This window comes from Haemophilus sp. THUN1691, from assembly GCF_059704425.1.
Window position 1 is genome coordinate 1,326,446 of sequence record NZ_AP046578.1, and the last position, 115,343, is coordinate 1,441,788.

General features: G+C 38.8%; 115 protein-coding genes, 1 tRNA gene and 4 pseudogenes (1 of these 120 cut by a window edge). 50 read left to right on the forward strand and 70 right to left on the reverse strand.

Annotated features, from left to right (window positions below; genetic code table 11):
- The 11 genes from AC6H0J_RS06320 to AC6H0J_RS06370 all read left to right on the forward strand — a co-directional run.
- Positions 1-27: the end of an ankyrin repeat domain-containing protein gene (locus AC6H0J_RS06320; RefSeq protein ID WP_497513177.1), read on the forward strand. 504 nt of this gene lie to the left of the window's left edge; only the last 27 of its 531 coding nucleotides appear in the window; its start codon lies off the left edge, out of view; it ends in the stop codon at positions 25-27.
- 253 nt (positions 28-280) lie between these two features.
- Positions 281-1,837 (forward strand): VENN motif pre-toxin domain-containing protein, encoded by a 1,557-nt coding sequence (locus AC6H0J_RS06325; RefSeq protein WP_497513179.1) that lies wholly within the window; start codon positions 281-283, stop codon positions 1,835-1,837.
- Positions 1,838-1,905: 68 nt separating this feature from the next.
- Entirely contained in the window at positions 1,906-10,395 is an 8,490-nt protein-coding gene (locus tag AC6H0J_RS06330; protein ID WP_497513181.1) for a two-partner secretion domain-containing protein, read from the forward strand.
- Position 10,396: 1 nt separating this feature from the next.
- On the forward strand, positions 10,397-10,714 hold the full coding sequence (locus AC6H0J_RS06335; protein WP_049372001.1) for a hypothetical protein: 318 nt from the start codon (positions 10,397-10,399) through the stop codon (positions 10,712-10,714).
- Between the two features lie 251 nt (positions 10,715-10,965).
- Positions 10,966-11,652 (forward strand): hypothetical protein, encoded by a 687-nt coding sequence (locus AC6H0J_RS06340; RefSeq protein ID WP_497513183.1) that lies wholly within the window; start codon positions 10,966-10,968, stop codon positions 11,650-11,652.
- An 86-nt stretch (positions 11,653-11,738) separates the two neighbouring features.
- Positions 11,739-13,337 (forward strand): scabin-related ADP-ribosyltransferase, encoded by a 1,599-nt coding sequence (locus tag AC6H0J_RS06345; protein WP_497513185.1) that lies wholly within the window; start codon positions 11,739-11,741, stop codon positions 13,335-13,337.
- 15 nt (positions 13,338-13,352) lie between these two features.
- Positions 13,353-13,772, forward strand: a complete 420-nt coding sequence (locus tag AC6H0J_RS06350) for a hypothetical protein (RefSeq protein WP_497513187.1) — start codon at positions 13,353-13,355, stop codon at positions 13,770-13,772.
- Between the two features lie 487 nt (positions 13,773-14,259).
- Positions 14,260-14,601 carry a stage III sporulation protein AF gene (locus AC6H0J_RS06355; protein ID WP_497513188.1) on the forward strand — a complete coding sequence of 114 codons (342 nt, stop codon included), beginning with the start codon at positions 14,260-14,262 and terminating at the stop codon, positions 14,599-14,601.
- 128 nt (positions 14,602-14,729) lie between these two features.
- Positions 14,730-15,101 carry an SMI1/KNR4 family protein gene (locus AC6H0J_RS06360; RefSeq protein ID WP_497513190.1) on the forward strand — a complete coding sequence of 124 codons (372 nt, stop codon included), beginning with the start codon at positions 14,730-14,732 and terminating at the stop codon, positions 15,099-15,101.
- A gap of 1 nt (position 15,102) precedes the next feature.
- A complete protein-coding gene (locus AC6H0J_RS06365) occupies positions 15,103-15,648 on the forward strand; it encodes an RNA 2'-phosphotransferase (protein ID WP_497513192.1) in 546 nt (181 codons plus the stop codon).
- Between the two features lie 158 nt (positions 15,649-15,806).
- The gene (locus tag AC6H0J_RS06370; RefSeq protein WP_497513194.1) at positions 15,807-16,229 is read left to right on the forward strand and encodes a hypothetical protein; all 423 of its coding nucleotides are present in this window, start codon (positions 15,807-15,809) and stop codon (positions 16,227-16,229) included.
- A gap of 196 nt (positions 16,230-16,425) precedes the next feature.
- Here AC6H0J_RS06370 and AC6H0J_RS06375 read toward each other — a convergent pair.
- Positions 16,426-18,380 (reverse strand): annotated as a pseudogene (locus AC6H0J_RS06375) (site-specific recombinase).
- A 293-nt stretch (positions 18,381-18,673) separates the two neighbouring features.
- Between AC6H0J_RS06375 and pntA the strand changes: the two are divergent.
- Together pntA and pntB are read left to right on the forward strand one after the other, a co-directional pair.
- Positions 18,674-20,212: a Re/Si-specific NAD(P)(+) transhydrogenase subunit alpha gene (gene pntA, locus AC6H0J_RS06380; RefSeq protein ID WP_497513196.1), complete on the forward strand. Its 1,539-nt coding sequence runs from the start codon at positions 18,674-18,676 to the stop codon at positions 20,210-20,212.
- Between the two features lie 10 nt (positions 20,213-20,222).
- Positions 20,223-21,647 (forward strand): Re/Si-specific NAD(P)(+) transhydrogenase subunit beta, encoded by a 1,425-nt coding sequence (gene pntB, locus AC6H0J_RS06385; protein ID WP_005637794.1) that lies wholly within the window; start codon positions 20,223-20,225, stop codon positions 21,645-21,647.
- 60 nt (positions 21,648-21,707) lie between these two features.
- On the opposite strand, the gene AC6H0J_RS06390 is transcribed toward pntB, so the two are convergent.
- Positions 21,708-22,625, reverse strand: coding sequence for a LysR family transcriptional regulator (locus AC6H0J_RS06390; RefSeq protein ID WP_497513198.1), 918 nt, complete (start codon positions 22,623-22,625; stop codon positions 21,708-21,710).
- 95 nt (positions 22,626-22,720) lie between these two features.
- Between AC6H0J_RS06390 and topA the strand changes: the two genes are divergently transcribed.
- Entirely contained in the window at positions 22,721-25,327 is a 2,607-nt protein-coding gene (gene topA, locus AC6H0J_RS06395) for a type I DNA topoisomerase (RefSeq protein ID WP_497513200.1), read from the forward strand.
- A 71-nt stretch (positions 25,328-25,398) separates the two neighbouring features.
- On the opposite strand, the gene AC6H0J_RS06400 is transcribed toward topA, so the two are convergent.
- Positions 25,399-25,983, reverse strand: a complete 585-nt coding sequence (locus tag AC6H0J_RS06400) for an FMN-dependent NADH-azoreductase (protein WP_497513201.1) — start codon at positions 25,981-25,983, stop codon at positions 25,399-25,401.
- Positions 25,984-26,267: 284 nt separating this feature from the next.
- On the opposite strand from AC6H0J_RS06400, the gene thrS reads away from it, so the two are divergent.
- Positions 26,268-28,199: a threonine--tRNA ligase gene (gene thrS / locus AC6H0J_RS06405; RefSeq protein ID WP_497513203.1), complete on the forward strand. Its 1,932-nt coding sequence runs from the start codon at positions 26,268-26,270 to the stop codon at positions 28,197-28,199.
- 190 nt (positions 28,200-28,389) lie between these two features.
- Here the strand turns inward: thrS and AC6H0J_RS06410 are convergent, their stop codons facing one another.
- Entirely contained in the window at positions 28,390-28,599 is a 210-nt protein-coding gene (locus AC6H0J_RS06410) for a TOBE domain-containing protein (RefSeq protein WP_046953151.1), read from the reverse strand.
- Between the two features lie 152 nt (positions 28,600-28,751).
- Here AC6H0J_RS06410 and AC6H0J_RS06415 point away from each other — a divergent pair, with 152 nt between their 5' ends.
- A complete protein-coding gene (locus AC6H0J_RS06415; protein ID WP_497513205.1) occupies positions 28,752-30,680 on the forward strand; it encodes a YadA-like family protein in 1,929 nt (642 codons plus the stop codon).
- Between the two features lie 239 nt (positions 30,681-30,919).
- On the opposite strand, the gene AC6H0J_RS06420 is transcribed toward AC6H0J_RS06415, so the two are convergent.
- The 3 genes from AC6H0J_RS06420 to AC6H0J_RS06430 form a co-directional block, all read right to left on the reverse strand.
- A complete protein-coding gene (locus AC6H0J_RS06420) occupies positions 30,920-31,249 on the reverse strand; it encodes a TusE/DsrC/DsvC family sulfur relay protein (RefSeq protein WP_497513206.1) in 330 nt (109 codons plus the stop codon).
- Between the two features lies 1 nt (position 31,250).
- Positions 31,251-32,192, reverse strand: a complete 942-nt coding sequence (gene ttcA / locus AC6H0J_RS06425; protein WP_497513208.1) for a tRNA 2-thiocytidine(32) synthetase TtcA — start codon at positions 32,190-32,192, stop codon at positions 31,251-31,253.
- Between the two features lie 541 nt (positions 32,193-32,733).
- Positions 32,734-34,458, reverse strand: coding sequence for a YadA-like family protein (locus AC6H0J_RS06430; RefSeq protein WP_497513210.1), 1,725 nt, complete (start codon positions 34,456-34,458; stop codon positions 32,734-32,736).
- Positions 34,459-34,826: 368 nt separating this feature from the next.
- On the opposite strand from AC6H0J_RS06430, the gene mukF reads away from it, so the two are divergent.
- The 7 genes from mukF (at position 34,827) to ftnA (AC6H0J_RS06465) (ending at position 45,548) form a co-directional block, all read left to right on the forward strand.
- Positions 34,827-36,161: a chromosome partition protein MukF gene (mukF, locus tag AC6H0J_RS06435; RefSeq protein ID WP_497513212.1), complete on the forward strand. Its 1,335-nt coding sequence runs from the start codon at positions 34,827-34,829 to the stop codon at positions 36,159-36,161.
- A 46-nt stretch (positions 36,162-36,207) separates the two neighbouring features.
- Complete coding sequence (gene mukE / locus AC6H0J_RS06440; RefSeq protein ID WP_065244706.1) at positions 36,208-36,960, forward strand: chromosome partition protein MukE; 753 nt, start codon at positions 36,208-36,210, stop codon at positions 36,958-36,960.
- Complete coding sequence (mukB, locus tag AC6H0J_RS06445) at positions 36,960-41,477, forward strand: chromosome partition protein MukB (protein ID WP_497513214.1); 4,518 nt, start codon at positions 36,960-36,962, stop codon at positions 41,475-41,477. Before mukE ends, mukB begins: the two co-directional genes overlap by 1 nt.
- A 69-nt stretch (positions 41,478-41,546) precedes the next feature.
- On the forward strand, positions 41,547-42,422 hold the full coding sequence (locus tag AC6H0J_RS06450) for a DMT family transporter (RefSeq protein ID WP_497513216.1): 876 nt from the start codon (positions 41,547-41,549) through the stop codon (positions 42,420-42,422).
- A gap of 12 nt (positions 42,423-42,434) precedes the next feature.
- Positions 42,435-43,856 (forward strand): exodeoxyribonuclease I, encoded by a 1,422-nt coding sequence (sbcB, locus tag AC6H0J_RS06455; protein WP_046953158.1) that lies wholly within the window; start codon positions 42,435-42,437, stop codon positions 43,854-43,856.
- 691 nt (positions 43,857-44,547) lie between these two features.
- Entirely contained in the window at positions 44,548-45,033 is a 486-nt protein-coding gene (gene ftnA / locus AC6H0J_RS06460; RefSeq protein ID WP_005634630.1) for a non-heme ferritin, read from the forward strand.
- A gap of 17 nt (positions 45,034-45,050) precedes the next feature.
- Positions 45,051-45,548, forward strand: coding sequence for a non-heme ferritin (gene ftnA, locus AC6H0J_RS06465; protein ID WP_005637808.1), 498 nt, complete (start codon positions 45,051-45,053; stop codon positions 45,546-45,548).
- Between the two features lie 330 nt (positions 45,549-45,878).
- Here the strand turns inward: ftnA (AC6H0J_RS06465) and AC6H0J_RS06470 are convergent, their stop codons facing one another.
- From AC6H0J_RS06470 to AC6H0J_RS06520, 11 genes are all read right to left on the reverse strand, one after another.
- Positions 45,879-46,337 carry an enoyl-CoA hydratase gene (locus tag AC6H0J_RS06470; protein WP_497513218.1) on the reverse strand — a complete coding sequence of 153 codons (459 nt, stop codon included), beginning with the start codon at positions 46,335-46,337 and terminating at the stop codon, positions 45,879-45,881.
- Entirely contained in the window at positions 46,330-46,959 is a 630-nt protein-coding gene (locus tag AC6H0J_RS06475; protein ID WP_497513220.1) for a hypothetical protein, read from the reverse strand. The genes AC6H0J_RS06470 and AC6H0J_RS06475 overlap by 8 nt, the downstream gene beginning before the upstream one ends.
- 2 nt (positions 46,960-46,961) lie before the next feature.
- Positions 46,962-48,239, reverse strand: coding sequence for a tail fiber protein (locus tag AC6H0J_RS06480; protein ID WP_497513222.1), 1,278 nt, complete (start codon positions 48,237-48,239; stop codon positions 46,962-46,964).
- Between the two features lie 9 nt (positions 48,240-48,248).
- Entirely contained in the window at positions 48,249-48,824 is a 576-nt protein-coding gene (locus AC6H0J_RS06485; RefSeq protein ID WP_497513224.1) for a DUF2612 domain-containing protein, read from the reverse strand.
- Positions 48,824-49,966 (reverse strand): baseplate J/gp47 family protein, encoded by a 1,143-nt coding sequence (locus AC6H0J_RS06490; protein ID WP_065250964.1) that lies wholly within the window; start codon positions 49,964-49,966, stop codon positions 48,824-48,826. Before AC6H0J_RS06490 ends, AC6H0J_RS06485 begins: the two co-directional genes overlap by 1 nt.
- 111 nt (positions 49,967-50,077) lie before the next feature.
- Positions 50,078-50,968, reverse strand: a complete 891-nt coding sequence (locus tag AC6H0J_RS06495; RefSeq protein ID WP_497513226.1) for a phage antirepressor N-terminal domain-containing protein — start codon at positions 50,966-50,968, stop codon at positions 50,078-50,080.
- Between the two features lie 316 nt (positions 50,969-51,284).
- Positions 51,285-51,740 carry a DUF2335 domain-containing protein gene (locus AC6H0J_RS06500; protein WP_497513228.1) on the reverse strand — a complete coding sequence of 152 codons (456 nt, stop codon included), beginning with the start codon at positions 51,738-51,740 and terminating at the stop codon, positions 51,285-51,287.
- A complete protein-coding gene (locus AC6H0J_RS06505; RefSeq protein ID WP_116938969.1) occupies positions 51,740-51,934 on the reverse strand; it encodes a hypothetical protein in 195 nt (64 codons plus the stop codon). Before AC6H0J_RS06505 ends, AC6H0J_RS06500 begins: the two co-directional genes overlap by 1 nt.
- Positions 51,935-52,197: 263 nt before the next feature.
- Complete coding sequence (locus tag AC6H0J_RS06510) at positions 52,198-53,004, reverse strand: OB-fold protein (protein WP_497513230.1); 807 nt, start codon at positions 53,002-53,004, stop codon at positions 52,198-52,200.
- A gap of 119 nt (positions 53,005-53,123) precedes the next feature.
- A complete protein-coding gene (locus tag AC6H0J_RS06515; protein WP_497513232.1) occupies positions 53,124-53,477 on the reverse strand; it encodes a contractile injection system sheath initiator in 354 nt (117 codons plus the stop codon).
- Positions 53,474-54,118, reverse strand: coding sequence for a Gp138 family membrane-puncturing spike protein (locus AC6H0J_RS06520; RefSeq protein WP_497513234.1), 645 nt, complete (start codon positions 54,116-54,118; stop codon positions 53,474-53,476). The genes AC6H0J_RS06515 and AC6H0J_RS06520 overlap by 4 nt, the downstream gene beginning before the upstream one ends.
- A gap of 69 nt (positions 54,119-54,187) precedes the next feature.
- Here AC6H0J_RS06520 and AC6H0J_RS06525 point away from each other — a divergent pair, with 69 nt between their 5' ends.
- Together AC6H0J_RS06525 and AC6H0J_RS06530 are read left to right on the forward strand one after the other, a co-directional pair.
- Positions 54,188-54,508, forward strand: coding sequence for a type II toxin-antitoxin system RelE/ParE family toxin (locus AC6H0J_RS06525; RefSeq protein ID WP_053465043.1), 321 nt, complete (start codon positions 54,188-54,190; stop codon positions 54,506-54,508).
- Positions 54,498-54,782: a helix-turn-helix domain-containing protein gene (locus tag AC6H0J_RS06530; protein WP_053465044.1), complete on the forward strand. Its 285-nt coding sequence runs from the start codon at positions 54,498-54,500 to the stop codon at positions 54,780-54,782. Before AC6H0J_RS06525 ends, AC6H0J_RS06530 begins: the two co-directional genes overlap by 11 nt.
- A 30-nt stretch (positions 54,783-54,812) precedes the next feature.
- On the opposite strand, the gene AC6H0J_RS06535 is transcribed toward AC6H0J_RS06530, so the two are convergent.
- The 20 genes from AC6H0J_RS06535 to AC6H0J_RS06630 form a co-directional block, all read right to left on the reverse strand.
- A complete protein-coding gene (locus AC6H0J_RS06535) occupies positions 54,813-55,670 on the reverse strand; it encodes a phage protein (RefSeq protein ID WP_497513237.1) in 858 nt (285 codons plus the stop codon).
- A 252-nt stretch (positions 55,671-55,922) separates the two neighbouring features.
- On the reverse strand, positions 55,923-56,231 hold the full coding sequence (locus AC6H0J_RS06540; RefSeq protein ID WP_497513239.1) for a phage baseplate plug family protein: 309 nt from the start codon (positions 56,229-56,231) through the stop codon (positions 55,923-55,925).
- 5 nt (positions 56,232-56,236) lie between these two features.
- Entirely contained in the window at positions 56,237-57,016 is a 780-nt protein-coding gene (locus AC6H0J_RS06545; protein ID WP_497513241.1) for a phage baseplate protein, read from the reverse strand.
- Positions 57,017-57,021: 5 nt separating this feature from the next.
- Positions 57,022-59,112, reverse strand: a complete 2,091-nt coding sequence (locus AC6H0J_RS06550; RefSeq protein WP_497513243.1) for a phage tail tape measure protein — start codon at positions 59,110-59,112, stop codon at positions 57,022-57,024.
- A gap of 150 nt (positions 59,113-59,262) precedes the next feature.
- Positions 59,263-59,673, reverse strand: a complete 411-nt coding sequence (locus AC6H0J_RS06555; RefSeq protein ID WP_042600671.1) for a phage tail assembly chaperone — start codon at positions 59,671-59,673, stop codon at positions 59,263-59,265.
- Entirely contained in the window at positions 59,673-60,104 is a 432-nt protein-coding gene (locus tag AC6H0J_RS06560; protein ID WP_118785706.1) for a phage structural protein, read from the reverse strand. Before AC6H0J_RS06560 ends, AC6H0J_RS06555 begins: the two co-directional genes overlap by 1 nt.
- Before the next feature lie 47 nt (positions 60,105-60,151).
- Positions 60,152-61,660, reverse strand: coding sequence for a DUF3383 domain-containing protein (locus AC6H0J_RS06565; RefSeq protein WP_497513245.1), 1,509 nt, complete (start codon positions 61,658-61,660; stop codon positions 60,152-60,154).
- 4 nt (positions 61,661-61,664) lie between these two features.
- Positions 61,665-62,168, reverse strand: a complete 504-nt coding sequence (locus AC6H0J_RS06570) for a phage neck terminator protein (RefSeq protein ID WP_497513247.1) — start codon at positions 62,166-62,168, stop codon at positions 61,665-61,667.
- On the reverse strand, positions 62,092-62,463 hold the full coding sequence (locus tag AC6H0J_RS06575) for a hypothetical protein (RefSeq protein WP_497513249.1): 372 nt from the start codon (positions 62,461-62,463) through the stop codon (positions 62,092-62,094). Before AC6H0J_RS06575 ends, AC6H0J_RS06570 begins: the two co-directional genes overlap by 77 nt.
- Positions 62,460-62,972, reverse strand: coding sequence for a hypothetical protein (locus AC6H0J_RS06580; RefSeq protein ID WP_497513251.1), 513 nt, complete (start codon positions 62,970-62,972; stop codon positions 62,460-62,462). Before AC6H0J_RS06580 ends, AC6H0J_RS06575 begins: the two co-directional genes overlap by 4 nt.
- Positions 62,973-63,335, reverse strand: coding sequence for a DUF4054 domain-containing protein (locus AC6H0J_RS06585; RefSeq protein WP_006996376.1), 363 nt, complete (start codon positions 63,333-63,335; stop codon positions 62,973-62,975). It lies immediately after the preceding gene.
- 9 nt (positions 63,336-63,344) lie between these two features.
- A complete protein-coding gene (locus tag AC6H0J_RS06590; RefSeq protein WP_497513252.1) occupies positions 63,345-64,259 on the reverse strand; it encodes a DUF2184 domain-containing protein in 915 nt (304 codons plus the stop codon).
- Positions 64,260-64,269: 10 nt separating this feature from the next.
- Positions 64,270-64,710: a structural cement protein Gp24 gene (locus AC6H0J_RS06595; protein ID WP_497513253.1), complete on the reverse strand. Its 441-nt coding sequence runs from the start codon at positions 64,708-64,710 to the stop codon at positions 64,270-64,272.
- Positions 64,711-64,720: 10 nt separating this feature from the next.
- Positions 64,721-65,821, reverse strand: coding sequence for a DUF2213 domain-containing protein (locus AC6H0J_RS06600; RefSeq protein ID WP_497513255.1), 1,101 nt, complete (start codon positions 65,819-65,821; stop codon positions 64,721-64,723).
- A gap of 61 nt (positions 65,822-65,882) precedes the next feature.
- Positions 65,883-66,239, reverse strand: a complete 357-nt coding sequence (locus tag AC6H0J_RS06605; RefSeq protein WP_497513257.1) for a DUF2513 domain-containing protein — start codon at positions 66,237-66,239, stop codon at positions 65,883-65,885.
- Positions 66,236-66,544: a hypothetical protein gene (locus tag AC6H0J_RS06610; protein ID WP_497513259.1), complete on the reverse strand. Its 309-nt coding sequence runs from the start codon at positions 66,542-66,544 to the stop codon at positions 66,236-66,238. Before AC6H0J_RS06610 ends, AC6H0J_RS06605 begins: the two co-directional genes overlap by 4 nt.
- Positions 66,545-67,918, reverse strand: coding sequence for a phage minor head protein (locus tag AC6H0J_RS06615; protein ID WP_497513261.1), 1,374 nt, complete (start codon positions 67,916-67,918; stop codon positions 66,545-66,547).
- Positions 67,821-69,152: a DUF1073 domain-containing protein gene (locus AC6H0J_RS06620; RefSeq protein WP_497513263.1), complete on the reverse strand. Its 1,332-nt coding sequence runs from the start codon at positions 69,150-69,152 to the stop codon at positions 67,821-67,823. Before AC6H0J_RS06620 ends, AC6H0J_RS06615 begins: the two co-directional genes overlap by 98 nt.
- A gap of 1 nt (position 69,153) precedes the next feature.
- Positions 69,154-70,557, reverse strand: a complete 1,404-nt coding sequence (terL, locus tag AC6H0J_RS06625) for a phage terminase large subunit (protein WP_497513265.1) — start codon at positions 70,555-70,557, stop codon at positions 69,154-69,156.
- Positions 70,532-71,053, reverse strand: coding sequence for a terminase small subunit-like protein (locus AC6H0J_RS06630; protein ID WP_497513267.1), 522 nt, complete (start codon positions 71,051-71,053; stop codon positions 70,532-70,534). Before AC6H0J_RS06630 ends, terL begins: the two co-directional genes overlap by 26 nt.
- Positions 71,054-71,140: 87 nt before the next feature.
- Here AC6H0J_RS06630 and AC6H0J_RS06635 point away from each other — a divergent pair.
- Positions 71,141-71,377, forward strand: a pseudogene (locus AC6H0J_RS06635) (helix-turn-helix domain-containing protein); the annotation flags it as partial.
- Between the two features lies 1 nt (position 71,378).
- On the opposite strand, the gene lysC reads toward AC6H0J_RS06635, so the two are convergent.
- The 16 genes from lysC to AC6H0J_RS06715 form a co-directional block, all read right to left on the reverse strand.
- Positions 71,379-71,660 carry an Rz1-like lysis system protein LysC gene (lysC, locus tag AC6H0J_RS06640; RefSeq protein ID WP_497513269.1) on the reverse strand — a complete coding sequence of 94 codons (282 nt, stop codon included), beginning with the start codon at positions 71,658-71,660 and terminating at the stop codon, positions 71,379-71,381.
- Positions 71,572-71,913: a DUF2570 family protein gene (locus AC6H0J_RS06645; RefSeq protein ID WP_497513271.1), complete on the reverse strand. Its 342-nt coding sequence runs from the start codon at positions 71,911-71,913 to the stop codon at positions 71,572-71,574. Before AC6H0J_RS06645 ends, lysC begins: the two co-directional genes overlap by 89 nt.
- Entirely contained in the window at positions 71,865-72,407 is a 543-nt protein-coding gene (locus AC6H0J_RS06650) for a lysozyme (RefSeq protein WP_497513272.1), read from the reverse strand. The genes AC6H0J_RS06645 and AC6H0J_RS06650 overlap by 49 nt, the downstream gene beginning before the upstream one ends.
- Complete coding sequence (locus AC6H0J_RS06655) at positions 72,404-72,619, reverse strand: HP1 family phage holin (protein WP_497513274.1); 216 nt, start codon at positions 72,617-72,619, stop codon at positions 72,404-72,406. Before AC6H0J_RS06655 ends, AC6H0J_RS06650 begins: the two co-directional genes overlap by 4 nt.
- Before the next feature lie 324 nt (positions 72,620-72,943).
- Positions 72,944-73,585, reverse strand: a complete 642-nt coding sequence (locus tag AC6H0J_RS06660; RefSeq protein WP_497513276.1) for a BRO family protein — start codon at positions 73,583-73,585, stop codon at positions 72,944-72,946.
- A 293-nt stretch (positions 73,586-73,878) separates the two neighbouring features.
- On the reverse strand, positions 73,879-74,322 hold the full coding sequence (locus AC6H0J_RS06665; RefSeq protein WP_497513278.1) for a type II toxin-antitoxin system HicB family antitoxin: 444 nt from the start codon (positions 74,320-74,322) through the stop codon (positions 73,879-73,881).
- Positions 74,323-74,353: 31 nt separating this feature from the next.
- On the reverse strand, positions 74,354-74,536 hold the full coding sequence (locus tag AC6H0J_RS06670) for a type II toxin-antitoxin system HicA family toxin (protein ID WP_005653907.1): 183 nt from the start codon (positions 74,534-74,536) through the stop codon (positions 74,354-74,356).
- 100 nt (positions 74,537-74,636) lie between these two features.
- Positions 74,637-75,005: an antiterminator Q family protein gene (locus AC6H0J_RS06675; protein ID WP_053465065.1), complete on the reverse strand. Its 369-nt coding sequence runs from the start codon at positions 75,003-75,005 to the stop codon at positions 74,637-74,639.
- Position 75,006: 1 nt separating this feature from the next.
- A complete protein-coding gene (locus tag AC6H0J_RS06680) occupies positions 75,007-75,555 on the reverse strand; it encodes a recombination protein NinG (RefSeq protein WP_497513280.1) in 549 nt (182 codons plus the stop codon).
- An 88-nt stretch (positions 75,556-75,643) separates the two neighbouring features.
- On the reverse strand, positions 75,644-76,063 hold the full coding sequence (locus AC6H0J_RS06685; protein WP_112102407.1) for a recombination protein NinB: 420 nt from the start codon (positions 76,061-76,063) through the stop codon (positions 75,644-75,646).
- Positions 76,053-76,580, reverse strand: coding sequence for a phage N-6-adenine-methyltransferase (locus tag AC6H0J_RS06690; protein ID WP_497513282.1), 528 nt, complete (start codon positions 76,578-76,580; stop codon positions 76,053-76,055). Before AC6H0J_RS06690 ends, AC6H0J_RS06685 begins: the two co-directional genes overlap by 11 nt.
- A 2-nt stretch (positions 76,581-76,582) precedes the next feature.
- A complete protein-coding gene (locus AC6H0J_RS06695; RefSeq protein WP_497513284.1) occupies positions 76,583-77,197 on the reverse strand; it encodes a replication protein P in 615 nt (204 codons plus the stop codon).
- Entirely contained in the window at positions 77,194-77,916 is a 723-nt protein-coding gene (locus AC6H0J_RS06700; RefSeq protein ID WP_497513589.1) for a helix-turn-helix domain-containing protein, read from the reverse strand. The genes AC6H0J_RS06695 and AC6H0J_RS06700 overlap by 4 nt, the downstream gene beginning before the upstream one ends.
- Positions 77,913-78,617, reverse strand: a complete 705-nt coding sequence (locus AC6H0J_RS06705; protein WP_497513286.1) for a phage antirepressor KilAC domain-containing protein — start codon at positions 78,615-78,617, stop codon at positions 77,913-77,915. The genes AC6H0J_RS06700 and AC6H0J_RS06705 overlap by 4 nt, the downstream gene beginning before the upstream one ends.
- Positions 78,618-78,657: 40 nt before the next feature.
- Positions 78,658-79,101, reverse strand: a complete 444-nt coding sequence (locus AC6H0J_RS06710) for a YmfL family putative regulatory protein (RefSeq protein WP_497513287.1) — start codon at positions 79,099-79,101, stop codon at positions 78,658-78,660.
- A gap of 48 nt (positions 79,102-79,149) precedes the next feature.
- Complete coding sequence (locus tag AC6H0J_RS06715) at positions 79,150-79,362, reverse strand: YdaS family helix-turn-helix protein (RefSeq protein ID WP_497513289.1); 213 nt, start codon at positions 79,360-79,362, stop codon at positions 79,150-79,152.
- 118 nt (positions 79,363-79,480) lie between these two features.
- Here AC6H0J_RS06715 and AC6H0J_RS06720 point away from each other — a divergent pair, with 118 nt between their 5' ends.
- The 4 genes from AC6H0J_RS06720 to AC6H0J_RS06735 all read left to right on the forward strand — a co-directional run bounded on the left by AC6H0J_RS06720 (position 79,481) and on the right by AC6H0J_RS06735 (position 82,648).
- On the forward strand, positions 79,481-80,176 hold the full coding sequence (locus AC6H0J_RS06720) for an XRE family transcriptional regulator (protein WP_046950516.1): 696 nt from the start codon (positions 79,481-79,483) through the stop codon (positions 80,174-80,176).
- 51 nt (positions 80,177-80,227) lie between these two features.
- Positions 80,228-81,025, forward strand: a complete 798-nt coding sequence (locus AC6H0J_RS06725) for a HipA family kinase (RefSeq protein WP_497513292.1) — start codon at positions 80,228-80,230, stop codon at positions 81,023-81,025.
- Entirely contained in the window at positions 81,025-81,885 is an 861-nt protein-coding gene (locus AC6H0J_RS06730) for a hypothetical protein (protein ID WP_497513294.1), read from the forward strand. Before AC6H0J_RS06725 ends, AC6H0J_RS06730 begins: the two co-directional genes overlap by 1 nt.
- A 604-nt stretch (positions 81,886-82,489) precedes the next feature.
- The gene (locus AC6H0J_RS06735) at positions 82,490-82,648 is read left to right on the forward strand and encodes a hypothetical protein (protein ID WP_497513295.1); all 159 of its coding nucleotides are present in this window, start codon (positions 82,490-82,492) and stop codon (positions 82,646-82,648) included.
- Here the strand turns inward: AC6H0J_RS06735 and AC6H0J_RS06740 are convergent.
- Entirely contained in the window at positions 82,626-82,832 is a 207-nt protein-coding gene (locus AC6H0J_RS06740) for a hypothetical protein (RefSeq protein WP_497513297.1), read from the reverse strand. The genes AC6H0J_RS06735 and AC6H0J_RS06740 overlap by 23 nt on opposite strands.
- A gap of 288 nt (positions 82,833-83,120) precedes the next feature.
- Here AC6H0J_RS06740 and AC6H0J_RS06745 point away from each other — a divergent pair, with 288 nt between their 5' ends.
- From AC6H0J_RS06745 to AC6H0J_RS06805, 13 genes are all read left to right on the forward strand, one after another.
- Positions 83,121-84,392, forward strand: a complete 1,272-nt coding sequence (locus AC6H0J_RS06745; protein ID WP_497513298.1) for a hypothetical protein — start codon at positions 83,121-83,123, stop codon at positions 84,390-84,392.
- Positions 84,393-84,768: 376 nt separating this feature from the next.
- Entirely contained in the window at positions 84,769-85,620 is an 852-nt protein-coding gene (locus tag AC6H0J_RS06750; protein WP_497513300.1) for a P22AR C-terminal domain-containing protein, read from the forward strand.
- Between the two features lie 95 nt (positions 85,621-85,715).
- On the forward strand, positions 85,716-86,021 hold the full coding sequence (locus AC6H0J_RS06755) for a hypothetical protein (RefSeq protein WP_497513302.1): 306 nt from the start codon (positions 85,716-85,718) through the stop codon (positions 86,019-86,021).
- Entirely contained in the window at positions 86,018-86,182 is a 165-nt protein-coding gene (locus AC6H0J_RS06760; protein ID WP_497513304.1) for a hypothetical protein, read from the forward strand. The genes AC6H0J_RS06755 and AC6H0J_RS06760 overlap by 4 nt, the downstream gene beginning before the upstream one ends.
- 2 nt (positions 86,183-86,184) lie before the next feature.
- Complete coding sequence (locus AC6H0J_RS06765; protein WP_154685869.1) at positions 86,185-86,328, forward strand: hypothetical protein; 144 nt, start codon at positions 86,185-86,187, stop codon at positions 86,326-86,328.
- A 9-nt stretch (positions 86,329-86,337) separates the two neighbouring features.
- The gene (locus AC6H0J_RS06770) at positions 86,338-86,838 is read left to right on the forward strand and encodes a siphovirus Gp157 family protein (protein ID WP_497513306.1); all 501 of its coding nucleotides are present in this window, start codon (positions 86,338-86,340) and stop codon (positions 86,836-86,838) included.
- Positions 86,839-86,848: 10 nt separating this feature from the next.
- Entirely contained in the window at positions 86,849-87,502 is a 654-nt protein-coding gene (locus tag AC6H0J_RS06775; protein WP_497513308.1) for an ERF family protein, read from the forward strand.
- 9 nt (positions 87,503-87,511) lie between these two features.
- Positions 87,512-87,946, forward strand: a complete 435-nt coding sequence (locus AC6H0J_RS06780) for a single-stranded DNA-binding protein (RefSeq protein WP_497513310.1) — start codon at positions 87,512-87,514, stop codon at positions 87,944-87,946.
- Positions 87,947-87,957: 11 nt separating this feature from the next.
- Entirely contained in the window at positions 87,958-88,818 is an 861-nt protein-coding gene (locus AC6H0J_RS06785; RefSeq protein ID WP_497513312.1) for an AP2/ERF family transcription factor, read from the forward strand.
- Positions 88,819-89,065: 247 nt separating this feature from the next.
- Complete coding sequence (locus AC6H0J_RS06790; RefSeq protein WP_497513314.1) at positions 89,066-89,434, forward strand: hypothetical protein; 369 nt, start codon at positions 89,066-89,068, stop codon at positions 89,432-89,434.
- Between the two features lie 231 nt (positions 89,435-89,665).
- Positions 89,666-90,292, forward strand: a complete 627-nt coding sequence (locus AC6H0J_RS06795) for a DUF4760 domain-containing protein (protein WP_497513316.1) — start codon at positions 89,666-89,668, stop codon at positions 90,290-90,292.
- A 294-nt stretch (positions 90,293-90,586) separates the two neighbouring features.
- On the forward strand, positions 90,587-91,258 hold the full coding sequence (locus AC6H0J_RS06800) for a phage antirepressor N-terminal domain-containing protein (protein ID WP_497513318.1): 672 nt from the start codon (positions 90,587-90,589) through the stop codon (positions 91,256-91,258).
- 239 nt (positions 91,259-91,497) lie between these two features.
- Positions 91,498-91,776 (forward strand): hypothetical protein, encoded by a 279-nt coding sequence (locus tag AC6H0J_RS06805; RefSeq protein ID WP_050847640.1) that lies wholly within the window; start codon positions 91,498-91,500, stop codon positions 91,774-91,776.
- Here AC6H0J_RS06805 and AC6H0J_RS06810 read toward each other — a convergent pair.
- Positions 91,773-92,759 (reverse strand): tyrosine-type recombinase/integrase, encoded by a 987-nt coding sequence (locus tag AC6H0J_RS06810; RefSeq protein ID WP_497513320.1) that lies wholly within the window; start codon positions 92,757-92,759, stop codon positions 91,773-91,775. The two genes, AC6H0J_RS06805 and AC6H0J_RS06810, sit on opposite strands and share 4 nt — an antisense overlap.
- A gap of 223 nt (positions 92,760-92,982) precedes the next feature.
- Positions 92,983-93,068 (reverse strand) — tRNA-Leu (locus tag AC6H0J_RS06815).
- 285 nt (positions 93,069-93,353) lie between these two features.
- Between AC6H0J_RS06815 and fnr the strand changes: the two genes are divergently transcribed.
- From fnr to trpA, 6 genes and pseudogenes are all read left to right on the forward strand, one after another.
- Entirely contained in the window at positions 93,354-94,127 is a 774-nt protein-coding gene (gene fnr, locus AC6H0J_RS06820) for a fumarate/nitrate reduction transcriptional regulator Fnr (protein WP_497513322.1), read from the forward strand.
- Positions 94,128-94,260: 133 nt separating this feature from the next.
- Positions 94,261-95,190, forward strand: a complete 930-nt coding sequence (uspE, locus tag AC6H0J_RS06825; RefSeq protein WP_497513324.1) for a universal stress protein UspE — start codon at positions 94,261-94,263, stop codon at positions 95,188-95,190.
- A gap of 196 nt (positions 95,191-95,386) precedes the next feature.
- Positions 95,387-96,223 (forward strand): annotated as a pseudogene (locus tag AC6H0J_RS06830) (DUF4198 domain-containing protein).
- 139 nt (positions 96,224-96,362) lie between these two features.
- Complete coding sequence (locus tag AC6H0J_RS06835; RefSeq protein WP_005625543.1) at positions 96,363-97,121, forward strand: SDR family oxidoreductase; 759 nt, start codon at positions 96,363-96,365, stop codon at positions 97,119-97,121.
- A 17-nt stretch (positions 97,122-97,138) separates the two neighbouring features.
- On the forward strand, positions 97,139-98,335 hold the full coding sequence (gene trpB / locus AC6H0J_RS06840) for a tryptophan synthase subunit beta (protein WP_005625541.1): 1,197 nt from the start codon (positions 97,139-97,141) through the stop codon (positions 98,333-98,335).
- Complete coding sequence (gene trpA / locus AC6H0J_RS06845) at positions 98,335-99,141, forward strand: tryptophan synthase subunit alpha (RefSeq protein ID WP_497513326.1); 807 nt, start codon at positions 98,335-98,337, stop codon at positions 99,139-99,141. Before trpB ends, trpA begins: the two co-directional genes overlap by 1 nt.
- A 49-nt stretch (positions 99,142-99,190) precedes the next feature.
- On the opposite strand, the gene AC6H0J_RS06850 is transcribed toward trpA, so the two are convergent.
- Both AC6H0J_RS06850 and AC6H0J_RS06855 read right to left on the reverse strand, forming a co-directional pair.
- Positions 99,191-99,547, reverse strand: coding sequence for a DsrE/DsrF/TusD sulfur relay family protein (locus AC6H0J_RS06850; RefSeq protein WP_497513328.1), 357 nt, complete (start codon positions 99,545-99,547; stop codon positions 99,191-99,193).
- Between the two features lie 25 nt (positions 99,548-99,572).
- Positions 99,573-100,526: an oxidoreductase gene (locus tag AC6H0J_RS06855; protein WP_497513330.1), complete on the reverse strand. Its 954-nt coding sequence runs from the start codon at positions 100,524-100,526 to the stop codon at positions 99,573-99,575.
- 58 nt (positions 100,527-100,584) lie between these two features.
- Between AC6H0J_RS06855 and ybaK the strand changes: the two genes are divergently transcribed.
- Positions 100,585-101,061 (forward strand): Cys-tRNA(Pro) deacylase, encoded by a 477-nt coding sequence (gene ybaK / locus AC6H0J_RS06860; RefSeq protein WP_497513332.1) that lies wholly within the window; start codon positions 100,585-100,587, stop codon positions 101,059-101,061.
- A gap of 46 nt (positions 101,062-101,107) precedes the next feature.
- Here ybaK and recD read toward each other — a convergent pair whose 3' ends face one another.
- From recD to AC6H0J_RS06915, 11 genes and pseudogenes are all read right to left on the reverse strand, one after another.
- A complete protein-coding gene (gene recD / locus AC6H0J_RS06865) occupies positions 101,108-103,030 on the reverse strand; it encodes an exodeoxyribonuclease V subunit alpha (protein ID WP_005629528.1) in 1,923 nt (640 codons plus the stop codon).
- A complete protein-coding gene (gene recB / locus AC6H0J_RS06870) occupies positions 103,030-106,638 on the reverse strand; it encodes an exodeoxyribonuclease V subunit beta (protein ID WP_497513333.1) in 3,609 nt (1,202 codons plus the stop codon). The genes recD and recB overlap by 1 nt, the downstream gene beginning before the upstream one ends.
- Before the next feature lie 111 nt (positions 106,639-106,749).
- Positions 106,750-107,103: a 50S ribosomal protein L20 gene (gene rplT / locus AC6H0J_RS06875; RefSeq protein ID WP_005596075.1), complete on the reverse strand. Its 354-nt coding sequence runs from the start codon at positions 107,101-107,103 to the stop codon at positions 106,750-106,752.
- 66 nt (positions 107,104-107,169) lie between these two features.
- Positions 107,170-107,367: a 50S ribosomal protein L35 gene (gene rpmI / locus AC6H0J_RS06880; RefSeq protein WP_005596065.1), complete on the reverse strand. Its 198-nt coding sequence runs from the start codon at positions 107,365-107,367 to the stop codon at positions 107,170-107,172.
- A 210-nt stretch (positions 107,368-107,577) separates the two neighbouring features.
- Positions 107,578-108,123 carry a translation initiation factor IF-3 gene (gene infC, locus AC6H0J_RS06885; RefSeq protein WP_425613348.1) on the reverse strand — a complete coding sequence of 182 codons (546 nt, stop codon included), beginning with the start codon at positions 108,121-108,123 and terminating at the stop codon, positions 107,578-107,580.
- 129 nt (positions 108,124-108,252) lie between these two features.
- Positions 108,253-109,065, reverse strand: a complete 813-nt coding sequence (locus AC6H0J_RS06890; RefSeq protein ID WP_005628698.1) for a D-hexose-6-phosphate mutarotase — start codon at positions 109,063-109,065, stop codon at positions 108,253-108,255.
- 84 nt (positions 109,066-109,149) lie between these two features.
- Positions 109,150-110,595: a sulfatase family protein gene (locus AC6H0J_RS06895; RefSeq protein WP_497513335.1), complete on the reverse strand. Its 1,446-nt coding sequence runs from the start codon at positions 110,593-110,595 to the stop codon at positions 109,150-109,152.
- Positions 110,595-112,274 carry a solute:sodium symporter family transporter gene (locus tag AC6H0J_RS06900; RefSeq protein ID WP_118790108.1) on the reverse strand — a complete coding sequence of 560 codons (1,680 nt, stop codon included), beginning with the start codon at positions 112,272-112,274 and terminating at the stop codon, positions 110,595-110,597. Before AC6H0J_RS06900 ends, AC6H0J_RS06895 begins: the two co-directional genes overlap by 1 nt.
- Before the next feature lie 179 nt (positions 112,275-112,453).
- Positions 112,454-112,693: an IS3 family transposase gene (locus AC6H0J_RS06905; RefSeq protein WP_005628693.1), complete on the reverse strand. Its 240-nt coding sequence runs from the start codon at positions 112,691-112,693 to the stop codon at positions 112,454-112,456.
- 225 nt (positions 112,694-112,918) lie between these two features.
- Positions 112,919-113,237 (reverse strand): annotated as a pseudogene (locus tag AC6H0J_RS06910) (transposase).
- A 90-nt stretch (positions 113,238-113,327) separates the two neighbouring features.
- The gene (locus AC6H0J_RS06915) at positions 113,328-115,283 is read right to left on the reverse strand and encodes a site-specific recombinase (protein WP_118816848.1); all 1,956 of its coding nucleotides are present in this window, start codon (positions 115,281-115,283) and stop codon (positions 113,328-113,330) included.
- Positions 115,284-115,343 lie beyond the last annotated feature (60 nt).

Below are 115,343 nucleotides of genomic sequence, written 5' to 3' on the forward strand. Positions count from 1 at the left end.
TATGAATTAATGAAAAAGTATTCGTAGAATTTAATGTTTGAAAGTGCGGTTAATTTTAAAGAATTTTAAAACCTCTTAAAAACTGACCGCACTTTTTGTGTTTTAAATATAGACTTTGTAGAGTTTTTAAGCAAAATTTGGTGCAATATTATAAGTTTTATTAATAGCTTAAAAATAGCGAATCACGTACTCATACTGAAGGAAAAACCATTTTAGCACTGGTAGCATTACTCATTCAGATATTGAAAATCATTCAAATCACAGTGGCAGCAGTTTTGGTGTGAGTGGCAGTGTATCAGCTAATTTTGAAACACCATTTGGCGAAAATGGTGCAGCTCAAAGTACAAAACAAGCCACGGATAAAGATGGTAATCTGCTTTATACCGATAAAAATGGCAACACAACTGTTAATTCTAAAGGAGTAAATGGACAAGAGAACATCAAGAAATTGGCTGAAGGTAAGGAATCTCTCCAATTCTCTTATGGCATGGGCTATGGTAAAGATTCCGATAGCCAATCTAGCACAACAAAAAGTGGTATTAATACACAAAATATCATTATTAAAGATGAAGCAGAGCAGCTAAAACATACAGGCAAAACGGTGCAAGAAGAAATTGCTGCGATTAAAACCGATATCACTACAGAGAGTGCACCAAGTCAAAGTGGTAAATTAGAGAATCGTTTTAATAAAGATGATGTTCAAAAAGAACTTGATTTCCAACGTGAGGTGACAGAGAAATTTGGACAGAATGTCGTGGAAGCAGGGAGTTTGCTTGCTAATAAATTTGGCGAAGAAGCAAAAGCGAAACGTCATGAAGCCGCAATTGCATTAGAAGAAGCAGAAAAAGCCAAGGCAGAAAACAACAACGAAACTAACCGCGCTTTAGTCAAACAAGCACGAGATAATTTTGAGACAGCGAGTCGTGAAGCCAAAGAATGGGAAACAGGTGGAAGCCAACGTCTTGTCATTGATTCGGCATTAAATGTTATCAGCACCGCTTTAGCCGGCAGACCAGCTGCGGAAGTGGTGGCTTCAGGATTATCACCTGCGGTGAATAATCAAATTAAGAAAGCGACGATAGATGCAAAAGGCAATGTGAATACCGCGCTCAATTTGACTGCTCATGCACTTTGGGGTGCGGTAGAGGCTTATGCGGGTAACCGTAATGTTGCTGCGGGTGCGGCAGGTGCAGCAGGTGGAGAGGCGGCGGCTCATTTCCTTGCCTCGACTCTTTATGATAAATCACCTGAAAAGCTCAGCGAAGAAGAAAAACGTACGGTATCGTCTTTAAGCCAAGTAGCGGCAGGTATTGTTGGTGGTAGTTTATCAGATAGTTCTGATGGGGCGATTATTGCAGCTAAAACAGCGAAAGACTCTGTGGAGAATAACAGCATGGCAGATGATGTTCATCCTAGTGATGAGCGTAAGCAAAACATTGAAATGTATGCCAAGGTTTTATTCAATGGAGATGAGGATAAAGCTAAAGAATATCAAGAAGGCCTAGAGATTGCAGAGGCTAAAGGGCAAATTGATAGCGTTAAAGAAACAGCGGATGCGGTTGTTAATTTAGATGATACCGTAGTGTCTTTATGGGAAGCAATCTCAAACCCAGGGAAGACCTATAATAATGTTGTGGTCTCGTTGAAAGATTGGGATGAGGCTTATGCGCTTGCCCTTCAAGAAAACCCAAAACTCGCGGGTGAAATGCAAGGTTACCGCCAAGGTAAACTATGGGGCATTAACTATGATTATTTTGTGGGTGTTCCAATTAAAAAACCAGAAGGATTTAGAACCAGTCATGTGACAACTGGATTTAATGTGAGCTACCGTTTTTAATGCTTACGCTTTTAGATGAATAAATTGATTAAAACCAAACAGAATTAAAACTTAAAGGAAATTAAAAAATGAATAAACGTCATTATAAAGTAATTTTTAGCCGTGTATTAAATCAGCTTGTGGTGGTATCTGAGCTGGCAAAATCTCAAGGTAAAGCGCAAAGTGAAAATGTGAGCTCAGAACAAGAAAAAACAGGGCTATTTTCAACCGCACTTTCACTTAATCCTATTCATTTCAGCCTTATGCTGGCATTGGGCTTCGTCTTCTTATCGCCTTCTGTTCATGCAGAAGATATGGCCATTCGTGCAGATAAATCTGCACCAGGTAATCAACAACCCATCGTACTTCAAACAGCGAATGGTTTACCGCAAGTGAATATTCAAACACCAAGTGCAGGAGGGGTATCACGTAACCAATATTCACAGTTTGATGTAGCAGAGAAAGGTACAGTATTAAACAATGCCCGTAAAGCAGTACAAACGCAAATGGCGGGCTGGGTGCAAGGTAACCCGAATCTTGCTCGAGGTGAAGCAAAAGTGATTCTTAATGAGGTCAATTCAGCGAACCCAAGCCGTTTAAAAGGTTATGTAGAGGTTGCGGGTAAAAAAGCAGATGTGGTGATTGCTAACCCAAGTGGTATTCAATGTGATGGCTGTGGTGTGATTAATGCTGGGCGTACCACCCTGACAACAGGCAAAGTAGAAGTGGAAAATGGTGAGTTGAAAGGCTATCGCGTAAAAGGCGGTAAGGTGACTGTTGGCCAAAAAGGGATGGATAACAGTCAATCTGATTACACCGATATCATCAGTGAGAAAGCCGAAATCAAAGGTGAGGTTTGGTCGAAAAAAGGCATTAAAGTCACCACTGGTAAAAACAACGTTGACCGTACCAATGATTCGGTTGTGTACGTGGGCGATAAAAATACCGACAATACTGACCGCACTTCTGATACCCAAGACGAAAACCAAAGCTACAGTGTCGATGTGAGCCAATTGGGTGGGATGTATTCAGAGAGAATCCATTTAGTGGATAACGGTCAAGGCCTTGGTGTACGTAATGCGGGACATATTGGTGCATCAGCGGGTGAGGTGAAAATTGATAGTCAAGGCCGTATTGTTAATGAAGGGGGGATTAGCGGTAAACAAGATGTCCAAATCAAAACCAAGTCTGATGTGATTCAAAAAGGTAAAGTTGAAACAGCACGAGGTGATGTTCTAGTTAATGCTAAAAATCAGATTAATCAGGTAGGAGCGACTATTTCAGGTGGGCATATTCGTTATCAAGCGGATTCAGTCGAAGCGGGCAAATCTTCTGTATTAGCTGCGGGTGTTGAGGAAAATGGTAAAGTCCGAGAAGTAGATGAGGTTGGTGAGACTAAAAACCTTGAAATAAAAACAGTAAAAACAACTGTTGCAAAAGGGAAAAATATTGCCTCTGGTAAGGTTGATGTTCAAGCTAAAACAGTCGATGTTAGCGAGAGTCAAACAAGTGGCCAAGATGTTCATATTGTGGCTCATCAAGGTGAAATTAATGCAAATCAAGCGACGCTCATTGCAAAAAATGAAATCAATTTACATACCCCTTCTCAACTTTTAACACAGAACGCTAATTTAAAAGCGGATTGGATTAATGCAACCGCGCAAAGAGTAGAAAACCAACATGGCCGATGGGCAAGCCAAGGTGTGCGTGATTTCTCATTAAACCTAGAAAAAGGGTTAAATAATGAAAAAGGCTTAATACTTTCTGGTGGAAATATGAGTCTTACCCAGCAAAATCAATTCTTAAATAATCGAGAAGGCCGTTTGCTAAGTGGTAAAGACTTAACTTTAACCGCATTATCCGTGGATAACCGAGCCGGAATGATTGTTGCTGACGGTTCTTCAACGTTAAATATTGCAAGGGACATTAATAACCAAAAAGTCGGCAATACAGGTTCACTCATTCAAGCTCAGGGTGATTTAACGGTTAATACCACTAATCTAAATAACCAAAATACTAAAGGTAATGCGCAATCAGTACCAACACAGGGTATCCTTGCGGGTAAGGCTGAGGTGAATGCTCAGCAATTGGATAATAAACAAGGTGGGATTTATTCGGTTTCTTCTCAGGTATTGAATATTGTTAATCAATTAGACAACACGCAAGGTGAATTATTCTCTACAAGGGATATTCGTATTCAGGGTAAAGGCGCTTCCATAAAAAATAACCAAGGTTCAATTCAGGCTGCAGAAAAATTGAATATTCAGGTTAATGCACTTTCTGGTGATGGCGATATTGAGGCTAACCATGCAAATATCCAACTTGTTCAGGATTTTGATAGTCAACGCGATTTAGTTGGTCGTTCTTCATTAAGTTTAACAACTCAAGGACATTTGATTAATCAAGCAGGGTTACTTTCTGAAGGTCATACCCAAGTTAATGCGAAGAATATTGAAAATACAGAGAATGCTGAAATTCAAGGAAAACAAACCGCACTTACAAGTGAGCAGAATATAACCAATAGAGGGTTGATTAAAGGGACAGTAGAAAATGTTATCAAGACTGGTGATACATTAACTAATGTCGGTACTGGTCGTATTTATGGTGGTCATGTTGCTTTACAGGCTGGTCAAAAAATAGTGAATACAGATGAATTACAATCTGATGGAACGATTAAATCAGCGGTTGTTGCGGCAAAAGAACGTCTAGATGTTGCAGCGCCTTTCGTTGAGAACAGTAAAACAATCTTTACCCAAAAATGGGTGTTTAATGGTATTGGCGGTACTTTATCCTCTGAAGGGAAAGTCGTATTTGGTCGCGCTTTAGATGAAAACAATCAATCAAAAGATTTAGGCGATAAATTATTAAATAGCGGTAGTTTGATTGAGGGACGAGGCGTTATCCTTGGTATGCGTGAAACTTTAAACAAAAATGCCCGTATTGATACAAGGTTAGAGGAAGTCAAACGTGAAACGGTAGAGGAACATTACTTAGTTGAGGGCAGAAATCCAAATGCTAATGAGCGGATTAATTTTAACCTGTTGAAATGGGTCTCATTTAGCCGCGCAGGCAAGGTTGCTTATAAAACAGACAATCCAGTAATGGCAACAGATGCGAATATTGATGGCAAAATTATTGCTCAGCCAGGAGAGAATATTTGTGTGAATGAGTCAAATTGCTCTACTGTTGAATATAACAAAAACGATCCGATTTGGGCAGCTTTAGGTGTGGCACCACCAAAAACTGAGGCGCCAAACGTCACCGTTCCTAAAGAACTTTTAATCAAGCCTGAAGAGCCTGAAATGCCAGCGCGTATGTATTTTGGAAATGCTCGATTCCATAAGAAAAAAATGCAGGAATATGAGCTTAAATTAGCAGAGTATAAAGTAGCAATGAAGGCATATGAGGAAAAATTAGAACCTTATAAAGAGCAGTTGGCACCGTATTTCAAATGGCAATTAGAGAATGAGGCCGTTTTTAAGGCTTTAAGTGATGCGATTGAAGCTCATAATAGAAAGATAGAGGGTAAGCGTTTTACCAATTTCTGGGATATTAATGTGAAAGAACGTATAACCAGCGAAACTAAGGTGAAAGAAACGCATCCTGGTAAGATTTTAAGTCAAGGCGATGTTGAATTTAACGGTAATGTGGAAAATAACCGCAGCCAAATAATTGCGGCAGGTAAGATCTATAACCCTAATAACTCTTCTGAGGGGGTAAACAATGTACCCGAAATGGGGATTACTCGAGTTGTTGATAATGGGAATCAAGAGTGGACTTACTCTCGTTGGCGAGGTGGATTTAAACGCTATCACCAGCGAGACAGGGCTGGCCGTCATGACTACCAAAAAATCACTGATACAGAATTGGATTTAAAACAAGTTCGTACGGAAGCCTATACGACAGTGACGCCTGAAGGTGAAAAAGCCAATCTTTCGATGGAAACTATCGCACTTGCGAACAATATTAATGTTGCCAATGGCGTGAATCAATCGAATGCTAAAGCTGAGCTGAGTGAAATTCGTACGATTGGTGCGGATGTTTCTTTGCCTACCTCTAGCCTTTATCAAACAAATCCCGAGGCAACGAATCGCCCATTAATTGAAACGGATCCACAGTTTACCGATCGTAAACAATGGCTCAGTGGTGACTATATGTTTAAAGCACTTCGCAGTGATCCACAAAATATCTTAAGACGCTTAGGGGATGGCTATTACGAGCAGCGTTTAGTGCGAGATCAAGTTAATCAGTTGACGGGACGTATGTTCTTAACAGGTTATCAAGATTTAGAGGCGCAATATAAAGGGTTAATGGATAATGGTATTACGTTTGCGAAACGCTTCAATTTAACCCCGGGTGTGGCTTTAAGCCCTGCTCAGGTCGCACAACTTACGTCAGATATTGTCTGGTTTGAAGAAAAAGAAGTGACGCTACCAAGCGGAAAACAAGTCAAAGTGATGGCGCCTCGTGTCTATGCCATGGCGCAGAAAGGCGACTTAAATGGTGAAGGTGCGTTGATTTCAGCGGATGTGATTGATTTACGGAGTAACCGTTTAACCAATAGTGGCACGATTGCAGGCCGTAAGCTTACGTTATTAAATACCGAAAGCTTATTAAACGAAGGCACTATTACAGGTGATAAAGTAGACATCAAAACCACGAATAACTTCGATAATATCGGCGGTAAAGTGGAAGCTGAGCGCGCCCTCTTAGTGGATGTGGGCGGTAATTTAAATCACGAAAGTACCACGATGACGACAAATGTGGACTTATCTCATTTCCAACGTAGTGAAACGACATTGGCTCGTAAAGCGCTTTTCCATGTGAAAGGAGAAGATGGCCAGTTAGAACTCTCATCAAATAATCTGAACGCTAAAGGTGCAGATATTATTAACGATGGCAATGGCAATACGCTTGTTCAAAGTAAAAATAACATGAATCTGACCGCACTTTCAGTGGGCTTTGATGAGAAAATGGGCGCAGGCAATCATTACCGTCATGAGAAAGTGGAAGAAGCGGTAGTCAGCCGCATAAAAGGCAAAGGTGATGTTGAGCTAACCGGTAAAAATATTTTATCCGAAGGGGCACAGTTGGATAGCGAAGCGAAGTTAATAGCTATTGCTAAAAATGACCTTGTGCTGAATGGTGCAAAAGAAAGCCGTGATTTTGAAGAATTCCACAAAACGAAAAGTGGCAGTGTGGCGAAGGTGACCAAAACCAGTCTTGACAAACAACACTCCGTTACTCAAGTCGGCACTCAGGTGAGCGGTAAAGAGGTGGTGCTTTCAGCAGGTCATGACGTGAAGGCGAAAGGTATGCAGGCTATTGCGGATAATGATCTGCATATTCAGGCTGGACATGATGTTGACATTGCAGCGGATACCAATCATTTTAAAAATAAGCGCGTGGAAACCAAGAAAACCAGAGGTGTGTTCACAGACGGTGGTATTGGTTTTACCGTTGGTTCGAAATCAGAAAAACATGATTATGAAACGGAAGGTTGGACACAATCAGATGCACGTAGCACGCTGGGTTCAATGAATGGCAATATCACGGTGAGTGCGGGTAACCATTCGAATGTCATGGGAACGGATATGATTACGCCAAACACGAATCGCATTGATATTAAAGGTGCAAGCGTGAAGGTAGAAGCGGGAAAAGATATTATTGAACGTAAAGAGGGGCATGAGTATAAACAATCTGGCGTGACGATTGCCTTGAGTACACCGGTGACCGATATGGCACAAGCGGCTTATAACAGTGTGAATCGCAGCCAACAAGTCACCAATGGAAAACTCAAGGCACTTTATGCAGTGAAAGCCGCGGAAGAAGCGACAATGGCGGCTCAAAATGTGGGTAAGGTGGCAGAAACCTTAGATGCCTTAAGAGCTGGTAATATGCAGAATACAGGGACGACATCCAGCCCAAGTATGAAGGTGAGTATTGGTTATGGCAGCCAAAAACAAACACAAAGTAGCGAAAGCCAGAGTATTCGTCATCAAAAATCAACGGTGAGCACAGGTACGCTTAATATAAAAGCCCGCGATGAAAAACTCACTTTTGAGGGCGTGGATGCGAATGCGAAATTGATGGCATTATCAGGCAAAAAAGGGATTGAGATAAAAGGCGTGAAAGACGAAGAGCACCAACGCACAGAAAATAAATCTGCAGGGGGCAGTGTAGGCGTCTTTGTTGGAACCAATGGCAATAGCTATGGTGTAGGTATTGAGGGTTCGGTCAATGCTACTAAGGGCAAATCTAACTCGGATAGTGAACGTTGGCAAAATAGTCATTTCACTGCGGATAAAATCATCACGAACAGTGAAGAAGGCGGCTTAATCCTTGATGCTGCGAATCTCAAAGCAAAACGTTGGGAAGCGGATATTCAAAATCTGACGATAACGAGCCGTCAAGATACAGAGAAATACGAATCCAAACAAACGAGTGCGAGTGCAAGTGGCTCGATGGCGTATGGTTCAGGTGGCGGAGCTTCGGTCAGTGCCTCCTATAACAAAGCAAAAGTAGATTATGCTCAAGTGAATGAACAAACCGGTATTCGTGTGGGTGAGGATGGTATGGATGCCCATATCCACAACCATACCCAACTGAATGGTGCCATCATTGAAAGTGACGCTGATGCAAGTAAAAACCGTTTTAAAACCAAATCGATTTCTACAACAGATATTGAAAATAAAAGCGAGATTAAAACCGAAAGTGCGAGCATGAGTGCAGGCAGTGGCGGAGTGAATCCAATGCAGGCGCTTAGTAGTGCCTTGAGCTTATTGGGCAATACCAATGAAAGCGCGCGCAGCACCACCCAATCAGCTATCAGCAGCAACATTCAGATAGAGACCGAAACACCGGAAAAACTGACCGCACTTTCACGTGACACCAAAAATGCGAATCAACGTGTTGAAAAACAAGATTTACAAAAAGTGCAAGAACGCCAAGAAATGGCGAAGGTGATAGGCGACATCAGCAACAACGCGATTAATATTGCCACCTATGAAGAGCGTGAGAAAATCAACAAGCTGGGGCTTGAGAAGTTTAAGCTTGAAGAGCAAGCAAAAGCCTTGAAGGGACAAGCGGGTAATGAACAACAGCTTGCCGCCATTAAGCAACAGCTAACAAATGTTCAAGCCGACATCACGAAAACGCAAGGTGAAATCGACCGCACTTACGGCATAGGTAGTGAAAAAGGCATGGCGATTCGAGCGGTGACGGCGGCATTACAAGCGGCGGCACAAAACGATACCGCAGGCAGTCTTGTTGCTCTTGCTTCACCTTATCTCAATCAAAAAATCCACGAGATAACGGCAGGTGACACCGCAAAAGACAAAGCGACGAATCTGATGGCACATGCGCTGCTTTCCGCGGTGGAGTTCCAAGTGACAGGCAAAGACCCATTAACAGGTGCAGTGGCTGGGGTGACAGGAGAAGTGACTGCACAAATCCTCACGCAGGCAATCTATAATAAAACGCCAAATCAACTTACAGCAAATGAGAAGGAAAACATTAGCACGTTAAGTCAATTGGCGGGCGGATTGGCTGCAGCATTGACGGCGAAAGCGAATGGCACCACTGCGGAACAAGGAGGGAGTTTCCTTGCGGCAACTTCTGGAGCAGGAACGGCTAAAAGGGCGGTGGAGAATAATTATTTATACAACGGAGAGGTAAATAGCCTCGTTAAGGAATTGGCAAAAGCTGAAAATGAAGGGAGAGATACAAAACCTATTTTTGAAAAATACGCAAAATTAAGTGAGAAGAATCGACAAGAAATATTGAAGCTTTGTGGTAATAATCCAGCTTGTTATATACCACATATTCAGATGATGCAATCAGGCGATGAAGCGGCATATGAAAACTTTAGTTATTTAAGATTAGGGACCTATTTTAATAATCTAAGCAGAGAAACTCAGGTTAAATTGAGTGATTTTGTGGAATTGGAAAATGGTAAAACAAGAAACCAATTACCAAAGAGCGTACACTATGCAACTCTTGCTTTAGGCGCGGCTGAAGCTGTGGGATTAGGAGGATTAGCCTTAAAAGCTAAGTTGCCAAAAGTTTCTGTTTCAAGTAAGGCTAATAGCTATTCCAAGACAACAAGCATACATAGTGAGAATAAAGATTACTTGCAAGGTGTAGATAATCTAGGTGTGAAGAATGCTAAGTTTAATAGTGAGTTAAACAATAAAGTAACTCAAAACGAACGGTATGTTGTTGCACCAAAATTGATAGTGGATAATCAAAAGTATAATTATTTATTTGGAAATGTTAAGAATGATTCTCATAACACATCTAGAGCTTTACAAAATAAACAGCAATTATCTTCAATAGGGATTTATGATGATAGAAATGGAAGAGAGATAATAAATAAATCGTTAAATGAGGCTTTATCAATTAGGAATAGTGTAAAGGATACATATTCTAAAAATATAGATGGGAAATATCATAGGTTTGAAGCTAGAGAAGGTATAATTACGGGGCCGGGCGGGATTAGAAAATTTGAAAGTCATTTTGAGATAATGAATGATGGCTCTAGACGCCTTACTACTATAATATTTAAGGGAGGAAATTAAAATGAATAATACAAAATTAGTGATTCCAAGTTGTAATGATTTTATGGCTATTTATGGGTGTGATTGTGAAATAGATGATGTCATTCAGATTGCAAAGTTTGTTAATGGAGATGAGAGAGTTACTTTGAGTTTTGATCTTACAGTGAACTCTATTAGACTTCAGTCTTATAAAAATAATAGTGTTATATTTGATCTTTATAGAGAGGATTTATTGGAGCTTTATTTGGATGAAAATGGAGATTCTCTGTCATTTAAGTTATCTGACAACTTTGTTATAACAATAAATTTTTATCCAAAAATTAGTATTTTCATTAGATAGTAAGTATTTCTCAAATATACATTGAAGCCTATCAAGATTTCACTGGTAGGATTGAGGTTAGTTTATAATTATTTAATATATAATTTGGACTTGAGAGATATAAAGTGCGATCAATTTTTAAAGAGTTTTAAAACTTCTTAAAAACTGGCCGCACTTTTTGTATTTTCAAAGATGCTTATGTTAAGCAAACCTTATAATTTCACATTCAACTTAGCGTAGTAACCTTACTAAGCGGAAAACAAGTCAAAGTAATGGCGCCTCGTGTCTATGCAATGGAACAGAAAGGTGACTTAAATGGTGAAGGTGTGCTTCTTTCAGCAGGTCATGATGTGAAGGCGAAAGGCATTCAGGCTATTGCAGATGATAATCTCCATGTTCAGGCTGGACATGATGTTGATATCACAGCAGATACCAATCATTTCAAAAATAAGCGTGTGGAAACCAAGAAAACGTCAGGTGTATTCACAGGCGGCGGTATTGGCATTACTTTTGGTTCCAAATCAGAAAAACACGATTATGAGACAGAAGGTTGGACGCAGTCTGATGCACGTAGCACGCTAGGTTCAATGAATGGCAATATCAGGGTGAGTGCGTCATACAGTAAAGCGAAAGTGGATTATGCTCAAGTAAAAGAGCAAGCCGGCATTAGTGTGGGTGAGGATGGCATGGATGTCACCGTTCATCACCACACGCAATTAAATGGTGCGATTATTGAAAGTGATGCTGATGCAAGTAAAAACCGCTTTAAAACCCAATCAATCGCGACAACAGATATTGAAAATAAAAGTGAGATTAAAACCGAAAGTGCAAGCATTAGTGCAGGCAGTGGTGGAGTGAATCCAATGCAGGCGCTTAGCAGTGCCTTGAGCTTGCTTGGCAATAGTCATGAAAGTGAACATAGCCAAACCAAATCAGCTATCAGTGGCAACATTCAATAGATACCGAAACACCAGAAAATCTGACCGCACTTTCACGGGATACCAAAAATGCGAATCAACGTGTTGAAAAACAAGATTTACAGAAAGTGCAAGAACGCCAAGAAATGGCGAAGGTGATAGGCGACATCAGCAACAACGCGATTAATATTGCCACGTATAATGAGCGTGAGAAAATTAACAAGCTAGGGCTTGAGAAGTTTAAGCTGGAAGAGCAAGCAAAAGCCTTAAAGGGACAAGCGGGTAGTGAACAACAGCTTGCCGCCATTAAGCAACAGCTAACAAATGTTCAAGCCGAAATCACGAAAACGCAAGGTGAAATCGACCGCAGTTACGGCATTGGTAGTGAAAAAGGGATGGCGATTCGCGCCGTGACAGCGGCATTACAAGCAGCGGCACAAAACGATACCGCAGGCAGTCTTGTCGCACTGGCTTCACCTTATCTCAACAAAACCATCCACGAGATGACGGCGGGTGACACGGCAAAAGACAAAGCGACTAATCTTATGGCTCATGCCCTTCTTTCAGCAGTGGAGTTTCAAGTAACAGGCAAAGACCCATTGACGGGTGCAGTGGCAGGGGTAACTGGTGAGGCAACCGCTGAAATCATCGCGAGAGCTTATGGGAAACCGGTCAGTGAATTAACTGCAAATGAGAAGGAAAACATTAGTACGTTAAGTCAGTTGGCGGGCGGATTGGCTGCGGCATTGACGGCGAAAGCAAATGGCACCACAGCGGAACAAGGGGGTAATTTCCTTGCTGCCACCTCTGGAGCAGGGACAGCTAAAAGGGCGGTGGAGAATAATTACCTAAGTATTGCAGATGTTCAGAACCTCATTCGAGAACTGAGTAAAGCGCAAAAAGAGGGCCGTGATACTAAACCGATTTTAGAGAAATATAAAGGGATTAGTGAAGAGAATCGTCAGCAACTCATAGCGTGTAAGGGGAATGTGGCTTGTGAAACGGCACATTTACATGAAATGAACACAGGGGCTGAAGAGCTTGAGAGAAATTTAGGGTTCTTTAGTCGTATGACGGTGTATTATCCAAATGATTTAAATACAGCAAATCGTATTGCATTATCTAATTTAGTTGAAAGTGAGAATGCAGAAAGTTTTAGCAAGCTTTCGGATAAAACAAAATTTGGTTTGAATGCCATGGAGGCTGGTACAGCAATAGGTCTGGGGGCAGTAGCAGGTTCTGCAAAAGTTGGATTAAGCAACGTTAAGAGCTTAATTAATGGAAAAAATAAAGCTTATCCGACATCGGGAATGGATGGGTATAAGCGTACTAATGTTGGGGATGAGGATTATACATTTACTTATAGAGGAGACTCGAGAGATCCTAAAGAGATTTTCAAGGATGGATTTAAAACTAGGGGAAATAGTATGGATCTGCTGTTACATGCTATGGATAATACATCACCTCCGAGTAATTTAGTTTCTACTTCTATATCTCAAGGTGTTGCAATTAATTTTGCAACTAATTTTGGTATGCGAAACGGATATGTGTATGCAATTAAGCCTGTTGGAGGTATTGATATAAATAAAAAATTAGGAAGTTTAAGCCCATATCCTAGCGAGCAGGAGATTGCAATACCATATGGCATAAAACCTGTAAATATATTAGGCGTTACTCCAGTAGATAGTAATGGTAAACTTGGTAATTATAGTATTCTAAATAGATAGTAGGCGATATTAGTTATGACTGCACTTTTTAAAAAGGATCTGACATTAAAAATGTCTATTGATAACAGAATTATTAATAATGTTGATGTAAAGCTAGAAGAACTGCCAAATCATAAGTGTAAGTTTGTAATAAAACTAGATAGTGAAGTTGAAATAGTTAAAGATAATTTTTTTGAGTGTTTATCTTTTTTTAAACTTAATTATCCTAATGTTATTTTGTTTTGCAAAGGATATAAACTTAATGTATATCCATCTAGAATGTGTCTTCAAATGGGAATGGGACTTAAGGCATATGAAATGCATTTAGGTAAGCAATCAACCTTTAATAATCTGGTTGATATATTTGATTATGAAGAACATAATTTAGTTAACTCACTAGATTTGCAGCGAGAATATTATTTAAAGTGGATTAGTTCTCTTACCTCTAGTCATTGAATTGTAGAATATAATTTCAGTGCTATATAGCAATATCAATATAGAAACCGAAATACTGGAAAATTTGACCGCACTTTGATCTGCCCCCCTATGATAGCGCCAGCGTCCACGCTGGTGCTGCTTAATAGAAACATTGTGAATTTTACTCATAACCATCGGCAGAGCCAATATTCAAAATTCTTTGAATTTTTTGACCGCACTTTTAGTTGATAGGCACAAGCGAGGACGCTTGTGCCATCAAGGGGTTAAAATTAAAAGATGGGTATATTCGCAATCCAGAGATTATTAGAGTTTTAACTAAAGATGGCTCAAGAATAGAAGATTGGGAGAAAATGACTACGGAGTCAATAAAATTACCTAATGGACAGTCTAATCAGATCCATTTTTATAAAAACTCTAAAACAGGAAAAATTGATTATGAGACAAAAGATTTTAAAGTTAAGGGGGAAGTTAATGACTTTAAATTTAAAATGGAGGAAAGTAAGAGATGATATTGGAATCTAAAAAAACAGATTTTGAATTCAAAGTTGGTGAGGTGTATTTTGGTTTTGGATTGTTTATTAATTTATATTTAAATAAAATTTATGTATTAATAAGGAGGCCGTCAGACTTAACTCCTGTTTTAGAGGAGCTGTCTCAATTTAATGTAATAAATTCAAATGATATTTTAAATTGGGATAAAAGAATTGAAAGTAATGGATTGTATATAAACATTCAACCAATGGAATTAAATGATTTTGATTGGGAACTTTATCATAGCGGAGATGAAGAAATTAATAATATTTTTGAGGAAATATATAAAAATATTAAAGATAAGTATGGTGAATGATAATTTTTATAAAATATTAATAAATTAAATTCTATAACTTTATTTTATAGGGTTGATAAGAGTTGGTCTGCTAAGTTAGCGCATGGTTCCCTGTATGATCCAAAAGTTGTGAAATAAAGGAAGTAATTATGCAAACTAAATTTAATTTATATCCTAAAGAACAATTACCTGAAAAATTTAAATTTCCTCAGTCTTATATTGATTTATCGAGTAATATGGAAAAGATAAATGAATTGGAATATTTTCCTTGGTGGTTTGAGGATTCTGAGTTTGAGGATAATGTTTATCTTTATAGTAAGGCTATTGAAGAGCTTACAGGTGTGGCTGATTTAATTGCATTTGCTAGAGATGGCGATTGGGCAGCTTGTTTCAAATTAACGGATTACTCTGAAAATCCGAGAGTTTATGTTCATGATCTTGGTAATGAAGCCAATAAATATGAATGTAAGGATTTTGATGAGTGGTTAGCAGAAGAAATTAAAAGTGCAAAAGAGCATTAAAATGGACTATTTAAATTTAAGTAAAGAAGTTTCCTATGCGCTTCGTCATGCGCCATGGGAATATGAATTAGAACTGGATTCTGAAGGTTGGGTTTCTGTTGAACAATTAATTTCATCATTTAGAAATAGTGATGAAAAATGGAATACGTTAACCGAAGACGATTTAGTTAAAATGATCAACCTATCGGAAAAGAAAAGACATGAGATTAAAAATGGGAAAATAAGAGCTTTTTATGGTCATTCAATTCCAATGAAAATTTCTAAAGAAATTGGTTATCCACCAAAGTATTTATACCATGGGACGAGTATAAATTATTTAGATGATATTAAATTAAATGGATTGAAGCCGATGTCTCGTCAATATGTACATTTATCTGAGGATATTGAGACAGCAAAATTGGTCGGGGATAGAAAAAAAGGAGAGACAATTCTTTTGACTATTGATACAGAATTAGCTCAATCTAAAGGCATTAAGTTTTATATAGGTAATGAGAAAGTATGGTTATCAGATAGTATTCCACCTGAATTTATTAAAGATAACTTCTAAATGAAACCAATAAAGTGCGGTTAATTTTAAAAGAGTTTTAAAACTTCTCAAAAATTGACCGCACTTTTGTATTTTCAACGACTTATGTTAAGTGAGTTTTATAATTTCACATCCAACTTCGCGTAGTAACACTACCAAGCGGAAAACAAGTCAAAGTAATGTCACCTCGTGTCTATGCCATGGCACAGAAAGGCGACTTAAATGGCGAAGGCTCGTTGATTTCAGCGGATGTGATTGATTTACGGAGTAACCGTTTAACCAATAGCGGCACGATTGCAGGCCGTAAGCTTACGTTATTAAATACCGAAAGCTTATTCAACGCAGGCACTATTACGGGTGATAAAGTAGATATCAACACTACGAATAACTTCGATAATATCGGTGGTAAAGTGGAAGCTGAGCGCTCCCTCTTGGTGGATGTGGGTGGTGATTTAAATCACGAAAGTACCACGATGACGACAAAGGTGGGCTTATCTCATTTCCAACGTAGTGAAACGACACTGGCTCGTAAAGCGCTTTTCCATGTGAAAGGAGAAGATGGCCTGTTACAACTCTCATCAAATAATCTGAACCCCAGATAGCGCGCGTCTCCTGACGCGTGCTTGTATCGCTCTAAAAAATAAACAAACTGAAGTTGTGAATGAAAATAGTAAAATCATCATTAAATGAAATTGATATTTTAGGCACGCGTCAGGAGACGCGCGCCATCGTGGGGGATAGGATTCTAATCAAAGTACGGTCTTAAAATCTCTTAAAATTTGACCGCACTTAAGACGATTATTTATCTAATTGAACGGGAAGAAATAAACTCAATGGTCGTTTTTTCACAATTTGGCAAACTTCATGCCAAATTGGCCACCAGCTCTCAATTTCCGCATTCAAAGAACGCAGTGCAACCCAAAGTGTTAATGAAAAACTGACAATTAAATTCACTAAACCAATCAACAATACAAAACCAATGCATTGTAAAAGCAATGAGTAGGTGAATTGTCCGCTCACAGCAATATAGCCTACATTCGCAGATGAAAATGCCACATGACGAATATCTAACGGAAGGTGCGTTAAGTAACCTACCACACCCGTAAGACCAAGCAGCATACCAAAGCAAAGGTTACCGATAAGCGAGCCATAATTCTCATGCATATAATTCGCAAATTTAACGCGAGATTTCTCAGACATTAATTTTTTCAATAACGGATGTTGCGTTAAACGCATACGCATATTCAAATAATTGCTGCGGTTATCAAAATAACCCGAAATAATCCCTGAACAGAATAACCATACACCCGCAATGGCTGCAAACCATAAGGTTCCCGCAAAAGGATCAATACTATGCAACTGATAAGCGATTTGCTCGGAGTTCATCAACGGCTCACCTGTTTTATATTGGTAACCAAAAGCAATCAATGCAGCCAATCCCATCGCAATAAGTACATTGCCTAGCACCGCAATACTTTGAGAGCGAAATACATCCACTAATAATTGGGCTAATTTCATATTGACGCTTTTACCTTGAGGCGTTTTCTCAACAGCCTCAGCAAAACGGGCTGCAGTCATGGCTGGCTGTTTCGTCGCTACCGTAAAATGCAACATAAAGATCACCATAAAACCTAAGCCGTAATTTAAGCCTTCGGCAACCCCTTTCCAGACTTTGTCATCAATAATGCTACCTAGATAGATTTTAAATAGCGCCATCAGTGCAATTAATACACCACCACCTGCAGCAGAATAAAACATTGCCCAGTACTCTTTTTTATCTCGCGTAATGTAATGCTCGCCGTGGTCACCCGCATTTTGGGTAATGCTACGTGAAATTAATTTTGAGCTTTGTTTCCATAATCGGGTGATACTATGTTTTTCTGCTGCTGCGCGGGCAAAACAGCCAGTTAATAACAATATTCGGCGTGGTAAATAGCGATTTGAAACAAAAATCGCCATCAAGGTTTCTAATCGTTCTAAGGTCTGAGAAAGACGCTCCAATAAATAAGCCGTATTTAAAGAAGAGCCCATCATTGCTCCACGTTTTTGCAAACGTTCAACCAGTCTTTTACATTGGCTAAACATTACCTGTAAATGACTATCATCAAAAACGGTTGATTGGCGGCGCGCCTGTAACCAATTCACCACTTCATGGTGCAATGCGACAAAAGGGGAATCAGCATTCAACAGAGAGGGCTCCATTCGCATCAGATCAGGGTCCATATCTTCAGCCGCAATCCAAATTGAAAGCATCTCTATGGCAAATATCCCTTCACTTTCAATATGATTTTTTAAACGTTCACGATCTTTTTGTTCTGTATAACGGGTTAAAACGCCAAATACGCCTCGCCATGTTTTTAAGGGAACGGCATCAATCCAGCACGCATCATTTTTATCGCTAAACAATAAATAAAAAATATCACGTAAATCATTAATATCTTTAAAAGAGGGGTTAAAACGCTCATAAATACGCGTTTTCATTTCTTGCCCAAACCGCCACGTGTAAGAATACCGCTACTAATAAACAAGGGATAAAGGCGTAAACCACATAACCAACCACATAATAATTTCGAAACAGAACAGCCTAATTCTTTGTCGTTCTTTAAGATAAACTTAAATAGATGTAAGGTTGGAGAAATTTTTTCTGTAGGGCTACTACGTAATAATTGACACAGCCCTTCCACAAGACCAAAGGCATCATTTTCCTCGACTTTATTACGCAAAAATTGCGGTAAAGTATCTGGTTTTATCATGCTTTTCTCCTTCAATCGTTTATATTCAAAGGGCAAATATTATACAGATCTATTAGAAAAAATAAAAATGAGAGGAAAAGTTAACTGTGCGGTAAATTTTTGAGATGTTTTTTATGTGGGATTTTTCGTGATCCCTATCACAATATCTTGTAAAACCACTTAAAAACGTTACCTATTTTCATTCAATCAATGATACAGTTGTATCCGTTTGACTTTTTGTCATTTTAACGATGAATAGGCGAAGGTTTGTTCATTAATCTCATCAACCCAATCATCAATCAGAGGGAAACAGTATGTTAATTGGTGTACCTAGAGAGCTGCTTGAGAATGAGAGCCGTGTGGCGGCAACGCCGAAAACGGTTCAGCAAATATTTAAATTGGGCTTTGACGTGATCGTGGAACACGATGCAGGTTTTAAAGCTAGTTTTGAAGATCAAGCATTTTTAGAAGCAGGCGCGAAGATCGGTACGTCGGCTGAAATTTGGCAATCGGATATTATCTTCAAAGTAAATGCACCGACAGATGAAGAAATCGCTCAAATGAAGGAAGGCGCAACGCTTGTGAGCTTTATTTGGCGTATGCAAAATCCTGAGTTAATGAAAAAACTCACCGCGAAGAAAATTAATGTGTTAGCAATGGATGCGGTGCCTCGTATTTCTCGTGCGCAAGCATTGGATGCGCTTTCTTCTATGGCGAATATTTCTGGTTATCGTGCTGTGATTGAAGCTGCGCATGAATTCGGTAGCTTCTTTACTGGGCAAATTACTGCGGCAGGTAAAGTTCCACCAGCAAAAGTGTTGGTGATTGGTGCTGGTGTGGCTGGTTTGGCGGCAATTGGTGCAGCAAATAGCCTTGGGGCGATTGTTCGTGCTTTTGACTCTCGTCCTGAAGTGAAAGAGCAAGTTCAAAGTATGGGTGCAAGCTTCTTAGAAATTGATTTTAAAGAAGAAGGCGGCAGTGGTGATGGTTATGCGAAAGTAATGTCGGAAGAATTTAACCGTCGTGCAATGGAGCTTTACGCAGAACAAGCTAAAGAAGTCGATATTATTATTACTACGGCAGCCATTCCGGGTAAACCAGCGCCTCGTTTAATCACCAAAGAAATGGTGGATTCAATGAAACCAGGTTCGGTGATTGTGGATTTAGCCGCTGCAACTGGCGGTAACTGTGAATATACACAAGCAGGGAAAGTTGTTACAACTGAAAATCAAGTGAAAGTGATTGGTTATACAGATTTCCCAAGCCGTTTACCAACGCAATCTTCTCAACTTTATGGCACAAACTTAGTCAATTTATTAAAACTTTTGTGCAAAGAGAAAGATGGCAAGATCAATATTGATTTTGAAGATGTGGTTCTTCGTGGTGTAACCGTTGTTCGTGATGGGGAAGAAATTCCACCAGCACAAATTCAAGTGTCTGCACAACCAAAACAAGAAACCAAAGCTACACCAGTGGCAGAGAAAAAAGAATCTAAACCAACAGATCCTCGTGTGAAATACGGTGTGATGGCAGGTATTGGCGTGTTATTCCTTTGGTTAGCTTCTGTTGCGCCCGCTGCATTTTTATCACATTTCACCGTATTTGTTTTAGCTTGTGTGGTGGGTTATTACGTGGTTTGGAATGTTAGCCATGCACTTCACACACCATTAATGGCAGTAACAAATGCAATTTCAGGCATTATTATTGTAGGGGCGTTATTACAAATTCGTCAGCCAACAGGCAATCTATTTATCGATGCGTTAGCTTTTGTGGCGATTTTGGTGGCAAGCATCAATATTTTTGGTGGCTTCCGTGTCACACAACGTATGTTAGCAATGTTTAGAAAAGGTTAAGGAGCGCACAATGTCTGAAGGTTTAGTACAGGCTGCGTATATTTTAGCAGCATTACTTTTCATTATGAGCTTGGCAGGACTTTCTAAACATGAAACTGCTAAAGCGGGTTGTTGGTTCGGTATTGTTGGTATGACAATTGCCCTTATCGCAACCATTTTTGGACCTCATTCTGAAGGAACATTTTGGATCATTATTGCAATGATCATCGGTGGTGCAATCGGTGTTCAACGTGCATTAAAAGTAGAAATGACTGAAATGCCAGAACTTGTGGCAATTCTTCACAGTTTCGTCGGTTTAGCAGCTGTGCTTGTAGGTTTTAATAGTTATGGTTTACACCATGAGGCGTTAATGCCAGAAGGATTAGATGCAGCAGCACAAGCCGCATTTGTAGCAGAGCAAGCAGTATTAACGAATATTCATAATGTTGAAGTATTTTTAGGTATCTTTATCGGTGCAGTAACTTTCACTGGTTCTGTTGTTGCATTTGGTAAATTAAGCGGAAAAATTAATTCAAAAGCATTAATGTTGCCACATCGCCATAAATTAAATTTAGCCGCACTTGTGGTATCTGCATTATTGATGGTTGCATTCTTAAATAATCCAGAAAGCATTTTCCCTGTGTTATTAATGACAGCGATTGCGCTTGCATTTGGATGGCACTTAGTGGCATCAATCGGTGGAGCAGATATGCCAGTTGTGGTATCAATGCTTAACTCATATTCTGGTTGGGCAGCGGCTGCAGCAGGTTTTATGTTGAATAATGATTTGCTCATCGTAACTGGCGCACTTGTTGGTTCTTCTGGTGCAATCCTTTCTTACATCATGTGTAAAGCAATGAACCGTTCATTTGTGAGCGTAATTGCAGGTGGTTTTGGTAACGATGTTCAAGTTTCTTCAAGCGAAGAACAAGGTGAACACCGTGAAACTACGGCAGAAGAAGTGGCTGAATTGTTGAAAAATGCAAGTTCTGTGATTATCACGCCAGGATATGGTATGGCTGTTGCACAAGCACAATATCCCGTCGCTGATATTACAGCAAAATTGCGTGAACGTGGTGTGAACGTTCGTTTTGGTATTCACCCTGTTGCAGGACGTTTACCGGGACACATGAACGTGCTTTTAGCTGAAGCAAAAGTGCCTTACGATGTCGTACTTGAAATGGATGAAATCAATGATGATTTCGCTGATACCGATGTGGTATTGGTTATCGGTGCGAACGATACGGTAAACCCAGCTGCGATGGAAGATCCAAATAGTCCAATCGCGGGAATGCCTGTGTTGGAAGTATGGAAAGCACAAAATGTGATTGTGTTCAAACGTTCAATGGCTGTGGGGTATGCTGGCGTACAAAACCCATTATTCTTCAAAGAGAATACACAAATGCTCTTTGGTGATGCAAAAGATCGTGTTGAAGACATCTTAAAAGCATTATAAAAACACGCATAAAAATAACCGCACTTGGGGTTGCCTAAGTGCGGTATTTTTTTATAGCGTTTAGTGACTATCTTTAGGATTTTCCAAAATTTCTGAACACAAGCCTAAGCCAGATAAAAATTCAATAAATGCCCGCACTTTTATTGGTAAATGTCTTCTATTCGGATAGACCACATGAATTTCTAATTTTTGTTGTTTATATTCTGGTAATATTTCAATCAGTTCACCTTTTTCGAGAGATTGACCAATAATAAATCTAGGTAAATTCACAATGCCTAGTCCTGCTTTTGCCATTTCTAATAAGGCTAAACCACTATTGCTTACAACCTTTGATTGGATTTTGAAACGCTGTGTTTGATTTATGTGTGAGCCAACCCAATTTACGTGATTCATTGCATTTTTATAAAGTAAGCCATTGTGATGTTCTAAATCATCAGGTGTTTGTGGGATGCCATTTGCCTCAAGATAGCTTGGTGATGCCACAAAGTGTAGCGTATTTGTGCTGATTTTGCGTGATACAAGAGAACTGTCCGCCATATGGCCGATACGTAATGCAAGATCATAGCCCTCTGTCACAAGGTCAATTTTTTTGTCATTAAACTCAATTTCAACATGCAGATTGGGATGTTCAGCAATAAATAGCGGTAAATTCGGTACGATGAAAAGTAAACCAAAATCACGAGGAACAGAAATAAGTAAATTTCCTTGTAATGAGCTAGTGAGGTGAGTGATGCTAGAATCTGCTTCATCTAAATCAAGCAAAATTCCTTGACAGCGTTGGTAATACATCATCCCCGCCTCAGTAGGCATAATTTTTCTGGTGGTACGTTGTAACAATCGTGTTTTTAAATGTTCTTCTAACTGTGAAACTAATTTGCTTGCCATCGCCACAGAAATATTTTGTTGCTTTGCTGCCAATGTAAAACTTTGGGTTTCAATGACTTTGCAGAAAATAGAAATCGCGTTGAGTTTATCCATTTATAACCCTTTTTTCAAAAAGTACTTGATTTTGCCTACATAACTTTGCACTATACCGCCAATTTTACAAAATACTAGTGATATTAGGTAATCAAATGAGTAAATCCTTGGTGATTGTGGAGTCGCCGGCAAAAGCAAAGACCATCAATAAATATTTAGGTAGCCAATATGTGGTGAAATCTAGTGTTGGACATATTCGTGATTTGCCGACGGTTGGTTCTAGTACAGGTGAAAAAGCTAAACCAATTTCAACCAAAGGTATGGATGCTGAAGAAAAAGCAAAGATTAAGGCAGAGAAGGAACGTAATGTCTTAGTTAAACGTATGGGGATTGATCCTTATCACGATTGGAAAGCAAATTATCAGATTTTGCCTGGTAAAGAAAAAGTAGTTTCCGAATTAAAATCGCTTGCTAAAAAAGCAGATCATATTTATCTCGCAACCGACTTGGATAGAGAAGGGGAAGCGATTGCATGGCATTTACGCGAGGTGATTGGTGGCGATGATGAGCGATTTAGCCGTGTAGTGTTTAACGAAATCACTAAAAATGCCATTAAACAGGCTTTTGAAAAGCCTGAACAATTAAATATGGATCGTGTTAATGCTCAACAAACTCGTCGCTTTTTAGATAGAGTAGTGGGCTTTATGGTATCTCCGCTACTTTGGAAAAAAGTTGCTCGCGGGCTTTCTGCTGGTCGAGTTCAATCGGTTGCGGTTAAATTATTAGTAGAACGCGAGCGTGAAATTAAAGCCTTCCAGCCTGAAGAATATTGGGAAGTTGCCGTCCTTACGAATAATCAAAATAAACAAGCTATACGCTTGGACGTAACGGATTATAAAGGCAAGAAATTTGATCCAAAAAATCAAAAAGAAGCGCAAAGTGCGGTAGATTTTCTGAATATTTCCGATTACGTTGTCACAGATTTAGAAACTAAGCCAACAAGTTCTCGCCCTCGTGCACCATTTATTACGTCAACGCTTCAACAAACTGCAAGTACTCGCTTGGGATTTGGTGTTAAGAAGACAATGATGTTAGCCCAACGTTTATATGAAGCGGGTTACATTACTTATATGCGTACGGATTCAACCAATTTGAGTCAAGATGCGCTTAATATGGCACGTAGCTATATTGAAAATCATTTTGGTGCACAATATTTACCAGAAAAACCAAATTTCTATTCTAGTAAAGAAAATGCGCAAGAGGCGCACGAGGCTATTCGCCCATCAGATATTCGAGCATTGCCTGAATCCTTAGAGGGAATGGAAAAAGATGCGGTACGCCTTTATGATTTAATTTGGCGTCAATTCTTAGCATGTCAAATGCCACCTGCACAATATGATAGCAGTACATTGACTGTGTCAGCAGGTGATTATACCTTGAAAGCAAAAGGCCGAATTTTACGTTTTGATGGTTGGACAAAAGTATTGCCACAAATAGGCAAAAATCCTGAAGATCAAGAATTGCCTTCAGTTGCTGTTTCGGAAAAACTTGTTTTAAAAGAAGTGCAACCAACCCAACACTTTACTAAACCACCCGCTCGTTTTACTGAAGCAGCTTTAGTAAAAGAATTGGAAAAACGTGGTATTGGCCGTCCTTCCACTTATGCGGCAATTATTTCCACCATTCAAGAACGTGGTTATGTTCGTACTGAAAATCGTCGTTTCTATGCAGAAAAGATGGGCGAAATTGTGACTGATCGCCTCAATGAATCTTTTGGCGAATTAATGAATTATGATTTCACCGCGAATATGGAAGATACCTTAGATAAAATTGCCTCTGGTTCAGTGAATTGGAAAACTGAATTAAATCAATTCTTTAAGGATTTTTCTAGCCAGCTTTCTAAAGCTGAATTGGATGAACTTGAAGGTGGCATGCGCCCAAATAGCCTTGTGGAAACCGATATTAAATGCCCAACCTGTGGCAGAAATATGGCAATTCGTACGGCAAGCACAGGGGTGTTTTTAGGATGTACAGGTTATGCATTGCCGCCAAAAGAGCGATGCAAAACGACGATTAATTTAATTCCCGAAGCGGAATTATTGAACGTTTTAGATGAATCTTCAGAAACCAAAGCATTAATGGATCGTAAACGTTGTACAAAATGTGGAACGGCAATGGACAGCTATGTCATCGATGCCCATCGTAAAATCCATATTTGCGGTAATAATCCAAATTGTGATGGATATTTGATTGAAGAAGGCTCATTCAAAATTAAAGGTTATGATGGCCCTGTTGTTGAGTGTGATAAGTGCGGTGCAGATATGCATTTAAAACTTGGTCGTTTTGGCAAGTATATGGGATGTACAAATTGTGATAACACGCGCAAAATTTTGAAAAATGGCGAAGTCGCACCACCTAAAGAAGAGCCAGTGCATTTCCCTGAGTTAAAATGTGAAAAATCTGATGCATATTTTGTATTGCGTGATGGTGCGAGTGGTGTATTTATGTCAGCACATAACTTCCCGAAATCCCGCGAAACACGCCCAGTTAAAATCGCTGAACTTGTGCAATATCGCGAGCGTTTGCCTGAAAAATTAGCTTATTTAGCAGATGCACCACAAAAAGACCCAGAAGGGAATGAAGCGATTGTTCGTTTTAGTCGTAAAGAGAAGAAACAATATGTGACTTCTGAAAAAGATGGAAAAGCGACGAAATGGATTGTTGATTTCACCAATGGAAAATGGGTTGAACGGAAAAAATAAGAAGAAAAGTGCGGTAAATCACCGCACTTTTTTGTAATAAACCTTCCTATGTTTTGTAGGTTATCTGAGGATTAAAGGGCTGCTACAATTTCATTAATTTTATTTTTTGCAGAAGCTTGGGCTTTTTCAATTGCTTCTGGTCCGAATCCAATGCCTTGTGCATAAACAAATTGCACATCTGTGATACCGATAAAACCTAAAATTGATTTCATATATTGCGTTACTAAATTTTCTTCATCATACAACCCGCCAAATGCACATAACACAATGGCATTTTTGCCTTTTAATAAGCCTTCTGGTCCATTTGCCGTATATTGGAAAGTGACGCGTGGACGTGCGATAAAATCAAAATAAGTTTTTAATTGTGTTGGGATGCCAAGATTATACATTGGTGCGCCAATAACTAAAGTCTCTGCATTTTTTAATTCGGAGACTAATTCATCGGAAAGGGCAAGAAGTTGTTTTTCTTCATTATTTTTAGGTTCACCACGTACAGCTGTTGCTGCTTTGGCATCAAAATATGGAAGTGGTTGTTGGGCTAGATCGCGTACGATAATGTTATTACTTTGTAATTTTTCGATAACATAATCAGCCAATTGATTGGTCTGGGAGTTATTTCCTGAAATGCTAGATTTTAATACTAATACGTTGCTCATTTTTATTCCTTAACTGAGTATTTAAAAGTGCGGTTATTCTAGCCTTTATTTTTAGGATATAAAGCCCCTAGCCAGAAAAACATTATTTCCTTTCTGTAAAATATGTGCATTTATTTAACAATACCTTAAGAAAGTGATAGAATTCGCCATGCATTTTTTGCCTAATTTCGCTCGTTCAATGGTAGGAATGAAGCCAAGTAGGGCAAAAGTGCGGTTAATTTTTATAGAATTTTAAACGAACACGTCACCTTTCGTATGGGTGACCACTGTATAAGGAAAAAACAATGCCAATTATTACTTTACCTGACGGTTCCCAACGTCAATTCGATCATCCTGTTTCTGTTCTTGAAGTCGCACAAGATATTGGTGCGGGTCTTGCTAAAGCCACTATCGCTGGCCGTGTAAATGGTGAGCGTCGTGATGCATGCGATGTTATCGAGCAAGATGCAACGTTAGAAATTATTACTGCAAAAGATGAAGATGGTTTAGAGATTATCCGTCATTCTTGTGCTCACTTGCTCGGACACGCTATTAAACAATTATTCCCAGATGTAAAAATGGCAATCGGTCCAACTATTGAAAACGGTTTCTACTATGACATTGATTTAGACCGCTCTTTAACGCAAGAAGATTTAGATGCAATCGAAAAACGTATGTTGGAATTGGCAAAAACCAATTATGACGTCGTGAAAAAACGTGTTACTTGGCAAGAAGCGCGTGATACCTTTGAAAAACGCGGCGAGCCATACAAAATGGCAATTTTAGATGAAAACATTGAACGTACTGCCACGCCTGCGTTATATCATCATTTAGAATATATTGATATGTGCCGTGGCCCACACGTGCCAAATATGCGTTTCTGTCAGCATTTCAAATTACAAAAAGTTGCTGGTGCGTACTGGCGTGGTGACAGTAAAAACAAAATGTTACAACGTATCTATGGTACGGCTTGGGCGGATAAAAAACAACTTGCTGAATACTTAACACGTTTAGAAGAAGCGGCAAAACGTGACCACCGTAAAATTGGTAAAGCATTAGATTTATATCATATGCAAGAAGAAGCGCCAGGTATGGTGTTCTGGCACAATGATGGCTGGACAATTTTCCGTGAACTTGAAACTTTTGTGCGTACTAAATTAAAACAATACGATTATCAAGAAGTGAAAGGTCCGTTCATGATGGATCGCGTGTTGTGGGAAAAAACAGGTCACTGGCAAAATTACGCAGATTTAATGTTCACAACTCAATCTGAAAACCGTGAATATGCAATTAAACCGATGAACTGCCCAGGACACGTTCAAATCTTTAACCAAGGTTTGAAATCTTACCGTGATTTACCAATCCGTATGGCGGAATTTGGTTCTTGTCACCGTAATGAACCATCAGGCTCTTTACACGGTTTAATGCGTGTACGTGGCTTTACTCAAGATGATGCGCACATTTTCTGTACTGAAGATCAAATTGAGAGCGAAGTAACTAGCTGTATCAAAATGGTGTACGATATTTATAGCACCTTTGGTTTCACTAATATCGCAGTAAAACTTTCTACTCGCCCTGAAAATCGTATCGGTTCAGATGAAATGTGGGATCGTGCGGAAGCAGGTCTTGCAGCTGCATTAGCGCATAACGGTCTTGAATATGAAATTCAAGAAGGTGAAGGTGCATTCTATGGTCCTAAAATTGAATTCGCATTACGTGATAGCATTGGCCGTGAATGGCAATGTGGTACCGTGCAATTAGACTTCGCATTACCGGGTCGTTTAGATGCAACTTATGTGGCTGAAGACAATAGCCGTAAAACCCCTGTCATGATTCACCGTGCGATTTTAGGTTCTATTGAGCGTTTCATTGGTATCATTACCGAAGAATATGCAGGTTTCTTCCCAGCATGGTTAGCTCCAACCCAAGCAGTTGTGATGAATATAACTGACAGTCAAGCTGACTATGTGCAGAAAGTAGCAAAACAGCTTTCCGATGTAGGTTTACGCGTGAAAACTGATTTACGCAACGAAAAAGTGGGCTTCAAAATCCGTGAACATACTTTACGTCGTGTGCCTTATATGCTTGTTTGCGGTGATAAAGAAATCGCAGAAGGCAAAGTGGCTGTACGTACCCGTAAAGGTGCTGATTTAGGTACATTTACTGTGGAAGAATTTGCGGAAATCTTGAAAAATCAAGTAAGAAGTCGTGAATTAAAGTTATTGAATGAAGAGTAATACTTTTCGAAAATAACCAATATAATTTACTGTTTAAACAGTGAATTCAATTTAACGGTGAGCGTTTAAGCGATCACCGTTATTTTTTGTCTTTACTTTATAACAGAGTAGTTTAATGCTGAAATCAAAGTATAAAAAAACCGCACTTTTAAAAGTGCGGTTATATTCAATTCTGTTTTTATGGAAGAAATTATTCTACCCCAACCATTACAGAAGTTGCTTTGATGATTGCGTATGCTTCTTTACCAACTTCTAAGTTTAGTTCTTTAACTGCTGCTAAAGACACGGTAGAAGAAAGCACGTTACCGCCACCGATATCAATGTGAACGATTGCATTTACTGAACCCTTTTCGATTGAAACAACTTTACCTTTTAATTGGTTTCTTGCACTAATTTTCATAACATTTCCTTGTTAGTTAGGGTTTAAAATTATACTGATTTTATAGTTTTTTAAAAAAAACACAAGAAAATTTAGGAATTACTTCAAAAGACTTGTTTTATAACATTAAATACTATACAATGTCAGCCTCTTATTAAACCATAGAGGTAACTATGAATAAAATTTTTAAAACCGTTGTAAATAAAACAACAAAACAATCTACTGTAGCTTCTGAGCTTGCTAAGGGGCACGGAAAGTTAAAGAATACTTTTAAAGCTGCTGTGCTAAGTATTGCTTTATCTTTAGGATTGTCTTCATCTTCTTTCGCTGAGAGTAATCCTGCCTTAGATAACTTGGTTACAATTTTAAACCCTGTTGATGCTGAAGCAGCTAAATTGACACAAAAACTGTCAGGTTATATGGGTGACAGCAATAAGAAAAAACCAGATAATATTGCTGCTTTACTTGATCAAGCAGGTGAGTCAATTGAAAGATTTGATCTCACTTCTTACAAAGAGAAAGTAAATGAGATCATTGCTGCAATTGATAAAGCAAATGCTAATACACCTGAGGCTTCTCAACCATCAAATACTCCTTCAACACCTGCAGCAGACAATCCTTCTGCAGACCTGTTGAAAAAAATGTATGATGAAATGAACAAGGGTGGGTTAACTGAAGAAACTCGTGCAAAAGCACAAGAATTATTAGGTAAACTTATTCAAACAGCAGATCCGCTTGTTATCAATAATTCAGGTGAAAAAACTGTAGCTGAAGGTAAAGGTACTGTATCTGTTGCAGGTGCTACAGCAATTGATGATGAAGATACCCAAGGTGCATTTTCTAATTTAGCTGTTGGTCCACGTTCTTTTGTAAACAAAAATGGTCAAGTGGCTGTAGGTGTTGAAGCAAATGATAATACTCGTCATTTAACAGGCCTAACAAATATCGGTTATAGAAGTACATCGGTTGGTTACCGTGCTAATGCTGTAGATACAGATAGCGTAGCATTAGGTTCAAATAGTTGGGGTATCGGTCATAAATCAACATCGGTTGGTTCTGAAGCGTCAGCTTATGCTGCTGGAGCAACAGCTTTAGGTAGCAATACTTTAGCTTATTCTAATTATTCATTAGCGATTGGTTTCGGTGCTGCGGCTGGTATTGATAAATCATCTAAAGAGTTAATTGAATTAAATAAATTATATTCAGGTGTTGATGAAAATGGCAAACAAGTAGAAGGCTCTTTATTCTCATTAGCAGCTAAACATAACTTAAACGAAGAGCAAATGTATAAAATTAAGTCTCTAGGTTATGGTCCAGATAAGTATAATTTAGGAATGCTTTCAACAGATAATTTGGTAGCTCGTTTTGAAGACTTCCCAGATGAAATTAAAACAGTTTTAACTCAATTAAATACACTTTCTAAAGAAGTGATTAAACAAGAAGAGAAAATGCGTGGAGCTATCGCTATCGGTCGTGAAACTTTATCTTATGGTGAAAATTCTGTAGCATTAGGTAACGAGATTAGAACAGCATTAAAAAATTCTGTTATTTTAGGTAATAAATCAGACGGTTCTACTACTGCTACTGCTTCTGCTAAATCACAGGAATTAAATGGCGAAACTCATACATTTGCTGGTACTCCGTCTGAAGAAAACGGTGTAGTAAGTGTTGGTGCTAAAGACAAAGAACGTCAAATTAAGCACGTTGCTCCAGGTGAAATTTCTGAAGTATCTACAGATGCAGTGAATGGTTCTCAATTGTATTCATTATTTGTGAAGTCAAATACTGGTGTTGGTTCTATTGCTAATAAAGTTTCTAAGTTAGAAGGTCGTATTGGTAATGTAGAGAAACAAATTTCTCACAACAGAACTGAAGCGAGAAGTGGTATCGCTGGTGCAGCTGCAATTGCTGGATTACCTGAAATCCATGTTAATGGTAAATCTATGGTATCTGTTGCAGCAAGTAACTTTAAAAATCAAAATGCTATTGCAGTAGGTTATACTAAACTTAATGACAAAGGTAATTTGAAATTTAAATTATCTGGTGCAGCAACCACTAATAGTGATGTAATTACTACTATCGGCGTAGGTTACGCTTGGTAATTATAAATAAATAAAAAAAGGGCATTTTTGCCCTTTTTTTATATTGAATTATTTAATAACATCAACAATTTTATAAGTTTTTTCCTCGCTAAAGGTATTTACGTGATCTACGATTCCGTTATAGTACTTATAAAATATTTTCTTTTCTTATTATTCTTGAATTGTAAATTCAACCAAAAAGAAAAACGCTTAATCTAAAAGACTAAGCGTTTAAAACTTTCAAAAAATTGACCGCACTTTTATAGGCATTTTGCAGGTTTCGGTAATCCTGCTAATTTTGTGGCTTGTTTTGCTGGGCCTTCAGGAAATAAGCGTTGCAAATAACGACTGTTACCTTTATCCGCACCAAGCTTTTCAGTCATGGCTTTTACCAACATACGAATGGCAGGGGAGGTGTTATATTCTTGATAAAAGTCTCTCACAAAGTAAATCACTTCCCAATGGGCATCTGTTAATTCAATATTTTCTAACTGCGCAATAGCGTGAGCGATATTTTCGTTCCATTGTTGGCTATTAAGCAAATAACCATCTTTGTCAGTTTCAACTTCAATTCCATTGATATTCAACATATTAATTTACTTCTTTAAAGTTAATCATTTCGTTGTTTGAAAAATCGGTTTGATCTTCGTCCTCAAATTGCATTGGCGTGATTCGTTCTTCATCAAATGCGGTATCGCCTTCAATGCCATCAATTATTTGCCCATGCTTGATTCCTTTGAAATCAAATAATTTCGGATCACACATATGTGACAATGTAATGTTTTGCATTGCGCTAAACATGGTTTCTAAGCGTCCCGGATATTGGCGATCCCAAGTATTGAGCATTTCTTTCACCACTTGGCGTTGAAGATTGGGTTGTGAGCCACATAGATTACAAGGAATAATCGGAAATTCTTTCGCGATGGCATATTTTTCAATATCTTTTTCTTTACAATAAGCAAGCGGACGAATCACAATTTGTTTGCCATCATCAGAAATTAATTTAGGCGGCATGGATTTCATTTTGCCGCCATAAAACATATTTAAAAATAGCGTCGCTAACATATCGTCTCGGTGGTGTCCTAAAGCGATTTTGGTTGCACCAAGTTCTGTGGCGGTACGATATAAAATTCCACGGCGTAGGCGAGAGCAGAGCGAACACGTTGTTTTTCCCTCAGGAATTTTTTCTTTCACAATTCCGTAAGTATTTTCTTGTACAATTTTATAATTGACGCCAATACTTTCCAAATATTCAGGCAATACGTGCTCAGGGAAACCTGGTTGTTTTTGATCAAGGTTCACCGCCACAATATCAAATTTAATCGGCGCGCTTTGCTGTAAATTCAACAAAATATCGAGAAGCGTATAACTGTCTTTGCCTCCAGATAAACATACCATGACTTTATCGCCATCTTCGATCATACTAAAATCTGCAATAGCGTTGCCTACGTTACGGCGAAGACGTTTCTGTAATTTATTGAAATTATAGGTTTGTTTTTTTTCTTGTTGGGCTAACTGGGTTAATTCGCTCATTTTGTTATCTTTAGTTATTCATGAAAGACACACATTATACGTGAAAAATAGTAAAAGTGCGGTCAATTCAAGAGAAGATTTTTAAGAACCGCAAAAAATCCTGTACAATCTTTCCGAATTTTCTTTGAATTTACCTACCTAAGGTTTGGTTTTCTTACTAGCTATTGTAATTGAATGCTTTATGAATTAGAAATGATTTATTGGTAAAGTCCTTTGTTATGTATTTAAGCCTATAACATTTAGCCTAATAGAGCATTTTATTACGCAAGAAGTATATAATGAATCATTAAATTTTTGCTGATGAAAGAAATTTATTAAAAGCAGTCGATTAATGTTCAAATTATTCTGACTTAAAATAAATATCTCTTCACAAGAATTAACTAAAAATGTTTAATATAAATTATTATGATGATTATTTTTGTTAGCGCATTCGTTTGCGTGGCTTATATTATAATAAGTGCGGTTAAATTTTTAATTATTTTAAGAAGAGAAAAAGAGCCACAATTTTGTGGCTCTTTATTATTTTGAGATTTAAATCAGATTACCATTCATAACCTACACCAGCCCCCACAGTCCACTGACCACGAGTATCTGTTGCACCATTTACGTTTGATGACCAATGTCCATTGTCAGAGTTACGAGACGCTTTGATTGCAATCGCACTTTCACCACTGTGATGGGCAACCCCAGTTGATACCATGGCTCTACCGTCTTTACGTGCAGATGGAGCTGATGCAATCGCTGCAACGCCTGCAATACCTGCGCGAGATTTACGGTCAAAGTCATTAACTTTCTTATTTAAAGTATTAATTGCTTTAGTGTTGTTAGCCATATCACTTTTCACTTTATTTAACTGTGAAACATTCACTGCATCGTTATCATTTTCACCATTTGCAACGTTGATCACTTTTTTGTTACCTGCATTCATTCCATTTTGATCAATTTTGATACTGGAATTATTAATGGTATAAGAATTTGCTTTGATGTCTTTTTTGGTACTAACTTTATAGGTTTTTACTTGGTTAGCATCATCGTGAGTTTCTACATCAATGTTATCGCCAGCTTCTAGTTTCGCACCCGAAGAGAGAGTACTAATATTGTCAATAAGTTTTTTGTTTTTGCCAACTTGTTCTGCAATCATATAAAGTTGAGAACCGTTGATTGCATCGGTAGAAGTGGCTGAAATCTTACCTGCACCAACATTAATAATTTGGCGTGTATGTGGCGTAACTGTGATTTTACGATCAAGTCCGTTTATGTTATCTGGTACCGTATATGTTTCACTTTTGTCTGAACCAACAGAAACAACGGATAAAGGATCGTGACCAGCAAAACCACTATACGTGATACCGTTAACAGTTGCCTCATTTTCTTGTGTCGCTTCACGAGTAATGGTGCCTGATCCTAAAGCAACAGAATTATCATCTTTTGCATAAGCGTCTTTAGATAAAGCTAAGCTTTTTTTACCTGTAGATGTTGCTGATGAACCAATAGCAATAGCATCGTCAGCACTAGCTTTAGCTTCGGGACCAATTGCAATAGCCTCAGTTGCTGTGGCTTGAGCGGAGTAACCAATTGCAATTGGGCTTAATATTTTAGAGTTATTTTCTTTTTCGGCAGGTCCTGCTTGAGATCCTGTACCAAGTGCAATTGCAGCAAAACCATTTGAGGTAGCGTCACTACCGACAGCCATAGAATTTGCACCATTTACATGATTGTATAGACCTAGAGCCAAGTTTTCATCACCTAAGACAGTATTGTTGATACCAAGCGCAACTCCTGATTGTGTATTCTTATCTGTAACAATATCTTTCGCTGGTATTTTATTGTTGCTATCGGAGCCTTGTTCGGGTTGGGCACCAACCATGTTACTGGCACCGAATGCCATAGAACTATTTGAATAAACTTTGTTCGCATAACCAAAACTTTGTGATTGTGATCCATAAACATCGTTTTTGTTACCGACCGCACTAGCGTAAAAACCTTTTACTACATTTTGGTTACCAATAGCTGAACTAGACCCTTTACTTTTTTCTTGAGAGTAGTGAAGACGCATTTCTTCTGACTCAGGAATTGAATAGATTTGGTTTTGCTGACCAACTGCAGTATGGCCAGGGCCTTTAACATTAGTTGCTTCTATTTTGTTTGCATTATCAGGATCATCTATTGTCGTGACATTCAAAATCTTTCCATCAGTAGCATTTACTACAGCTACATTTAATCCCAAAATTAATACTGTCATCGCATTAATTCTAAAGTTTCTCATAATTTCCTCCTTATTAGATTGTTAGAATATTCGTATTTATTACGTATATTTCAGTGGTTTAATATTAATATGATTAAATATAGAATATTGAAAATAATTTTCTATTATCTATATATTCGGAGTATTATAGTTTATTTTTTCATCATATAGAAGTGGGCAACTAAGACAATTTTATAAAGAAATGTAAATTTGATTAAATTGGCTTATAAAAAATAAAATTATTTTTCTTTTTTAGTGAATATAACTATAAGTTTGAATAACAAGTCTAAATAAAAAGTGCGGTCAATTTACAAGAAGATTTCAAGCACGACAAAAAATCCTGTATAATCTCAAAAATTTTTTGTTCAATTTTAAGCTTTTGTAACCGAATGATCGAAACATCACAAACCATTCCTGAACTCGTCTCATGGGCGAAAGAGCGGGAATTTTCGTTAAATCTGCCGACAGAGCGTTTGGTATTTTTATTGGCCATTGCCATTTACAACAACGAACGTTTAGACGGTGAAATGCTAGAAGCTGATTTAGTGGATATTTTCCGCCATACAGCCAATGCCTTTGACCAATCAACGGATGCGATTGCTACCCGTGCTAATAATGCCATCAATGAATTGGTGAAACAGCGTTTTCTCAATCGTTTTAGTAGTGAATTCACTGAAGGGCTTTCCATTTATCGTCTCACCCCACTGGGTGTTGGCGTATCAGATTATTATATTCGTCAGCGTGAATTTTCTGCATTGCGTCTTTCTGTACAGCTTTCTATTGTGGCTGATGAAATTCAGCGTGCATCTGATGCAGCAGAAGAAGGTACAGCAAAAGGGGAGAATGAGCACTTTTGGCGCCGGAATGTTTTCGCTCCGTTAAAATATTCAGTAGCAGAGATTTTCGACAGTATCGATTTATCACAACGTGTGATGGATGAAAATCAGCAAAGCATTAAAGAAGAAATTGCCAATTTACTTACCAAAGACTGGCAGGCGGCAATTTCTAGCTGTGAACGTTTATTAGATGAAACCTCAGGCAATTTACGTGAGTTACAAGATACTTTAAATGCAGCAGGTGATAAGTTACAGGCACAATTATTACGTATTCAAGATTGTGTAATTGGCCATGATGAGCTGTATTTTATTGAACAATTAATTACTGATTTACAATCCAAGCTTGACCGCATTATTAGCTGGGGACAACAAGCCATCGATTTATGGATTGGTTATGACCGTCACGTGCATAAATTTATCCGTACCGCCATTGATATGGATAAAAACCGTGTATTCTCACAACGCTTGCGTAATTCTATCCACAGTTATTTCGATCATCCCTGGTTCTTGTGGACAGCTCAAGCGGAACGTTTGGTCGATCTGCGTGATGAAGAAATGGCATTACGTGAAGATGATGCATTGGGTGAATTACCTGAAGAATTGCAATATGAATCTTTGGCTGATTTACATGATCAAATCGTTGAACATATGCAAGGCTTGCTAATTCAATATCGTGAAAATAATCGTCCAATCGATTTAAGTTTGGTCTTAAAAGAACAATTAGAGGCTTATCCACTTTCTCGTCATTTTGATGTGGCGCGTATTATTGTGGATCAAGCAGTGCGTTTAGGTATGGCAAATGATGATTTAGCCGGTATTTATCCGCAATGGCAGGAAATTAATGATTACGGCGCAGAAGTGCAAGCGCATGTGATTGATAAATATTAATTCCGTGGCTTAACCAAAAACGAATTCATAAAATGAGAAATTAACCATGACAGATATTCAAGATGTAATTTCCCCGAAATTGGCAAATGCCATTGCAAATCCTATTTTCCCAGCAGTGGACAGCTTGTTGCGTTCAGGTCGCCATATCAGCACAGATCAATTAGATAATCATGCTTTTTTGATGGATTTCCAAAATGAGTTGGATGGCTTTTATCGCCGCTACAACGTGGAATTAATTCGTGCACCGGAAGGCTTTTTCTATTTACGTCCAAAAGCGACGACCTTAATTGCCCGTTCAGTGCTTTCTGAATTAGAGATGTTGGTAGGAAAAGTGCTTTGCTATTTATATTTAAGCCCAGAACGTTTGGCGCAGCAAGGTATCTTCAGTACACAAGAAGTCTATGATGAATTACTCAACTTGGCAGACGAAGGCAAATTATTGAAAGCCGTCAATCAGCGCTCTAGTGGTTCGGATTTAGATAAACAAAAATTATCTGAAAAAGTACGCGCAGCGATCGGTCGTTTACGCCGTTTAGGCATGATTCATACCGTAGGCGAACAGCATAGCGGTAAATTTACTATTTCAGAATCAGTTTTCCGTTTTGGGGCTGAAGTCCGTTCTGGTGATGATCCATTAGAAGCGCAAGCACGTTTAATTCGAGATGGGGAAGCAGCCACACCGCAATCTCTCGAATTGGAAAAACAAGCAAAAGCAGCAAGCCATGCTGATGATCTCGATGATGAAGAAAGTGCGGTCGAAATTGATGAAGAATTTGATGATGCAGGAGAACAAGAATAATGTCTGATGTATTAGAACTTGAAAACGAAATCTATCAAGACGAACCAGAGCAATCAACCGAACAGGTTGAAGAAGAATTTATTGCTCCTGTATTAAACCAACATAATGGGGTAGAACGTGGTAAATTCCGTTCACTCACCTTAATTAACTGGAATGGTTTCTTTGCCCGTACCTTTGATTTGGATGAATTGGTGACCACGCTTTCCGGTGGTAACGGTGCCGGTAAATCCACAACTATGGCGGGTTTTGTCACAGCATTAATTCCAGACTTAACCTTATTGCATTTCCGTAATACCACAGAAGCCGGCTCGACAGGCGGCTCTCGTGATAAAGGCTTATACGGTAAATTACGTCCAGGTGTGTGTTATGCGGTATTGGATACCATCAACTCACGTCATCAACGAATTCTCGTGGGTGTGCGTCTGCAACAAATTGCTGGCCGTGATAAGAAAGTGGATTTAAAAACATTCTCGATTCAAGGTGTAGAATTATCCTTAAATCCGACCGCACTTTTCACCGAAACAGTAGGCGAACGTCAAGCGCGTGTACTCAATTTAAATGAATTAAAAGATAAAATTGAAAACCTTGGTGCACAATTTAAGCAATATCATTCCATCACCGATTATCACGGCATGATGTTTGATTTGGGCATTATTCCAAAACGCTTACGTAGTGCTTCAGACCGTAGCAAATTCTATAAATTAATCGAAGCGTCTTTATACGGTGGTATTTCCAGCGCTATTACCCGTTCTTTACGTGATTACTTATTGCCAGAAAACCTTGGTGTGCGTAAAGCCTTCCAAGATATGGAAAGTGCGTTACGTGAAAACCGAATGACCCTTGAAGCAATTAAAGTCACCCAATCTGACCGTGATTTATTCAAGCATTTAATCACCGAAACCACTAATTATGTGGCATCAGATTATATGCGTAATGCCAATGAACGCCGCGGTAATATCGAAGCGGCTTTAGGTTTCCGCCGTGATTGGTATAAAGCAAAAGCTGAGCAAGAATTATCGCAACATCGACTAATTGATTTAAGCCGTGAAGCAGCTGAATTGGCAGAAAATGAACGTACTTTAGAAGTCGATCACCAAAGTGCGGCTGACCACTTGAACTTGGTATTAAATGCGTTACGTCATCAAGAAAAAGTATCGCGCTATCAAGAAGACGTAGCTGAGCTTACAGAAAAATTAGAAGAACAAAAAATGGTTGTGGAAACCGCAACCGAACAGCTTGAAGAAAGCCAAGCACAATTTGAGCAAACGGAACTTGAAATTGACCAAGTACGTGCGCAACTTGCGGACTACCAACAAGCATTAGATGCACAACAAACCCGTGCATTGCAATATCAACAAGCAATTGCCGCGCTTGAAAAAGCGAAAACCTTATGTGGTTTAGCGGATTTGAGCGTGAAAAATGCGGAAGATTACCAAGCAGAGTTTGCTGCCCATGCAGAAAGTCTTACCGAGCAAGTGCTTGAGTTAGAACATAAAATGTCTATTTCTGAAGCGGCTAAATCACAATTTGATAAAGCGTATCAGTTAGTGTGCAAAATTGCCGGTGATATGCCTCGTTCAAGTGCTTGGGAAAGCGCTAAAGAATTATTGCGTGAATATCCAACGCAAAAAATTCAAGCACAACAAACCCCGCAATTACGCACGAAATTACATGAGTTAGAGCAGCGCTATGCTCAACAACAAAGTGCGGTTAAATTATTGGCTGATTTTAATCAACGAGCTAATTTATCTTTAGAAACCGCTGATGAACTTGAAGCATTCCATGCTGAACAAGAAGAACTCATTGAAAGTTTAAATGAAGAACTTGCTGAGCAAGTAGAAAACCGTTCAACCTTACGTCAAAAACGTGAAAGTTTGACCGCACTTTACGAAGAAAATGCTCGTAAAGCACCAGCTTGGTTAACTGCTCAAGCCGCTTTAGAACGCTTACAAGAGCAAAGTGGTGAAACATTTGAACATAGCCAAGATGTGATGCATTTTATGCAATCACAATTGGTGAAAGAACGTGAGCTGACTATTCAACGTGACAATTTAGAGAAACAACGTCAACAATTAGATGAGCAAATTTCTCGTTTAAGCCAACCAGATGGTTCAGAAGATGCTCGCTTGAATGTGCTTGCAGAACGCTTTGGCGGCGTATTGCTTTCTGAATTATATGATGATGTACCAATTGAAGATGCACCTTATTTCTCTGCACTTTATGGTCCTGCGCGTCATGCTATCGTTGTTCGTGATCTCAACACGGTACGCGAACAATTAGCTAATTTAGAAGATTGTCCAGACGATTTATATTTAATCGAAGGTGATCCAAATGCCTTTGATGACAGCGTACTTTCAGCCCAAGAACTCGAAATGGGCGTTGTGGTGCAAGTGTCTGATCGTGAATTGCGTTATTCCAAATTCCCGCAAATTCCATTATTCGGTCGTGCTGCACGTGAAAAACATTTAGAAGAATTACAAGCTAAACGTGATGAAATTGCGGAAGAATACGCACAAATCGCCTTTGATGTACAAAAATGTCAACGTTTACACGAACACTTTAGTCAATTTGTTGGCTTACATCTAGCGCTTGCGTTCCAACCAAATCCAGAAGAGGTGATGGCGGAAATCAATCAAGAACGCAATGAAATTGATCGCGAGCTCAATCAATTCTCAAGCACCGAACAACAAATTCGCATTAAATTGGATAATGCCAAAGAAAAAATGCAATTGTTGAATAAGTTAATTCCGCAGCTTAACTTGCTCGCTGATGATGAATTACTTGATCGCATTGAAGAATGTCGTGAACAATTAGACATTGCAGAACAAGATGAAAGCTTTATTCGTCAACATGGCGTTGCGTTGTCACAATTAGAGCCGATTGCCAATACCTTACAAAGTGACCCAGAAAATTATGAACGCTTAAAAGCTGATTTAACCCAAGCGATTGAACGTCAAAAACAAGTACAGCAACGTGTATTTGCTTTAGCGGATGTAGTACAACGTAAAAATCACTTCAGTTATGAAGATGCTGGTCAAGCAGAAACATCAGAGCTTAATGAGCAACTTCGTCAGCGTTTGGAACAATTGCAGTCACAACGTGATGCTCAACGTGAACAATTACGTCAAAAACAAAGCCAATTTGCACAATACAACCAAGTATTTATTCAATTGCAAAGTTCTTACGACAGTAAAAATCAATTGTTGAAAGAATTAATTGCTGAGATTGGTGAATTGGGCGTGCGTGCTGATGAAGGGGCAGAGGAACGTGCAAGAAATCGCCGTGATGAGTTGTATCAACAACTTTCAACCAGTCGTCAACGTCGTTCTTATGTTGAAAAACAATTAACACTCATTGAAAGTGAAGCGGAGAACTTAAATAAACGCATTCGCAAAGCGGAACGTGATTACAAAACTCAACGTGAATTGGTTGTAGCTGCGAAAGTCAGCTGGTGCGTGGTTCTGCGTTTATCTCGCAATTCTGATGTGGAAAAACGACTCAATCGTCGAGAATTAGCTTATTTATCTGCTGATGAACTACGTTCAATGTCGGATAAAGCATTAGGTGCACTACGTACTGCAGTGGCTGATAATGAATATCTCCGCGATGCATTACGTATTTCTGAAGATAGCCGTAAACCAGAAAATAAAGTTCGCTTCTTCATCGCTGTATATCAACATCTTCGTGAACGTATTCGTCAGGATATTATTAAAACGGATGATCCGATTGATGCAATTGAGCAAATGGAAATTGAGCTTAATCGCTTAACAGAAGAATTGACTGGTCGTGAGAAAAAATTGGCGATCAGTTCTGAAAGTGTGGCGAATATTATGCGTAAAACCATTCAACGTGAACAAAACCGTATTCGCATGTTGAACCAAGGTCTACAAAATATTGCCTTTGGTCAGGTGAAATCGGTACGTTTAGTGGTCAATATTCGCGATACACATGCGATGTTGCTTGATGCTCTGTCTGGTAAACAAGAAGAATATCAAGATTTATTCAGCGATAATCGTATTACTTTCTCTGAAGCCATTGCGAAACTTTATCAACGCATCAACCCGCATATTGATATGGGCCAACGCACAGCACAAACTATCGGTGAAGAATTATTGGATTACCGTAATTATCTCGAGTTAGAAGTTGAAGTATTCCGTGGTGCAGATGGCTGGTTACGAGCTGAAAGTGGCGCATTATCGACAGGTGAAGCGATCGGTACGGGTATGTCAATCCTATTAATGGTTGTACAAAGCTGGGAAGAGGAAAGCCGCCGTATTCGCGGTAAAGACATCGTACCGTGTCGTTTACTATTCTTAGATGAGGCTGCGCGTTTGGATGGTAAATCTATTTCCACCTTGTTCGAACTTTGCGAACGTTTGGATATGCAGTTACTTATCGCTGCGCCAGAAAACATTAGCCCAGAAAAAGGTACAACCTATAAACTCGTACGTAAAATCGCAGGCAACCAAGAACATGTACACGTTGTTGGTCTACGCGGATTCGGTGCGACAGAATAAAAAATAGAAGGGAAGTGCGGTTAAAATTTTAAGATTTTTGACCGCACTTTAATTATATAAGGAATTTAAATGCACAATCTTATTCTTGCCATTCTTTGCAGCGTAGCTGTTTCAGTTTTGCTTAAAATAGCCCGTAAAAAAAATATTATTATTGAACAAGCTATAGCATTCAACTACATCACGGCCATCACTTTCAGTTATTTCTTACTCAAACCTGATTTTAAAGGCTTAGAATTTACTGATTACATCGTACAAAGCGAAAATTCACCCATTTTTTTAGCGCTAGGTTTATTGTTACCTAGCGTGTTTATTATTATGTCAAAAGCGGTGGAGTTTGCTGGAATTGTACGTTCTGACGCAGCACAACGTCTTTCGTTGTTTCTTCCTATTTTATCGGCATTTTTAATTTTTCATGAAACACTAAGCCAATCTAAAATCATTGGCATTGTATTAGCCTTTATTGGTTTATTTTGTTTATTAACTAAGCCAAATCAAGGGCAAAATGCGGTTAATTTTAAAGGTGTTTTAGGATTAATCGGCGTTTGGTTTGGGTATGGCATTATTGATATTTTATTCAAGCAAGTGGCGAAAAGCGGCGGTGCATTCCCTGAAACATTGTTTATTTCCTTCTCGCTTGCAGCTTGCGTTATGTTTATCTATTTATTCTTAAAACGTGCCCAATGGACATCATCAAGTGTAATTAGCGGCATCGTTTTAGGTGTATTGAATTTCTTTAATATTTTATTCTATATAAAAGCACATCAAAGTTTTGCTGGAAATCCGACGCTTGTTTTCGCGGGAATGAACATTGGCGTAATTTGCTTAGGTACGCTAACTGGCGCATTAGCTTTTAAAGAAAAAATTAGCAAGTTAAATTGGATAGGTATTATTTTCAGTTTATCAGCTATTTTCTGCCTATATTATTTAGATAAACTTATCGCGTAAAAGAGAGTAGTCATGGCAAAAGATTTCAGCTTTTTTATTTACGATTATGAAAGTTTTGGTGTAAATCCAGCAACAGATCGTCCTGCGCAATTTGCGGGTATTCGTACAGATGCTGATTTTAATATCATTGGTGAACCAATAATGTTTTATTGTAAACAAACTAACGATTATTTACCGGCTCCTGACGCCGTAATGGTCACAGGAATTACACCACAAGAATGTAATGAAAAGGGGGTTTCTGAGCCTGAATTCGCCGCAAATATCTTAGCAGAATTTTCCCAACCCAATACTTGTGTCATGGGCTATAACAATATTCGCTACGATGATGAAATGACGCGTTATACGTTTTATCGTAATTTTATTGATCCTTATGAATACAGCTGGAAAAATGGCAATTCTCGTTGGGATTTACTGGATTTGGTCCGGGCTTGCTATGCGCTGCGTCCAGAAGGGATAAATTGGGCTTATGACGATGATGGTATGCCAAGCTTTCGCTTAGAAAAACTCACTAAAGCAAATGGTATTGAGCATGAAAATGCCCATGATGCGATGGCAGATGTGTATGCAACTATTGCTATGGCGAAATTAATTAAAGAAAAACAGCCTAAATTATTCCAATATTTCTTTGAAAACCGAGGTAAAAAAGAAATTGAAAAATTGGTTGATACAGGATCAATGGCGCCTTTAGTGCATGTTTCTGGTATGTTAGGGAATTATCGTGGAAATTGCACTTGGGTTGCGCCTTTAGCGTGGCATCCTACAAACCAAAATGCACTCATTGTTTGTGATTTAACTGGCGATATTGATAATTTATTAGCCAAAAGTGCGGATGAATTGCGGACAGATTTATATACCAAAAAATTGGAATTAGAAGAAAGAGGCGTTTCATCCGTTCCGTTAAAGCTTGTGCATATCAATAAATGTCCTATTTTAGCGCCAGCCAAAACCTTGTTGCCAGAAACAGCAAATCGCTTGGGTATTGATCGACAATTATGCTTGGATAATCTTGCAAAATTACGAGCATCTTTTGATATTAGAGAAAAAGTGACGGATATTTTTAATGAAGAACGTCAATTTGAATCGAATGATAATGTAGAAACTGAGCTATACAATGGCTTTTTCAGCAATGCTGATAAAAACAATATGTCTATTTTACGTAGTTTACCTGCAGAAAAATTAGCTGAACATGGTTTAGCTTTTGAAGATAAACGTATCCCTGAATTATTGTTCCATTATCGCGCTCGTCATTTTTATAAAACCCTCACACGCGCTGAACAAATTAAATGGCAGAAATATAGACAGAATAAACTTGAAAAAAGTGCGGTAGATTTTGAATCAAGTTTACAACGTTTAGCGGAGGAACATTCAGATAAGCCTGAAAAACTATCTTTGCTACAACAAGTATATGAATACGGTATAAAACTACTAGGTTAGTCGATACGTTGTCACATTTTTTAGAAGAGCGCGTTTTAATAAAAACGTGCTTTTTTGTTATTTTTATTCTGGGAATAATTATCCAAAAAATAATCCAGATTTTACGTAGCGTAATCACATAGATTTAGCTTATTTCACCTTTACATTATCCTTACATTTCAATTCATCCATTCAATAACTCTATAAAATAATACGTTACAACGTGTTATCTAGCCTTATTTTGTCTTGTTTTACTAGTACCTGTGACTTGTGTATAACTGTGTGATTTATTTAGCCCGTAGTTTTCGCTAACCCGATAACTAATTTCGCATAATGTATATTATGTTAAATCGTGTGAATATAAAAGTAACTTTTTGTTAGGTTGTCAAAAAGGGATACTCCGCTTCTTCTCCATTAAAAAGTTAAAGCAATAATATTTAATTCTGGATTTAGATTGCGCTAGGTGAAATCTGAATAAATTGACAGAAGATTTGGTAGTAGATTTAACATCTTTAATTGTGACATTGTAATTATTTTATGCGCCTAGATTACTCAAATGAGAATAATTGTTTTTTAATTTTCTTTTTAAAATTAATTGGTTATATGAATTTTATTTTAATAAAAAACTTGCAATTCTCATTTGTAAGCTTAAAATGAGAATCGCAAGTCAAGTTTTATTGCACTTTATCAATCAAATGGAAAGGAATTAGTTATGCTTAATCAAATCATCACAAACAAGCTGAATGACCAAATAAATTTAGAGTTCTACTCTTCTAATGTATATTTACAAATGAGTGCATGGTGCTCAATTCATGGCTATGAAGGTGCTGCGGCATTTTTACTTCGTCATGCAGATGAAGAATTAGAACATATGCAAAAATTGTTCAATTATGTAAGTGAAACTAGCGGCATGCCGCTTTTAGGAAAAATCGATGCACCTAAACACGATTATTCTTCATTAAGAGAAGTATTTGAAACAACTTTAGAACATGAAAAATTAGTAACTTCCAAAATCAATGAATTAGTTGAAGTTACTTTTGAAAATAAAGACTACTCTACTTTTAACTTCTTACAATGGTACGTAGCAGAACAGCACGAAGAAGAAAAATTATTTAGTGGCATTATTGATAGATTTAACCTTGTTGGCGAAGATGGTAAAGCGTTGTTCTTTATTGATCGTGAGTTAGCAACTTTATAATAAATAGGAGAAATAAAATGTTATCAGCAAATGTAGTAAAACTATTAAACGACCAAATGAACTTGGAATTTTATTCTTCTAATTTATATCTACAAATGAGTGCTTGGTGCGAGCAAAAAGGTTTTGAAGGTGCTGCAAAATTTTTATCAGCTCATGCAGCTGAAGAAATGCAACACATGCGTAAATTATTCACTTATTTAAATGAGACTGGCTCAGTTGCTCTAATTTCTGCAATTGAAGCACCATCACACGAATATAAATCATTAAAAGAAGTAATTGAAATTACCTATGAACATGAGAAATTGATTACAAGTAAAATCAATGAATTAGTAGGTAAAACTTTTGAAGAAAAAGACTACTCTGCATTTAATTTCCTACAATGGTATGTAGCAGAACAACATGAAGAAGAAAAATTATTCAGTGGTATCTTGGATAAATTGAATCTTCTTGGCGAAGATGGTAAAGGTTTATTCTTAGTTGATAAAGATTTAGGTAACCTTGCTACTGAAGCTTAGTCTAAGGGACTAAAGTATTTATGAGCCTAGTATTACACTAGGCTTATTTTTTATTTGAGATATGGATTTTATAAAGAAAAAACCCGCATAAAATTATGCAGGGTTAAAATAATTGTGGTGCCTAGGGTCTGTTTCTTTTTGTGTTGATTTTAAAAGATAAAATTTAAATTTGGCGTAATTTTGGCGTAGTCTGTATTTTTTACATGATATATTTTACTGTTATTTGTTACGTTGTATCATTTTAATGATTAATGAATTACTAAGTAACTTGGGTAATAATATACCATTTAGAGAAAATAGTAAAAGACGGCGGAATTACCCGCCGTTTGTCTATTTTTGAAAGATTGCCGATAGTTGATTTGGACTAAACCGCCAGCCATTTTCCCCACCGCAAATCGCATTAAAACACCATTCAGAACAAAAATACTTACTGCGTTTTTGCTTAATGCCCAATATAATCCCTAACGCTCCCCACCAGTCATATTTTTTGCCAGAAGTGCGGTTAAAATAGGCTTTGATTTGCTCATCGGTGACATCGTTGAGTGGGATTAAATCCCATTTGGTGTTATCGGATACATCAATCTGTTTGCACCGCACCCCACCGTCTTGTACCGATGATGAGTAGCAGTCATATACTGTCGCATGCTCATAATGATGCTCAATGGCAATCTCGCAGTGCGAGTATTTGCCCTTTGTGCAAAATCGAGTAATGCGGTCGGCTATCGCTTTGACTGGCTCTTTGCGCCAGTCTCTCTTGTGTTTGTACATCGCCAAATAAACCTTAGCCATTTTGATATGCCTCCATTAGTGAGTCCATTTGTTTGATGATGTCATCATGGATTGATTGCAACTGCTCAAGTGTGAGATTAGGGGCTTTGAGTTCATACTTACGCATGCGCTGATTAGCCAGCTCAACTTGTAGCTTTTCGAGCCCTGCTGCTTGCACCAAAATTAAATCTGTTGCGGCTTTGTTATTTAACCCCGCGCGTTGTGCAAAGTCTGAGATATATCGACTGCACTCACCTTCATAATTTGCTGATTTAAATGCTTCTGCCGCCGCTTGGCGTTCGCGATATTCCGATTCGAATCGAGTCCACGTGCTATAAATTGTTGCCGCGTACTCATCGATGTTGACGATAAGGCGAGTTTGAGTGTCGGCTAAAAGTGCGGTCTGTTTTTCCGCTGATAGCTCAAAAGACTTAGTATTCGGGTTGAAAACATGGAATGGACTAGGAGCCTTGCCTGAGCATTTTATTTTTCCATCTTCAATCCATACTGCGCCACCGCCAGTAATGCTGAGTGATATCTCATCAATTTCCGTTTGAGACTCAACATTGACCCACTGTCCGTTATTGTCATGCGGGATATAATCCGGCAAAAATTGTTTTGTGTCTAAATTAAATAACATCATATTTACCATCCATACCAACCAATAGCGATAATGTTTAACCCTGTGCGACCAGAATTAAATACCTCCACAACGTTTCCGTTTTGGATATTTGCGCCAACAACATGACGCCCGCTCCCCACATCCATTACTTGTACTCGGCAAGTACCATTAAATGGCTCTGGCAAATTGAGCTTGGAATACCCATTAATTGTTGCCCCCATGATAATAGTGCGCATTACCCCATTATCACCCATTGGCACATCATACACTTCGGCGCCTTCATAGTGATTACCGTACCACTGGTGTCTAAATCTACTTTTGGCATAGACATCGGATTTACTCGCAAACTTATCATGTAGAAATCCATAAGCTTTACTCCACAGGTTACCTGATGAGGTAATTGTGAATACACCTTGTCGGCTGTCTCTATTCCAATCCGCACCCTCTGGCGTGTTATGGAATGAAATTTGGGTTGAGTTATTACCCGCGTCGCTCATCCACATTGATGCACGAGGGATATTGTCTGTTTGGTAAAAATCAACAAACACACCAGTATTTTGACCGCTGGCTTTATTTTTAAGCATGAGTCCATTGGCAAAACCGCCAGATTGGCTACCTGTGATGGCAAGACTGCCAGTCATCGTATCGCCTGATTTAGACACACGACCATTCGCATTGTTATTTGCTGCATATGCGGCAATTCTGGCTTCGATGCCTTTGTCATAAGCCGTTTTAACCGCTGCACTGGTTGCAACGGTTTCTGCACTATTGCTATTTACTGCAGAGGATTTCTTGCTGTTTGGGATAACATTGCCAAGCGAGCGTGTGTTGGAGTCAATAAGCTGTTTTAGCTGATAGGCGGTTTTAGGCGTTAAGGCTAAATCTTCACTTTGGCTATCGTAGCCAGTGTAGAGTTTGGTTATTCCATATTGAGTTAATGTCGCCTGAGCAATCTCACTCAACGCAAATCCCCAACGCACCCAATATTGCGAATTTGATTCATTCGGGCGGTTGTTTTTGCTATTTTTTAATGCTCGGTAGCTTAGCCCTTCAAACTGGACGCAAGAGCCTTTAGTATAGTCTTGTGTAGCAGACCATTCGGGTAGCCCTCGTTGCATCAAATAAGTGTGTTTTTCGTCAAGTCGTTTAAACAAAAAGTTAAACCACTCCATGGGAGGGATACCTTGTGTTTGGTCAAACGTAATCCCCCAACCACGCAATAAGTCAGGGAAATTATCGACCTCACCTTGTTTTGCAGATGATGCAAAAATGCTTTCATCTGGCTTATTTACTAATGCCATATATGACCTCTATATTAGGTTGAAAAGATATTGCACACCTGCTTGGCGCGGCAGTATATCTAAGTGGTTGATTGCGAATTTCTTAAAATCAGATGTGATAGCGCTTGGTACAGAGATAGAGACGGTCATATCGTAGTTATCCACGATGTGACAACCTTCGCCAAAAATAAATAGGCACGCCTCAATTAAGTTTGGTAGCGTGCCTATTTGGTAGTTTTTAAGGATTCTGCATTTAATCAGAAACCGATAATCATCATCGGATAATCTGACGGAATCAGACAGCGGGTCTCGTTTACGATACCACTGAGCACCGCCTAGTCTTTTTTGGCTAAATCCAAGTGCATTGGGCGAATTGCGGAAACCGAAAAATTTACGTAATTGATAGCCATTAATAACCCGAAATTGCCCGACGTGTTTACCGACCAAATCAAGCTGATGCCCTGTTGCTGTTTCAATATTCAACACATCTTGCAATCGATATAAATCGGTAAAGCCTTGCCCAATAATACTTTCAAATAGCTTAATCGTTGAGACGGCTTTGGGCTTGTTTCGGTATTGCCAAATCAACAAATCAGAATAGCCCATTATTCCACCTCAATGGTTATATCCGTTGCTAAAATTCGGATTAATTCACGTGGTTGTGCGGTAATATTTTCCGTAGTGAGAGACTGCCCTTTACGCCCGATTTTTAGTTCTTTCACCCAGAAACCACCCACTTTATTTATTGGCGAATAAAGTCTGGAAAGCGAAAGATTTTGCCCGATGCCAAAGCGTTGAATGGATAATAATCGTTTGATTTCATCCTTATCCACTTCAGTAAAATCCTCATATCGAACACAACGCATAGATACTTGCACATCAACAGGCGTTGCACGGTCGAACCGTAATGCTCTACGCTCGCCATTTACCGTTAAAGTTGTTTCTGTAGCACCTTGCAACCCGACCCCTGCCCCTTTGTTTTCATAAATAACGTGAGCGATTTGCTCATCTGCCCCGCCATCGACAATAATATTCAAGGAGTTAGGTTCAACCCCATATTTATCACGCTGTTTAGTGTTATTTTCCAGCACTTTAACTTGTCTAACATCAGGCAATGCGGCAATTTTTGACTGGATAGCATCGGCAGAATTTTGCGCATTTTTGGTTCGACTGATGAAAAAACGTTCTCGTAATTGCAAGTCGGTTTCTTCTTCCTCGCCAATTTCGGCATTTTCGAATGTGGTTGCGGAGGTAAGCCCAAGCGTAACGGTCTCAATGGTCAAATTCGTGTTTTTTATGAGGTTAAACGCACCCAATTCTTCGCTACGAAAGTCTGCACGAGCAGAACCATTGCTATCTAACTGCACATCTGCCGTTAATACCCACCGCACTTTATGTGGGTCAGACACTACAATCCCCGCATAAAGGTGAGTTAATGGCTCTCCTGTTAAAATCACTGAGCGCAAATAGCTATAGCTTGCCGCTCGTCTTATCAACCCTGCATAAGCGACCCGTTGATCGAGCCAAGCACCTGTCGCAACATCAGGATCTAACTGTCGATATACATTCTCGGCAAGCTCCTCAATATCCATCTTCATTTGAGCAAGCAAGCCCACCATTTGCCCATCGGGTGAGTTGGGCGATAGGTCGATATTTTGCCCATAGATTTGTCTAAATCCATCTTCAAATCGCGCCACGATTTCGTTTAATCGCTCAATTTGAATGCCAGTTTCAATCAGTTTTGCCATATTTTCTCCAATAAAAAACCCGATCGGAAATGATCGGGTGGTAATTTTAAGCACGCCCAAAGCCGCTTACAGTTTCCTGTAAGCGGTAAGTGCGGTCGGATTTTGTGTTGTTTATAGAATATCTAGCTGAAATCCTGTTGCTTTAGGGTTGTAGGCTCGAAGATATTTTAATACGCGCCAGTTATTTCCTTGCTCGTACTCAAATTGCCCTGTAATACGATTCAACACATTATGTGCCTGACGGAGAGTACTGCGATATTCGTAAGCCATGTCATGAACTGGTGCAGCGTAGTGCGAACCAATTTGTTTTAATCCTGGGAGAAGATTTTGGCAAAGTTCCGTGCCACGCAATAAAGCGAACCACGCCCAAACGAGCTGTTGTAGGTCATGCTCTGTAAATTCACGGATGAATAGCTCATCTTTTTTCTGTTCAGTGATAAGCTCACCTTCAAGCACGATTCTGTGAACATACTCTACCGCTTGAGGTAACTGCTCTAATGTTAAATCTTCGATTGATTCCACATTAAAGCGTTGATGGACTAAATGATAAGCCTCAGAATAAATTAATCCCTTTTTGCTCACGAGCATATTCACGGCATTGCGTAAACCTGTGCGATCATCTACCGTAGTTTTACGTTCAGCTTTGCCATTAAACCAATAATCATGTAACGCTTGATAACACTCTTTTTTGTATTTGATTAATGTGTCACGGATTTCTGGTTTACAACGATTAATATCAATACCAAATAACCAACCGTTTAAATATTCGATTGGCAAGCAGATCATTTCACGGTTTTTACCATCTTCGGCAACTATGGTTATGATGACCATAGTTGAATTTAATACATCATCACGTTTCATTCGAGAATATTGAGATTTCCAATCCAAGCCGATATTTTCGCAGATTGGTTTCATAGCAGTGTAATGTGTACCGTTTTGTTTAAATGTAACTAAAGATTGATGATTGAATGAAATTGTTTGAGTTGAGATTTGATTAGACATAACTGTCTCCTGTTTATTTTTTCTGAAATTAGATACCCTTATTTTAAGGGTGCCAAGAGGTTCAGAAGCTAAAACAGGTTAGCTGGGATTATTCCCCTTTCGGGTATTTTATTCTCCGCCCTCTCGGCATAGATAAGATATGGTTATGCGCAATGAATGTTTAATGGCAATAAACAAACAAGGTTGCTAAATTTTACGCATAAAAAAACCGCTATGCTGTCGGGAGCGGACTTGCCGCCTGTTTCTAAGGTTCTGACACCTTGATAAAAATAATAATGAAAAAAGCCTGCTTTGTAAACAGGCTTCTAAAAAGAAATCATTTTTTATGATTGCCAACAATAAATGATGCAACCAAAGAGGCTAATCCTGCGCCCATTAATAATGCGGCACTATGAGTATCTCCTAAATGAGCGATATATGCTGACAAAGCGGTGAAAAGAAAGACGGTAAATGCACCAGCTTTTTGACCGAAATGTTGATTACTTTGCTCTTTCTTTTTTAGTGAACCTTCATATTCTAAGCGCTTATCCATTAAATCCTGGGATTTTTCCGCCATAGCCATAATTCTATTTGCACCATCAGGTATAATTTGATTATACACCGAAAGATCTTCAGGCGCAGGAAGTGGGCCAAAATGTATTTTTTGTTGTTGAATGATGATTTCTCTTGCTTCAGGAATTTCCAGTATTCCTTCAAGAATAGACGGGTCTTGTTTTACTGCCGCAACAATATCCTGTTCTTTAGATTTGGATAGTTTCTTGCTTGCTGACATTAATAATCTTCCCTTTTATTTAATGCATCATACAAATGCTGCCCTGTTTCTTCCCAAGCATTGTTAAAATATTTATACTCATTCGGCTCGGTTTCAATTGTAGAAGATACTGAAACAACGGGGGCAATATTTAATATGGAACCAAACCCCAACAAGAAATTGCTAATGCAATGGGTGTGTTTAGGTTTTTTCATATCCGTTTCCTTAAAAAAGTTAAAAATCCCTCCTTCAGCACAAAAACAAAAGCCCACAAAACCAAGGTTAAGCAGGCGCATTCCTTTCGAGTGCTGTTAAAGAGCGTGATCTATAAAAAAGATCGCACTAGATAATAGATGAAAAGTTTTCTTTTTACAAGAAATTGCTTGCAATGACTAAAAAAGAAATAAAATCTTACCGCATGAAAAAGCCCCTTGGGTGTCAAGGGGATTTGTAAGTTGAACTAAAATATTAACCTATATTATTTTTTTAACTGCAAATACTCGACCAGTGGGGCATATTCAGCGTCAGCCATGATTTGACTAGATATATTCCCCTTGCCTTTTTTGAAAGCGGAATTTATTGATTTGACCAAACAACCCATTTCAATTTCTTTCTTACATCCAGCAAAATCATTTGTTTTTTTCGCAGCAGCTTCCAAAATAAGTGCAACCATTCTGATACCTTCATGAACGTCAGCTACATTGCCTAACTTTAATTTTTCAGTTTGCTGAACGTATGATTCCACTACTTCTTTAACAATACCTTTCTTATCGACAAATTGGCAGTTATTCAACATTGGGGAACCCGCGACTTCACCTGCACCTCTGCAGTAAATTTCAACCTTTTGCCCCTTATTTAAATCTATAAGTTTTTCTTGGTCTGATTTTTTAAATCTAGCCTGAACAGAATTGAAACTATACTTATCTTTTGTTGCAAAAGTAATAAATGGCTCATCTCCCATGCCGCTATCTATGCTTTTTATTGTGCCAGATACAATAAACTCTTTGCCTTTGTATTGTTTATCTCCTCTAACTTCATTTTCACCATAGGTTTTTAAAATGCTTTCAGCAGGGATTTTTGCTTTCAATCCTTTAATTCGCTCATTTTCTTCATATACCCGATCAAGAGAAGCTTCACTGCCATCAAGATATCCATTAATGTCATCTTCTAAAAAAATACGGAAAGCCTGAATTTCTCTTTCTGTTGGTTGATATTTCACATCTTCAGCGATAGCCGCCCCTGTTAAAGATGAAAAGATGAGTGATGCTAATAATAGTTTTTTCATTTCTAACTCCATTAGGTTTAAATTTGGAAAGACTTTACTACAAAAAAAGCTATTTTTCTGTGATTTACCTCTCAAATTTTAAAGGTATTTTTAAATTAGAAATAAAATCTTACCGCACTTTAAGTGTCATAACGTGCGGTTTGTTGTTGTCCGTAAATATCTTGGTAATCAATCGAGATTGTCAGTTTTCGTGTATCTGCATCAAAATTAGCTTGATAATCAGTTATTCTGCTTACACCTTCAGTTTCCAACACATAGCGTTTTATTTTGATTTCCCAATCCGCCATATTTACCCCGCGCCCCATTTGTTCGAGCCAAGGCAAACCGTGTTCTAGGTCTAAAAACCAGTCATTAGCAAATGACCAAAGTCGAGTTTGTACATTTTGAGCAATGGCATCTGATTCTGTTGCGTAGTTCGAAAAGCCTTGTCCAAATGTCCAATCGTGCTCTTTATTAAGTCGTCTTACTCTCATTCTGGCACTCCTGTTTTACCGCCACTGTCGCCTGTATGTTTATGGGTTTTACCTGAAATACCACCCGCTGTTACATCCGTATCACTCGAGATAACGCCTGTGGAGCTATGCGAGCCTGTTTGCGAGGTATCGCCCTGATGTTCGATATTTCCTTTAATCAAAATCGAGCCGTTTTTGATTCTGATGTATGTGTCGCCATCAAGGGTTTGCATAGATAGCCCTTCGGTAAAAAATCCATTGATAGCTTTCGGCACAGAGCATATGCCAGGAATAAACATCGCATCGGATAAATCATGTAGCCTAAAATCTAAAGGCGTTGATGCGCTGCCGTTTTGCCACCATCCGTCAATGCAACGCTCGGAAAATATCGCTATCCCCTCATCGCCTGCTTTAAGTGGAAATGTCACTGCAAAGCCCCCGCCTCGAGGAAAACTCACAGGCACATCAAGAAGTGGCGGTATATCTGCCCCACTCCCATCAACTAACTGCATTTTTATTTGTATCGCAAGTGATACAGTTTGTTTTGCAGGGTCAAAGCTCACCACTTTTGCAGGGAGTGCAGTATGTAAATTCAGTTGATTTTGTTGGATTTGATGGTCGGTTGCGGTTTCTGGCGTTGCTAAGGTTTGTGCGTAGTTCATTAAATATAACCTTTGATTTATATTTTGAATATGTTATGATTTGCATAACTTAAAAGTTATGAGAGTTTTATGTTCGAGTTATTATTTCACCCTGAAGCATTCGCTGAAATTGAAGCCTTATCTCCAATAATGCGAGCTAAAGCGTTAAATGCCCTGGATAAGTTAGAAACATTAGGCAGTGAGCTTCGTTTCCCGCATACGCGCGCAATGGGTAATGGTTTATTTGAACTGCGCGCTGGCAATAAAGATATTTCGCGCACCTTTTTTGCTTTTGCCATAGGGAAGAAAATTTACATCCTGCGCACTTTTGTTAAGAAAACACAGAAAACCCCACCGTCAGAAATTGAATTAGCTTTAAAACGTTTAGGAGAAATGACCGATGAAAGTTAAACCGATAAGTTACAAACAAGTAAAAGAGACCTTACTTCAAGACGAAGAAACTAAAGCACTTTATTTGCAAGAAAAACGTATTGAGGAACTGCAATCACTACTCCAAGAAATGCGTATTCGTGCAGGTCTCACTATTTCTCAAGTTGCCGAAAAAATGGGTGTAACTCAACCGGCAATCAGCAAATTAGAAAAGAATGCCAGTCGGGCTTCATTTCTAACACTACAACGCTATGCTCATGCTTGCGGTGCCGAATTGCGTGTCGGTGTCATTTAATATAAATGACTGCACTTAACAAAAGTGCGGTCATTTTTTCCTGTCTTTTTTGTCCGATTTTTTAGGGTTTTCTACCTTTTGGAATTTTCCCCCAGCAACCGTCATCTTGCTGTGCCAATCCCCACCGATACCATCGCCAGAATGCGCAAGTTTTACAATCTTGTACTCCCCATTGAAGTACTCAATGATAGATTCAACTTTCACAAGTCCGCCAATTTGTAATGCTGGGTTGAGTAAACAAGTCAGCTCTAGTCCCTCATCAGTTTGCTCTGGCGCATTAATCATTCCTGTATCTTGAGAAATCAGTACGGCATCATCACTTAGCACTTTATCTTTCGGCAGGAAAATAAGCGAGCCATCTTGGATAGACCAATCAGCCTTATTATTGCGTGCAATTTTGGTGAGAATATCTCGACTATTGCCGTTTAATACTCTACCACGAGGGAGTTTTCGTTGGTTGGGAATGTCAATGGCACCAGTCTGCACTTTAGGCATCGTCTTTTGCAATTCCTCAACAATCTGTTTGTCTGTTGCCCCTGCTTTTAATGTTGTTTTGGCTCTCGACTGAGTATAGGCTTGATGCCCATCTGAACACTCAAGCGTAAGGACAAAATCCAATCCCTCTCGCTGGATTCTCGTCTTGGTAATATCTCCCGCATAGATTTGGCGTAACTCGCCATAACCAACCGATAAGGCGACTTTCTTATAGTCTTGGCTTAATAATTGGTTGATATGGTCTCGATTTAAGTTCCACACTTGGATTTTAGCGGGATTAGGCTTTTCATTAATGGTTTTATCAATTTCAAACGCAACACGTAATTGCTCAATGCTTAACGTTTCTTGGTCGTTGCTAATGTCGAGTTTCCAACGTCTGCCAAATTGTTTCATACTTACCACCAACGAATTGCAGTAATTAATTCAGGCGCACGCCATACTGCAAAAGATAAAACCACTGCAATTAAAATGGCAATAAATCGCCACGCTTGTAATTTTGATGTCATTTGCAATACCCCTTTAATTAAAATCAAAATAGATGTAAAATTATCCACAGATATATCTACTCCTTTCCTGCTTGTGGAATGGAAAAACCCCGAAGTGCTTGCAACGCTTCGGGGTTTGTTCTTAAAGTGCGGTCTTTTTTTAAGATGCTTTTTCGCCTATATGCAAAAAACATCGAGTGCCCAAATCTTCCATACTCATTGGGTCTAATTCAGCACCACTTTCATCGTCCAAATAGAAGAAATAAGGCTGTGTAGTTCGAGCCAATAATGGCACTCCGCACGCGAGCGCATGACCTCGGCAAATCTGCTTTTGATTTACTGGCTCAAATACATCCATTGCCCAAAACTGTCCAATACTATTAAATCGCAAGGTTAAACGGATTTTTATGCCGTTAAATTCAAAAGTTTGCTCCTGATAAGGATGTTGTGTTAATGGAATTTTACGCATACGTCTTACCACCATTTAAAAAGATTGAAAAGCGAGGAGGTTCTTTTAGGTGTATCGTTCTTTGGTTGAGTCGAGCCTTGCTGTGATTTTGTTGCGGATTGAGCCGCTGCTCTACCGCTTTTACTCTTGCCCGATGCAGATGATTTAGATTGAGCTGTTTTTGTCTCAACAATAAATATCTCACGAGCCGTTATCGTAAATGTTGCACTGCCATCTTGTGATTGATTGACGGCTACAGACTGGATGAGCATGTTCTTGTACAAGTTAATCCCTGTCTGTATATCAATGGTTTCCCCTGATTTCTGGCAAGCTACAAGGTCGGCATAGCATTTTTGCACTCGGCTATCCCCTGCACTGCTATCAATCAATCCGCCTAGCCCAAAGTCAGGCAAAAAAGGGGCAATGGCTCGCGCTTGATTAAGGATGCTCTTCGCTTGACTATATGCTCCTGCGACTTGGCTAATCGCTCTGCCTGCTCTTGCGATAGATTGCGATGTTTGAGTGATAACCTTAACTGGCAGGGGAAAGTTGTTAAGAAAGTCTATCCCGCCACGAATATTGCCGATAAATGGAAAGTCCAAACCAAAAGTCGAATGATCGTGATCAACCATTACACCATTAATGGTAACTTGTTTAGGCTGAATAACTGCATGGTCAGCAATGGCAGCCCCTGATTCAATCGGGTTTTCTGTAATAGATAAATCCGACTGATGGTCTTCTGTTGTGACCACATCAAAGATAATTTTGCCAATCTTGCGATTGGATACTTGAGCAAAATTTAACATAGAGGCTACCCCACAACAGGTGAAAGTTGATTATTGATCGCTCGAGCCGATTGGTCTGCCACTGCTTTTGGATTGTCCGTACCTTGGATATTTTGCGTAATGGTGATTTTGTTGTTGCTATTTTTGACACTGTTATCCGCATTTGAAGTTTTATTATTGACTCCTGCCGCTGCAACTTGTGGTGCAGAAGCATAAGATGGATCAAACATCATCGTGTCATAGGCTTTCGTATTTTGACTTGCCGTACCTACCTTTTCGCCACTATCACTAAACCACCCTTTTATTGTATCAACAATCGGTCCGATATATTGGTCGTAATAGCCCTTAACCCAATCAAATGCACTTTGGAATGGCTTTTTAATCCAGTCTGTAACTTGAGCAAACTTGGTCTCGATAACATCCAAATCTAACTGTTCGCCAGTAAATAAATTCCACAAACCACCAACAAGCGCGAGCCCAAGTTTAAATGGTAACTCAAGCATATCTGTGATGAGGGATAATGTTGCACCAATTGGATCGACACTAAAGTTATCAACAAAATCTTTCCACGTGGATTTTACCCATAAAAGTGCGCTCTTAAATGGCTTCCAAAATTCACCTAATGCCGATTCTTTTCCATTTAGATAGCCGATAAAGTCATCAAAAAGTAAAAACAAGGCTGCAACAGCCGCTATAATCAATGTGACAGGGTTGGTCGCAAAAGCTAATAACATTCGCCGACTAAACCACAATAACGCTGCTCCTAATGCATAGATTACCGTTTTCCAACCAACTGTATATTCAACAACATTATCGATAGCTGCGGCTAACTCAAACAAAAATGACAGTATTTTGCCAAAGCCGTTGAGTGCAGTCTTGATAAACTCATTATTCTCGGTGAACCATTTTGTAAACCGTTCGGCTAATCGCTGAATGGATGGCGCAACACGGAGTGATACATATTCGCCAATAGCCTTAAATACTTGAGAAACCTGCGTCAATGCATCTTTAAAAGCGGCGGCAGTTTCTGCATTTTCTGCGTTACCCACGCCAAGTGTGAGCGCACTTGCAAGGGCGATTTGTTCTTTCAGCTCATCATTACCAAGACGCAAGGTTTGAATCATCGAACCATCAATGCCGAGTTTCGCAAGCATTGCAATTTGCTCTTGCTCGCCCATTGCTTTCATCTTGTCCGAGATTTCACCCAGCATTTCGCTTGAGCTTTTAACATCCCCATTCGCTTTTTTGGCGCTTAGTCCATATTGCTCAAATGATTTAGCCCCTCGACCGATACCCGTTGCCGCCTCACCTATAACACGAGATAATCCCTCAATAGATGATTGAGCGGCCTGTGCGGATGAGCCATTGACCTCTGCAACCTTACCTAAGTTGTAAATTTGGTCGGCTGATTCGCCCGTGACAGCTGAGAGTTGTTTAATTTCATCGAGTGCATCGAGATTAGCATCAACAAAATTCTTCACCCCGATTGTGGCGGCGTAGAAAGCTGCACCAAATGCCGCAACTTTAAGTGTGGTTTTATTGATACTAATGCCAAGCAATTCAAATTTATTCAATAATCCGACTGCACCATATTGGGTTGCCCACAAGTCAATGATATTGTCAGATAAATTTTCTGTGCTTTTAGCGTTATCTTCTACGGCTTTTGTATCTTTTTCGGTAGCATCGGTTTTTTGCTCAATCGCAGATTTGAGTTTGCCAATAACTTTCTCAACCTGCTCTGCACTTAACCCCGCCTCTTGTAACTCTTTAGAGAGCTGTTCGGTGTTTTGAAGAAAGCTCTCACCAAACTCAGATAAGAGCTTATCCCCCTCGATAAGTTTCTGCACCCACGCATCTAAGGCTTCATCTTCAGAAAGATTTTCTGTTTCAGATTGTAGTTTTTCAAGCGATGCAAAAAACTCGCTGAACTCGGGCATGTCTTTGACTTGCTCAGTTGCTTTATTCGCAGCCTCTTCTAGAGCTTGACCAAAGGCACCTAAACTTTCTGCGGCATCTTCAGTGCCGTCTCCAATTGCATTGAGGAATTGCTCAAACTGTTGCATTGCTTGGCTATCCGCATCAATGCCGATTTTAATCAGTAGTTCATCGAGTAGCATTGCGTTGCTCCATTTGATTTAATTCAACAATGACTTCATGGAAAGATAAAAGGTCGGCTAACGAATAAACCGACCTTAATTCGTGTAATGAACAAAAGTTTTTTACGATGGGCGTAAAAATAAACCAGTCAACTTTACTGTCTGACTGGCTTATTTCTTCGCTTTTAGATTGGCTTGAATATTGCTCAGCAATCCGCCCCCACCGATAAAAAAATCAGCGAATTGATACATCAACCCTTCTTTTAATACTGGGATTAAATGCCCACGGTGTTGGTTAAAATGACTATCAAAACGTTCAGATAGTCGGTATAGTTTGCCATCTTGCTCACATGAGGTGTGTTTAAGCACGATGTCCTCAAGCTCTTTAATGCTTGGGTCGCCTAAATTCGCCAATACAGTCGTCAATACGCTTGCACCGAGTTTTTTATTGTTACCTAATGATGATAAATCGACTGATTGCAATAATTTCATTGCATTTTTGAGTGCAGTCCATGCTGTCATAGCATTAGCTGGCGTCATCGTATAGGTGACATTTTCAATATTGATTTGTTTGCTTTCCATTATTGGACACCTTTTTCAAGATTCATCGTCATTTTCTCAAACACAATCGTCCAGGTTGTTGCATTGTGTCCATTCCCACGCACGTAAGGCGCAGGCGTAGTGAAATACCCTTTGCTTGCCGTGACAACATCATCATTGATTAAGTCGCGGATAGCGAGTGTCATCGGTAAATAGGTTTTAATACTGGTTTTTTGTTGATTAAACAACTTAGATAAATAGGCGTTATCCTCAGAATGTTGTTTAATTTTTAGGGTTAATTTGCCTGATTGGTCAGGGTTTGCGATAAATACGCCCGTGCCATTCGCACCAATAACCATTTGCCCTGCATCAACTTGGTTGGTCGCATTAATCACATCTGAGCCGTCTGCCCAGTCACTAATTTCTTTGCCGTCTAATAACACGACAACTTGTTTTGGATCGAAAACTGCCATTTATATTTCCTCTTAAAAGAAAAGGCTGGATAATCCAGCCCTATTAGTTATCGGTTATAGTTAACAATCACATCACTAGAATGGATTGCGCCTGCTAATTTCACTGCGGTTTGAATTGGGGTTGCGCGGCGTTGCTCACGGTCGCTGTCAGATAGCGTATCCATTGGTGCCGCCCATACATAGTAACCCTTTTCAAGATAATCACCTGTCGTCAAGTTACCAAAGCTATCGCCCGTCCATTGACCTGGGGCGAAAGCACCATTGTTTACACCCTCTAAACAAACTTTCTCTACGGCAGCAATCAATACCGCTTGGCCCTTGTCTGTTAATGGGATTTTGGTCGGTGATTTATACAAGCGAGCAAATACCTCTTTTTGCACAGCATCGGTAAACCAGTCTAAGATAACAATTTCATCCGCAAATTTACCGCCCATTACCGTACCTTCAGCAATCATCGCTACATCATCAAAATAAGTGTACACATTGATGCCTAAGCGTTTAGCCTTGGAGAACTCTGTTGCCGTAATTTCATCAGCCGTAATAGTTGGTTGCTGTTTGAATTTAAGCGTTAAGGTTGAATTGTTTGCCGCAAAGTTTGTTGATAATAAACGCGCCAATGCAGAAGATGCTGGGTACATATCGTTTTTATCGAACATCGCCAACGTGTGATCTAAACCTGCATCATATAATTTCTTATAGATGTTATCGGCAGACCATTCAAGCTGTTCAACGCGAATAACATTCGCACCAAACATTTTAGTATTAGCTTGCGCGTATTTTGCAGCAGATTCCACTTCGCCATCAGTAAGTTGTGCAGCAAAGGTAAAGCCATACCACGCATTATTCACTTCGGCTACGTTAAATAATGCCTCTGCAACGGTTTCTTTTTTCAAAGAAATTGATGCCTTGCCTACTTTTTTGGTTTCTTGGCCATTTTCTAATTTAAGCAATGAGCCAATATACTCACCGTCACCGCCACCATTAAAGGCGTAATGGATTTCGGTCGCTTTATCTTCTCCAGCTGAATTGGCGCTGATAATAAAGCGATTACCGGTTTCGTCATAAGCAATCGACACAGCGACAGAAAGTGCGGTCAATTTTTCCTGAATTTTTGTGGCCACTGCATTAAAATCAGCAATGCGTGCGAAAGACAGCCCTTCAACTTTTTTAATATCGCTACCGATGGTTAACGAAAAACGACCATTAACAACAGATTTGAATCGCTCCAAATCATCTGATAATGTCGCACCACTCAAAGTGTTTTTAGTTGCATCAATGGTTGCTGGTTCTTTTTGCCAGCGCGCAATAATTAATTGTTTTGCACGAGGGCTTTGAGCAAAGAACGGTTGAGCTGCTTTTGCTGTTTCTGAATTTGTGCCGAACAACTGTTCTACATCACGTTGATTTTCGACATAAACATAACGCGTAGTCGCATCAGCAAATGCTTGTCCTGCCTCTGGCGTGAACAATGCCACTATACCGAATGATTTACGCGCGGCAGATTTTGGCACAGTATTTAACTGCACATTGACAATCTGCGAGATAGATAATGCCATAAGGCTATCCTCCTATTTGTTGAATTAAATGGTTTGTGCGTTGTTCAACGTTTTCTATCGGTTCTAGAGGTGTATCAACAATGTGATGATGGCTAAATACAACATCAAACTGCCCTCGCTCTTCATAATCCGCCCCGACGGTAGCCGTTAAATTGCGGACATCTGAAAAACGAATCACGCCCCAGTGATTTGATTTGAGAAAGGAAAGAAACGCTGAACTTTGGAAAATGGCTTTTAGCTTGTAACACTGCGCAAGGGAATTTCGACCGAAACAAGAGACGCTCACGGTGCTTTGCATTGACTGAATGATACGTTCACGTTTGCCGTCAAATTCTCTCGTGGCCTGCCCGATTTCATTACTTGTCATCAAATCCACGGTAATAAAAGCAGGTAAAGGATTTTCAGGGAGCCAGCCACCAATAACGGCACCATTAGGTAACTGTAAAGCCTGTTGAATCCACTTTCGCAGTTTGGCTGTGTCTAACGCCGATATTGTTGTGGTATCCATATTTTCCCCAATTTGCTACGGTTTTTATTTTGTAGGTTTCTCCCTCATAAATAACCAAATCACCTATTTTTAACGGCTTAATGGTGTAGATTTTTATTGAGGGGATAAAACGCTCACCTTCTGGCAATAACAACACATCATTAGGAGAGATAGGCATAACAATGGCAGTCACGCTTTCATCGGTATAACTCGCCCCGAACCCATCAGATGAATGCTCACCTCGCAGATGTTTCACGGTGACAATTTGGCTAAATTTTCTATTCAGAAAGCGAGGATATTGATTGATTAAACTCATTTAACGATACCTTTTACAGAACCACGCAAGTGCCCATCCCATATGAGTGGGTTTTTCTCAATACTTTTGGGATCTAATGTTGCTCTAAGTTTTTTCCTGCGTTTAGGATCTTTAACATCCTTAAGTTTCCATGCTATTTTGGTTGAATCTGCATTTTCAATCCATTTACCTCTTGCTATATTAAGCTGGACATCACCTTGAGCCTTAATCGCTAACTCTTTATAAATTTGCTCAATGTCCATCCCTTCCTGAAAATACTGAACAAAAAGTGCGATGTATTTCTCTTGGTTTTCTGAGAGCGTTTGGCGTAAAAAAGGACGCGGTTTAATATGTTCATTGCCAAGCTCCAATACAGCCGCCAAAGAGGCGAGGTTAAAATTCTTAACTCCCTCTAATGGTTCATCAAATTCAGCAGGAAACCCAACGTAAACCGCCTTGTCTTTATCAGCCCTCAATCGCTCAATTAGCGCTTTTGCTTGCGCTAAATTCCCCGTAATTTGCACCGCCATTTACGCCACCATTACCCCAATACCAACCAATTTACGTAATCGCAAATACTCTTGGCCATACGCTGTTAATTGATAATCTGCATCGGTACCTGTCAGTGTTGGCACGGCATAGCTAACAGATAACTCGCCAGCACTTTCACTGGCGAGATTTCGATTTGCCCCACCGCCACCTTCGGTTGTCCAAAGCGACAAACGCAATAGATGAGCAGTCAATGCCAACACGCCACGTTGGTAGAGTTTCCCCCAACGAGATTGACTCACTTCCATTTCTGCATCCGATAAAAAAAGGTCGATTTTTTCATAATCGACCTCTTTAAATTCAGGATAACGCTCAATGAATACATACGTTTCAAATGTTGGCATAATGACTCCCTAGTAATCTACGTAGAGTGCAGAATCTGGCTCCATAAAGGTTACGCCACCAAATGCCATACGCAAACCAGATTCATAAGCTAATAAGCCTTTTGGTTGAGCAGCTAACACAGTTGGCGACATTGGCACATCAAAGATAACGTGCTCTTTGCTGTTTACATAAACCATTGCACGAGTTTTGCCACTTGTTACACGTGTGCCAAAGTTTGATGGCAAGGCTTTAATTGCCACGTCACGACCTGCAGCCGCAGACAAGCTCTTAGTTAAGAACTCTAATGCAGTTGTGTCAGTATTATTGCGTTGCGTTAATGCTAAGTGCGCTAAATCAAGCGAATCAATCGCAAAGGTATTTGGCGCTTCAATGCGTTTGGTTTTCTCCATACCTTGTAGGAAAATTTCCTTAAAGAACGCTACCGCTTTATCAAAATCCATCGCTTGGACTTTGGTGTTTGCGGAAGTGCCTTTGATGTTGTACACCTCAACAGATTTGTTGTTTAACAAACCAGTTAGGCGAGTATCTTTTGCATGGCCCAAGAACGCCACTTTTTGTAAGGTTTGTTGTGCGTTTTTGTTTAACGCCATAATTTTGGCGGTATCTAACGCTAACCCTAACAGTTTGCCTTGTTCAAGCTCTGGTGTTGTCCATGTTACGGATTTAGCCCATGGCACAATGTAAGAGCGAGTTGGCGTAAAGCCGACTTCTACTTGGTCTAATGTGCTTGTGCCAGTGGTAATTAAACCATCATCAAGCGAGCCATGCTCATCTGCACCATAGTGCAGTTTTTCTGTAATGCCTACTGCAGCTTGTTGGTCAACATAGACAAATTGAGGGAATACAATTTCAGGATATTTAGTTTCTGAAATTTCTTTGCTGACAGCCGTTAAGCCGTTTTGTACATAAGTTAATAATGACATTCATCACCCCTTATAATTTTGTAATCATCGCTAATTGACCTTTAACGTCAATCACGGTGTAGCCTGTTTCAATCGCATTTGCATCAGTTTCGCCTTGGATTGCGCCAGTTTTACCATCGCCACCTGTCGTTAATACAAACACTTTACTACCACGAGATACGGTTTTCTCTGGTGCAATATTGACCCAAATCGCATCGCCTGTACCAATGTGCATCACATCGGCTAATTCGCCATCAGGCCATTCATCTCGAATGCGACTTGCTAATACCACGCCAGCCAATACATCTGTCTTAGCGGATAAGGCTTTCACACCACCTGTAGGATTTAACGCCACAAATTCACCTGCTTTTACTTTGCCTGTGACTTTTTCTGCTGTGGTTTTTGCATTTGCAAGATTGCCCTTGCCTAATTCACCTGCACGTGCAGGCGCTTGTTCGTAAGCGTAACTCATCTAATTACTCCTAACTGTTGTAAGTTTTGTTAAAATCTAATTTTGGTGCGGCTTTAGGTTCTGCATCACCAAGCAAAATACTGCCAAGTGATTTGCGTTCATCCGCTAATTTCGCTACAACCGCTTTTGCTGTTTGATATGCACCAGAAATTTCCTCATCGGATAACTTGGCTGCTTCGTCTTTTGTAAAAATACCCTGCGCCACGACCGCACTTTCTTGGATTTCACGCACAGTAGCGTTATCCGCAAAATTGACTTCTTTAAATGCGGTTTTAGCATCAGCCAATACAGCAGCTTGTTTTGCTTCTGCATCACGTTTTGCTTGCGCATCTTTTAGCTGCTGAATTTCAGCGTCTTTAGCTTTAAGGCGTTTTTCAAGCTCTTCTTTTTCCACGTCATCTTCCTTTTTATTTTCAGGTTCAGATTGTTTTTCCTTTGGTTCGGTTGGTTGTTCGCCTTTTGGCTCTTTACCCTCTTCACCACCAGACTTTTCTTCTTCCTCGATTTGTTTTTTCTGTTCGTCCGACAACTTGATGCCGAACGCACCTAAAAACGCATCGAGAATTTTTGCGGTTTTCCCCATAATGGTTTTATCCTCATCGGCAAGTTTTACACTTCCACCGCAGCGACCCTTTGCCACAATCGCTACGTGGTTGCCGATCATCGGCGACATCTCAAAATCTGCATCTTGTACCGTGGATGGCTTAATATCGCAGTCATAGCCGCAAGATAATTGCTCAACACCATTCTCCTGCACGGTCTTAATAGCAGACTCATCATAAATCCAAGCCTCTGCCGTGAGTTCATCGCCCACTCGCTTAACATTACGCACGACACCGACAGAGAGCTGTTTCCAGTTTTTCGCATTCACCCCATCTTTAGGATGCCCAACAGTTAATGTGGCATTTTCAAAACTCTTAATCGTTTCATCGCTAAACAAAGATTTCTCTGTGCGAGCGACCTTTTTAATGCCGTCTTCTTTTAAGCCAAGTTCTGTAGCGAGGTAATCAAATACCCCGACCTTAGAAATGGTTGCGGGCACAACTAAAAAACCATCTTTAGTGATGGTTCTTTGTGTGGTTGCTTGAGTTGTTTTGTCTGTAAATTTCATTTATTTACCCCAATAAAAAAACCGACCATTTCTGATCGGGTTGTTTGTTTTTTTTGCAATATCACGCCAACATTTGGCTAATTATTGTTTGTGCTACTTGTTTTATTGTATCAAGTGATAAATCAAGGCTTTTGCTTTTTATCGTAGTTTTTAAGCTATTCCAGACAGTATCGTTGCGGATTTTGTCTAAGAGCTCATGACCTTGCCAAGTCAGTGACCGAGCGATAAGGCTCATCTCATTTAGAGAAGAATAATCTATCGCTTCAATCAGCCCTGCACTTTGCAATAACTTAAAATGATAAGATACAGCTTCTGAATCGAACCCAGTAAATCCATCAGGTGATAAACTCCCTCTAGCCTCTGACTGACTTTCCAATTTAAGCAATATAGAGCGAATTAAATCCCAATTACGTTTCATTCTTTGCCATCTCTTGCCCAAAGCATATCTATAATCTCATCATAAGATTTAGATTGGCTTTCCGCTTTTTCAGCCTCTCTAATAAGACGATCCATTTCTTTTACCGTGTCATCAAAAGGCATTTCATCAGTAAATTTTTTATGGATGCGATACAAGACTGCATCCCTCATTCCAAACTCTACTGGCTTTGTCAGTAACTCATACATCCATAGCATCAGATATTCAGACAGCTTGATTTTTTCCCCAGAATGACGGCGAGCTGTATTTTTCTTGAAAAGAGCATCATCTGTATATTCTTTTCGCATTTAAAGCTCCTGTAATTCAATCAGTAAATAGCTTTTGGTTTGAGTACGTTTTAACACTTTAAATTTGGTACCTGACTTAAATAATACTTCATCTTCATTAGGTAATACACTTAAGCTTTGAATTATTTTCCCTCTTTTGCTATGAATTAGCAATCTATGAGGCAGTTTTTTAAAGCGTTCATCACTATAGCTAGAACTTGAAAATCCCTTCTCTACTACGATACCACCAACAACATATGAAGATAATACACTATCTGGAAAATCGACATCACGCCAAACTTTACCTTGGTAAGACGGTATTTTATTTAGAGCATTATTAATGACTTTAGCCATCATAAGTATTGAAGGGGCGGCTTTATCTTCCCTTAATTGAGAATTTATTTTTGCATAACTGTTAGCAGTATAATCTCGAATCGAAACAGCCTCTTTAGTAGAAAGGTTATGTTTTTTTACAAACTCCATAGCAACAGGATTTTGCTCTATATCTCCTACATGATATCTATATTGAGAAGGAGATATGACTTCTTTTACCTTATCTACTTCGTACTGTTCTGTTATTTGTTTTTCTTGCTCAACATCAAGCACTGGAATCTGGACGCATCGACAATTAAAATCATGCCCAGGGTGTCCTGTATCTTCAGGAGGGTTAGCATATTCGAATATCTGCCCATCCTTTTCCGCATGTCTTTCACGCACACGCTCATCACCAGATGTTGACCACATGTATTTTTTTATACCAACCTCTTCATGTCTCGCTTGCGTTAAGGCCGCATTTAATTTTGAGGACTGGTCTCGCGCAATAAACATCGCTCGTTTTTCGGTTGTTTTGCCTAAGTCTTTAATTTGCGCAGCTAGGTCTTTATTTAATGCGCCTTTAACCATCGCTTGCATGACGGCATTTTGCACTTTATCAAGATATTGTGAGCGAATAGACTTAATTAACTGGATATTACCTGCAGTCAATGCATTCACTTTCTCAGCAATATTTGGACTATTGCGTAAATAAGCGGATAAATCGATTCCAGTTTGATTTTTTAGATTGGTTGATACTTCGGCATGGTTTTGTGCATCACCACGACTAACAAATCCATTGGCGATATTTTCGGCCTGTGAAGTGCGGTCGGATTTTTCGTACTTCTCTAATACTTTCATCAGCGCTTTTGCACTAATAGCCTGAAATCCTTTCGCATCATCCATAAAAAAAGAGCCTTGCGGTTGTTGCATGGCTCCTTCTACATCATCAGTCATCGTTTTGACGAACTGTTTAAGCTGTTGTCTATACCAAAGCTCCGTTCTCTTGCTCATTTTCACTGGCTTGAACTTGCGTGTTTTCGCCTTCTGGTTCTTCAAAATTTCTGGCAAGTTCATCAGCATTTTTCATGTCCTCAATGTCATCAGCAGAGATATTGGCAAATAACCCACTTTCTCGGAGTTCGTTTGCTACTTGATATTCATTTAGTACACCATTTTGAATTAGCGTATTTGCCGCTGTAGCAAAGGTATTAAGCATATTGACTTGTTGCTCTTGTTTAACCACAGTCAATGGTAAAAACTCAAACCACCAGTCATCAGGCTGCCCGCCAAATAATTCATTGCATAGCAATGTATCAAGCACCTCAAGCACAGGACGCAATCTTGTCTCTTGTAATCGATGGATTGTTTCGTGGTAGTTTTGAATATCCTCATCACCACTTGCCAAACCCGAAACAGATTGCCCAAACAAAATGGTGACTGGCATATCAGCCGCACCTGCCACCGCATTGCGAAACTCTGTCAGTAAGTCTTTTAACCCACCGAAGGATAGCTCTTTTCGGTCATACTCATTTTCCGCATCAAGCAATAGGCTATTGGTCGCTGATTTAATCGACTGCACCGCTGAAATAACGTGAGCGACATCATTTTCTAAGCCTGCAGATATCTTGTCAGACAACCCTGCGATTTTGAAAATATCGATTTTACTTTCAAAAATAAGGTCGCCGACATTCGCTGAGGCACTATCAAAGCGTTTAAGTACATCAATAATCTTTTCAAGGTCTGATATACCCCAAATATCGTTGTCAGATAAGGGCGCATCATTGGCATTAATGATTAATAAGCGAGAATGATGCACTAAAACAGATTGTGTGCCGCCAGTAATGGTATATTCACTGTATCGACCAAAATTTGCGGAAAACACATCGTCATCCCGTTGTCCTGTAGGTGAGATTTTCCATTTAGGTAAGATAATTAATCGTTTTAAGCGCTCTGTAGGCTGCAATGGTGAGGTAATGTTAATTGTGTCAGTGACAATCAATAAACCCACCGCCCCATACAAACTAGACCATTGCAACGCTTTAGTTAATGTCTCACGTAGTTTTAATCTGCGCTCGAGCTTAGTGAACTCGTCTAGCTGCTCAGATTTTAAGTCATTCGAGAAAATATCGCGCCAGTTACGCACCATATCTTCCGAGCGTTTAATACAGACCTTGTTTGCAATCCAGTTATCACGCCATAATGCTTCAATCTGCATTAAGTCATCGGTTAAACTCAGACCACGAGCATAATACGTTTGCTCTTGTTTACTGCCTAACTTCAGCGCAAGTGATTTGATGCCATCTAAAATATTCATCTTATAAATCCAGTAGTGATTTAGGTTTCCCTAAAATATCCGTTATTGCCATTACAAGTGCATCGACTTGGTCATCGTGTGCATGGCTATCTGTTGCGGTAAATGCCTCGCACTCACTAATAAAATCCGCTACCCAAGGCGCATTTTCGGGTATCATCACATAACCGCTCTCAATATATCCTTGAATGCCTAAAACACGCGTGTACTTATCTGCATCAACTTGAATTGGTGAGATTGGAATTTGATTATTTCTGCGGATAGCTTGAATTAATCCTGTGCCACTGGCTTTATCTTCCACATTTGCTCGAGTTAATATTCCAGTGTCTTTTCTTGCCTTGTGTTTAGCCCAAACATCTTTTAATGTCTGCTCAAGTTCTGGTGCTTCCCATTTCCCTCTAACAAGATCGAGAATGTAAACTTTTCCATCACTCCCTCTGCCAGCGACAATAAAGACTGAATAGTCATTGTGCTGTTTAATTTTTTGTGCGGTATCAGCGTAGATTGCTTTGAGTTTAATCAGTGGAGGGATTTTGTATCGACCAAACCAAGAGCCTTTAATAATACCACCGCCCTTATTAGATGGCCTTTGTTGATATAAAGCATTCCAAGCTTGAGAGCCAACAGCCTTTCTAATCTTGCTTAATCGCTCTAAATCAAAACGTTCTGGGTGCAATGGTTCGCCCTCTTTGCGGAACTCCTCATCCTCTTCTGCAATCGCAGGGAATTTCACTATGCGCCATTGGTCGCCACCATTCTTCATCTCTTCAATTAATCGACCAGCTAAATCATCCTCGTGCCATCTTGTCATGCCTAATAGCACACCAGATTTTGGTGATAAACGTGTATAAAGCGTGGTTGTGTACCAATCCCAAACGCCATCTCGAACTGTTTGAGAATTAGCCTCTTTAGCATCTTTTACAGGGTCGTCAATAATGGCTATATCCGCCCCCATCCCTGTAATACCGCCACCAACACCAGCGGAGCGATAAGCGCCTTTGTGACCCGCAATTTCAAAAATCTCACTATTACGTAAAGGCTGACCCGATATAGTCGTAATCCGTTTGCTATTTAACGATGATTCGGGAAAAATATTGTGATAAGACTCATCGTCCATAATCCGCTGAACATCTCTATTCATTCGACTGGCTAAATCAGCAGAATAAGAACAGGCAATCATCTGCAAGTCAGGATTTTTACCAAAAGCCCAAGCAGGAAAACGACGACTAAATAATTCACTTTTACCACTACGGGGTGGGGCAAATATCATTAATCGCGGTTGCTTGCCATCTATTACATCTTGATAAAATTGCTGTAGCTCTTTTGCAATGAGAATATTGAACCACCCTGTTACGAAGTCAGGTTTGGTTTGCGTGGTGAAATCAATCAAGCTCTTTTGAGCTATCATTGCATCCAGTTGCTTTAGATTTAAGCTCTCTAAGAAGTTTGAGTTCATCGACACTTAACCTTGATAAATCCATAGATATTTTTTGCTCAATCGGTGCCCCATTAACGCCAGTGATTTCTTGTGTTACTTTATCGCCATATTTTTTAGGCGCGACTTTGGTGATATACCATTTGCGAGCATCAACTCTCAACTTAGCTACGCTAACATCTTCGGGAGTAGCAAGATCTGAAATTTCCAACATCTCTTCAAGCAAAAAATCGGCTTGATTCTCGCGCGCACGCGCGTACTGGTCGCAAAACTCTTTATTTTCATTTAGCCAGCGAATGATTGTTGATTTATTTGGCATCCCTGGTCGTTCACAAATCTTACGCAAACTTTCCCCTTGAGCCAGTAGCATACAAATATCATCAGCCACTTCCTTTACATAAGAAGATGGGCGACCAGTTTTTTTCTTCCCCACGCCATCAGACGTGGATTTTCCTTTCACGTCTGACATAGAAAATCCTTAATATACTTGAATAAAACTTATAAAATAGAAAGATGAACCATTTATTAGAATTTTATGAAAAAAATCATCTTTACCAATCCACTTGAAACAGGCATCCCTGAATCTGTCGCCAAATTAGCGTTATTAAACGATTATTCTGCATTGCGTGCTTGGCGCGAGCATTTAGGCTTAACACAGGCTGATGTTGCGGGACGTTTAGGTATCTCTCAAGCAGCTTATTCGCAACATGAAAATTCACAAACATTGCGTAAAAGTACTCGCATTAAAATAGCTACAGCACTTGGCATTAATCCTGCTCAATTAGATTTTTAACCTATTTACTGCCTTTTGTTTGGTTAATCCACTTATTGAGATTATCTACTTGGCTTGCGCACTTATCTCGCTCTGCTGTTACCTTAACAAGCTGTATGACTACATCACCGTATGTCTCACCAGTAAATGCTGTTTTAACACAAGGTGCAGTGTAGGCTTGAGGCGGGTAAATATATTCTGTCTTGGTCGTGACTTTATTTGTACAGGCGGTCAAGAGCAGACTGAGGCAGACGAGTGTGAGCACAAGGTTGTGTCTTAATGATTGTTTTAACTGATTCAGCATTTTCTGTTGCTACCCTTTCTATTTCGTCATTACGTTGCTGTTGTGCTATTACCGCATCACGCTCTTGTTGCAGTGCAATGGTCAATGCCTTGTTCGCATCTTCTTGTTGCTGAATGGTTTGGGCTTGTGCTTGGTTTACAGCTCTTAAGTTATCAATAGTGTTTGACTGGTACCGTAACCAACCACCCAAGCCCAAAATCACAATCACCGATACGCCGATAATTGTTCCGGTGATTTTATTAATCCCAAACATAAGGCTTTCTCCACGTTACGACGCTTGACTAAACCTGGCAGGACTTTGCCCTGCGAGTACACCCAGCGGGGGAATTGATTACACATTAAATTAATATCACCTACGCGGGCATATTTAAATAACGTGGCTTGTTTTAACTTCGAGCAACCGGCGTTGAACGTGATTGATACCGCCGCTTCAAATGCGCCTTGCGGTAACTCTTTGCCGTTTGCCCAACGATTAACGCAGTTCTCGGCAATCTTGATGTTATCTTTCCAACGTTCCGCTATTTCTTCGTCTGATAGCTTACGCCCTAACACTACATCGTTTGTATTGCCGATTCCGTCGGTCCATACATCGGCGGGACATTTATACGGCTCGCGATAACAATCTTCCGCATTGCCGATAACCAACAACCCGACTTCGCCGGTGCGGATTTCGTCCGGATATTGAGCGAGAATAATTCCGGCGATAACAACAACATTGCACTTCACTAATGTTTTAAGGTGCTTCATTTGATTAACTTCCCGTTTTTATCTCGGATGCCGGTACGGATTTCTTCAAGCTCTAACATGCGCTTTTTATATCTCGATTCTCGGATATAGCCGCAGACTGTGACAAAAATACCAATTAATACCGCCCACTCACTTAAGGTCAATGCCCCAATGAGACCGGTTAACCAACCCCAAAACTGAGATTCAACGGGCATATCTTTAAATACTTGCATTCTCATAACTCCGCCTCGTGTTACTTTGTTAAAAGCTGGTCCAGCGAGGTAATAAAAAAGCCCAGTCCGTTAAGACTGAGCCTGTAATTAGTGGCACGGGCGGGATTCGAACCCGTAATATTTAATCCACTAGAAGGATTTTCGTGGACCCCTTCTCGCCTTTCCCGTTCGGCCATCCGTACCAAAAGCAAAAAGCCCCGACCGTTTCCGATCAGGGCTGTAAAATTCTCTTGTGCGTTTGCTATGCGCTAAAACCGCAACTTACCGAATATAGTACACTTTCACTTGCAAGTAATCAAGTGTTTTTATAAATTTTTCGGTAGTTTATTGGGCGATGAGGTTTTTCGCTCTTTCCCAGTTCATTCGATTAGACGCTTTAAATGGCTGAATTAAGCGTTGAATGGTTGGGAGCGTGTTTTTATATTGTCGGCGATATTCTTGGTGATGGCTGATCACCATTCCAGTGAAATAAGAGCCGATAGTTTCTAACGGTTTGATCATATCGCCAAGTAAGGTGTTCATCTGCTTGTGTCCACACCAAAGCCAAACAAGTTGTTCGAGTTCGTACTCGGTAAATTCAAACGTATATTTCTTTTCAGGCTCAGGCAAAGATAACTGTTGCGGTTGAAGTTGATATTTTCCTGTTTTACGAATCTGCGGGAGAACTTCTTCAAATACCCACGCTTCAAATGGTTCAGCTTCTGGTTTACGAGATTTGATGATCAGGCGGTAAAGATTTGGTTCATTGATGAATGTCATTTCTTGCACCGCACTTTTGGTAGGGGTGTAACGTTTCGTTACGCCCCCTTGTTTGCAATGATCTTGTAATGCTTTTCTTGAATTTGTATATCCAAGAATGGCGCAAACATCCGTGCCGCAAAACCAAAATTCACCTTTTGGATCTGAAATCACACGAACAGGAAGATCTTTAAAATTAAATGTTGAGAATTGAATTTGAGTATTCATGCTGTTTATTCCTTTTTGAGAGGATTGATAATTTACCCATAATTGGGCGACCAACGGCTCAAAACCAGTAAACAGTCTGGCGGAGTTATTCCCTTTCGGTATTGTATTCCTCGCACCGTCGGTCATTGATTCTTTGAGAATTTTATAATGGCGGTAAAATTCTCAAATTTTAGATACAAAAAAATCACGCTGACGGGGTGAATTAATTCCGCTGTTTAAAAGGCTTTTGAGACCTTGGGATAAATCCTACCCTTGAAATAGGAGCTTGTCAAGGGTAGTCAGAGAGATTACATTTATTTATCTGAATGCGCATGCAATTCGCGGTGCGCCGCATTTGCTAAGAAATGGCTACGATCTTTATAGTAGTTACCCATTGCTGCAACACGGCGATCAATGCGCGTTAATAAATATTCAGGTAAAGACACATTAATACGCTGTTTTTTACCTAAGTATTCTGAAATATCAACGTCAACTAAAAGCCAAGTATCAAAATCAGCATATTCAGGATCGGCTTTATAGTGCGTTACGCCTTTATCTTTTAGCGTGGTAAGATCAAAACCATCTTCAACCATCGCTTCAAGCATCATTGTAATGGCTTCTGACACCATTGGTAATAAATCATCAACATCGTCAGCACCGCTAAAACAACCATAATCTAATTGACAAAGTGCAGGAACGATCATTCCGTATGCTTGGTTTTCATTTTCTGGGGTTTCAACACCTACGGTAAAAATCATTTAATACTCCTCCGATTAAGCTCGGCAGAGCTTAAAGCCCTGCCGATTTTTTAATGGATTTTAAAGTTCCGATTGCTAAATCTTGTTTGGGGTGCGGAACTGGAAATCGCTTTCCAGTTTTCGGCGAGAACCAAATTTGATGATCACCTTTTCCATGCCTAACAAAATAACAACCATTTGCTTTAAGCTCCTTGATTAAGTCACCTGAGTGCATGCATCCTCCTTTGTCTTAATCAAGATGAATTATAATACACAAATACACACAAATCAAGATGAAGTGTAATAAAAATGCGGTCAAAATCGACCGCACTTCCCTACCCCAAAAACATAAACTTAATCTTCGCCCCAGTAAATGCACCTTTTAGGAATCTCACACCCTTAGCACGCTCACGATACATATGCGCAGGGGAAATATGGAGCGCGGTACAAATATCTCGTTCATTTGCTTGCTGAACGTATAATGCCATTAAGATTTGATATTGCAGCAAGCTATCCTCGTGAAGATTCATAATCTGCTCCTCAATTTTTAAGCACTCGTCATCCGTCAAGAATCGAATGTGAGCCTTGCGCACGGTAGGTAAAACAGGAATAGAAATTGTGGTGCTTGGGTATTCTGTGCCAATTCTGTCTCTACCCCAGCAATTACCCCACTTCTCTAACACTCTTTCAACGCTATACGACATTCTATTCTCCTTCCAGCTCTTTAATTTTTGCCTTGTAATGCTTAATAATCGCCTTACAATCTTCAATGGTGTATTTCTTCGGTTCGTGGTCTTGCCGTTCTAACCAAGCCACCTTATCCGCACCGATTCGTTTTACAAGATTTATGCGGTACTCAATAATATTGCCGCTCTTGTGTTGATTGCATGGTACACACTGACGGAAACAATTTATTTCGCAAAATCTTAATTCAGGACAAGCTCCAACACTCCGATAATGCCCTGCATCATACTTACCTTGATGATACCGACCGCAACTGATACAGGGTTCATTTTTATCTCTCAGACGGATAAATTTATTAAATACTGACTGAGCCTCTTTCAGCCATTCTGAACGGCTTTTTAATTTAGCCTTACGTTCCCTTTGCTTTTTCTTTTCTGCTCGCTCTTGCGCTTTTTGCGCATTATCTCGGGCTAATTTAATTGCACATTCAGGCGAGCAAACTTTCTGTGTTGAGCTAAAGGTTTTTACAAACGGTTTGCCGCAAACTTTGCATTTATACTCTTTCGCCATTAGCCAAACGCCATATTAAAAATTACCCAAACTGCCACAATCCAAAGTACGATTTTTAACTCTAAAATCTCGTCATCGTTTAAGCGTTTCATTTAAATCCCCATCTATCGTTAAATCTCACGCCATTTTGAACGCCCCAACTGGTTACATACTCGATAAGGCTCGCCATTCTGCTAACGCTCATTTGAGCCGAACTCTCACGGATATTCACAAATTCGCCCTCAAGACCTGGTACAACATCTGCTTTTTGATTTGTGGCGATTGCGTGACCCGAAATAAACAATACCTTCCACTGCTCCATTGTTAGCTTACGCCCCATAAATTCAGCCTGATTTGCAACATCTTGGCACATAGCGTGAAACTTGGCGTTTTGCTCAAGGTTTCGTGTTATTGGTTGGATTTTGACTACCAACGGTTTTTTATCGTCCGTTGGCAAGTCCTGAATAAATGCTTGGCAATTCGACCGCACTTGTTCATTGCGCAAGAAAAATGTTTGCTTATCTGTCATCGTAACCGCCTATTTTTTTAACAAAATCAAGACTTACAGAACGCATTACAAAATCTTGCATTGATGGATCAAACACAATAACCATCTGCCCTTTGCTATTCCCCTTGATTTCCTTTCCCGTTACAGGATGAATAAATGCGATTCGTCCACCAATAATATCAATCACCTCATTTGCAACGTTGTGAATATGGTTTTGATACCATTGTGTAGATTTATCGTTGTTGAGTAACATAACAACTAAATGGCCTTTGTCTTTTAGCTCTTTTGCAGCCTTTAAAAATGGTGTTACATCAGAGTAAGGCGGATTGACATAAAAACGCATATTGCGATAAGGGTAAGGGGTTTTTGTCTCTAAAAAATCACTACCAAGCGGGCTACCTTTACCAACCCAGCTCAAACAAAGTGCGTTATGCTCATTCGCACAGCCATCAATATCAAAATTAAATCGCATATCTAGCCACTTAAAAAAATACTTCGGCGTTTGCCATGTATCTTTATCAAATTGTTGTTCTGTCATTGCTATACCCCTTTCATCATTGCCATCAAGCTATCGCGCGCCTTATCAGCCTTCGCTTTATCGTAAAAACTTGGCTTTGTTGGAATCATTTTCGGAATATCCTCAAAAGGAAAATTAGACCGCACTTTCTCTGCCACTTCTGTGAATAATTTCGGAATAGCTTTCAACGTGTCATCTTCGGATTTTTTCTTGCACTTTTCGTACAGATTTTTAAGCAACCAAAATTCCACTTTTGAACGATATTGAAATTCATCGCGATTGAATCTGGCATAACCTAAGAAAGTTTTATAACGTTGGTATAATTCCGCTTCGGTCGGTAAGCCCAATTCGTGGTAGTCCAGAACTTTGCACGCTTGAATAAATTCACCTACACTTGGCAAATATCCATTTGGCTTAGCACGCATTTCTGCCATGCCTCGTTTAACTTGTGTTATTTTTGTAATTCCATTTTCAGCAAAGCCTAAAATCCACTGGCGTTTTACTACCTGCAATCGCTCTGGGGCAAGGTTAAGCAACTGAGGGCAACTTGCGCAAAGTTGGTCGAACAACGTATCAATAAATTTCTCCGCTTGTGGTGATACACCTTGATGCAATGATTGATTAGTTAATTGGTTCACAGTACATTCTCCCAGTCTTCAGGACGATTCCACGGCAACGCATTTTTTTCTTCAAAACTCATTTTTTGCGCTTGGGATGTTCGCAGTTTCTCATCGCGCCAATCCCAAGATGCGTTAAATCCCTGCCAGTTGCGTTCGATGCAAATCTCCACCGCTTCACAAATCGAAATTCCTGCTTTGTCGGCTTGTTTTTGCAAACGGCTAAGTTGCGTTTCGCTAATTGCCCCTCGCTTAGTTTTACGATGCGCAATAAAATCTTTAGCAAGCCGTCCTGTTATGCCAAACCGCTCAAGCAAAATTTCGGATTCGCTTTTTTGCGTAGTTTTTTTAGGTTCATTGACTGGTTCTAAAGAGTGACTGGTTCTGGGTGAAATATTTTCACTACCCCCTAGTGCAAAATTTTCACTACCTAGTGAAATATTTTCACCCCCTAGTGCAGATTTTTCACTACCCTGCTCAAGGTGTAAAAGATATAAATTTGCACTTGAACCATCTTTATTTTTTCGCGCTTTTTTGGTGACCAATCCCATTTTGATTAAATCATCAATGTGACTAATTGCACTACGTTTTGACATTTCGCATTTATCGGCAATGTATTGATAACTAGGAAAACAAATTCCATCATCATTGGCATTATCAGCTAGTTTTAAAAGCACAAGTTTTCTAGCAGGATTGCCAACCTGACAATTCATTGCTTGAACCATTAATCGCATACTCATAGCATCAACTCCGAAGCGTAACGTTGTGCGATCCATTGAATGCCTTTCGATGTCACGCGAGTTTGTGTAAAATTATGACCGTGCTCCGCTGTCCCCGTTTTCACTGTAAATAAGCCACGGCTTTGTTTGTCTGAATATGGAATAAGATTGCCTGATTGACGATATAACGCTTTATCACGCTCTAGTGCAGCAATCATCGCTTTCTCTGGCATATTTAAGATTTTTGCCGTTTCGCGTAATGATTTTGTTGTGCCAATATCAACATAAAGGTCTACAAAATCCGCTTTTGGTTTCATTGCTTGATTTTCCAATTCCAAGGCTTGTTTCTCTTTCTCTGTTTCCACCAGCTTTTCCAATGCCTGAAGATAATTTTGCGGTAAAAGTGCGGTAGAATTTTGATGACTTACCAAACTGTCAAATGTGCGAATAACGTATAAGTGGAATTTCGGACTGATCCACATTGCGTAAGCGTAAACAAGTTCCTTACTTACGAACGTTCCAAGTCCTTGTTTTATAAGGATAGACGGAATTCCGTCTTTTGAAATTTCGCCGATTAACTCTTGTGTTTGCTGATTTGATAACCAATAAGCGGGACGATGACGACTTTCACCGCCACTTGCTTGATGTAAATCATTTAAGCAAAACCGCCCTTGTTCATCTTGGCGAATTTGTGTATCATAAAGCTGTATTTGATTTTGCATAAAATCTCCATAGTTGAACCACGGTTGCCGCCGTGGTTTTTTATTGCCGTTTATTTAGCGAGATCACGCACTCGATTGAGTGTTGTGTTGCTGCTAAATGCTTGTTTAATAATTTGCGGATCACGTCTTCTTCATCGGTTGTGATTTCGCCATCTGCCAGCGCTTTTTCTAACTCCTCAAACAACAATCCACGAGCGGACAGTTCACGCAGTTGTAAAGTTGAGATTTCTACTGAGTCCAATTCGCCTGCGACTGGTGCCGGTACAAAATGGCCGCCAGCACTTCGGCAAAGCTCCTCGATAAAATCAGTACAGCCATACTCAAGCTGCAATGCGATTAATTCTTCGTTTTTAAAACGTTGCCCTTTCGTCTGATAAAGACGATTGTTCAGCTCTGCCTCTGAAAATCCAAGAAACCCTGCAACCGCACTTTTGCCGCCCGGTATCTTCTCAATCATTTCGATAATAACTTTCTTCATTTCCATAATTTTTGCCTTATTTTTATGGTTTTCTTTTGCACCAATATGAGTAAATTAGTTGTCAGTTAAATTTGCTAAGGAATGTAAAATCTGCTTTTCAGTAACCTTGCCTTTTGTAGCCTTAACGATTTGCGGGATATACTTAGCGTTAATACCGCCACCATTAAGCCAAAAGCTGACGGAAACCTGAGAAACTCCGCATTCTTGACTTAGCTTTACCTGAGAACCGCAAATTGAAATTGCTTTTTCGATTGCTTCGTTCTTCATAGTTCACCTTTAATTAAAATTCTTATATAGAATATAAGATACATTATAACTTGTAAAGGGTTTCTTATTTGATTTTATATAAGTTTATTTATAGGATCTGGCGATTAAGGAGGGTTTTATGAATACACTTGCTGAAAGATTGCAACTTGTAATGGACAAAATGGGGAAAAACCAAGTTGAATTAGCCGCATTAGCTGGAACATCACAAGTAACGATCAGTAATATTTTGAACGGAGTTACAAAAAGCCCTAGAAATGGCTTACAAATAGCCAAGGCTTTGAAAATTTCGCCAGAATGGCTCTTGAATGGCACAGGAGAAATGGCACAAACTCAAATAGAATCAAACGTAGCCGAAACTGGCTCATTTGATCTGTGGGACCGTAGTACTCCACTAAACGATGACGAGGTAGAAGTTCCGTTTTATAAAGATATTCGCCTTGCTGCCGGTAACGGCTTTGCTGATGACATAGCAGACTATAACAACTTTAAATTGCGTTTTTCCAAATCAACACTACGTAAACAAGGTGTACAGTACGAAAATGCGGTATGTGTAATTGCTGATGGGAATTCAATGGAGCCGGTTATTCCAGATGGAACAACGGTGGGAATTGATTTGGGTAATAAGACAATCCGAGACGGCAAGATTTACGCTATCAATCACGGCGGGCTATTGCGGATCAAACTGCTCTACAATATGCCAAACAATCAAATAAAAATCCGTAGCTATAACACTGACGAGTACGACGACGAGATAGCCGATCTCAACGAAGTATCTGTAATCGGTAAGGTGTTTTGGTACTCGGTGTTGTTGTAGCGGTGGAGAATAGGAGTTATTTGTAAGATAGCGACAATACAAGGAAATATAATGAATAAAGTAAAAAAAGCTACATTACTAAGTATTCATCAAGAAATTTATGAGGAAAATGTGAATCCTACCCATAAGGCAGTTGTGCTTACAGAAGATGGAGAAGAGGTTATTTTATACTGCAAAGAACTTGCGCCGAGAGAATTATTTGTTGAATGTGCCATTGCTTTAATTGGTCGAGATTTAGGTATATCTATTCCTAAACCTTACATTGTATTAGCTACACCTGAAAGTAACTACCCAAATATTGAACACCCAATATCTGAGCCCATTCTTTTATTTGGTTCAGAGAGCATTGATTATCCTAATCTCTTTAGAAAATTAGAGGAAGGTATTGATAAATCCTTTATCTTACCAGCGTTATCTCAATGCGATGACGACTATGGGATCGTATTATTTGATGAATGGATTGCTAATACTGATAGACATTTTGGGAATATTCTATTTGACGGTGGGGATAAGTTCTTCTTCATAGATCACGATTGCGCCGTACCGAGCCATTGCCCATGTGAAGTAATCATAGGGAAAAACAGACTACTTAATTCTCTTATACCTAACTTTCCTACAGAAGAAAAAAAACAACAATATTTAGATAACTGTATGCAAAAACACGCACCTAAATGTGCGAATTACACATTAAACGATATTAGCGAAAGAACTTTCGCACAAACTTATTTAAATGGGGAAGAGATAAATTATCTTGAAAACTTCCTGCAAAAAAGAGTAATCTATATCAGTAATTTTTTACACCAACGGCTAAATATTAAACAACAAGAACTTTTTGGAGCGATACACTAATGTTTACTCAATTTCCGCAAATCCCTAATTTTAAAGGGGAATGGCGGGCGATACAGCTCGAACCAATTATTGGTTCTGGTGAACGCATTACAGTAGCCATTTCTGTACTTGGACAAAATGGTGAACACAAAGCTATCCAAGCTATTCGTCCCGAGCTTTTAGAATGTTTATATGGCAACAAATCCAAAGAAATGATGAAACTGATTCAATTGATAATTCAATCAATTTCAAATCAATCAGATAATCTACAAGAGTGGAAACCACCATTTGAAGGGTTAATTTTATCTAAAGCTCACCATACTAGCTCAAAAGATATTTACGGCATTTTACGCCAAGCAATCCAATTGTCATCTAGCTTAAGTAAATTATCACTTGCAGCCGAGCATCATGAAGAAAACATCAGTGAACAAGTTAAAAAAGCTGAATTACGATGGAGCGAACGTATTGAAAATGAAGTCATAACTAAAAATAATAACCTTCGCACATTTTTTAATGTTTCTAAAAAATTGGGGAATTCTCAAATCAAAACAAGATTTAATTTCTTAACGGATAATTATGCCTCTAATTTTGCCGTATTTAACCCTCATTCAGCATCGCAAAGTACTACAGTTATTAAATCAAAATTGATAGATCTAGAACTCTTAGAAAAAGCACAAGGGCTATTTAATATTGAAAAAAGAGAACTAATACTAGGATTACCTGATTTTAAAAATGATGTTTCCTTATCTGATAAAGCAATCAAAAATGCAGAAAATTATCTAATAATGTATGAAGAAATTGCTTTAAGTCAGGAAATTGAGATATTTAAAACATCCACCCCCACTTTAGCGGCCAAACGCTTAATGTCACAGGCTGTATAATTCATATAAACCGCTCTTGTGGCGGTTTTCTTTTACTCTTTTACCACTCACCCCACTTATGCAAATCTATATAGATCTGGTTTAGATCTAAATAGACCTAAAACACTGCACTTTTCTACCGCATTTCTTCAAAGTGCAGCCCATTTATTATCTTTATTGCTCAAAAAAACATCAATCAAACAAAATTCTTTTCTTTAAAAATCAATTAAATATAAGAATATTTATATGTTTATATAAATATTCATAAGAAATCGCTTTACTATGTATAAGATATCTTATATCATACGCACATCAAAACGAGATACACATAACAAACATCTCAACGCTCTTTAACAATTTATCTTACAGAATCACAGTGCATGACGGTATTAAGCGGTCGTTAGATTAAAAGCCCTAACCTACTTAATAACACTGTGGTTTAAAGTCTGCCAATGCAAAGCCAGTGAAAAACGGTGCAGTTGCCGAAAGTGGAGCTCAAGCAGGCGAATATCCCAATGTGGATATTTCAAAACACATTCTACAAAGACTAAGCCTAATGCGCAGGGTAAGGAAATGTTCTTGAGTGTGTTTTGAAATGGCAAACATAAAACAAACGAGGTTAAAAATGGAAGAAAAACAAGAAAACAGCCTATCTGAAAGAGATAAATGGCTAATCAAACAGGCTGTATTAGAAAGTGCTGCTAAAAATACAAATTTAACACCAAGTGAATTGGCTGAGAGTGTATGTTCAGCAGTGATGTTTATTGATTTTTATGGGCGTTAAAAATATCTGAACTGGAAATTCTATCATCAATAGATTCTTGCAATCTTGATGATAATGTTGAAACAAATCTAGCAATATCTTCGGCTACATACTCATTAACTTCGCGTAAATATTGAGAAGAGTTTGTTTTTAAAATATCTCTTGCCATAACAAGAGCTATTTTATCTGCTGCTATTTTTTCCATGATGCTTCCTTATTTTTTGTGTTGTGGTTGAGGGAAATTATATTCCTTATGTGTTGTGGTGACAATAAGGGCTTGAGCCTTACAAGCATAAAGAAAGGCACTTATTCAACGGCTCTTGTGTTTGCTAATAACAAGAGCTAAGCAACCCCACAGCCGAGCATGAGGGCTTAAAACTTATGCAACCTATAAAATTGGTTCCTTAGGTTTGCCCTCCGTAAAACGAGGGCTTTTTTATCCCGAAAAATTACCTTACAATCAAAGTAATTTTTAATATATAAAGGGAATGCTATGAAAACCGTTAAAGCAAGACTGACTGAGTTAAAAAACTTAATTAATACAAAAATCAACGAAAACTATGAGTGGATGGGAGAAATAAAATCACCCGAAATCATCAAAGAAATAGAGAAACTTTATCCCTTAATAGAGAAAATAGAAAAATCTGGAAAAACCCTTGAAATTTCCTATGCAAAATATATTTCTCTTCAATTAATTAAAAAAATAATTCGTATCCTTAATAAAAAAAGAACGAATAATAAATGGGATGAATATGATGTAAATTCATTTATTTTATCTCTAGTCAAACTAAGAATGACAATCAAGGAATTATATTTAATTGAAGTTAAAGGTGAATTAAGAACAGAAGAAGAACTCAATGCTATTGCTGCTGATATATCCAAAGCAAAATTGAATTTAGAAGAACATATCTCACTTGAAGAACAGTTAGTAGAGGATAAAAAGGAGTTCGAAAATTTAAAAAACTCGCTGATTACACTCAAAAAATCTTATAACGATGCACAAGAACAAATAACTGAAATTTCTCAGTGGCACGAACAGTCAGACACATTAAGTAACAATATTTCGACCTATGCAATCACCGCACAAAATAATCTTACTAAAATCACGACATTAGCAACCACGGCGGAAACCAATAAACCAAAAATAGAAAGATATCATGAAGATATTGAAGGTATGATTAAATTATTCAATAAACAAAAAGAGGAGATTCAAATGATTATTGAAGACGCTAACCGAGCAAGCATGGCAGGTTCGTTTAAAACTCAATCTGAAAATATCGATAGTAAAATGAAAGCTGTAGATAAAATTTTGCTTGGCTCACTTGTTGCAACGTCTACTATTTCATTTATCAATTATTCAACAAGCCTGAGTGCAACAGACAGTCTTAATATTTTACAATTTCTTGCTAAGTCTATTGTGACAATCCCGTTACTTGTCATCGCCTGGTTAAAAGCTAAAGAACGGGCTTATCTCTTTAGATTAAGGGAAGATTATAACTACAAATATTCCTCAGCAATGGCATTTGAAGGTTATAAGAAACAAGTACAAGAACAAGACCCTAAATTACATCAGCAACTTCTGCAAATTGCCGTGGATAATTTGGGGATAAATCCAACCAAAGTCTTTGACAAAGATTTAAAAAGCACACCACTTGAAACGATTATCGATGGCGTAGGAAAACGCCTGGATAAAGCTGTTGATGGTATTAAAGGAGAGGTGAATGACATTCCAAAGAAAACAAAAGAATTAATTGATGATGAATAACTCGCTCCCTCAAATTCTCAGCGTTTTTTATTGACAACACCGCTCACATCGGATTAAGATACCCTCACTTTCAACAGAAAGTCGGGATCGCAGTCCTGAATGTACAGAGCGGTGAAAAATGATAGTCGCTCAAAGCGGCTTTTTTTATAGCCGAAAATCAGAAAATCATACCTTTAAAAGGTATCCCCAAATTGGGGAACCCTTTCAAAAGGCAGGTTCAAATTGAACCACCCTTTAAAGTAGTCAATGATGAGCTGATTGGGAGGATCGAAAGATCCGCCGTTACTCTGTACACGGTACTGCGAATCTCAGTCAGTTCATCACCAGTTTCGCAGCTTGTGATGAGTTTTAGAAAACTTGTACAGAGAAACGAAAAATGACTACATTAACTTTCCAAAACACTACTCTTTCGGTTATCAACCAACACAACCAAACTTACTTTACAGCAAATGATCTAGGCTTGGCATTAGGCTATGTAGATGCAATCCGTTCAGTAAAACAAATCTACGACCGCAACGCAGACGAATTTACCCCAGAAATGACCGCACTTGTGGAAATGCAAACCGCAGGCGGACTACAAAAAGTGCGTATCTTCTCATTGCGTGGCGCACACCTGATTGCAATGTTTGCTCGCACCAAAATCGCCAAAGCGTTTAGAAAATGGGTGCTCGATGTTTTAGATGAAGAAGTCAAAAAATCTACCGCACTTTTACCAAGCACGATTACACCAGAGCAACAACAAGCGATTCAATCTGCCGTGCAACAAGCGCATCACAGAACAGGCTTACACTGGCAAGAAATCTACCGCCAACTAAAAGCCATGTTCCACATTGCCAAATACGACCAACTGCCACAAGACCAATACGGCAATGCAATGGCGTTCATTATGAACTTACAGCCGATTGTCTTACCATCAGTCGAAAAGAAATTCACCCGTGAATTTACAGAACATGACCTACAACAGCTCGTTTGGGCGTGGTTCGCTTTATTGCGTGGCACGGAACTTTGCCAAGTACTTCACCCAGCATTAAAACAAATTGGCTCGCACTATGCTGCTTCCGTTTATGGCGTGGCTTACGAATATCGCAGTACTCTCCGTCAGGCCCATAACGTATTAACACGCATTACAGAGCAATTTGAATGCGAGCAAGGAAATAACTGGCGCGTATTAAAATATCTTCGAGCCTATAATCCCAAAGCAACAGGATTTCAGCTAGACATTCTCTAAAACACCACAAAATCCGACCGCACTTTTCCTCAAGAAATCCGTGTGGCGGATTGCTACACCCTAAATTCACTAAATTGACTAAAAAGGAAACAAAAATGCAAAAATTTACTGACGCATTCGCCGAAACTATTCCATTTCTTTGTAAAACAGCTATCGCCTTTGCCCTCGCTTTTTTAATTGGCGGTATCGCCTACTGTTTTGCCGATGAACCTACCGACTGGCAAGACAACACACTAGGCCAACAAATCCAAGCTGAAACACAGTGTGAATTGAAAGGTGGCATATATGAAAATGGCGTATGTTTACAACCAAATCTCACACTCGCAGCAGAAAAAGAACTGCAGGCTTACACCGCACAAAAACAAGCAGAAATTAACCGCACTTTAGGAGTAAAACAATGAAACGCACAACGCTATCTCCTTGGCAATGCGATAACCACTATGATTACTACGCACAATTTGAAACCGAAAGCATAGAGCAAGACGAACCAGAAGAAGATTGGCGTGAACCTGAAGATGCTGATTGTGAATATTGGCAATCCAATTGTTATGGGAGAGGTTAAAAATGGAAGAAACACCACGTGAACGCCTAGAAAGCAAGGCTGAATTGCTAAATGCTATTCGAAATTGGTTATGGCAAGAACGAATTACGCCAGAAGAATTACAAGCTGAAATTGAATATATCCAGCACAACCCACTACCATTCTAAGGAGCTACAATGAAACTTTACGAAATCACTGAACAACTCGAAAACATCAAAGAATTGCTCGAAAATCCTGAATTTGCAGATAATGCGGATATTGCCAAAGCATTAGATGCAGTGCAGCAAGATTTTGACAAAAAAGCGGAGAATGTCGTCTATATCATTAAAAATACAGAGGGTGACATTGAAGTGATTGACGCTGAAATCAAACGCTTGCAGGCAATGAAAAAGCAACGCCAAAACGGTATTGATCAGATTAAAAACTACCTCAAACACAATATGGAAGCAACAGGCACGGCAAAAATTAACTGTCCTTTGTTTACTATTTCCTACCGCGAAAGCAAGCAAAGTGCGGTGCAATTAGACGAAGATTTATTTCTCGCCAACAACTACGATGAAACCCTTGTTAATGTGAAAATCACAGCGAATAAAACCGAAATTAAAGCACGATTAAAAGCAGGGGAAGAAATTCCTGGTGCGAAATTGGTTGATAGTCAAATTCTGACAATTAGATAAGGAAAGAGAAATGGATCTACAAAGTGCAAATTTAAGCGAGCTTATGCCTGAACTTATTCAGGCAATTAGTCAGCTTGGGAATCTAAGCAAAGATAAACAAGGTTATGGTTATAAATACGCAGAACTAAGCAAAGTGCTTGATACCTGCCGCCCAATCCTTGCGGAGCATAATTTAGTAATCACGCAACTTGTTACTGTCCTAAATGACGAGCCAACACTTGTAACGACACTATTTCACAAAAGTGGGCAGTTTTTACGAAGTTGTTATCCATTGGTTAAGGCTGGAGTTAAGCAAGCTAACGATGCTCAGCAAGTTGGTGCAGCAATTACTTATGCACGTCGTTACGCCTTAACCGCGATGTTATTTATGGCGCAAGAAGATGATGATGCGGCAAGCGTGGGAAAGCGTGAGCAGTCATCGCCCCCAAAGTCCGAACGGCCAAACAACTCCAACAAATCGACCCCGCAGGCTACGAGCTCTACTCAAGCTAACGTAACTAGCAAATCGGTTATAGAGCAACTTAAAGATAGGCTGAAAGGAAAAACCAAAAAGGAATGCGGTGAAATTTACGATAAGTCTATCGTTTGGTTAGAGGAAAAACACCCCGATCTCGTTGATGAATACAACCTAATGTATAACGACTATTTACTTAATTTAATGTAAGGAAAAACTATGGCACGTAATACCAACACCGTGATATTAGTTGGTCATTTAGGCAGTGACCCAGAAATCCGCCAATTCCAAAATGGCGGGCAAATTGCCACATTTAATCTTGCTATCGGTGATGATTACCGAGATAAACAAGGCAATACGGTTAAACGCACGCATTGGATACCCATTGTGGTGCACGGAAATTCTGCCGATGTGGCAAGACAATATCTGCAAAAAGGCTCAAAAATCTGCGTAACAGGAAAGCTAGTACAGGAAAGCTGGCAAGACCAAAACGGCAATAACCGCACCGCACTTAAAGTAGCGACACAATCGTTTGAAATGCTAGACAGCAAGGCAAGCGGTGAAACACAACAACCAACCAAAGACAAAGAAAAACTCGACCCATTAAGCGCAGCAGCTGAACAAGATGGGTTTAATGATGATATTCCGTTTTGAGTGAGGAAAGTATGAAAACATTTCCTTTATCAGAGAAACAAACAAAATACTTCACTGATCTTGCTAAAAACAGTAAATCAGGTTTTATTGGCGTTTCTTGGTACGAGCCTGAACGGAAATGGAAGGCGACAATTACCAGTAATGCTCAGTTATTTACGTTGGGATTATTTGATGACCCAGTTAAAGCAGCAGTGGTTAGAGATAATAAAGCTGTTGAATTATGGGGTGCCAATGCCGTAACAAATGATGGACTAGGACTTTTTAAAAAAGAGGAGCGGCACTTTTGGGTGCCCGATGAAGAGAATCTACAAAAGCGAATTAATAATTGCTTGCCTCTGCATCTTCGATATTTTGGCAGAAAGTTTTTTGGCCTAGTTACTTTCGCCAGAGAAAAGGGTATCACTTTTCAAGAGGCTATCAAACATCAATCGGAGTTAAATAGTTTATCTAAAAAAGATAGAGCCAAAATCATTACTATACTAGAACGCGAAAAGCTTATTTATATTGATAAACAAAATAACAATAGTGTAGATAAAAATAACATCTACTCTATCAGTTACCAACCAAAGAAACTCATTAAGGAGCAAAAAATGAGCGTTAAAAAGGACACATCAATGACATTAGAAAAATCAAATTCATTAGAGCATAAATCCCCTGAAGAGCTTGCTGAAATGGCCCAAGAGTTACTTAAACTTTCAGAAGCAAAAAAACAAGAAATTGCGAATGGAGATGTACTTAAAAAACAAATTAGACCATTAATTCTTGCATGTTTCCAGGCCAAAGGCAAAGTTGAACGCTCTCTAAATGAACTCCTCGATGTGACAACTGAATTAGATAACTCTCTAAACGCCCTTCGTGATGCGATTAAATAATTTAATTACGAAGATGATGCTTAAAATCTGCCGCTATTAATTAGCGGCTTTTTTATATCTCTAAAAATCATTATGAGCAAAGACGCCAAAATACTAATGCAACAAATCGAACAGTTAAAGCAAGAAATTGATTTGCTGAAAAAAAAATGAGCGGTTGCATAGCCAAGCTGATTTTTGGTTTAGAGCAGCAAATGAAGGTAAGCCAACTACTTATATCCCAGAAGAAAGAAATTTATAAAGGAAAACCATGACACAACCAAATGAAATTAACATCAAAATACCCTTACATAAATTCCAAACATTAATGCACCGTTATGTTCGAGACTCCCTACACGATAACGGAACGCCTGTTTTAATCTGCATCCACGATGTTAAAGAGTATTGGGCAGTATTAGATAGCCATACAAGAGAAAGAATTAAGAGCGAAGTGAAATTTTTTATCAAAGAATATCACCACCTACGCAATGATAAATTCTTTACGGAAAGTTTATCGGCCTGGAGTGAATTATCTGACTGGATAAATGAAAACCGTAGCAGCACATCAACAACTGGCACAACAGCAAAACCGCTTGTGCCTGTGTTGCCTGTGATTAATCCAAAACAAGTAAGAAAATAATCGCACTTTTGCTGTTTTGTTATTTATTTTGACAATTCCGCAAATATTTATTTGTAAAAATAAAGTTGCAACACTATAATGAGCACAATTACACGTGGTTGGTGAAAGCAATCATTGTTCTTTAACTAAAATCGTAGATTTTAATTAGGCTTACTAAACTTTAGTGGGCTTTTTTAGTCTAAAAAGCATAGGAGGTAACAATGAAAAGTTTAAATTTAAATGAAGGTTGGAATGGCTAAAATTATCAAACAGCTTAAGGCAGTAAAAAGAAAAGAGGGGTTAACGTTATCACTATCGTTAATCTCTTTTTTTATTGGCGTATTTTTGCTTTTCAAAGAATACTATAAACCGATTGATCTTAGTGGATTAACCCTGCAAGATTGGACTTCAGTCACACAAAGTGCGGTCATTTTTATTTCCGCTATCATTGCCGTTTGCACAATAACATCAACCCGTAAAACATCAAAAGAAAGAGCTACACTTGATGTTGTTTTAGGTGATTATCAAGATAAAGATCTTGTTGAAGCCAGTAATATGATTTTCACCTTAGTTAGAGAGGATAGAAATCAGTTGTTTACCGTTTTCCAAAATGAAGATGGAAAAAAGGCGAATGAACGCAGCTCGCTTCTACTGGTATTAAATCGTTACGAGTTTTACGCTTCAGCAATGAATCACGGAATTTTAGATGAACAGTTATTTAAACGCTTACATTGCTCAAATTTTATAAAGTTATGGGATGCTGTATCACCAACAGTAATGAGTATTCGAGATAAAGAACGCAAAGATACGCTATTTAAAGATTTAGAAATTCTTGTTTTACGCTGGAAATCAAATCCATTAAGCGTTGATGATTTATAAAAATTAAAGAGTAAATAGTTTTCAAATCCCACTTCACAACGTGGGATTTTTTATTGACACCGCACCAAACTTCGGATTAAGATAACCGCACTAACAATACAAGTCGGTTATCAAACGCTCCGATTCAAAAGCGGTTTTTTTGTACCTAAAATCTAGGTAAAGATCACTTATGATCGGGTCGAGAGAACCTAATAAAATACCTTAGGGGAATAAGTTCCGCCATCTTGTATTGGTAGTTGAAGCCCGATCGCCAACTAAGCGATCAATACTAACTAAAATACAAGGTACAAAAAAATGACAACTCAAATTCAAACAATCCAGTTCAACCGCCAATCTCTAGTTACATTCGAACAAAACGGCACACATTACACCGCAATGAAACCAATCTGCGAAAATATCGGTTTATGTTGGGATGGACAAAGACAACGCATTCAAAGAGATGAAGTGCTTTCAGAGGGAGCGGTTATCATAACCGTACCTTCAAATGGTGGAGATCAACAAATGATCTGCCTACCCATCGAATATATCAATGGCTGGCTTTTCGGTATCGACATTAAACGCTGCAAACCTGAAATTCGCGAAACTCTGATAATGTACAAAAAAGAATGTTATCAAGCCTTGTACAATTATTGGAATAAGCCACAACAACTTGCACTGCCAGAACCTGAAAAGAAATTCACCTTTGAATTTACCGAATATGAATTACAACAGCTTGCTTGGTTGTGGTTCTCTTTCAAACGTGGCATCGGCACTTTCCAACACATTGAAAGAGCTTTTAACGTTTTAGGCTCGAACATGAGCGGGCAAATCTACGGACAGGCTTACGAATATTTAAGCGTGTTACGCTCAACAAACCAAATCTTAAACCGCATCACAAGCGATTTTAACATCGACCAAATGACAAACTGGCGTGTATTAAAACACTTGCGAGGCTTTAATCCAAAAGCAGTCAAAATCGACTTCTAAAACACCACAAAATCCGACCGCACTTTTTTAAGCCTGCGGCGGATTCTCACACCTAAAATCCGACAAAAGGAACAGAAAATGAACAAATTAATCATTACGCTTGTGTGTGCATTTGTGGTGTATATGGCGAACACCCTAAATCTTAATCAAGACTGTGATGGCAAAATCTGTCACACCGAACAGACACAACAATATTAACAAACCACCGCTCTTATGGGCGGTTTTTTATTGGAGGAAATATGGAACCAATTAAACTTTCGCAGAAAGCCGAAGAAGAAATTGTTAATGCAGCAAAAATGGCAGCGTTATCCAATTTAACCGAGAAAAGCCAAAATTTAATTACGCTCGAGGATATTGCAATATATTTTGGGCGACACTATCAAACCGTTGCCAAGATTATTTCAAAACTGCCTAATTTCCCAAAACCCGTTACGGTCGATCAGAAAAATTCTCGCCCACGCTATATTGCAGGCGAAGTTGTTCGTTGGGGGCGTATTAATGCTAAACGTATTAGCTAATCAAGTAATTCCGCCACTTCCGCCATATCAGGGGCATAATAGACATTTTGTAAAATCGAAATATCTTTATGCCCAGATATTTTGGCTAATGTCATCACATCTACTTTTTTAGATAGTCTAGTCAATGCCTCGCGCCGTGTGTCGTGAAAATGCAGATATTCTCGCTCGGCAAGTTTTTTGAGTTTTCGGAATGTTGCATCAAGCACATTTGACTTAACATCAAAACACAATCCCTCATCCCCTATCTCACTTTTTAACCTTTCTAAAATAGCGATTGCATTTTTAGTCAATGGCACGGTTCTTGATGTGCCGTTTTTTGTCATTGGCAAAAATGCAGTACGTTTCTCAAAATTTACATTATCCCAACTAAGGCTACAAATCTCCCCTGCTCTCATTGCGGTTTCAACGGCAAACAACATTGCCGCAGCTGTTCTCGCTTTTGCAGTTTTGAGCGTATCAACATATCCACTGATAGCAACAATGACATTAATATCTTCTTCCGTTACTCGCTGAGTTCGAGGTTTCCCTTTCTCGGGTAATTGTATGCCGACCATTGGGCTTTTTTGTATATACCCCCATCGCTCAAGAGCAATTTTGAATATGTGGCCTATCGTAGATAATTCGCGGCGCACACTTTCACTTTTTACCGATTCCAATCGCTCCGCAATCCAATCCTCAATATCCCTCCGACTAACATCAGATATATATTTATCCGTAACTGGATGGCGCAAAAAGCGATTCAGCCGATTAAATTCGTGCTTTTCACCACGCTTTGTTGGCGTAATTTCGCTAAGATACCGCTTAATGACATCAGAAAATAATGTATCAGGTTGCAGTCCTTGCGACTGCAATTCCATTTTCTTTTCCTCTTCCGCGCCCCACAATGTAGCCTCGGCTTTTGTTGCGCAGGTTTTGGATTTACGCACACCGTTTTTATAGATTTCTACCCGCCATTTATCACCACGCTTGCGAATTGTTGACATTTTTTGCTCCTATTTTTTGCTAGGGTACGTCAAAATTTCATATTGCATTGGCGTAATTTTGGCGTAATCGATGCATAAAAATATATAAAAATACTTAAAAAATGGCAATATTTGAGGTTTGAATTAATGAGGAATTTATAGCGGATGTGAACGTAAAGTATTGATTTTACTGGCTGAAATGCATAAAAGAAAAACCCCTGACCAATGGTCAAGGGTTTGTATGTGGTGCCTAGGGTCGGACTCGAACCGACACGTTTATTCAACGGCGGATTTTGAATCCGCTGCGTCTACCAATTTCGCCACCCAGGCTTAATGGTGTTGAATTATACGTATATATAAATGTGTGACAAGTAAAATTTTTTAGAAATAATTCATTTGTTTTAAAAATGAGCAAGGATTTTCTGGTTTTTTAAAAATATCGCCAAACAAATGCAATAACTAAAATACATAACATGATTAGAATCTGAATCAGCCGTTTTTTTGTTAATTTTTCTGCTGCCATAATGCTTTACTCTTCTTAAAATGACTATTTAGTGGTATAATTATTGAGCTAGATCAATTTTACACTAATTTTTCGAAATATTTGAGGCTTACATGAAAAATTTCGTTGCAGAAACCAAGGCAGGACGCCGGGTTCAATCGGGAGGTTGCGCTATTCATTGCCAGGATTGCAGTATTAGCCAACTTTGTATTCCTTTTACGCTGAACGAACATGAATTAGATCAGCTTGATAATATTATCGAACGAAAGAAACCTATCCAAAAATCACAAGTTCTTTTTAAAGCTGGTGATTCCCTCAATTCAATTTATGCAATTCGCTCTGGTACGATCAAAAGCTACACTATTAGCGAATCTGGCGAAGAACAAATCACTTCATTCCATTTACCTGGTGATTTAGTTGGCTTTGATGCCATTACTCAAATGCAACACCCTAGTTTTGCGCAAGCTTTAGAGACCGCAATGGTATGCGAAATTCCTTATGATATTTTGGATGATTTAGCAGGTAAAATGCCAAAATTGCGCCAACAAATTCTGCGCTTAATGAGTAATGAAATTAAAAGTGATCAAGAAATGATTTTGTTACTGTCTAAAATGAATGCTGAAGAGCGTTTGGCTGCTTTTATTCATAATCTTTCTAAACGATACTCTGCTCGTGGTTTTTCAGCTAAAGAATTCCGTTTAACGATGACGCGTGGTGATATTGGTAACTATCTAGGTTTAACAGTTGAAACTATCAGTCGATTATTGGGACGCTTTCAAAAACTAGGCATTCTTACAGTGCAAGGAAAATATATTACAATTAATGATCTCAATGCTTTAATTGAATTAACAGGCACGAATAAAACCAAAATAACATTAGTTGAATAATTTTTAAGGCGTGAATTTCACGCCTTTTTTGTATTCATTAAAAATAAATTTTGCACTAGATCACCTTTTTGAAAATCGCACCTTGCCATTCAAAAGATTCTTTCTTATTCTATGGTGAGTTTTGGAGGTTGTTATGAAATTTAAAAATATCCTGGTTGTTCTCAATCCTGAAAATGAAAAACAATATGCCCTTGCGCGCGCCGTGCGTTTGGTGAAAGAACAAAAAAATGAAACTAAGGTAAAAATCACCGCACTTTTATCTGTATATGACTTATCTTATGAAATGTCGGCTTTACTTTCTTCTGAAGAACGTTCAGAAATGCATCAACAAGTAATCGAAAAACATCGCCATGCGGTTCAATATTACTTAGATAAATATGCAGATCCGGAAATTGAATTGCAATCTCACATTGTTTGGAATAGCAACGAAGCTGAGGCGATTAAAGAAGAAGTCGAAGGCAACAATTATGATCTTGTGGTGAAATATACTAAAGATGAAGAAAGTTTTACCTCACTTATTTTCACACCAGTGGATTGGCAGCTTCTTCGTAAATGCCCTGTTCCTGTTTTGATGGTTCGCGATGGTGATTGGAAACATCAACGTCGTATTCTTGTGGCAGTAAATGTTTCTGGTGAGCAAGACTATCAAGATGAATTTAATCAAGAATTAGTGGAAACAGGCATGTCACTCGCTGAAAATCTAAATCGTGGTAATGTTCACTTAGTTGCAGCCTACCCTTCTGCTCCAATCAATATGGCGATTGATTTACCAGAATTTAATACTTCAGGCTATGAAAACGGTATTCGTGGCCAACATCTTATTAATATGAAAGCATTGCGTCAGAAATTTGGTATTAATGAAGACCATACTCATGTGCATGAAGGTTTCCCAGAAGAAGTGATTCCTGAAGTTGCAAAAGAAATTGAAGCAGAGTTAGTAATTTTAGGTACAGTCGGCCGTACAGGTTTATCTGCTGCATTATTGGGAAATACTGCGGAACATGTGATTAGTAAATTAAGTTGTAATTTATTAGGCATTAAGCCATCTAAAAAAGACGATTAATAACAGCCATCTACATTTAGACATTCCCTAAGTACTAAGTATTTAGGGAATTTTTTTATGCGTTATACAAATGTTTTGTGATCTTGATCATAAATTTGAAATTTTCTCTAAACCATCATTTAAATGATAGTTATTTTCATTTAATATTCACGTTCATTTTATAAATGCTCACCTCTATTTTTTATTAAGGAAAGGTATGAAAAAAACATTAATTGCAAGTTTATTGGTTTTAGCTGGTGTAGCGCAAGCTCATGAAGTTTGGGTTCAAGCGCCTGCAAAATTGGCATCTGGTTCTGTATTAAAAGCAGAATTAGCTTATGGGGACTACCCTTACGTAGAAAAAATTCCTGAAGCACGTTTGAAAATTTTTGCACCAATGGAAATTATTCATCAAGATGGTGAAAAACAAACCTTAGTTCAAAAAGGTGAAAACTATCAATATCAATCAGAGAAAGCATTGTCTAATGGTTCTTATTGGGTGACTGCGACTTACAAACCAACTTTTTGGTCATAAAATGCCGAAGGTTGGAAAATGGATAATTTGAAAGGATTAGAAAATCCAACTTATTGCGAACAAACTCAAATGTTTGGTAAAAGCCTTGTTACAGTTGGTAAAAAGCCATTAAATGCAGAAATGGCAATGACAAGAGTAGGTTTACCGCTTGAAATTGTTCCTTTGCGTGATCCAAGTAAAGCGAAATCAGGTGAACCGTTCCCTGTTCAAATTTTCTACCAAGATCAGCCATTAGTAGGCGAAACTGTAATTGCAACAGCAGATACTATTGTTGTGAAAGATCTTGAAGCAAGTACAAGCCATCGTGAACCACAAGGTTTTTCAGGTAAAACAGATAGTCAAGGACGTGTGAATATCATTCCATTAATTGATGGTATTTGGAAAATTAAAGTCATTCACAAAACACCATTTGCAGATCAACAAATTTGTCAGCAATCCGCAAGCTATAGCACATTAATTTTACCTGTTGGTAAAGGATTAGCTAAATTACCACCAAAACCAGAACACCATCATCATTAATTTTGAAAGTGCGGTGAAATTTCACCGCACTTTTTGCTTTTATCTTCCATTCTCTTTCTTCAAATTTCTTCATAAACTCCTATATTTTTTTGTACTAGTGTAGTAGTATAAAGATATCGTAAATAAAAAGGAGAGAATGATGTCTAAAATTGCCCTTATTACTGGTGCTACCGCAGGATTTGGTAGTGCAATCTGTAGAACGCTTATTCAAGCTGGATATTTTGTAATTGGTACTGGCCGTCGTACCGAACGATTAACTTCACTACAAGCTGAATTGGGTAAAAAATTTCTTCCTCTTGCTTTCGATATATCTGATCGACTAGCCACTCAAGAAGCAATTAAATCTTTACCTACACAATGGAAAAATATTGATTTACTGGTTAATAACGCAGGATTAGCTCTTGGCTTAGAATCTGCCGATAAAGCGAATCTTGATGATTGGGAACAAATGATTGATACCAATATTAAAGGATTGGTGAATATTACTCGATTCGTTTTGCCTCAAATGGTCGAAAGAAATACGGGCCATATTATTAATTTAAGTTCAATTGCAGGCACCTATCCTTATCCAGGCGGTAACGTATATGGCGGTACAAAGGCTTTTGTAACACAGTTTAGTTTAAATTTACGTGCAGATTTGGCGGGTAAAAATATCCGTGTTACTAGCGTAGAACCTGGGCTTTGTGGCGGAACAGAATTTTCTAATGTGCGTTTTAAAGGTGATGATGCACGAGTAGAAAAACTCTATGAAAATGTGCAATACGTTACGCCACAAGATATTGCGAATATGGTTTTATGGCTCAATCAGCAACCAGAACACGTTAATATTAATCGTATTGAAGTGATGCCAACTGCACAAACTTTTGCACCATTAAATGTGGCAAGAAATTCAAATTAAAATAATAAGGAAACACAATGTCAGAAACTCTTTTAAATCCCTATTTTGGCGAGTTTGGTGGTATGTATGTACCAGAAATACTCGTGCCAGTGCTTAAACAGCTTGAAAAAGCCTTTGTCGCAGCGAAAGACGATCCTGAATTCCAACGTGAATTTCAAGATTTACTCAAAAATTATGCGGGAAGACCGACCGCACTTACTCTTTGTCGCAACCTAACAAAAGGTACTAAAGCGAAAATCTATCTTAAACGTGAAGATTTATTACACGGTGGCGCTCATAAAACCAATCAAGTTTTAGGACAAATTTTATTAGCTAAACGTATGGGCAAAACGCGTATTATTGCCGAAACCGGTGCGGGTCAGCATGGTGTCGCGACTGCCCTTGCTTGTGCCATGTTAGATATGCCATGCCGTATTTATATGGGCGCAAAAGATGTTGAGCGTCAATCGCCGAATGTATTTCGTATGCGTTTAATGGGCGCGGAAGTGGTTCCTGTACAAAAAGGCTCTTGCTCTTTAAAAGACGCTTGTTGTGAAGCTATGCGTGATTGGTCAGCAAACTATGAAACAACCCATTATTTACTTGGAACGGCGGCAGGCCCTCACCCCTTCCCGACGATTGTGAGAGAATTTCAAAAAATGATTGGAATTGAGACTAAATGTCAAATTCTCGAACGAGAAGGTCGTTTACCTGATGCGGTAATTGCTGCGGTTGGCGGTGGCTCTAACGCAATTGGCATGTTTACTGATTTTATTGATGAAGCAAATGTACGTTTAATTGGCGTTGAACCAGCGGGGAAAGGCATTGAAAGCGGTGAACATGGCGCACCATTAGGTCATGCAAAAGTTGGCATTTATTTCGGGATGAAATCCCCTTTAATGCAAACGGAAGATGGTCAAGTAGAAGAATCCTATTCTGTTTCAGCTGGATTAGACTTCCCTTCTGTTGGGCCTCAACATGCTTATTTACAAAGTATTGGACGAGCAGAATATCCAAGTATTACCGATGATGAAGCATTGAATGCTTTCCAAGAGTTAGCTAAACATGAAGGCATTATTCCTGCATTAGAAAGCTCACACGCACTTGCTCAAGCCCTGAAAATGATTCATCAAGAACCTAACAAAGAACAAATTTTAGTCGTGAATCTATCTGGCCGTGGCGATAAAGATATTTTCACCGTAGATAAAATTTTGACAGAAAAAGGAATGAAATAATGAGCCGTTTTGAAACTCAATTTGCTGCGCTTAAAGCAAAAGATGAAGGGGCATTTGTTCCTTTCGTCACCTTATGTGACCCTACTTTTGACCGCTCTTTTAACATTATTTGCACGCTTGTGGATAACGGTGCAGATGCTTTAGAGCTTGGTTTTCCTTTTTCCGATCCACTGCTCGATGGTCCAGTTATTCAAGCCGCGAATAATCGTGCTTTAACTGCGGGCCATAGTACTGAAGATAGCTTTAAGTTATTAGAAAAAGTGCGGTCAAAATATCCAGAGATTCCGATTAGCTTATTACTTTGTGCCAATTTAATTTTTGCCAAAGGTTTAGATACTTTTTATCAACGCTGTGCAGAAGTCGGTGTTGATGCTGTGCTTGTAGCAGATATTCCGTTACTGGCAAAAGAAGATTATGTACAAGCAGCTAAAAAACACGGCATTCAACCGGTATTTATTTGCCCACCAAATGCGGACGAAAAAACGATCCAAGGTGTAGCACAAAATAGCGAGGGCTATACTTATTTAGTTTCTCGTGCTGGCGTAACCAGTGCTGAAAATCAAGCCCATGCAGCGAATTTAGATACCCTTGTAGAACAACTTAAGGCTCATAATGCTCCACCAATTTTACAAGGCTTTGGCATTGCTCAACCAGAGCAAGTTAAAGAAGCGTTGTCTTTGGGCGCAGCGGGTGCAATTTCAGGTTCTGCAACGGTGAAAATCATTGAGCGGAATTTAGATAATCACGAGCAATGTTTAGCTGAATTAGCTGAATTTGTTCAAGCAATGAAAGCGGCAACAAAATAAGAAAAAAGAACCCGCACTTGTGGCGGGTTTCTTTTATCTATCGAGAAAATTAAAAATTTAATACTTTGTCGGCTTCTATCGTCCAGTCTGCCAACTCTGATAATGTGCCTATTTCCACGCCCTCCACCAACGGTAATTCAGTGATACCACGAGCATTTGTACAGGTTTTACAAAGTTTAATTGTCGCTCCTTGTGCCGTTAAAATTTCCAACATTTGTTGTAAATGATACCCTTCTGCTGGATTTTGTTTTGCTAAACCACCAGTTACCGCATCAGACATTAAAAATACTTTTAAATTAACCGCACTTTTATGCTGCTCTTGCAACTGTAACGCTAAACGTAATGCACTAAAAAAATGCTCGTCACCATAAGGGGATGAATGGATAATAAATAGAATATTTTGCATACTATTCTCCTTGATTTCCTTGGTATTAATAACCTTGCTGATAAATTCCTTCCAATAATTTCACTGAAAGTAAGGCGAGATTAAAGCGTTGTTCATCTGCCACAGACCAGAATTCTACGCCATTTTCTACCGCACTTATTTGACTTAAATGAAGTTTTACTGATTCTTCGCCATTTTCTTGTTCTCCATTAAGTACAGGTGTAATTAAGGTTTCTTCTAAAGCGATAAGCTCACTATTTTGAGGTTGATAGTCGAAATCATAGTCTGAAAGTGCGGTGACTTTTTGTGCCAATCCATAAAATACAGGCACTTGGATTGCATGGAATGTAGCACGCTCTAATTGCGGAAAAATTCGTTGTAATTGATTAGATAAACTAGGTGCTTGATGCGGATAGACATCAAACGCTAAGCGAGTTTCTTCTTCATCCAATGGAATACCATTTAATAAACGGGCTGTTTGTCCCGCAAGTTTAGTCACGGTTTCCGCATCCGTATAAGAAGCTGGCAATAAAGAGGTAACAAATACTTGATTGAGATTAGTCTCTTGTAAAATCGGGGCAAGGGTTAAAGCAAGTTGGCTTACTTGTGGATCAGGCAAGCTAACAATGTTACGTTGTCTCAGTTCGAATAGTTGTGATTCATTTACCGTTGGAACAACAACGGGCACATCAGAAAGCGCACTGCAAACGCCTAACATATCAATGACAATACAGCCCTGCTCCGCTGCTTGCGCAATATGGGAAACTTGCTCAAGTTTTCCTGCAAAAAAGACATAATTAAAATCAGCCCACTCAACTTCATTTGGCGAAAGTTGTTCAACGCCTTTATTGCGAAAACGAATATTTTGTTCTTCTTCAAAAGGTATCATTTCAACAATAGAAACTTTACTAATTTCAAGCGCACTGTGTTCTAAACGCTCTACAATTTTTTCACTTAATTCAAATTCTGCTGCTATCGCAATATTTAAGGTTGCGTCCATTTTTCTCTCCGCTGTAAAATAATCAGCATTATTTTACACCAAAACCAGGAACGAAATAATGACACCCGCAATTGATTTACTTAAAAAACAAAAAATTCCTTTTATCTTGCATACTTATGATCATGCTCCAAACAATCAACATTTTGGTGATGAAGCCGCAGAAAAACTAGGCGTTGATCCTAACCGCTCTTTTAAAACGTTACTTGTAGCGGAAAATGGCGATCAGAAAAAACTTGCTTGTTTTGTACTTGCAACGGCCAATATGCTAAATTTAAAGAAAGCAGCAAAATCTATCGGTGTTAAAAAAGTAGAAATGGCGGATAAAGATGCTGCGCAAAAAAGCACAGGTTATCTTGTAGGGGGAATTAGCCCGCTCGGTCAAAAGAAACGCGTGAAAACGGTGATAAATTCAACCGCACTTGAGTTTGAAACGATTTATGTTTCAGGCGGAAAACGTGGGTTAAGTGTAGAAATTGCGCCACAAGATTTAGCAAATGTATTAGGTGCAGAATTTACTGATATTGTTGATGAATAAGTGATGGACTTATAAATTTAAAGGCGGGTTTATTCCGCCTTTTTGACTATTTCAACTCTTCCAATAATTTACCCAATCCACTCTGGCGCCTCACTGTTTGGCGAATTGCTGTTTTCCATATTTTTTCATCGGCAAATACAGTGAGTTCTTTTTTTGCACGAGTCACGCCCGTGAAAACTAATTCTCGCGACAATACTGGATTCACTTCTGTTGGAAGCACCATGACGGTATGTTCAAATTCGGAACCTTGAGATTTATGAATTGTCATCATAAAAGCGGGCTCATGTGCTGGAATTCGGCTTGTCAGCACTTCTCGGTTGCCAAACCATACTTTGCCATTTGCCAAACACAGTCCAATATCACCGTTATAAAGGCGAACATTATGATCGTTTTCAGTAATCATAATTGGCTTGCCGATATACCAATCTTGTTCATTACGGAACCAAAGCAATTTTTCCTCTCGCAACGCTAACGCGATTTCTTTATTAAGATTTTCAACACCTAAATTGTTGTTACGAAGTGCAGTTAAAAATCTCACAGAATTAAATTGCGCTTGAATAGCCTCGGCATAGGAAATGCCTTGTTCATTTTTAGCGTTAGGATCAATTTTTTGTTTACGTAAATCGCCCAACATTTTTAAGAAAGTGCGGTAATTTTCCACCGCACTTTTTACTACTTGATTAACCGCATCGCTTTCATCATTTAAGGCATTAAAGTGCAATTCTTGCGGATAATGTTCAAATAACCCAAGGCTATCGTCTGCTTTGCCTTTTTGAATGAATTCAGCCAACTTGCCAATACCTGAATCTCTATCAAAACGGCGGCTTTCTGTTAGATGGCATAAACAATCACGTATTAGATTTGAACAATCAGCACCTTCGATTTTGTAGCCTGTTGTCGCTTGCAAATATGCGGCCTGTTCATTGCTATAAGGTTGATTAACAAATTGTGCTAATTCCCCCAATACCGCCCCTGCCTCAACAGAGGCTAATTGCGCTTGATCGCCTAATAAAATTAATCGAGTTTCAGGTTTTAACGCATTGATAAGTTTTGCCATCATTGGCAAATCAATCATTGATGTTTCATCGACAACTAACACATCTAACTGCAAAGGATTATGACTGTTATAGCGTGTGTAATCATTAAAGGCATTCACACCCAGTAAACTATGCAAAGTGCTGGCTTTTTGTGGAATCGCATTGAAAAGTGAATCGGATAAATTCATTTTTTCTTGCATAAAACCTAACGCATTTTTAATCGACTCTTCTAAACGAGATGCAGCCTTGCCAGTCGGCGCAACCAATTTGATGTGTAATTTACAATCAAATAATTCTTGTAGAACGAGCAATAAACGCGTAACTGTCGTTGTTTTTCCTGTTCCTGGGCCGCCTGTAATAATTGAAAATGGGCTTTTAATCGCTGTTGCTACTGCCACTTTTTGCCAATCTGTTTTTTCCTGTTTTTCAGGGAAATATTTATCTAATTTTTGATGAATTTCATCATAAGAAAAGGCTAAAGTGCGGTGTTTTTTTAAGGTGTTTTTTATATATTGTGCAATGCGATATTCATCTTGCCAAGCGCGATAGAAATACAACGCGCCAAATTGAAATGCCATTGGCGCAATTTGATTGACGGGATCTTGCGTAAATGCCATATGCCCGCACAACGCATTTTGCCAATCTTCCACAGCTAAATAACCAATCTTTTCACGAATTTCAGCTAAATAATCTTCTTCCGTTGTACGATAAGCCAAGCCAAATAAATTATGTTCTAAATAGCGATCTAATTGGCTGCAAGTATTTCCCTGCGTATAACGCCAACTACAAAGTGCGGCTAATAATATAGCTAAATTTTTGACTGGTTCTGCATAATCCGTATGACATTGTTTATCAGCTATCAACTTAGCAAAATAATAATCACCTTGAGAAAGAATGCCCTGCTCTTTAAGTTTTTGTAATACGGATAACATTAAAACACCCCGTCTAATTCTGTAATTAATTCAACGCTTGGACGATCATAAAATATGCCAGATTGTGGCTCTCCATTCATTCCTCGTAAGAAAAGATAAAATACCCCGCCGAAATCTCGCGCATAATCGTAATGAGGCACAACGCTTTGCAAATAACGATGTAATGCCAGCGTATAAATTAAATATTGCCAATCATAGTGACTGTGTAACATTTCTTTTTTTAATGCCTCTTGATTGTAATCAGCAAGAGTTGAACCTAAGAAATTAGATTTATAATCAACAAGATAATATTTCCCATTATGGCGGAAAACTAAGTCAATTGAACCTCTCACCATGCCCTGAATTTGTTCAAATTGAAGTGGCTCGCTTGGCAAATGATGATGGGCTTTCAACGCGCGATTAAACGCTTCAACATCAAAATGTTCTCGAATAGCCAGATAAAATGGCATTTCTTTAATGCAATCTTTATTTGCCAAATCAGCTAATGCTATTCCTATTTCATTAGAAAGTGGCGTATGTGAAATCTGTTGTAGCCAATTTTGTAGCGGCTCTGTAAAAGTTTCATCTAACTGTAAGGATTGTCTTAATTTGTCAATTTCTTCTGTATTTGCTAAATCAGAAAAATAGTAATTTTCAAAATGGCGATGCAATGCTGTCCCGACTTGTTTACCTCGTGGCAAATCTAAAATTCTTGATTCGCTTTCGTTTAAAAATGCGGTGGACTTTTCAATCGAATTTTGGCTGTCATAATCTTTTGCGTCATCAAAAACAGCGTGTTTTTTCCCCGTACTTTCAGCGAAATAATTTTGTCGGCGATGACCTTGTTCAATTGAAGTAAAACTGGTTATTCGCCAATCTTGCTCAATATTGCCCGTAAATTCTGCGGTTTTAAGCTCATCATTTTTTGTATTGATAGATAAAGCCGGAAAAGCCTCTAGATTTTGCGTAGTACAGATTTCCACATTATCTCGCATTTTTTCTTTGAAAGCTTGCAACAACGTCTCGGTATCTTTAGGCGCTGATAACGCTATTTCCTTGCCTATTTCACCTTGGCTTAGTACATAATGTAAGGCATTCCATTTTTTATCAAATTGCGCAGGCAAAGCGAATGCCATTTGATATTTGGCGCGCGTTAAAGCCACATAGAGTAAACGCAACTCTTCCGCAAAAGTTTCTTCACAAAGAGCGTTTAAATTGCGATTTTCTATATCCCATAAGGTTTCATCTCGTTCTTTAGAATAATAAACATTCATGTCACCAGCCGTTGGAATTTTGCTTGGTACAGCTAAAAATGGTAGCCAAACTAAATCGTATTCTAAGCCTTTGGATTTATGGATACTCACGATTTTTACCAACTGCCGTTCACTTTCTAAACGAATTTGAGCCTCTTGACGACCTTCGCCTTGAATTTGTTTTTCAAACCAACTGAGCAATGCCGCTTCACTTTCATGTAACGTGGCAGCTTGTTGTAAAATTTCTGCCAAATGTAGGAAATCCGTTAAATCTCGCTCTCCCGTTGCTTGGTTTAATAAGCGTTCTGAAATGCCTTGTTCCAATAAAATTTGGTGTAGCATGGCCAAGATTCCTTGGCGTTGCCAAGTTTGTTGGTATTGAGCAAAGCTATCTGCCCAACGTTGCCAGTCTGCCTCATTTTGCTGAATTTGATGAATATCCGCTGCATTTAAGCCAAAAAGTGCGGTCGCAATCGCATTCAAAATTGGACGTTCTGCAACATTTAAGCAAGCTTTTAAAATTCTGAGTAATTCCACTGCCACATGGCTATCAAAAACACTACTTTGATCTGAAAGATAAACGGAGGCAATACCAAGTTTTTGTAGCTCTTGAATAACATCAGTAGCTTCGTAACGATTTTTTACAAGAACAGCAATATTTGCCGGTTGCAATGTTTTACAAGTATCTTCATTTTGAAAAACTGCCTGATTTTCTGCCGCACTTTTTAGCCAATGTTGAATAGAAATAGCACATATTTTTGCCATTTCAGTTTTATTCACTTTGTCACTTTCAGTTAGATAAAAACGATAAGCTGGTTCAGCTTTACCATTTAAATAAAATCGCAGATGATCATTACGAGAATCAACAGCAGTAAAGTTAATATTTTGATAAATAAATGGCGATTGAGGAAAATCAAACAACGCATTTACGCCATCAACCAAATGCTTCTCTGAACGATAATTTTTAGTGAGTTCAAAACGAGATTGGGCTTCATCCGATGCTTTTAGATAAGTAAAAATATCTGCGCCACGGAAACGATAAATCGCCTGCTTCGGATCACCAATCATAATAAAACCAGTATTTTTTTCGGGATTATCACGATAAATTTTTGAAAAAATAGCGTACTGTTGTGAATCTGTATCCTGAAATTCATCAATCATCGCAAAAGGATATTGGAAACGAATCATTTCCGCTAATTCATCCCCTTGCGCACCTTGCAAGGATTCACAAAGCAAACGCAATAAATCATCAAAGGATTTTTCTTGGTGATTAAGTTTATAGTCTAAAAGTTTTTGTTGTAAGCCTTGTCGATAATGATAAAGAATGATTCTGCGAAGTAAATCTGGAGATATCAAAGCATTTGCATGTTCTTCTAATTCAGTAAAAATCGGGGCAATAAAGGGAGATGCGCCCTCCTCACCTTTTTCACCTAAAGCTGATTGAGTGAAATACGACATCAAGGTTTCATTTAGTAAATAATCACGCGGATTATTTGCCCATGCGTTTACTTGCTCAATCCATTTCGCCAAACGTGATGTATTATAGCTTCGACGGCTTAAGGATTTAGGCTCGCCTTTTTCATAATCTTTATTCAATTCCTCTATAATTAATTCAGATATTTTACCCGCACTTTCTAACCAAAAGCGTTTTAGTGCCTTGATATCTTTAAAATACTCACCAAGATATTGGTGTAAAAATTCTGTGATAGAAATAGATAATGCCTGCTGGTTCTCCAAATCAACAATTAAATTTTTGCCTAAATTCGATTCTAATAGGGATAATACGTAATCTGGTGAACCTAGTTCATTCGCAATAAAGTCAGCCATTTCAAAAGGCAATGGATAAAAATGCTCTCGCCAAAATTCATTAGCAAAACGAACTAATAAATCAGATTGATCTTTAATTAATTCTAAATTGAAGTGAATGCTAGAATGGAAAGCATATTGCATCAACATACGGCGACAAAAACCGTGAATGGTATAAATCGCCGCCAAATCCATATTTTGTTCAGCTAACTTTAAGCGATGAATTGCCTCAAAAATGTTCAAATTATCACAAAGTGCGGTAAGAAATTCATCATTTTTAAATGCGGATTTATCTTGGGTTTCTGCAAAGGCAGTGAGTTTATCAATAGCATCTGTTATACGCTCACGAATTTTTTTCTTAAGTTCTTCTGTTGCCATTTCTGTAAATGTTACCACCAGAATTTCTTCCACATTTAACGGACGAGAAAAATTATTCTCCCCTGCCTTTAATAAAAGTCGGAGATATAAAGAACCAATAGTGTAGGTTTTCCCTGTACCAGCGGATGCTTCGATTAAGCTAATTTGATTTAAAGGCAACGTGATAGGATTTAGTGGGATTGTTTCGGCCATAGATTTTAACAGATGAGAACTAATGACATTATTTTACAAAATTTGAAGTTAAAAATGCAAAAAAGGACGCTTTTCAGCGTCCTAATTCTTCTTTATCTAAACTTTAAAAAATTAAAGTGCAGATTTTGCTTTTTCAACTAATGCAGCGAACGCTACTTTATCGAATACAGCGATATCAGCAAGAATCTTACGGTCGATTTCAACAGATGCTTTTTTCAAGCCGTTGATAAATTTGCTGTAAGATAAACCATTTTGACGCGCTGCAGCGTTGATACGTGCAATCCATAATTGACGGAATTGACGTTTACGTTGACGACGGTCACGATATGCGTATTGACCAGCTTTGATCACCGCTTGGAAAGCAACGCGATACACGCGTGAACGTGCACCATAATAACCTTTAGCAGCCTTAAGAACTTTCTTATGGCGTGCTCTTGCAATAACACCACGTTTTACACGAGCCATTATTTAATCTCCTATGTAATATTTTTAACTAATTTAACTAATCGTACGTTTTGCTTAAATAACGGCTTATGCGTATGGTAAGCAAGCTACTACTAAAACTTGGTCTGCTTTCGCAACCATTGATTTATGACGTAAATGACGTTTACGTTTAGTTGTTTTTTTAGTCAAAATATGACGTAAGTGAGATTGTTTACGCTTGAAACCACCAGAAGCAGTTTTTTTGAAGCGCTTCGCTGCGCCGCGTACTGTTTTGATTTTAGGCATTGTTAAAATAACTCCGCATTTTTCGTTTAAAACAACATAATCAGGCGAACTTAAAAAGTTACTTGGAAGCACTGATCATTTCCATCATAAGGCAAATTAAATTGCCTTTTCAAAAGCAGTTAGGCTGCGTAGTGTGCCCAACGTGCAGTTGTCTTTTCATTTAAGTCAAACTTAAACAAAAAGATTTGCTGAGAAATCTCAGCAAAATTCTTATTTTTTCTTCGGTGCTAACACCATTACAGCCTGACGGCCCTCTAATTTACCCGGTGCAGATTCAACGACAGAAATTTCAGCTAAATCATTTTTTACGCGCTCTAACACATCAAAACCGATGTCTTGGTGAGCCATTTCACGACCGCGGAAACGCACGGTAATTTTTGCTTTGTCACCGTCTTCTAAGAAACGGATTAAGCTACGTAATTTAACTTGATAGTCACCTTCGTCTGTGCCCGGGCGGAATTTAATTTCCTTCACTTGCACAACTTTTTGTTTTTTCTTTTGTTCTTTAGCGGTTTTACTTTTTTCGTAAAGGAATTTACCGTAGTTCATAATGCGACAAACCGGCGGCTCTGCATTTGGGCTAATTTCAACAAGATCAAGCTCTGCTTGCTCTGCCATTTCTAGGGCTTGTTGAATAGAAACAATCCCTGCTTGTTCACCATCTTGGTCAATTAAACGAACTTCTTTTACACGAATCTCTTCATTGATACGGTTTGGGCGATTTACTGCCGGCGCTTTTTTTACGGTTTTAATAATCGTATTCCTTCTATTGGTTAATAGTAAAAATCTTTTCGCTAAAAATAAAAGATTTCAAATTTGTTGCCCGCAAGGAACGAGCAAAATCCCGCGAATTCTATAGTATTCACACCACTTATGCAACAAAATTTAGCCTTTAAGCGAAATTTCTATGCTTAAACTTTCGCCAAATTCAAGCAAGTGATGAATACGTGCAGTTTCTAAGCACAACATCGTTTGATAGCCAGTTTCACTCATTCCACTCGTCTTTTTATGCCAAGGATTCCAAAGGACAAATTGGCTTGAATTATGATGATGCAGTGCGATCGTACGATTGAAACTTTTATCTACGATCTGATTCTGCATTTTTTCTGCAGAATAAATGCAATCAACATTTTCAGAAATGTGACGCGGTGACGGAACATTTTCTTGTTGTTGGTTTAAGCTATTAAAACAAGTTTCAGGTAAACCTTGTACTTCCACTTGATTAATATCCCCAATATTGAAATAGGTATGCAATGCTGCTTGTGCAGGTTCTTCGCCATAATGTGTGAAAGTTAAATGACATTTGTCTGTGAACACCATTACAATTTTAGCTTCGATAATATTTAAATCAGAAAACAACTCAAATTCTAACCGCACTTTATGCGCTGAAATATCGTAATGACTCAACTGCCATAAGCGAATACGAGCTGTGCCATGTGCAGGTTGTTTTACACCACCAAACCAAGGATAACAAATCGGTACACCACCACGAATAGCATTGCCATTTTCGAATGGTTCTACTTCACTTAACCATAATACATCTTGCATCGTATTTTGCGGTTTCCAACTGATAAGCTGTGCCCCTTGTAAGGAAATTTTTGCCGTTCCAACCGCATGTTTTAAATGAAGAACTGGGATGTCGTTATGTTGAACAAGATGAAGCTCTGGTGTCAGTGTTTTTAGTAATGTTGTTTTCATGTTTATTCCTGTAGTTTTAAAAGATAAATAAGGTGCAGAGATAACAAAGGGCGTATCTGATACGCCCTTAATCTACGACTTTGGTTAAATTTCGTCAATAATTCGATAAACCCAATTTTCCAGTGGGTCATTCAGACGTTTCATCTCGGCGCGCATTTCTTCCAACATCTCTTTTTTGATGCTGTTATATTGTGAATCATAGAATAAATTATGCATTTCTTCTGGATCGTTACGGATGTTGTAAAGTTCACAAACATCAGTCGCATTAAATACGAGTTTGTAATCTTTACGACGCCACATACGTTGTTCAAAATACACAAAATGCCCTGCGAGCTGACCAAGCACACCTTTTCTTTGGTTATCTTGGTGTTGGCGCATAATCGGGAGAATACTCTGCCCTTCAAAACTTTCAGGTACTTTTTGATTAGCTAAATCAAAAACTGTCGAGGTTAAGTCGTGAAGATAGACAAAGTTATCATCTTCTTGATTGACTCGGTCTGAATTTGGGTCTTTGATAATCATCGGAATGTTATAGGTGGCATCAAACATAAATTCACCTTTTTCAATCATTCGATGCGCGCCCATTGCATCACCATGATCTGCGGTTGCTACCAAGAAAGTGCGGTCATAAAGGCCGTTTTTTTCTAAGTAATCGAATAATTCACCTATTGCATCATCAATTAAGGTGATATACCCCCAAAATTTTGTGATGACTTCTTTCCAATGATCTTCGCTCGCCTCCCACATTCCCCACATTTTTGAAATTGTGCGAAAATGCCCTGGTTTGCCCTCTAACGGTTTAAAGAAACTTTTATCAAGTACCACATCTTCTTTTCGATACATGGAATAATAAGGTTCTGGCACGATACAAGGCGTGTGAGGCCCCCAGAAGTTTATCCATGCAAAGAACGGCTTGCCTTCATCTAATGATTCTTGAATATATTTTTTCGCTTCATCAATAATGAAATAAGGGATGGTTTGCTCTTTAGTGCCTGATAGCAAACCGCAAAGTTCTTGTACCTGTAAATGCGGATTATCACCAAAGTAGGTGCGGCTTACTTCTGGGATTTCATACCCCTTTTCTTCTAACCATTCTTTATAACGATTGGAATGTGTTGGCGGTTGGTTGAAGACTAAATTTTTATATACTCCACTGCCGGGATAACCATAACCATCAAAGTTATGGCCTTTAATCCCATAATCTTCGGGTACGGATTTAGTACCTACGTGCCATTTCCCTACAACATAAGTGTTATAGCCAGCTAGTTTACCGATATTCGGTTTTTCTTGGCTAATTTCACCTGTACCGCCTTTTTCCCCATTCTTAATAATGCCGTGAGACGACGGCATTAATCCAGTAAAAAGCGAAGTGCGTGCAGGACCGCAAACAGATGCTGGAGTGAAGGCATTATTAAAGCGAACGCCATCTTTTGCCAAACGATCTAAATTCGGGGTTTTCACAATTTGGTGACCATAAGGCCCCAACATATCTTTACGAATTTGATCCAGTAGAATATAAATAATGTTCATTATTTAGCCTCTTTATCTCGTACAACAAATAACACGATAATTTGTAACACCGCCCATACGCCAAGCACCATTGACGGATTGCCAGATTCTGATGCCATACCAAGTGGTGAAAGGAAAGTGTAAAGCGCAAGTAAACCTAAGATTAAAGACACGCTGGTTACTTTTAAGTATTTCCAGTTAGTTAAATCTACGTTACCTAAGTTTTCTTTGTTTTCAATGTAAGGTTCACGGCGTAAGAATTGTCCTAAGATGAGCATTAATACGACATCAAATACGAATAATCCGCCCATAACATACACAAAGTTGATTTTGACATTAAACACCCAAACGATGCAGAAGTACAAGATAACATGAGCAAGTAAAGCAATACGTGCCGCTTTGCCAGATACCGTTTTGTTAAACATACCTACGGCAAATAAAGCAACGATTGGAATATTCACAAATCCTGCGAAACGTTTAGTGATTAAGAAGATACCATCTGTACCAAACATGAGTAACGGAGCGAAAATCATAGTGACAATGGCCATAATGGTAGAAACTTTTTTCGCATAAGAAATTAATTCTTCTTCTGACCGCACTTTTTTGCTGATAGAAGGTAATAAGTCTTTACAGTAAATGGTTGCTGCTGAATTTAAGAATGAGTTAAAGGTACTTAAAATTGCGCCAAATAATGCAGCAATAAAGAAACCTTGTAACCAAGTTGGCAATACTTTGTTTACTAATAATGGATAAGAGGCATCAATTGGATTTATGCCTTCACCTAAAATATGGAAACTTAATAAACCAGGAAGGTTTAAAATGATCGGTAAAGTTAATAAGAATAGTGCCGCAATCAAAATACCTTTTTGACCTGATTGTAAATCTTTCGCGCCTAAACAACGTTGTACAATAGCTTGGTTAGTTGTCCAATAGAAAAAGTGAACAACCATAATCCCCGTGAAAATCGTTGGCCAAGGTGTGGCATCTGTTTCGCTACCAATCGCATTCCATTTTTCAATGTGCGTTGTTGTGATTGTGTGTAAACCTTCGGAGAAACTGCCATCGCCTAAATACATCAAGGCAAAGAATGGTACAAGCAATGCGCCAATGACTAAAATCACTGCATTGATCGTATCTGATACCGCTACCGCTTTCAAACCACCAAAAATCGCATAAATAGCCCCAACAACGCCAATCGCAATAACGGTGTAAGTTATGGCGGCCCCATAGCTTAAGCCAAATGCGGTTTCTAAGTTGAAGATTTTATTGAAGGCGATTGCACCAGTATAAAGTGCGGTTGGAATTACGATGAAAAGATAAAACACCAAGAATAATGTTGACATAATCAAGCGTGTTTGACGGTCAAAACGGCTTTCAAAAAACTCTGGCACTGTTGTGTAACCGTTACGCAAATATTTCGGCAACATATAAAGTGCCAAGAAACAAAGCGGAATAACCGTTGGAACGGTCCATGCGATAATTGAAAAGTTTCCTTTATAAGAGACCGCATTTACACCGATCAGTTGTTCTGTTGAGAGTGAAGTTAATACCATTGAGCACCCTATCACTAACCCACCTAAACCACGACCAGCTAAGAAATACCCTTTGGATGTACTTAAATCATCCCCTTTTGTTTTTAACCAAGAAATATACGCGACCACACCGGTTACAATGAGGAAGCTGAGTATCGTCATGAGCATATGTTGTCCTCCCTATATCGATCAACATAGCATAAAGATAATATAATGCTCTCTAAAGGGTTATGATAATTGTCATATTAAGATTGTGAGGTGGATCACAGAAATAATAATTGAAGATAAATTCAATGGTTTTTATTTTCTGGCAGTTAAAACTGCCCCCCAAAAGTTGGACAGGTTAGTTAACTTAAATATTGAGCTCGGTATTGCACTGGGCTCAATCCTTTTAAACCAAGTTTAATTCGTTTTTGATTGTAATACACTAAATATTCTTCAATTTCAGCCTGTAATTCAGCAATTGAATGATAAGTCCGAGAGTAAAAACACTCTGATTTTAGTATCGCAAAAAAACTTTCAATCACCGCATTATCGTAGCAATTTCCTCGGCGACTCATACTTTGAACTGCTTTACCTTCCAACATCTTTACCCATTCCGCCGTGCCATACAATACGCCTTGGTCGCTATGAATAATAGGGCATTATGTCGGTTTAAGCCGACTAAGCCCTTGTTCTAACATCTTTTTTACCAATGAAAACTTCGGGCGTTTTAGCCACACGAAGTAAATCATTTAACGCGTGGTCCGGCTTCAATCTTTCAATGATTTTTCTTTTTTCTGTCGTTGTTTTTGACGGTCGAGCGCCTCCAACTACTTTAGATAAGCAATCTCCGCACGAGCCAAGGCGAGCTCTCATTGTAACTTTTTAAACGCTTTAGGTGAAAAGTCTGTGGTTTCTGGAATTTCAATGTCTTTCTTTTTCATCTTTGGCTTCACTATTTTCGGGGTTTGAAGGTTTGTATGAGGCGATTTTACGCCATCAAACCCTCTTTCCCGAAATGCTTTTAGCCAATAGATGACGGCAGAATGGGGAATGTTATGAAGTTTAGCCACCTCACGGATACCATACATAATCCTGTTCGGTGACGAGTTTGATAATTTTCAAACGAAATTGATAAGGGTAGGACATAATCTGCACCTCAAAATAGGTGTCCAGATTTTGGGATGCAGATCAAAGTGCGGTCAAAAACGTTGATATTTTTGACCTCACTTAAGACGATTATTTATCTAATTGAACTGGAAGAAATAAGCTCAATGGCCGTTTTTTCACAATTTGGCAAACTTCATGCCAAATTGGCCACCAGCTCTCAATTTCCGCATTCAAAGAACGCAGTGCGACCCAAAGCGTTAATGAAAAACTGACAATTAAATTCACTAAACCAATCAACAATACAAAACCAATGCATTGTAAAAGCAATGAGTAGGTGAATTGTCCGCTCACAGCAATATAGCCTACATTCGCAGATGAAAATGCCACATGACGAATATCTAATGGAAGGTGCGTTAAGTAACCTACCACACCCGTAATACCAAGCAGCATACCAAAGCAAAGATTACCGATAAGCGAGCCATAATTCTCATGCATATAATTAGCAAATTTAACGCGAGATTTCTCAGACATTAATTTTTTCAATAACGGATGTTGCGTTAAACGCATACGCATATTCAAATAATTGCTGCGGTTATCAAAATAACCCGAAATAATCCCTGAACAGAATAACCATACACCCGCAATGGCTGCAAACCATAAGGTTCCCGCAAAAGGATCAATGCTATGCAACTGATAAGCGATTTGCTCGGAGTTCATCAACGGCTCACCTGTTTTATATTGGTAACCAAAAGCAATCAATGCAGCCAATCCCATCGCAATAAGTACATTGCCTAGCACCGCAATACTTTGAGAGCGAAATACATCCACTAATAATTGGGCTAATTTCATATTGACGCTTTTACCTTGAGGCGTTTTCTCAACAGCCTCAGCAAAACGGGCTGCAGTCATGGCTGGCTGTTTCGTCGCTACCGTAAAATGCAACATAAAGATCACCATAAAACCTAAGCCGTAATTTAAGCCTTCGGCAATCCCTTTCCAGACTTTGTCATCAATAATGCTACCTAGATAGATTTTAAATAGCGCCATCAGTGCAATTAATACTCCACCACCTGCCGCAGAATAAAACATTGCCCAATACTCTTTTTTATCTCGCGTAATGTAGTGCTCGCCGTGGTCACCCGCATTTTGGGTAATGCTACGTGAAACTAATCTTGAGCTTTTTTTCCATAATCGGGTGATGCTATGTTTTTCTGCTGCTGCGCGGGCAAAACAGCCAGTTAATAACAATATTCGGCGTGGTAAATAGCGATTTGAAACAAAAATCGCCATCAAGGTTTCTAATCGTTCTAAGGTCTGAGAAAGACGCTCCAGTAAATAAGCCGTATTTAAAGAAGAGCCCACCACTGCTCCACGTTTTTGCAAACGCTCAACCAATTTTTTACATTGGCTAAACATTACCTGTAAATGGCTATCATCAAAAACGGTTGATTGGCGACGTGCCTGTAACCAATTCACCACTTCATGGTGCAATGCCACAAAAGGTGAATCAGTATTTAACAGAGAGGGGTCCATTCGCATCAGTTCAGGATCCATATCTTCAGCTGCAATCCAAATTGAAAGCATCTCAATGGCAAATAGCCCTTCACTTTCAATATGATTTTTTAAACGTTCCCGATCTTTTTGTTCTGTATAACGGGTTAAAACGCCAAATACGCCTCGCCACGTTTTTAATGGGACGGCATCAATCCAGCGCGCATCATTTTTATCGCTAAACAATAAATAAAAAATATCACGTAAATCATTAATATCTTTAAAAGAGGGGTTAAAACGCTCATAAATACGCGTTTTCATTTCTTGCCCAAAACCGCCACGCGTAAGAATACCACTGCTAATAAACAACGAGTAAAGACGTAAACCACATAACCAACCACATAATAATTTCGAAACAGAACAGCCTAATTCTTTGTCGTTCTTTAAGATAAACTTAAATAGATGTAAGGTTGGAGAAATTTTTTCTGTAGGGCTACTACGTAATAATTGACACAGCCCTTCCACAAGACCAAAGGCATCATTTTTCTCGACTTTATTACGCAAAAATTGCGGTAAAGTATCTGGTTTTATCATGCTTTCCTCCTGTAATCGTTTATATTCAAAGGGTAAATATTATACAGATCTGTTAGGGAA

Coding starts and splice junctions, on each gene's coding strand:
- AC6H0J_RS06450 (WP_497513216.1), top strand. CDS start 41,547: ATGCACAATCTTATTCTTGCCATTCTTTGCAGCGTAGCTGTTTCAGTT.
- AC6H0J_RS06400 (WP_497513201.1), bottom strand. CDS start 25,983: ATGAGCAACGTATTAGTATTAAAATCTAGCATTTCAGGAAATAACTCC.
- AC6H0J_RS06835 (WP_005625543.1), top strand. CDS start 96,363: ATGTCTAAAATTGCCCTTATTACTGGTGCTACCGCAGGATTTGGTAGT.
- AC6H0J_RS06675 (WP_053465065.1), bottom strand. CDS start 75,005: ATGTCGTATAGCGTTGAAAGAGTGTTAGAGAAGTGGGGTAATTGCTGG.
- AC6H0J_RS06535 (WP_497513237.1), bottom strand. CDS start 55,670: ATGAAACAATTTGGCAGACGTTGGAAACTCGACATTAGCAACGACCAA.
- AC6H0J_RS06760 (WP_497513304.1), top strand. CDS start 86,018: ATGAAACGCACAACGCTATCTCCTTGGCAATGCGATAACCACTATGAT.
- AC6H0J_RS06895 (WP_497513335.1), bottom strand. CDS start 110,595: ATGAACATTATTTATATTCTACTGGATCAAATTCGTAAAGATATGTTG.
- AC6H0J_RS06745 (WP_497513298.1), top strand. CDS start 83,121: ATGAAAACCGTTAAAGCAAGACTGACTGAGTTAAAAAACTTAATTAAT.
- AC6H0J_RS06770 (WP_497513306.1), top strand. CDS start 86,338: ATGAAACTTTACGAAATCACTGAACAACTCGAAAACATCAAAGAATTG.
- AC6H0J_RS06660 (WP_497513276.1), bottom strand. CDS start 73,585: ATGAATACTCAAATTCAATTCTCAACATTTAATTTTAAAGATCTTCCT.
- AC6H0J_RS06365 (WP_497513192.1), top strand. CDS start 15,103: ATGGACTATTTAAATTTAAGTAAAGAAGTTTCCTATGCGCTTCGTCAT.
- AC6H0J_RS06340 (WP_497513183.1), top strand. CDS start 10,966: ATGGCGCCTCGTGTCTATGCAATGGAACAGAAAGGTGACTTAAATGGT.
- AC6H0J_RS06780 (WP_497513310.1), top strand. CDS start 87,512: ATGGCACGTAATACCAACACCGTGATATTAGTTGGTCATTTAGGCAGT.
- AC6H0J_RS06700 (WP_497513589.1), bottom strand. CDS start 77,916: ATGAGTATGCGATTAATGGTTCAAGCAATGAATTGTCAGGTTGGCAAT.
- AC6H0J_RS06665 (WP_497513278.1), bottom strand. CDS start 74,322: ATGATTTTTACCGTAGGTGTTGAAACCCCAGAAAATGAAAACCAAGCA.
- AC6H0J_RS06720 (WP_046950516.1), top strand. CDS start 79,481: ATGAATACACTTGCTGAAAGATTGCAACTTGTAATGGACAAAATGGGG.
- AC6H0J_RS06725 (WP_497513292.1), top strand. CDS start 80,228: ATGAATAAAGTAAAAAAAGCTACATTACTAAGTATTCATCAAGAAATT.
- AC6H0J_RS06475 (WP_497513220.1), bottom strand. CDS start 46,959: ATGATGTTATTTAATTTAGACACAAAACAATTTTTGCCGGATTATATC.
- AC6H0J_RS06520 (WP_497513234.1), bottom strand. CDS start 54,118: ATGAACTACGCACAAACCTTAGCAACGCCAGAAACCGCAACCGACCAT.
- AC6H0J_RS06685 (WP_112102407.1), bottom strand. CDS start 76,063: ATGACAGATAAGCAAACATTTTTCTTGCGCAATGAACAAGTGCGGTCG.
- AC6H0J_RS06785 (WP_497513312.1), top strand. CDS start 87,958: ATGAAAACATTTCCTTTATCAGAGAAACAAACAAAATACTTCACTGAT.
- AC6H0J_RS06390 (WP_497513198.1), bottom strand. CDS start 22,625: ATGGATAAACTCAACGCGATTTCTATTTTCTGCAAAGTCATTGAAACC.
- AC6H0J_RS06600 (WP_497513255.1), bottom strand. CDS start 65,821: ATGAAATTTACAGACAAAACAACTCAAGCAACCACACAAAGAACCATC.
- AC6H0J_RS06795 (WP_497513316.1), top strand. CDS start 89,666: ATGGCTAAAATTATCAAACAGCTTAAGGCAGTAAAAAGAAAAGAGGGG.
- ttcA (WP_497513208.1), bottom strand. CDS start 32,192: ATGAGCGAATTAACCCAGTTAGCCCAACAAGAAAAAAAACAAACCTAT.
- topA (WP_497513200.1), top strand. CDS start 22,721: ATGAGTAAATCCTTGGTGATTGTGGAGTCGCCGGCAAAAGCAAAGACC.
- fnr (WP_497513322.1), top strand. CDS start 93,354: ATGAAAAATTTCGTTGCAGAAACCAAGGCAGGACGCCGGGTTCAATCG.
- AC6H0J_RS06570 (WP_497513247.1), bottom strand. CDS start 62,168: ATGGATACCACAACAATATCGGCGTTAGACACAGCCAAACTGCGAAAG.
- AC6H0J_RS06850 (WP_497513328.1), bottom strand. CDS start 99,547: ATGCAAAATATTCTATTTATTATCCATTCATCCCCTTATGGTGACGAG.
- AC6H0J_RS06690 (WP_497513282.1), bottom strand. CDS start 76,580: ATGACAGAACAACAATTTGATAAAGATACATGGCAAACGCCGAAGTAT.
- ybaK (WP_497513332.1), top strand. CDS start 100,585: ATGACACCCGCAATTGATTTACTTAAAAAACAAAAAATTCCTTTTATC.
- AC6H0J_RS06415 (WP_497513205.1), top strand. CDS start 28,752: ATGAATAAAATTTTTAAAACCGTTGTAAATAAAACAACAAAACAATCT.
- ftnA (WP_005637808.1), top strand. CDS start 45,051: ATGTTATCAGCAAATGTAGTAAAACTATTAAACGACCAAATGAACTTG.
- AC6H0J_RS06355 (WP_497513188.1), top strand. CDS start 14,260: ATGATATTGGAATCTAAAAAAACAGATTTTGAATTCAAAGTTGGTGAG.
- AC6H0J_RS06430 (WP_497513210.1), bottom strand. CDS start 34,458: ATGAGAAACTTTAGAATTAATGCGATGACAGTATTAATTTTGGGATTA.
- AC6H0J_RS06805 (WP_050847640.1), top strand. CDS start 91,498: ATGGAACCAATTAAACTTTCGCAGAAAGCCGAAGAAGAAATTGTTAAT.
- rplT (WP_005596075.1), bottom strand. CDS start 107,103: ATGGCTCGTGTAAAACGTGGTGTTATTGCAAGAGCACGCCATAAGAAA.
- AC6H0J_RS06650 (WP_497513272.1), bottom strand. CDS start 72,407: ATGAAGCACCTTAAAACATTAGTGAAGTGCAATGTTGTTGTTATCGCC.
- AC6H0J_RS06525 (WP_053465043.1), top strand. CDS start 54,188: ATGTTCGAGTTATTATTTCACCCTGAAGCATTCGCTGAAATTGAAGCC.
- ftnA (WP_005634630.1), top strand. CDS start 44,548: ATGCTTAATCAAATCATCACAAACAAGCTGAATGACCAAATAAATTTA.
- AC6H0J_RS06360 (WP_497513190.1), top strand. CDS start 14,730: ATGCAAACTAAATTTAATTTATATCCTAAAGAACAATTACCTGAAAAA.
- AC6H0J_RS06775 (WP_497513308.1), top strand. CDS start 86,849: ATGGATCTACAAAGTGCAAATTTAAGCGAGCTTATGCCTGAACTTATT.
- rpmI (WP_005596065.1), bottom strand. CDS start 107,367: ATGCCTAAAATCAAAACAGTACGCGGCGCAGCGAAGCGCTTCAAAAAA.
- AC6H0J_RS06485 (WP_497513224.1), bottom strand. CDS start 48,824: ATGGGCTATTCTGATTTGTTGATTTGGCAATACCGAAACAAGCCCAAA.
- AC6H0J_RS06420 (WP_497513206.1), bottom strand. CDS start 31,249: ATGTTGAATATCAATGGAATTGAAGTTGAAACTGACAAAGATGGTTAT.
- AC6H0J_RS06590 (WP_497513252.1), bottom strand. CDS start 64,259: ATGTCATTATTAACTTATGTACAAAACGGCTTAACGGCTGTCAGCAAA.
- AC6H0J_RS06755 (WP_497513302.1), top strand. CDS start 85,716: ATGCAAAAATTTACTGACGCATTCGCCGAAACTATTCCATTTCTTTGT.
- AC6H0J_RS06855 (WP_497513330.1), bottom strand. CDS start 100,526: ATGGACGCAACCTTAAATATTGCGATAGCAGCAGAATTTGAATTAAGT.
- AC6H0J_RS06350 (WP_497513187.1), top strand. CDS start 13,353: ATGACTGCACTTTTTAAAAAGGATCTGACATTAAAAATGTCTATTGAT.
- AC6H0J_RS06575 (WP_497513249.1), bottom strand. CDS start 62,463: ATGAGTTTAATCAATCAATATCCTCGCTTTCTGAATAGAAAATTTAGC.
- AC6H0J_RS06580 (WP_497513251.1), bottom strand. CDS start 62,972: ATGGCGGTGCAAATTACGGGGAATTTAGCGCAAGCAAAAGCGCTAATT.
- AC6H0J_RS06710 (WP_497513287.1), bottom strand. CDS start 79,101: ATGGAAATGAAGAAAGTTATTATCGAAATGATTGAGAAGATACCGGGC.
- AC6H0J_RS06470 (WP_497513218.1), bottom strand. CDS start 46,337: ATGGCTAAGGTTTATTTGGCGATGTACAAACACAAGAGAGACTGGCGC.
- sbcB (WP_046953158.1), top strand. CDS start 42,435: ATGGCAAAAGATTTCAGCTTTTTTATTTACGATTATGAAAGTTTTGGT.
- AC6H0J_RS06550 (WP_497513243.1), bottom strand. CDS start 59,112: ATGCTACTCGATGAACTACTGATTAAAATCGGCATTGATGCGGATAGC.
- trpA (WP_497513326.1), top strand. CDS start 98,335: ATGAGCCGTTTTGAAACTCAATTTGCTGCGCTTAAAGCAAAAGATGAA.
- AC6H0J_RS06560 (WP_118785706.1), bottom strand. CDS start 60,104: ATGGCAGTTTTCGATCCAAAACAAGTTGTCGTGTTATTAGACGGCAAA.
- AC6H0J_RS06630 (WP_497513267.1), bottom strand. CDS start 71,053: ATGTCAGACGTGAAAGGAAAATCCACGTCTGATGGCGTGGGGAAGAAA.
- AC6H0J_RS06800 (WP_497513318.1), top strand. CDS start 90,587: ATGACAACTCAAATTCAAACAATCCAGTTCAACCGCCAATCTCTAGTT.
- AC6H0J_RS06490 (WP_065250964.1), bottom strand. CDS start 49,966: ATGGCAAAACTGATTGAAACTGGCATTCAAATTGAGCGATTAAACGAA.
- AC6H0J_RS06900 (WP_118790108.1), bottom strand. CDS start 112,274: ATGCTCATGACGATACTCAGCTTCCTCATTGTAACCGGTGTGGTCGCG.
- recD (WP_005629528.1), bottom strand. CDS start 103,030: ATGTTATCCGTATTACAAAAACTTAAAGAGCAGGGCATTCTTTCTCAA.
- AC6H0J_RS06495 (WP_497513226.1), bottom strand. CDS start 50,968: ATGTCTAATCAAATCTCAACTCAAACAATTTCATTCAATCATCAATCT.
- AC6H0J_RS06765 (WP_154685869.1), top strand. CDS start 86,185: ATGGAAGAAACACCACGTGAACGCCTAGAAAGCAAGGCTGAATTGCTA.
- AC6H0J_RS06680 (WP_497513280.1), bottom strand. CDS start 75,555: ATGGCGAAAGAGTATAAATGCAAAGTTTGCGGCAAACCGTTTGTAAAA.
- mukB (WP_497513214.1), top strand. CDS start 36,960: ATGTCTGATGTATTAGAACTTGAAAACGAAATCTATCAAGACGAACCA.
- uspE (WP_497513324.1), top strand. CDS start 94,261: ATGAAATTTAAAAATATCCTGGTTGTTCTCAATCCTGAAAATGAAAAA.
- AC6H0J_RS06610 (WP_497513259.1), bottom strand. CDS start 66,544: ATGCGAAAAGAATATACAGATGATGCTCTTTTCAAGAAAAATACAGCT.
- AC6H0J_RS06715 (WP_497513289.1), bottom strand. CDS start 79,362: ATGAAGAACGAAGCAATCGAAAAAGCAATTTCAATTTGCGGTTCTCAG.
- AC6H0J_RS06905 (WP_005628693.1), bottom strand. CDS start 112,693: ATGTTGGAAGGTAAAGCAGTTCAAAGTATGAGTCGCCGAGGAAATTGC.
- AC6H0J_RS06790 (WP_497513314.1), top strand. CDS start 89,066: ATGACACAACCAAATGAAATTAACATCAAAATACCCTTACATAAATTC.
- AC6H0J_RS06505 (WP_116938969.1), bottom strand. CDS start 51,934: ATGAAAAAACCTAAACACACCCATTGCATTAGCAATTTCTTGTTGGGG.
- AC6H0J_RS06335 (WP_049372001.1), top strand. CDS start 10,397: ATGAATAATACAAAATTAGTGATTCCAAGTTGTAATGATTTTATGGCT.
- AC6H0J_RS06740 (WP_497513297.1), bottom strand. CDS start 82,832: ATGGAAAAAATAGCAGCAGATAAAATAGCTCTTGTTATGGCAAGAGAT.
- AC6H0J_RS06735 (WP_497513295.1), top strand. CDS start 82,490: ATGGAAGAAAAACAAGAAAACAGCCTATCTGAAAGAGATAAATGGCTA.
- AC6H0J_RS06500 (WP_497513228.1), bottom strand. CDS start 51,740: ATGTCAGCAAGCAAGAAACTATCCAAATCTAAAGAACAGGATATTGTT.
- AC6H0J_RS06915 (WP_118816848.1), bottom strand. CDS start 115,283: ATGATAAAACCAGATACTTTACCGCAATTTTTGCGTAATAAAGTCGAG.
- AC6H0J_RS06410 (WP_046953151.1), bottom strand. CDS start 28,599: ATGAAAATTAGTGCAAGAAACCAATTAAAAGGTAAAGTTGTTTCAATC.
- AC6H0J_RS06510 (WP_497513230.1), bottom strand. CDS start 53,004: ATGAAAAAACTATTATTAGCATCACTCATCTTTTCATCTTTAACAGGG.
- AC6H0J_RS06615 (WP_497513261.1), bottom strand. CDS start 67,918: ATGCTGATGAACTTGCCAGAAATTTTGAAGAACCAGAAGGCGAAAACA.
- AC6H0J_RS06620 (WP_497513263.1), bottom strand. CDS start 69,152: ATGAATATTTTAGATGGCATCAAATCACTTGCGCTGAAGTTAGGCAGT.
- mukE (WP_065244706.1), top strand. CDS start 36,208: ATGACAGATATTCAAGATGTAATTTCCCCGAAATTGGCAAATGCCATT.
- AC6H0J_RS06370 (WP_497513194.1), top strand. CDS start 15,807: ATGTCACCTCGTGTCTATGCCATGGCACAGAAAGGCGACTTAAATGGC.
- AC6H0J_RS06670 (WP_005653907.1), bottom strand. CDS start 74,536: ATGCACTCAGGTGACTTAATCAAGGAGCTTAAAGCAAATGGTTGTTAT.
- pntB (WP_005637794.1), top strand. CDS start 20,223: ATGTCTGAAGGTTTAGTACAGGCTGCGTATATTTTAGCAGCATTACTT.
- recB (WP_497513333.1), bottom strand. CDS start 106,638: ATGGCCGAAACAATCCCACTAAATCCTATCACGTTGCCTTTAAATCAA.
- mukF (WP_497513212.1), top strand. CDS start 34,827: ATGATCGAAACATCACAAACCATTCCTGAACTCGTCTCATGGGCGAAA.
- AC6H0J_RS06890 (WP_005628698.1), bottom strand. CDS start 109,065: ATGAAAACAACATTACTAAAAACACTGACACCAGAGCTTCATCTTGTT.
- terL (WP_497513265.1), bottom strand. CDS start 70,557: ATGATAGCTCAAAAGAGCTTGATTGATTTCACCACGCAAACCAAACCT.
- lysC (WP_497513269.1), bottom strand. CDS start 71,660: ATGCTGAATCAGTTAAAACAATCATTAAGACACAACCTTGTGCTCACA.
- AC6H0J_RS06750 (WP_497513300.1), top strand. CDS start 84,769: ATGACTACATTAACTTTCCAAAACACTACTCTTTCGGTTATCAACCAA.
- AC6H0J_RS06595 (WP_497513253.1), bottom strand. CDS start 64,710: ATGAGTTACGCTTACGAACAAGCGCCTGCACGTGCAGGTGAATTAGGC.
- AC6H0J_RS06655 (WP_497513274.1), bottom strand. CDS start 72,619: ATGCAAGTATTTAAAGATATGCCCGTTGAATCTCAGTTTTGGGGTTGG.
- AC6H0J_RS06515 (WP_497513232.1), bottom strand. CDS start 53,477: ATGAGAGTAAGACGACTTAATAAAGAGCACGATTGGACATTTGGACAA.
- AC6H0J_RS06555 (WP_042600671.1), bottom strand. CDS start 59,673: ATGGAAAGCAAACAAATCAATATTGAAAATGTCACCTATACGATGACG.
- AC6H0J_RS06605 (WP_497513257.1), bottom strand. CDS start 66,239: ATGAAACGTAATTGGGATTTAATTCGCTCTATATTGCTTAAATTGGAA.
- trpB (WP_005625541.1), top strand. CDS start 97,139: ATGTCAGAAACTCTTTTAAATCCCTATTTTGGCGAGTTTGGTGGTATG.
- AC6H0J_RS06730 (WP_497513294.1), top strand. CDS start 81,025: ATGTTTACTCAATTTCCGCAAATCCCTAATTTTAAAGGGGAATGGCGG.
- AC6H0J_RS06585 (WP_006996376.1), bottom strand. CDS start 63,335: ATGCCAACATTTGAAACGTATGTATTCATTGAGCGTTATCCTGAATTT.
- thrS (WP_497513203.1), top strand. CDS start 26,268: ATGCCAATTATTACTTTACCTGACGGTTCCCAACGTCAATTCGATCAT.
- AC6H0J_RS06530 (WP_053465044.1), top strand. CDS start 54,498: ATGAAAGTTAAACCGATAAGTTACAAACAAGTAAAAGAGACCTTACTT.
- AC6H0J_RS06545 (WP_497513241.1), bottom strand. CDS start 57,016: ATGTTAAATTTTGCTCAAGTATCCAATCGCAAGATTGGCAAAATTATC.
- AC6H0J_RS06480 (WP_497513222.1), bottom strand. CDS start 48,239: ATGGCATTAGTAAATAAGCCAGATGAAAGCATTTTTGCATCATCTGCA.
- AC6H0J_RS06705 (WP_497513286.1), bottom strand. CDS start 78,617: ATGCAAAATCAAATACAGCTTTATGATACACAAATTCGCCAAGATGAA.
- AC6H0J_RS06645 (WP_497513271.1), bottom strand. CDS start 71,913: ATGTTTGGGATTAATAAAATCACCGGAACAATTATCGGCGTATCGGTG.
- AC6H0J_RS06330 (WP_497513181.1), top strand. CDS start 1,906: ATGAATAAACGTCATTATAAAGTAATTTTTAGCCGTGTATTAAATCAG.
- AC6H0J_RS06540 (WP_497513239.1), bottom strand. CDS start 56,231: ATGCGTAAAATTCCATTAACACAACATCCTTATCAGGAGCAAACTTTT.
- pntA (WP_497513196.1), top strand. CDS start 18,674: ATGTTAATTGGTGTACCTAGAGAGCTGCTTGAGAATGAGAGCCGTGTG.
- AC6H0J_RS06565 (WP_497513245.1), bottom strand. CDS start 61,660: ATGGCATTATCTATCTCGCAGATTGTCAATGTGCAGTTAAATACTGTG.
- AC6H0J_RS06810 (WP_497513320.1), bottom strand. CDS start 92,759: ATGTCAACAATTCGCAAGCGTGGTGATAAATGGCGGGTAGAAATCTAT.